We start from the raw sequence: 115,343 nt of genomic DNA, 5'->3' as shown, positions 1-115,343 counted from the left end.
GCCGTGCGGTACGTCCTGATCGCGCAACAGGCACGGCAGCGCTTGCGCCGAAATGTCGGCAGACTTCGCCGTCTGTTCCACGGCGCGGGTCAACAAGGGGTGCGGCGAGAGCTCCGCGAACACGCGGTGGCCGTCCTCGAGCGCCGCCTGCACCGCGTCGGCGAACCGCACCGGGCGGCGTAGGTTGTCCACCCAATACCGGGCGTCCACGACCGCCTCGCTGCGGGGATCGTCCAACGTCGCCGAGTAGAACGGAACCGAAGGAGTCGACGGGTTGAGCTCCGCCAACGCGTCGGCGAGTTCGGTGAGGATGGGGTCGACCTGCGGCGAGTGCGATGCGACGTCCACGGCCACCTCGCGCGCGGTGATGTCGCGGCGCTCCCACATCGCCACCAGATCCCGCACCGCCTCGGGCGATCCGCCGATCACAGTGGATTCCGGCGAGGTGATCACCGACACGACCACGTCTGACAGGTTGCGCGCGGCCAGTTCCTCGCGCACTTGTCGCGCGGGCAGCTCCACCGAGGCCATCGCTCCGGCACCGGCGATGGTGGCCAGGAGCCGTGAGCGGCGGCAGATGACGCGTACCCCGTCGGCGAGCGAGAGCGCCCCTGCGACGACGGCGGCGGCGGCCTCACCCATCGAATGCCCGACAACGGCGCCCGGGTGGACGCCGTGGGAGCGCATCGCGGCGGCGAGCGCGACCTGCATCGTGAACAGGGTGGGTTGGACGCGGCCGATGCCGGTGACCGTCTCGGGGGCCGACATGGCCTCGGTGACGGAAAAACCCGCTTCTGCGGCGATCAACGGTTCCGCCTCGGCGACCGTCGCGGCGAACACCGGCTCGGTCTTCAGCAGCGCCGCGCCCATCGCCGCCCACTGCGACCCCTGCCCGGAGAACACCCACACCGGTCCGCGGTCGTCCTGGCCGACCGCGGCCGGATACTCGATGCCGCTGTCGGCGACTTCCCGCAGACGCTCGGTCAGCTCCGCGAGGTCCGCGGCGACCGCCGCGGCGCGCACCGGCCGGTGCCCACGTCGACGCGCCAGGGTGTAGGCCAGGTCGGAGGCGACCAGCTGATCGGCGCGGGCGGTCACCCAGTCGGCCAGCCGCGCCGAGGTCCGACGCAACGCCTCGCTCGAGGTGGCGGACAGCACGTATACCAGCGAGCCGGCCGGGGCGGCGGCCGCCTCCTGGCGCGCGGGAGCAGGGGCCTCCTCCAGCACGGCGTGCACGTTCGTCCCGCTCAGCCCGTACGACGACACGGCCGCTCGCCGCGGCTGTTGCTGTTGACGCGACGGCCAGGGCGTGACGGCCGTTGGCACGAACAGCCCGGTTTCGATCTTGGCGAGATCGTCGGGCAGGCGGGTGAAGTGCAGAGACGGCGGGACCACCCCGTGTTGCAGGGCGAGTGCGGCCTTCATCAGCCCCAATGTGCCTGCGGCGCCCTCGGTGTGGCCGAAGTTGCTCTTGGCGGATCCGAGCGCGCACTTGTGGCCGTCGGTGCCGTATACCCGGGCGAGGCTGCCGAATTCGATCGGATCGCCCACCCGGGTGCCGGTTCCGTGGGCCTCGACCATGCCGACCGTGGTGGCGTCGACGCCTGCGGCCGCCAGCGCCGCGCGGTAGGCATCGGCCTGCGCCTCCAGCGACGGTCTGGAGATGGTCTTGGTGCGGCCGTCGTGATTGGCCGCGGTGCCGCGGATCACCGCGAGGATCCGGTCACCGTCGCGCACCGCGTCCGGCAGACGCTTGAGCAGGACAACGGCGCATCCCTCGGACCGCACGAACCCGTCCGCCGCGGCGTCGAAGGAATGGCAGCAGCCGGTCGGGGAGTACATGCCCAGCGCCGACCCGCACGAGTTCATGAGCGCGGAGATCATCGTGTTGACCCCGCCGGCCAGGGCCAGGTCGCTCTCGCCGTCGTTCAGGCTGCGGCAGGCCAGATGCAAGGTCAACATCCCGGTCGAACACGCGGAGTCCACCGTCAGCGCTGGACCGTGCGCGCCCAGCCAGAACGCGATGCGGCCCGACGCCATGCTGGGCGTGTTGCCGGGGTACGTGTACGGGTCGTGTACCAGGCCCGCTTCATAGGTCATCACGAGGTGGTCGTCATGGACCACTCCCATGAAAACGCCTGTCTTGGACCCGAACAGCGAGCGTGGATCCACGCCGGCGTGCTCGATGGCCTCCCAGGAGACCTCCATCAACAACCGGTGGTTCGGGTCCATGTGCGTCGCCTCATGCGTGCGCAGACCGAAGAACGACGCGTCGAAACCCCATATGTCGTCCAGGAAACCGCCGTATCGCGTCACCGACTTGCCGGGTACACCGGGCTCGGGGTCATAGAACTCGTCGATGTCCCAGTGATCGGCGGGGACCTCGGTGACCAGGTCGTCGCCGCGCACCAGCGCCTCCCAGAGTTTCTCCGGCGACTCGATGCCGCCGGGAAGTCGGCAGGCCATTCCGATCAGCGCGATCGGCGTGACGAGCGGGTCCCCCATATCCCTTCACCTTCTTTCGAGGAGCTTTTTTCACAGGCGCGGCCCGAGTCCGATGCGCGGGCGGTAGTTCGCGGAGCTGTTCGGACGGCCTTTCGCCCAAGGTCAAACTAGCCGAGTTGGAGAGAAGGCCTGACCGCTTTGCGCCGAGTTGTGGCGAAAGCTACGTCGTTTGCCGCCGGCTACCGAACCTGTGCGATCAGGGCTGATGAGTGCGATCGACGGAATCGGTGGTGGGGCAACGGTGTCCACGACACTCACGCTTTTTCGGACCTGGTCGACGGACGGGTGGGCGTGGTTTTCCTGCGTTCACTCTTCAGTACGTTCATCGTGTCGGTGAACCAGCCGCGCAGCACGCGCTTGAGCTTGAACTGCCCTTGCAAAGTGGTGTCCGGATAGCTATCGGTGAGGTCGACGAACTCGAAGCCCTGGCCTTTACAGATGAGGAACTGCTGGTACGGCAGGGCGAAGATCCGCGCGCCCACCGCCTCGGCGAAGTACACCGCGAAGGGGAACACCAAGGTGGGTTCGAAGCGGTCCCCGTGCTGCCACACCGTGCGCGCGAAGTCGTCTCCGCCGATCCATCCGCCGTCACGGATCTTGGGCCATACGTTGATGAGGTCGATCGAAATACCACGCAGCGTGTGGTCACCGTCGACATAGGCGAAATCGAGGCCGGCGTCGGGAATCTGGTCGATGACCTCCAGCGTCGTGCCACGCAGTATGACGCGCTTGTCCGCCGCGAATTCAGTGTTCGCTTCGGTCTCGGCCAGGTAAGCGGCGAACCGGGCGTCGTCGGTGTTGCTGGGCTTGTTCCAGTCGTCGAGGTGGCGCCAGGGATCGACCATGTAGTAGGTGCGGATCGAGTCGCATGCGGCCAGCACCTCCGCGGCGAAGCGGCCCCGGTACACGCCGATCTCGGCCATCGACTCGACCCGGTTGGCCTGCAGGAAGTCGGTCCACAGCTGAAACCGCGTGGCGCTGGCACACAGGCCCCGAATCACTTCGTCCACAGTTCCCCTCTTCCCGATGCGGTGTGCCGTCTAGCAACCTACGGCCTCGGCTGTCGCCGGAGGCGCGAATTGCATTCATTGCCGCTGATCGACCTGGGTGCAGGCCCCGCTCGCGGAAACCCCCGAGAGGTGGGCGGCGTCGCGCGGGACGATGGCGATTTGCTGCGGTCATCGAACGCGCCTCGCGGCCCAGACCGCCATCCGGGGTCAGGCCGTGGGCCGGAAGCTACTATTCGTCCATGTCTAGTCGGATTTGGTCACCGATGGCCCGGTCGATTGCCCATGATCCGTAGATACTGCGTTAGTCATGCGACGCCCCTGATACCCGATAGTTGGTATGACGAATGCATCGCCATGGGGGACTTCCAGACCGACTCTCCGCTGCACGTGAAAAACCTCGATCAGTTTTGGCATGAGGCCAGGCCGATCGCATTGGGCGCCGCGGGAACGCACGTGTTACCCATCGCATTGGAGAAAGCCTCCGACGACACCAGGCTCGTCGAAATCTCGTCCTATCGCAAGAGAATTCTTCCTTACCCCGAAGGGGTGGAATCGGTTCGTTACCCGACCCTGCGGGAATTGAGCTGTGAAAAAGAGGTCGACGCGGCTGGGCCTGCGACGTTCACCCCCAGAGCCGGCCACGATTTCCTTGTCGCGCAACCGCTGTACTTCAAGAATTCGGTGAGTAGGCACTACGCCACGATTCATCACCGCAGAGATATTCTCGACTACACGTCGATAGCGGTGGAGATGGGTGTACTGGACTCCGACTCCGCGTCGGAATTCCTGGCGGCAAAGCACTTCATCCCCGGCGGAGTCGAGCTGGGAATCTTTCCCAAGCCGTGGCTGGTGCAGACGTTGTCGGCGATCGAGCGGGTGAGCAGACCGTTCGTGCAACGCCATGCCGATCGGTTGAGGCGCTACAACACGTACCAGATAAGGGCGGTCGGATTTCTCTCAGAGAGGTTGGGTTCCTTCTTTCTCATCCGCCACCTCATGGAACTGTACTCGAACAATATTCCCGCTGAAATATTCGGACACATGATTGTCATGGTGGAAGGCCGGTCGAGTTACTCCGCCGGTCTTGCAGAGCACGGACGCTCGAGAAGATATCAACTGACAAGCCGGCGAACACCATGAAAGCCGTATTGCTGGCCGGCGGACGGGGAACCCGCCTCACCGAAGAAACCGTTGCCCGACCCAAGCCGATGGTGGAGATCGGCGGACGGCCGATCCTGTGGCACATCATGAAGCTTTACTCCAGCCACGGCATCGACGATTTTGTCGTTTGCTGCGGCTATAAGGGCTACATGATAAAGGAGTATTTCGCCAATTACTTCCTGCACATGTCGGACGTCACCTTCGATATGTCGGCCAACAAAATGGAAGTGCATGAACGTCACGCAGAACCGTGGCGGGTGACGCTCGTCGACACGGGTGACGAAACCATGACGGGCGGTCGGTTGAAGCGCGTGGCGTCCTACATTCAGGACGAAGAGTCGTTCTGCTTCACCTATGGCGACGGGCTCAGCGACGTCAACATCGCCAAGAGCATCGAGTTTCATCGCCAGCACGGGCGCCACGCCACGGTCACCGCGGTGCTTCCGCCGGGTCGTTACGGGGCACTCGAGCGTGACGGTGACCGGATAGCCCGCTTCGTCGAGAAGCCACGGGGCGACGGGGGGTTCATCAACGGAGGGTTCTTCGTCTTGTCGCCCGCCGTACTCGACTACATCGAAGGAGACCAAATCGCCTGGGAGGGCCAGCCTTTGGGGCGATTGGCTGCCGACGGCCAATTGATGGCCTTCGAGCATTCCGGCTTCTGGCAGCCCATGGACACCCTTCGCGACAAGAACGTGCTCGAAGATCTGTGGGACAGCGGCGAAGCGCCGTGGAAATGCTGGCGTTGAAAGCCTTCGGGGGTGCTTATCGAGGGCGCCGGGTGTTGGTCACGGGCCATACGGGGTTCAAAGGCAGCTGGTTGTGTCTGTGGCTGCAGGCGTTGGGAGCCCAGGTCAGCGGTGTCGCGCTGGACCCGCCTTCGGCACCCAGTCACTGGGACCTGTTGAAGCTGTCGCTCGACGATGACCGCGTCGACATTCGCGACGAGGCGGCTCTTCGACGGGTCTTCGCCGCACGGCGACCGGAGATGGTCTTTCATCTGGCGGCCCAACCGCTGGTCCGCCGGTCTTACCACGAACCGGCGGCCACATGGGCCACCAACGTGATGGGCACGGTGAACGTGCTCGAGGCCGTGCGTCACACCCCGGATGTGCGCGCCGTCGTCGTGGTCACGACCGACAAGTGCTACGAGAATCGCGAATGGCCATGGGCATACCGAGAACACGACCGGCTCGGAGGTCACGACCCCTATAGCGCGTCCAAGGCCGGTGTCGAGTTGGCGGCCGCGAGCTATCGGCGCGCGCTGCTGCAACATCCGTCGGCCCCTTTGCTCGCAACGGCCAGGGGCGGCAACGTGATCGGCGGCGGCGACTGGTCGGAGGACCGGCTGATTCCTGATCTGGTGCGTGCGGTCAGCGCCGGCCGGCCCTTGGCGATCCGCGCGCCGCACAGTACGCGCCCCTGGCAGCATGTGCTCGATTGCCTCAGCGGGTATCTGCTGCTGGGCCAGCGGCTTCTGGCCGGCGACACCCACTGCGCCGAGGCGTGGAACTTCGGCCCCGACGGGGACGGGAACCGCCGCGTCGAGCAGGTGGTCGAAGAACTTGCCCGCGCGTGGCCCCAGCTCGAGTGGCACGTGGCGACCGGTCCGGCGCTCCACGAGGCGGGGCTACTGCAACTCGACAGCACCAAGGCGAAGGCGCAGCTCGGCTGGCGGCCCGTCTGGACCGTCGAGACGGCGATCCGCCACACGGCCGACTGGTATCGCCGGCTGCTGGAACACGGTGAAGTGTCGAGCGCCGCCGACCTCTCCGCGTTCGTCGCCGACGCAGCCGACTCGCACCTGGAATGGGCGACCGCATGAGCCTTCAGTCTTCGGCCTGAACCAGGGGGACGCGTCGGGATTTCGTCTCGACCAGTTTCCAGAGCGCGACGATGGCCCGCTGACGTTCGGCATGGCCGTCGTCCCCGGCGGATAACGAGTCGCACAACTGCCGGAGGACGCCCACCCGCGCGTCCTGTCCTTCGACCGTGCCCGAGTCGCTGGAGGAAAACGGGTCAGGTTGCCTGGCGAGGGGCGCCGCCACCCGGCCGGTGTATGCGGTGATCGAGAAAGACGCGTTAGCTTCTCGACTGTCGATCGACAGCGTGAACGGGCACAGGTCGGGCCCCGTGAAAGTCGCCTGCCAGCGTTGGATCTCGTCAGCTGTGGCCCCCGCGACCGTCGACGCCGAGACGTCGTCATAGCCCAGCTCGGCAAGCAGGGCGATTACGTGAATGCCATAAAATCGAACAGCGCCGCCGCCGGTCGAGGTCAGCCTTTTCCAGTTGACGACGTCGGTGCGGTAGTGGTGCGCCATGAAATTCCAGACGAAGGAAATTCTTTCCGTCTTTTCGGCAAGTGCCGATGTCAACCTGGCTGCCCACGGGGTGAAGCGGAACGTATATCCCACCCGGTAGCGCTTCGCTGCATTCTCGACTTGCGCCAGTAGTGACGCCGCTGATTCGGGCGTCGGCGCAATCGGCTTCTCGAGAATCAGCTGACCGATGCCGCGAATCTGGATGAGGCGTGGCACCCACAGCGCCTGGTCCTGTGGGCGAAGGGCGACGGCCACTCCGCTCGATGCGCCGAGGGCTTCGTCGACATCGCTGCACCAGACCACCTCGCGCACATACCGGGCAAGTTCTGGGCGACCGCTGACCGCCGACCGATAACGGACCGGCAGCGCGACGTCATGACCGGACTCGAGCAGAGCCGGCAGATAGCCGTAGAGGCCGAACCCCGAACCCAGGACCGTGAACACCGCTCACTCAGGTCTCGAAGTCGTCGGCCGAGAGAATGTCGAAAACCGGCCCGTGGTAACCGTTGTCGGAGAGGTAACGGCGGATCTCTGTGGAGATGTGCCAGGCCAGGTTCAGCAGAGGTTTGTCCTGGGGGCCCAGCGCGAACAGCTCATCGTCGGACACGATCGGAATTCGCGTGCCGGGCACGTAATGCCCGATCTTGATGGAACCTGGTTTCTCGTGGACCGCGACGATCTCGTTCGTGGTCAACCCGAGGAGTTTCGTCAAGATGGCGGCCCGGCCGGGGAAGGCCTTGGCCCGGATCGGGCCGTGCTCTGCGACGAGCCGCCTGATCTGGTGTCCCTTGCGGTCGCGCCACAGCTCGACCTCACGGGCCAGGCGGCCGAAATCCCGCAGGAAGTTCTGCTCGCGCGCGACAACCTCGGCGGCCGTCGCCGTCCCGCTCTGAGAGCCGTGGCCGAGGATGACCCTGATGTTTCCGCCGTAGCGCGCGGGAAACTCGACGTGGACGATATCGAGCCCGAGTGACTTGGCGATGAAATTGAACGAATTGAACGAGTATGTCCTCGGGTGTTCATGATAAAAGGTGTCGAACTGATGCCGATCGAGGACGGCGCCCAAATAGTGGTTCTCGATGACGATCGACGTTTGTGGTCCCAGCAGGACCTCGAGCGCCGAGAGGACGCCGGACAGATCCTCGATGTGGGCGAACACGTTGGTGAACGTGATCAGGTCCGGTCGGCCGAAACTCTCGCGGATCGCGGTCGCCGTCGCCGTGCTGAGGTAGTCCTGGACCACGAAATGGCCCTTCGCGGCCGCGTCAGCACCGGCGCCGGTCGGTTCAATGCCGGCGGTCTCGGCACCGGCTTCCCGGAAGAAATCGAGCAGGCTGCCGTCGTTGCAACCGATATCGAGCACGAGCTTGTCGGCCACCGGTCCGAGGCGTTCCGCGCACGACTTCACCAGGCTGCGCATTCCGTTCAGCACGTCCGCGGTGAAGCGCGACCGATAGTGGTAGTCGGCGGGAAACAGTTCTTCCTTGGGCACCTGATAACGCTGATGCGCGGTGGTGCACGTCGAGCAGAAGCCGATCTGGATCGGGTACTCGCGGCATCGGCGCGGATCACCGATCTCGACGAGGTCATCGCAAAGCGGATGCCGGCCCAGATCGAGCACCGGCACCAACTGATCGCCACCGCAGACTTCGCAGCGGTTGATCTCCGTGAGAGGTGCGTCGGTGTTCGTCGCAGCGGTTGTCATGGTCAGTGATCCATCGCGGGCTTCGTGGGTGGGTTGTGGGACGTGTCCAACTTATGGCCTGCACCATCTTCGTCGTCCACGGACCTCGCGATCGTGCCGAATTGTGACGCGACTCTGTTAAGTTCTCGTCGGTGTCTGCCCATACTTCCGACAGTCGCGCGTCCGCCGACCACTGTGACCGTGCGGCGGCAGACTGGTCCGCCGAGCAGACGGCGCGGGTCGGTGACGAAATCAGGCGCCTACGGGGCTCTCGCTCGCAGCAATGGTTGTCGGATCGAACGGATGCGCTCGGATACCGCATCCCGCACCCGACGATCGCGGAGTTGGAGAACCACCAACGCGCTCACGTGAGTACGGCAGAGTTGGCCGTCCTGGCGAAGGCGTTGGACGTCGCGCCGGTCAGGCTGCTTTACCCCTCGGCGTATCCCACCGAGTTGGACGTGCTGCCCGGAGTGCCGGCGACCAGCTGGAGCGCAGCCGAATGGTTCTCAGGGCTGACCGACCATCGGCAGAGAGTGGCCGAGAACGTGAAAGCGCTCGCCAACGATTCCGAACTCGCTGATCTGACGTCACAATGGCTCGCGCGAAGCCTCACCAACCGGTACTCGTACAACTTCGAGTGGCTCGGGCGACCCATCATCCAATATCCGCAGGACATCGTGTGCTTGCAGGAGTTGATTTGGAAAGTCAAGCCCGATGTGATCGTCGAGACGGGAATCGCACACGGGGGCTCGCTGATTCTGAGCGCGTCGATGCTGGCGCTGCTCGACCTGTGTGAGGCGATCAGCGGCGACACGGCCCTCGATGCTCGCGCTCCGCGTCGCAAGGTCATCGGCGTGGATATCGAGATTCGGTCCCACAACCGCGCGGCGATAGAGAACCATCCGCTGTCGCGTTACATCACGATGGTCGAAGGGTCGAGCATCGAGCCGGAAACCGTTCAACGCGTTCATGATTTGGCGCGCGGGCACGGCGCCACGCTCGTCTGCCTCGACAGCAATCACACGCACGATCACGTGATGGCGGAACTGTCGGCATACGCCCCGCTGGTGACACCGGACAGCTATTGCGTGGTATTCGACACCCTGGTCGAGGACATGCCCGCCGACATGTTCCCCGACCGGCCATGGGGCCCGGGCGACAACCCGAAGACCGCGGTTTGGGAATTCCTGAAATCGCATCCCGAGTTCGAGATCGAGCGCGAGATTCCGCAGAAGCTGCAGATCACGGTGGCGCCCGACGGATTTCTGCGCCGCGTGCGTTGAACAGTGAGTCGGCTTGGTCAGCCGAACGGCCGACCGGTTGCGGCATACATCGACGGTAGTTGCGTCGATGTGCGAACATCGTCTTCGCCGACTCCACGTCGCCCGGAACCGTCGCCGCACTCGTCCGAAAAGGTGTTGCCAGCTTGCCATCCAATGCAGTGACGCTGACTCGTAAGCCCGTAACGCAACCCGCCATACGGAGTCGATCGATCCGGTGACCGGGCCGCCCTTCCTCAACGTCGTGGTGAAGTTCTCCCCGATCGCTCGGCGCAGCCGCTATCGGGGCCGAACCCAGATGCTGCGGAACCTGGGCGCCGACCTCGCGTCAACGACCACATGGTCGGCGGTGGACACCGAACTACACACCGAGATCACCGAGGTGGTCGACCGCACCCCCCGCGTCCACCAGCTGCCGGACCACTGGAGAATCTACGAATCTGTCGTCGATCGAACGCGGCCGGTCCGGCTGTTGGAGATCGGTGGCTTCTACGGAGACTCACTGGAGAAGTGGCGGGAATTTCTTCACCCCGACTCCCTCGTCGTCGGCGTCGACGTCGACTCGAAGTTCGTGAAGATCGCGAATCCAGACGGCGTTCGGGTCCGGCTCGCTGATGGTCAGGCCCGCGCGTTGTTGAGCGACGTGGCGTACGAATTCGGGCCCTTCGACGTCATCGTCGATGTGGGAAGTCAAGCGTGCCACCACATGACGGAATCGTTCCGGTGCCTGTTCGACACTGCGTTGACGGCCGACGGCGCATACGTCGTCGAAGACGTCTACTGCGACTTCTGGACTCTCTACAACGGCTTCACGTTCGTCGGTCTGGTCAGGGCGGTCGCCGATGTCCTGTACGGCCACTACGAGTTCGCCACCAGCCCGGCACATTTCAAGGACGGCCACGTCGTCGTGATCCGGCGTACCCGAGCGTTCGCACGCGATGCTTCTGCGGGGCGCGTCACGGTCAGGAACAACTCGCGACGACGCGACCTCCCTCGATGAAGTCCACAGGGGGCCTGACTGAGTCGGCGTCCCCACGGTGGCACTCCCGCACCGGTACGTGGGCGTTCGCCGCCGTGATCCATGATGGTCGACATGGATAGCGGCACCCGCGACATTGCGAGCATGCCCCGGGGTGGGCCGGATGCCTCCTGGCTGGATCGGCGTCTGCAGACCGACCGGCTGGAGTACCTGGACCGTGACGACGTCGACCACCTCAAGCGCAAGGTCATGGCCGCACTCGACCGGGCCGGCAGGCGACGCTGGATCGGTATTCACCACAAGTGCGCCCGGATGGTGCTCGATGAGGTGGCCGACGTGCCTTGCCCGAAGATCCTCGAGCTCGGAGCGGGGCTCGGCGGGTTGTCGAGCACGCTGCTGGACAAGCACCCCACTGCTGAGGTCACGGTCACCGACATCGACCCGACGTTCGTGGCCGGTGCCGCCGCCAGTGAGCTCGGCAGCCACCCCCGCGCCACGGTGCGCGAGATGGACGCCACCGCGATCGACGCCCCGGAGGGCCACTACGACCTCGCGGTGTTCGCCCTGTCGCTACACCACCTGCCGCCCGAAGCCGCTGCCCGAGTCTTCGCGTCAGGGACCCGGGCGGCCAAGAAGCTGTTGATCGTCGACCTGCCGAGGCCCCCGGCGCCTCTGCACCTGATGCTGTTGGCGGTGGTGCTGCCGCTCACCAAGCTGTCGCCGCTGCAGCACGACGGCTTCATCAGCTCGCTACGTGCCTACAGTCCGTCGGCCCTGCGCGCGCTCGCCCAGCACGCCGACCCGGCGATCACCGTCGAGTTCCGGTCTCGGCGAGGCTTCGGCCCGACGGTGGCCGTCGCGAGCCGCGCACGGTGACCCCACCCGCAGGCCGCGGTGTCACCCCAGGATGCCGTTGACCACCGAGATCAACCCGACCACGGCGAAGATCGTGATCAGCACCTGCCGCCGGTGCGCCAGCGCCCAGTCGTGCAGCGGGCGCAGCACCGCAAGGGTTCTCGCCGGTGCGACCAGGTAACTGACGAGGGTCAATTCGACGACCGCGAACATTGCGATCACGAAGACGACGACCGCGATGAACTGCGTGGCGACCGCGGCTCCCGAGGACACGATCGAGGTGACCACGATGAAGACCAGCATGGGCGGCGGGAGGCCGCCGAGGCCGAACACGAACGCGACCCACAACGCGCCGCTTTCCCACGCGTTCTGGAGGCGGCGTTGCAGCCGCCGGAATATCGAGCCACCCTCAGCCGCCCCGTGGTCCGGATTGCCGAACGGCGACGCGGCGGAGATCGGCTCCTCGGTCGCCCGGTCCGGCACCAGCACCGGAACGTCACCGGCCGGCGCCGGTACGCGTGCGCGCTCACGCACCGAGCGCACCACCAGAAAACCGGCGAACGCGAGCATGAGCACACCCATGCCGAGTTGAATGAACCGCCCGGCAGAGCTTTGACCCGGGGCCGCCATGTCCTCGGAGAACGTCGACAACGTGGGGGTCAGGTGCAGCACCAGCAGCGGGACCAGCAGGCCGAGAAAGTTCACGATCAGGCTGCCCAGCCAGTAGGCCAGCAGGTTCTGCACCGGGCGCGGCCGCGAGATCATCAGCACGATCACGGCAAGAAGCACCGGGTTGACGGCGAACATGAAGGCCAGTGCCAACAGGGGACTCCACACGGCCCGGAACACTACCGACCGATCAAGGACTCGAAGTCGCATACGCCAAGAACTTCATGGTTCAATGTCGCGGCAGCAACCGACAACCTGGAGACGGTCGCTTCTGATGCCTCGTCTGTACCAGGCCGGCCTGATCCCTGATCGTGGAGGACTCGTGAAAGAGCACGACGCTCGCGTGCTGCTCGCCGTATTCGGGGCGGGGAGGCGCGCGTGACTTTTGGCGCGCAAGGCGGCGACGCGCGCCCGACGATCGTGTTCGTGCTGGGTGTGGCCCGATCTGGAACCTCGGCACTCGCGCGGGTGCTCTCCCTGTGTGGCGGTGCCCTGCCGACGGCACTCGTCGGTGCCATGCCCGACAATCCGCTCGGTCATTGGGAGCCGCGAGCAGCCAACGTCCTCAACGAGAAAATCCTGCGCCGCTTCGGCAGCAGCGGGTTCGATCCGACGCTGCGGTTGCAGGAAGCAGGTGCGCTGGACGCCGCCGAGCAGGCCGCCTGCGTCGAGGAGATCCGGGAGTTCATCGCGACGCTGCCGAACGCGCCGTTCGTCATCATCAAGGACCCGCGGATCTCGCTGATGACCGGCATGTGGTTCGAGGCGGCGCGGCTTGCCGGTTTCGATGTGGCGGCCGTGAATGCGCTCCGTCACCCTCAGGAGGTCGCCGCCTCGGTTGCGCAGCGCAGTGTGGTCCCGCCGGAGCTCTCGAGCGCGTTGTGGCTGAAGGTCAATTTGCTGACCGAAGCGGGGACCCGCGGCGTGCCGCGCGTGTTCGTCGAGTACGTCAACCTTCTCGAGGACTGGCGGCGGGAGATGAAGCGGGTTTCGTCGGCGCTCGGGATCGACCTGGGTACCCGTGATGAAAGCGCCATCGAGGAGTTCCTCAGACCCGGCCTGCGTCACGAGCGCCACAACAACCAGGTGACCGACCTGTTCGGCGCGGACTGGATTTCGACAACCTACGAAACGCTGCAGCGCGCCGCGCGTGACGAATCCTGGGACGAGGCCGTGCTCGATCGCGTCTTCGACGAGTACCGGGTCAACGAACGCGACTTCAGAGCGGTGTTCGATGGATACCAACGCATCGAAAAGGCCAACCGTTACTTCCGGCCGTCCGTCATGAAGATGATCTACGAGGTCCGCGCGCTCGCCAACCGCCGCCGCGGCACATGGGCATAAGGCGGAATCACCTGTCGGTCAACACCACTCGGGAAAGACGAGCATTCGGTGGGTCGAGCGGCGTCAGCGGTCCTGACGGCGCCGACCATGCCAGCCGAATCGAAACGCGTTGTCCGAAACCAACTTTGAATAGCTGAACTCGGCTGGATGGACAGCCGGGCGGCGCGGGGAGGGTAATGCCGACGAGCAGCCGCGCTGGTGGGCGACGGTCGTGTCCCGTCGAGTGCAACCGGCCACTTGCCCGGCGATTCACGACAATTTCGCGGGCCTGCGTCTATTCTGCCGCTATGAGTCAGAGCCGAAAGACGTTGGAGGCCCATATGGTGGGGCGCCGCGCTCCTGCGCTGCCGTCGACGGCATCGAACTCGGGGTCGTCTTCGTGACCGGCGTGGAGAAGAGCGGCCGCCCGGTCCTGCTGTTCGTGATGGGGGCGCCCCGGTCTGGAACCTCTGCGCTGACCCGGGTGCTCTCGCTGTGCGGCGCCGCGCTTCCGGCCAAGATGGCCGGCGCCGATCGGAACAATCAGCGCGGCTATTGGGAGCCGCGCGAGTCCATTCACCTCAACAACAAGATCGTGCGCCGCCACAACAGCACTGCGTTCGACCCGTCCCTGCGCCTGCAGCAGGACGGGGCGTTCGACGCTGCGGAGCGGGCTGCCTGCATCGCCGAGATCCGGGAGTTTCTCTCGACGTTGCCCGCCGCGCCGGCGGTGGTGGTCAAGGACGGGCATGTGACGCTGCTGTCCGACTTGTGGTTCGAGGCGGCGCGCCTGTCCGGGTTCGACATCGCGGTCGTGATCGCCGTGCGGCCTCCGCAGGAGTCCATCCCGTCGGCCGCGGCGGCCTTTCACATCCCGCCGGAACTCGGTAGCCCGGTGTGGCTGAAGTACTCGTTGTTGTCCGAGCGAGTCACCCGGGACTTGCCGCGCGTGTTCGTCGACTACGCCAAACTCCTCGAGGACTGGCGCCGAGAGGTGAAGCGGATCTCGGTGACGCTCGGGATCGATCTCAACACCCGCGACGAGGGCGCGGTCGACGACTTCCTCACCCCGGACCTGCACCGTCAGTCCCGCACCGGGCCGGTACCCGAGCCCTTCGGCACGGACTGGTTTTCCGTCACGCACGGATCGATGCAGGCGGCCACGCGCGACGAGCCCGTCGACCAGGCCGCACTGGATCGCGTTTTCGACGCGTACCGGACCAGCGAACAGGGTTTTCGGGCGGCGTTCGAGACTTACCAGCGCCTGTACAAGATCAACAGGGTCATCCGCCCGTCCCTGTTGAAACTGCGCCACGAAATCGTTGCGCTGGCGCACCGTCGCCGCGGCACGTGGGCGTAGCAACCCCCCCACGGCATCAGCAAAGCCGCAGCACCCGGTACGCCCGGGTGATGGCCGCCGACCGGCCCTCATACCCGATCGCGGCACCCGCCGCTGGTTCGCGTGAAACGGCCCCGCCCCGCCGTGTCCGGGTGTTCGCGCCTCCCGGCCGCCGGCGACGAACGGCGCGAAGTGTGCTGGGGGAGTCGACCTTCGACGCCGTACGGTCACAGCCGACGTGCCACGGCCTCGTATCGCGCCTGCGGTGGCCGGCGCATGCGCAATGGCAGACTTCGACTGTGGCCCGGACAACGAACCGGAATGGGAAGTTCTCAATTTGTGCTCGTGCCCGGACTGATACGGTCAGCCGGTGACTGACAGCGCCGAGCGCGCGACTGCGGCGCCGCTCGAACGGACCCCGGTGCAGCCATCGACCATGGACCCGTCGACCTCGCTGCTGTCTCGACAGTTCGTCGGCGTGGTCATCGCGATCGGCGGCGTGTTGCTGATGGCGTTCATGGACGGCCCCGTGGCGGTATACGCGCTGCCACAGATCCAGGACGAACTGGGCTTGTCGAACGCCGGACGCAGCTGGGTGATCACCGGCTACGTGGTGGCATTCGCAGGCCTGATGCTGTTGGGCGGCCGCCTGGGTGACACCTTCGGCCGCAAACGCGTCTTCATCTTCGGGATCGCGATGTTCACCCTCGCGTCGGCGTTGTGCGGCTTGGCGTGGCAGGGACCCGTGCTCGTCGGCGCCCGGTTGTTGCACGGCGCGGCGGCGGCCATCGTGGCGCCGACGGCGATGGCGCTGATCGTCACCACGTTCCCGAAGGGCCCCGTCCGCAATGCGGCGGCGGGCGTGTTCGGCGCGATGAGCGGCGTCGGCGCGGTGGTCGGACTGGTGGTCGGTCCCGCGCTCACCGAGGTGTCGTGGCGCCTGGCGTTCCTGGTGAACGTGCCGATCGGGCTGTTGGTGATCTACCTGGCCGTCACCACGCTGCGGGAAACCCAGACGGAGCTGATGAAGCTCGACGCGAAGGGCGCCGTGCTGGCCACGGTGGCGAGCACCGCCGCGGTCTTCGCGGTGTCCATCGGCCCCGAGCAGGGTTGGGATTCGGCCATCACGATCGGATCGGGTGTGGTGGCACTGATTTCCTTCGTTGCCTTCCTGTGGGTGGAGCGCACCGCCGAGAACCCGATCCTGCCGTTCAGCCTGTTCTCGGAGCGCAACCGGTTGGCGGTCTACGCTGCCATGTTCCTGGTCGGTGGGGTGAGTTTGACACTGGCCGTGCTGGTCTCGCTGTATGTGCAGACCATCATGGGCTACAGCCCGCTGCGGGCCGGCATCGCATTCATTCCGTTCGCGGCTGCGACGACCGTCGGCGTGGTGACGTCCTCACGGCTGGTGGCATGGCTCCCCCCGCGCGCGGTCGTTATCACCGGCGGCACTCTGGTGGTGAGTGCGCTGCTGTACGGGTCGACGCTCAACGGCGATGCGCCGTACTTCCCGAACCTGTTGGTGCCGATCGTCCTCGGTGGTCTCGGCCTCGGCATGGTCAACGTCCCGCTCACGCTCTCGCTGGTGGCCAGCGTCGGGTTCGACCGCATCGGGCCCGCGTCCGCGGTGGCGCTGATGCTGCAGACCCTCGGCGGACCGTTGGTGCTGGTCGTCGTCCAGGCTGCCGTCACGGTGCGCACGCTGCATCTGGGCGGAACCAGCGGACCGCCCGAGTTCATGAACGACGCGCAATTGCGCGCGTTGGACGCGGGTTTGACCTACGGCCTGCTGTGGCTGGTCGGGGTGGTCGTCCTCATCGGGGTGGTGGCGATGCTCATCGGCTACACCGCGCAGGACGTGGCGCGAGTGCAGGAAGCCAGGAAGCAGGCCACCGAGACCGAGACGGTGTAGCAAGCGTCGCGCTGCGGGGGCCGCGCCCGTCCTCGAACGCGTGGCTCTGCTCGTGCCCCCGATCCGGGCAGACCCAGGGCGGGCCGGCCCGCAGGACGAATCCGGTAGGATCCGACAGGCCGAGACACGATTCGGCGACGCGTCCGAAGCGCAACTCGCACACCGGAGTTCAGATCGGCGACGGCGGCTCTCTCGGCACATTCGAGCGATTGCCAATACGCGCGATTCCAAGTCAGTACTGCGGGTGTCGGGTTATGCTGCCGGGCGGCTGAGCTGGGAGCGCGGGCTCCGGGCTCGTCGGAGCAGACCGCACGGGAAGCAAAGGTGCAAACTCGGCGATGAAGTTTGTGTTGGCGTTCTACGGAACTCGTGGTGATGTCGAACCGGGTGTCGCCGTGGGCCGCGAGCTGGTGCGCCGCGGACACGACGTGTGTATGGCGGTCTCGCCCGACCTGGTCGGCTTCACCGAGGCGGCCGGCCCGGCGGCCGTTGCCTGCGGGCCCGATGTGCGGGTTTGGCAGGACGTGAACCGCGACTTCTGGGCGCGCTTCCTTCGGAAGTTCTGGAGGAACTTCTGGCGCATCGGTGACCTGAAAGACCTGCTGCGTGAGGACTGGCGGTTGTTGGCCCAGTGCTGGGACGACGTCAACACGACGCTGACGTCGCTGGCCAAGGACGCCGATCTGCTGTTCACCGGCGTGCTGGGTGAGGAGGCCGCCGGCAACGTCGCAGAGCGGTACGGCGTTCCGTTCGCCACCTTGCACGTCTTCCCGATACGGGCCAACGGCCAGCTCGTTCCGGGCCTGCCGGCCCGGGTGGGCCGGTCGATAATGAAGACGTCGGAATGGCTGGGCTGGCCCTTGATGAAGCGGCTCGAAGACCCGCAGCGCCGTGAATTGGGTCTGCCGAAGGCCACCGGCCCGTCGCCGTGGCGGCTCGCCGAACGAGGCGTGTTGGAGATCCAGGCTTACGACTCGGTGTGCTTTCCGGGGCTGGCAGACGAGTGGGCGCAGTTCGACGGCCGACGGCCCTTCGTCGGCGCGCTGACGATGGAGCTGCCGGGGGAGGCCGACGACGAGGTCGCCTCGTGGATCGCGGCGGGAACGCCGCCGATCTGCTTCGGCTTCGGGAGCATGCCCGTGGAGTCCGCCGCCGACACGCTCGCCATGATCAGCGGTGCTTGTGCGCAGCTGGGGGAGCGGGCGCTGGTGTGCGCCGGTTCGAGCGACTTCAGCCACGTCCCCCACTTCGACAACGTGAAGGTGGTGGGCACGATGAACTACTCGGCGGCGTTTCCCGCCTGCCGCGCGGTCGTCCACCACGGTGGCGCGGGCACCACGGCAGCGAGCCTGCGCGCCGGTGTACCCACGTTGGTGCTGTCCACCGACCTCGATCAGACACTGTGGGGAGCTCGAGTCAAGAAGCTGGGCGTGGGCACCACCCGCCGACTTTCGGCCACGACCGAAAAGTCGTTGGTGGCAGACCTGCGCAAGATCCTCGAGCCGCAATACCGGGCCAGGGCACGCGAGGTCCGCGCGGAGATGACCCAACCCGCCGAGAGCGTCGCGGCCGCGGCCGACCTGCTCGAAGCGTTCGCTCGCGTCAAGGATGCGGCCTGAGTACGACGACGAGCCGGTGAAGGTCGGCTGCCAGGTGAGCGGTCAGGTGCTGCGATGAGATTCGCGTTGGCGAGCTACGGAAGCCGCGGTGACATCGAACCGCTGGTGGCCGTCGGCCGCGAGCTGCTACGCCGCGGGCATGAAGTACACATGGCCGTCCCGCCGGACCTGATCGCCTTCGCCGAGGCGTCCGGTCCGACCGCGGTCGCATACGGCCCCGACCTGCAAGCCGTGCTGGATGCCCACCGCACCTTCTGGACACACTTCTTCCGCAACTTGTGGAAGGTGCAGGACCTGGTCAGGTACCGGCGCGAAGTGGTGAAACCCTTCCTCGAGTGCTGGAAGGACATCATCGCGACGCTGACGTCGCTCTCCGACGGGGCGGACCTGCTGTTCACCGGGGTGAACTTCGAGGATGCCGCCGGAAACGTCGCCGAGTACTACGACATCCCGTTGGCCACCATGCACATGTTCCCACTGCGCGCCAACGGCCAGTTCGTGCCGTTCCTGCCTGCGCCAGTGGGTCGTTCAGCGATGAAGGTGTCCGAGTGGTTGGCGTGGCGCAACGCCAGAAAGGTCGAAGGCGTCCAGCGCAGTGAACTCGACCTTCCGAAGGCCAAAGCCCCTTCGCCGTGGCGGCTCACCGCACGCGGTTGCCTGGAGATCCAGGCCTACGACGAGGTGTGCTTTCCGGGGCTGGCCGACGAATGGGCGAAATGGGCTGACCAGCGGCCCTTCGTCGGCGCCTTGACCCTGGATCTGCCCACCGACGCCGACGACGAGGTCGCCTCCTGGATCGCCGCGGGCACACCGCCGATCTTCTTCGGCTTCGGCAGCCTGCCGGTCGAATCAGGCACCGGAACGCTCGCCATGATCAGCGCGGCCTGCGCCCAGTTGGGTGAGCGGGCACTGGTGTGTTCGGCCGGAACCGAGTTCGGCGCGGTGCCTCGCTCCGAACACGTCAAGGTGGTCACCGCGATGAACTACTCGGCCGCGTTTCCGGCTTGCCGCGCGGTCGTACATCACGGCGGCACGGGCACCACCGCCGCGGGCCTGCGCGCCGGGGTGCCGACGTTGATCCTTTCCACGGACCTGGATCAAACGCTCTGGGGCCGGCGGATCAAGCAATTGAAAGTCGGCACCGCTCGCCGCCTATCGGCCACGACCGAGAAATCGTTGATCGCCGATCTGCGTACCATCCTCGACCCGCAGTACGCCGCCCGGGCGCGTGAGGTCGCCGCCCGGATGACCACGCCCGCGGAAAGTGTCGCCGCCACTGCCGATTTGGTGGAGAAGCTCGCCCAAGGCCGGCGGCGATCCGATTCGTAGCGGACCCGGTGGCGGACTAGCTCGTTCGCAAGTCCCGTGACTGGGTGGCGTTCTGGGGCTCGACGGGGCACCGCGGCGCCGCGGATGTCGTCGTGGGCGGCGCGACGTTTCTGAACGCGCGGACCTTGATGCGCGCGCCGCGGTGCGGGACGAACGTGACGTGCTTGAGCTTCTGCTTCTCGTCGGGCTCCGTGGTGGTGCTCAACTCGACCCGGCGCAGAATCTCACGGAGCACCACTTGCGTCTCGACCAAGGCGAAGGTGGCACCGAGGCAGCGACGGTTGCCGCCGCCGAACGGCAGGTAGGTGGTCGGGCTCAGCGCGGCACCGAGCATCCGCTCCGGGTCGAACCGGTCCGGATCCGGGTACACGGCGGCGCTGGCGTGCACCAGCCCGATCGACACGTCCACCGTGGTGCCTGCCGGCAGCAGGTAGCCGCCCACCTCGGCCGGTTCGGTCAGCACTCGGCCCGAGCTGAATATCACGGGCCGGATCCGCAGTGTCTCCTTCACCACCGCGTCGAGGTACTCGTCGCCGGCGGGATCGCCCGCCGCGCTGGCGTCTGCGGCCTCGACCGCCTTGGCCAGGACGGCCGGGTGGCGGGTCAGTCGCTCCAGCGCCCAGGCCAGCGACGTCGCGGTGGTCTCGTGACCGGCGAGGATCAGGGTCAGAAGCTGGTCGCGCAGTTCGCGGTCGTCCATCGTGCGTCCGTCGTCGTCGGCGGCGCGGACCAGCATGGCGAGCGCATCGGTGCGTTCGGCCAGGTCCGGATCGGCGCGGCGGTCGGCGATCTCGGCGTACAGCAGGGCGTCGACCTCTTCGAATCGCCGGCGCAGCGCCCGCCACGGCCGACGGTTCCGCAGGCTGGGCTTCGCGATCGCCAGGGTCTCCCACGGGGTCAGATAGAGCAGCCGCGGCACGGTCTCGCGCAGCGCAGCCAGTCGCGCCGGCTCTGTGGCGCCGACAACCGTGCGAAGGATCACCTCCAGCGCGATCTCGGCGGTCTTGGTCGCCACCGGAAACGTCTTGCCGACCGGCCATCCGCTGATGTTCGCGGCAGCGATCTCGGCCATCGCATCGGTCTGGCGCGCCACCGCGTCACGGAGAAACGCGGGCATCATCAGGCGACGGCGGTCGCGGTGTTCGTCTTCGTCGATGACGAACAACGAACTGTCGCCGAGCACGCCGCGAAGGATCTCGTGTCCCTCGCCGCCGTGGAAGACACGCGGGTCGCCGACGTACACCGTTTTGATGACAGCAGGATCCGCGACGTAGACGACCGTGCCCACCATGGGTTGGCGCAGCGTGAACACGTCGCCGTAGCGGCGCTGACAGGCAGTCAGATAGTCCAACCCGTGACGCAACATCAACGCGGACTGCGCCAACATGGGAAGCCGAGGGCCCGGCGGTAGGACGGTTTGCGCGGTTTCGCTCATCTGCGGTCCCTAGCTACTAGACGGTGAAAAGCCCAGCCCACCGGCGGCTCCTGACCGCAACTGGCGCGGATTTGCCGTTTCGCGGCGCTGCCTGCGAGCGGATCCGCTGGTGCAGATCAGGAGGTCACGGTGGAATCCAACATAACGAGTGCGGGGCTGAACGTACACGACCCGGTGATCAAACACGCGGTCGACGACGACAACAGCATTCCGATCTCGGCGATATCCATAAGTACCGCAACGGTATTGGCAGATTCGGCGGAGCGCTGAGCGCCCGCACGGCACGAGATCGGTCACATCCGTCTGCCGCGGTCGTCGATCGAGGCTCCTTGCTATCACTGGCCGTCCCATGCTAGTCCAGGCACGCCGACGCGGCGCCGTTGGGGTAAAGCGAGCCGTGGTGATTGACGATGGCGTAAGGTGCCGGGAGTGCTAGGGATATACACCGCTGAGGCCGCCGAAGGGGCGGGTTGATGCGGCTTCCCGAGCGACCGCCACGTCGGAGGTCCAGCCAATCTTGAAGGGTCCATACCGTTTTGACGACGGCTCGGACCCGCTGGAGGCTGAGCTCGGACCGTCCGAACCACGGAACATCATTTGAGGACGTCGCAGTGACCGGATACCGCCGTCAGCCAAGTGTCGGGCCGAGCAGAAAACTCGGGATGTCACCGACATCGCGGGGTGATGCCCGCCTGCAACGCGGCAGTCGAGCGCTTCGAACAGCGAGTGTTATGGCCTTCACGGCCGCTTGCCGATTTCGTATAAACGCCAGTGAACCGCCATCATCATGCTCGGCGCGCCGTAGCTGGAATGCGATCTAGTTAACACTTAGGATTCTGCGAAAACCACGAACCGAGGCCGTTCCCCTCCGATAGATTCATAACCTGTTCCACTTACGTCGACTAGCTGGTTTGGAGAACTGTTGAGCATCAATCCTTTCGACGACGACAAGGGCAGCTTTTTTGTGCTGGTCAACGATGAGGAGCAACATAGCCTGTGGCCGACGTTCGCCGATGTTCCAGCCGGCTGGCGGGTGGTATACGGCGAAGCGGATCGGGCTTCATGCTTGGAGTACATCGAACAAAACTGGCCCGATATACGGCCGAAAAGTCTGCGTGAAAGGTTGGCACAGGGCAAGACCGTTGATAACTAAACGGCGGAGGCAGTCCGATGGAGCGGGATAACAGGACACTTCCGCTCACGCGAGGCCAGCTGGACATTTGGCTTGCCCAGGAAACCGGACAGGCTGGCGCCAAGTGGCAGCTGGGGATGCTCGGGCTAATCGAAGGCCCGATCAGACACGATTTGCTGGAGCGGGCAGTTCGTCATGTGGTAGGCGAGGCTGAGCCGCTGCGTGCTGCGTTTTTCGAGGCGGACGGCCAGGTTTTCCAGACGGTCCGGGATTACCCGGACACCGAGCTGGCCTATTACGACCTGACGTCGTCAGCGGATCCGGTTCGCGACGCCTACCGGACGGCCTCATCCATCCAACGCGCGGTGATGCCGCTGAGCGGGCCGCTGTTCAAATTCGCGTTGATTCAGACGCGGGCTGAACAATTTTATTTCTTCGTGTGTTGCCATCACATCGTTATCGATGGAATTGGCATGGGAATTGTCTGCCACCGAATTGCTGCGGTTTATTCGGCAATGGCTACCGGCGCACAGATTCCGCCTCCTGTTTTCGGATCCCTGCGCAGCCTCATCGACACTGAAATCGAATACGAAGCGTCCGAGGACTACGCCGCCGACGAAACCTATTGGGCAAACAACATTCCGTTGGAATCGGAAGCGCCGTACGGCCCCGTGCCCGGCGTCGCGCGCGAAGTCGACGGGTATGAGCCGTCGGCGCCCATCCAGTTGGATCCCGCCGTCGTCGCCAGGACCCGCGAGCTGTCGCACGCCTTGGGAGTGCGCCGGGCGTCGGTGATCACCGCCGCGTGTGCGCTGCTTGTGCATGGCGAAACCGGTGGTCCCGAGGTTGTTCTCGATTTCCCGGTGAGCAGACGCGTTCGCCCGGAGACGCTGTTGGTGCCCGGAATGATTTCCGGAGTCGTGCCGCTGGCGTTGAAGGTTTCGCCGGACACGACGGTCGCCGGCTTCTGCGAACACGTCGACAACCGGGTCCAAGAGGCGCTGCGGCATCAGCGGTTCCCGGTCCGCGCCATTGAGAACAAGGCGCGTTTCCAAGGTATTGGCCGGTCCTCGACCCGAGCGGTAATCAATTTCATTCCGACCACCCGGTTGGCCGATTTCGCGGGGGCCGCCGGATCGGGAACCGTGACCCACACCGGCATGGTGGATCAGTTCGGGCTGGTCATTATCAGAAACGACGAAGAGCTCTTTCTCAGCACGTCGGGTGTCGGCGAATTGTTCGCCGGATGTGATGCCCGCGAGCTGGCGGACCGATTCGAACGTGTGTTGACGGCGATGACCGCCGACCCGGCGCGGCCCCTTTCGACGATGGACGTCCGCGACCAGGAGGAGCGCCACCTTCTGGACGGGTGGGGGAACCGGGCGGCGCTGGATCCGGTGCCCGGCGGGGCCTCGATCCCGGAGTTGTTCCAGGCGCAGGTGGCTCGTGCCCCCGACGCACCTGCGGTCAGCGGCGACGGCAAGACCTTGACCTACGGCGAGCTGGACGAGGTGTCGAACCGGTTGGCGCACCTGCTGGTCGAACGCGGCGTGACTTCGGGTCAACGGGTCGGGCTGCTGTTTTCCCGGTCGGTCGAGGCGATCGTGGCGATCCTCGGCGTGCTCAAGACCGGTGCGGCGTACGTGCCGATCGACCCGTCGGTGCCCGACGCGCGGTTGGAGTTCGTGCTCGGCGATGCCGAACCACCGGTCGTGGTTACCACCGGGGACCTGGCGGGCCGGCTGGCCGGACGCGGGGTGACGGTCGTCGACATCGCCGACCCCGCGGTGGCGGCGCAGCCCGGTGACGGTTTGCCGTTGCCCGACGCTGACGACGTGGCATACCTGATCTACACGTCGGGCACCACGGGGGTGCCCAAGGGGGTGGCGATCCCGCATCGCAACGTGACCCGGCTGTTGGAGGCGATCGACACCCGTTTGGAGCTGTCGCCGAAACAGGTGTGGACCCAAAGCCATTCGTTGGCGTTCGACTTCTCCGTCTGGGAAGTTTTCGGTGCGCTGCTGCACGGCGGCCGTCTGGTGGTGGTGCCCGAGGCGGTGACCCGTTCGCCCGAGGAGTTCCACGCCTTGTTGGTCGATGAACAGGTCAGCGTGTTGAGCCAGACGCCGTCGGCGTTTTATGCGCTGCAGTCCGTCGACGAGCTGACCCCCGAGGCGGCGGACGGGCTCGCGCTTGACGTGGTGGTGTTCGGCGGTGAGGCGCTGGAGCCGGCCCGGTTGCAGGGCTGGCTGGCCAAGCATCGGGATGCGCCGCGGCTGATCAACATGTACGGCATCACCGAGACCACGGTGCACGCGTCGTTCCGCGAGATCACGGCGGCCGACGTCGACAGCACGGTCAGCCCGATCGGGATACCGCTTGCCGATCTGGCGTTCTTCGTGCTCGACGGGTGGCTGCGGCCGGTGTCGCCCGGAGTGGTCGGTGAGCTGTATGTGGCGGGCGCCGGGTTGAGCTACGGCTATGTGGGCCGGTCGGGTCTGACCGCGTCGCGGTTCGTGGCGTGTCCGTTCGGGGCCGCAGAAGCACCGGGGCGGTTGATGTATCGCACCGGGGATTTGGTGTGTTGGGGCGCCGACGGCGAGCTGAGGTATCTGGGGCGCGCCGACGAGCAGGTCAAGATCCGCGGCTATCGCATCGAGCTCGGCGAGATCCAGGCCGCGCTGGCCCAGTTGGACGGCGTCGAGCAGGCGGCGGTGATCGCCCGCGAGGACCGGCCGGGTGACAAGCGGCTGGTCGGCTACATCACCGGCAGCGCCGACTCGGCCGAACTGCGGGCCCAACTCGGTGAGCGGCTGCCCGCCTACATGGTGCCGGTCGCGGTGGTGGTGCTGGACGCGCTGCCGCTGACGGTCAACGGCAAGCTCGACAAGCGTGCCCTGCCGGCGCCGGAGTTCTCCGATGCCGGCCGGTACCGCGCCCCTGCCAACGCCACCGAAGAGGTCCTCGCGGGCATTTTCGCCGAGGTGCTCGGGCTGGAGCGGGTCGGTGTCGACGACTCGTTCTTCGACCTCGGCGGCGACAGCATCCTGTCGATGCAGGTGGCCTCGCGGGCGCGGGCCGCCGGCCTGGTGTGCCGCCCCCGCGATGTGTTCGTCGAACAGACCGTGGCCCGGCTGGCCCGCGCGGTCGAGGTCGCAGGCAGCGTCGCCGATGTGATCGACGAGGGCGTCGGGCCGGTGGTGGCCACCCCGATCATGCAATGGCTGCAGAGCGCCGAGGGTCCGGTTGACGAGTTCAACCAGACGGTGCTGCTGAAGGCCCCAGCCGGGGTGACCGAAGCCGACGTGGTGGCCGTGCTGCAGGCGCTGCTGGATCGGCACGCGATGCTGCGGCTGCGCGCCGAGGACGACGGTGCGGGCGGCTGGTCGTTGACTGTGCCAGAACCGGATTCGGTGCAGGCCCGGGATTGCGTGCAATCGGTTGAGGTGTTGAGCGACGAGGCGCTGGTGACCGCGCGGTCGCGGTTGAACCCCTCCGAAGGCAGGATGCTCAGCGCACTGTGGGTGGCGTCCACCCGACAGTTGGCGTTGATCATCCACCACCTGGCCGTTGACGGCGTGTCCTGGCGAATCCTGTTGGAGGACTTCAACCTCGCGTGGGCTCAACTCCGCAACCAGGAACCCATCGCGTTACCGCCGGCCGGGACGTCGTTTGCGCGGTGGGCGCAGTTGCTTTCCGAGTACGCCGAGCGTTCGGGCGTGGTGGAACTGGCCGGGCATTGGAAGCAGGTGGCTTCGGCGCCGGCGGTGCTGCCCGCGCCGCAGCCCGAACTCGACACGTATGTGAACGCCGGGCGCTATTCGGCGGAGTTGGACGCCGAGACCACCGCGATGCTGCTCGGCGAGGTTCCCGCGGCGTTTCACGCTGGGACACAGGACATCCTGCTGATCGCGTTCGGGTTGGCGGTTGCCGAGCTGCTGGGCGCCGGTGGTTCGCGGATCGCCATCGACGTCGAGGGTCACGGCCGCCAGGAGGAGTTGGCAGGTCTGGGCGCCGACGTGGACCTGTCGCGCACCGTGGGTTGGTTCACCACCAAGTACCCGGTGTCCTTCGACCTCGGCGGCCCGTCCGGCGGGTTGCGATGGGCCCAGGTGGTGGCCGGTGATGCGGCGTTGGGTGCGGTGCTCAAGCACGCCAAGGAGCAGCTTCGGGCGCTGCCGGACGGGCTGACCTACGGCCTGCTGCGCTACCTGAACTCACACGCGGACCTCGACGGCGACGACCCGGCAATCGGGTTCAACTACCTTGGCCGCCTTGGCGGCTCGAGTGGCGGCTCCGGTGATGCGTGGCGCATCACCCCCGAGGGACTGTCGCTCACGGGTGTCGCCGGAGCGCTTCCTCTTGCGCTGATGCACACCGTTGAGCTCAACGCGGCGACCGTCGACACCGAGGTCGGGCCGCGGCTGCGCGCGGACTGGACGTGGGCGCCGTCGGCGCTCGATCACGACGAGGTCTCCCGGTTGAGCCGGCTGTGGTTCGAGGCGCTTTCGGGCATCTGCGCGCACGTGCGAAACGGTGGCGGTGGTCTGACGCCGTCGGATGTCGCGCCCGCGCGGTTGACCCAGCAGCAGCTCGACGAGCTGGCCGAGCACGGCCCGATCGCCGACGTGTTGTCGCTGACCCCGTTGCAGCAGGGGTTGCTCTTCCACGCCAACACCGCACAGGCCAGCGACCTGTACGCGATGCAGCTCGACATCGAGCTGAGCGGCCCGCTCGACGTGCAACGGCTGCGCGATGCCGTGCACTCGGTGGCCGAGCGGCATCCGCACCTGGCGGCGCAATTCATCGAACAGTTCGACGAGCCCGTGCAGATCCTTCCGGCCGAACCCGAAGTGCCTTGGCGCTACGTCGAATTGAGCTCTGACAGCGACGTCGACGAACAGGTTCAGCGAGTCTGCGCCGACGAACGCGCCGCCGTCTGCCGCCTCGCCGACGAGCCGGTCTTCCGTGCCGCGCTCATCCGCGTCGCGCCGGAGCGGCACCGGTTCCTGCTCACGACGCACCACATCGTGCTCGACGGCTGGTCGATGCCGATCCTGCTGCAGGAGATCTTCGCCGGCTTCGGCGGCCAACGCCTGCCCGCCGCCGCGCCCTATCGCAGCTTCATCACCTGGTTGGCCGGACGGGACGTCGATACCGCCCGGGCGGCGTGGCGTGAGGTACTGGCCGGCTTCGATGCCCCGACCCTGGTCGGGCCGCCGGGCAAGGCGGCGCCCGGGCCGCGTGGCATCGAATCGTTCCAGATCTCCGAGGACATCACGCGGGCCGTCAGCGAACTGGCGCGGTCACATCAGACGACGGTCAACATCGTGCTGCAGACCGCGTTCGCGCGGCTGTTGTGCTCGCTGACCGGTCAGCACGACGTCGCCTTCGGCACCACGGTTTCGGGCCGGCCGACCGATGTGCCAGGCGCGGAATCGATGGTTGGCCTGCTGATCAACACGGTGCCCGTACGCGCGACGTTCACCCCGGAGGCCACCACCGAAGACCTGCTGGGCCGGCTGCAGAGCGCCCACAACGACACCCTTGAGCATCAGCACTTGGCGCTCAACGAGATTCACCATCTCAGCGGGCACGATCAACTCTTCGACACGCTGTTCGTGTTCGAGAACTACCCGATCGACACGGCGGTGTCGTTGGGCGCCGACGGATTGCGCGCCGCCGAGTTCAACTTCCGCGAAACCAACCACTATCCGCTTGCCGTGCAGGCGATGCCGGGGCCTCGACTGGGCCTTCGCGTCGAATACGACACCGATGTGTTCGACGGCGAACGCGTCGCAGCGCTGATCGAGCGGTTCGAACGGGTGTTGGCCGCCATGGCCGCCGAGCCGAAACGGCGGCTGTCGTCGGTGGACCTGCTCGATCCGACCGAACAGGCTCGCATCGACGAATGGGGCAGGCGGGCGGCGTTGACCGGGCCGTCGACCGCGGTCGAGCCGGTCCCCGCGCTGTTCGCCGCGCAGGTGGCACGCACACCCGACGTGCCGGCGCTGACCTTCGACGGACAGTCGATGACGTACGCCGAACTCGACGAGGCCGCGAACCGGCTGGCGCTTGTGCTCGCCGGACAGGGTGCGGCGCCCGGCGAGGTTGTGGCGCTGATGCTTCCCCGGTCGGCCGATGCGATCGTGGCGATTCTGGCCGTGCTGAAAACCGGGGCGGCCTACCTGCCGATCGACCCCGCGCTGCCGCTGGCGCGCGTCGGGTTCATGCTCGCCGACGCCACACCGGTCGTCGCGGTCACCAAGGCCGAGCTGGCCGAGCGGTTCGAGGGCTTCGAGGTGCCGGTCATCGATGTCGGCGATCTCGACTCCCATGAGGTCGACCCCGCTGCGACCCTTTCCGGGCCGACGGCCGATGACATCGCCTACATCATCTACACCTCGGGCACCACAGGTGTGCCCAAAGGCGTTGCCATACCTCACCGCAACGTGCCGGGGCTGTTCGGCGTGCTCGGCGGTGAGCTGTCGTCGGGGCCGGGCCGGGTGTGGACACAGTGGCACTCCTACAGCTTCGACGTCTCGGTCTGGGAGATCTTCGGTGCGCTGCTGCACGGTGCCCGGCTGCTGGTGGTGTCCGAACAGGTCGCCGCGTCGCCGGAGGACTTCCACGCGTTGTTGGTCTCTGAGCGCGTCGACGTGCTGAGCCAGACCCCGTCGGCGGCCGGAATGCTTTCGCCGCAGGACCTGGAGTCCGCCGCGCTGGTGGTGGCGGGGGAGGCCTGTTCGACGGAACTCGTCGACCGGTGGGCGGCACCTGGCCGGGTGATGATCAACGCGTACGGCCCGACCGAGGCCACCGTATATGCGTCGATCAGCGCGCCGTTGACCGCGCAAGCACCGGACTCGGTGGTGCCGATCGGTGCGCCGGTCACCGGTGCGGCGTTGTTCGTGCTGGACGCGTGGCTGCGCCCGGTGCCGCCCGGTGCGGTCGGCGAGTTGTACGTGGCCGGCCGCGGGGTGGCTGTCGGCTATGTCGGCCGCGCGGGGTTGACGTCGTCGCGATTCGTGGCGTGTCCGTTCGGAGAGCCCGGCATGCGCATGTACCGCACCGGCGATTTGGTGCGGTGGGGCGCCGACGGACAGGTCGAATACCTGGGCCGCGCCGATGAACAGGTCAAGATCCGCGGCTACCGCATCGAGCTCGGCGAGATCCAGGCAGCACTGGCCGGACTCGACGGCGTCGAGCAGGCGGTGGTGATCGCCCGCGAGGACCGCCCCGGCGACAAGCAGCTGGTGGGTTACATCACCGGCGCCGCCGACCCGGCGAAAACCCGTGCCGCACTTGCCGAACGCCTGCCCGCCTACATGGTCCCGGCTGCGGTGGTGGCGATCGACGCGGTGCCGCTGACGGTCAACGGCAAGCTCGACACCCGTGCCCTGCCGGCGCCCGATTACGACAGCGACCACTACCGCGCCCCGGCCACCCCGGTCGAGGAGATTCTGGCCGGCATCTACGCCCAGGTCCTCGGGCTCGAGCGCGTCGGGGTCGAGGACTCGTTCTTCGACCTCGGCGGGGACTCGTTGTCGGCGATGCGGTTGGTCGCCGCGATCAACAAGACGCTGAACGCCGGCATCGCGGTGCGCGCGTTGTTCGACGCGCCGACGGTGGCCGCGCTGGCGCCCCGGATCGGTGGGGAAGAGGCCACGCTGGAGCCGTTGGTCGCCGCCGAACGGCCCACCGACGTCCCGCTGTCGTTCGCCCAGGCCCGGTTGTGGTTCCTCGATCAACTGCAGGGGCCGTCGCCGGTGTACAACATGACGGCCGCGTTCCGGATCAGCGGCGCATTGGACGTCGACGCGCTGGGTGCGGCGCTCGCCGATGTGGTGGCCCGTCACGAGACCCTGCGCACCCTGATCACCGCGCCCGGCGGCGTTCCGCATCAGGTCGTGATCGAGGCCGAGCGCGCCGACTTCGGTTGGGAGGTCGTCGACGCCAGCGGGTGGACGCCGAGCCGGCTGCGTGAGGCCATCGACGCCACGTCACGCCACACATTCGACCTGGCTGTTGAAATCCCCCTGCGGGCACGGCTGTTCCGGATCTCCGACGAGGAACACGTGTTGGCGGCGGTGGTGCACCACATCGCTGCCGACGGCTGGTCGCTGACCCCGCTGGTGGCCGATCTTTCCGTGGCCTACGCCGACCGGTGCGCGGAAAGGTCTCCGGGATGGGCGCCTCTGGCGGTGCAGTACGTCGACTACACGCTGTGGCAGCGCGCGCAGTTCGGTGAGCTCGACGACACCAGCAGCCGCATCGCCACACAGCTCGCCTATTGGGAAGATGCGCTGTCCGGGATGCCCGAACGCATCGCGCTGCCCACCGACCGGCCCTATCCGCTGGTCGCCGATCAACGCGGCGCCAAGGTGGTCGTGGACTGGCCCGCCGAACTTCAGCGGCAAGTCGCCCGACTCGCCCGGGAGCACAACGCGACCAGCTTCATGGTGCTGCAGGCGGCGCTGCTCACCGTGCTGTCGAAGTTGAGTGGAACCTCCGACGTGGCAGTGGGTTTCCCGATCGCCGGGCGCCGCGACCCCGCGCTCGACGAGCTGATCGGGTTCTTCGTCAACACCCTGGTGCTGCGGGCGGATCTGGCAGGCGATCCGACCGTGGCCGACGTGCTGGCTCAGGTGCGGGCACGCAGCCTGGCCGCCTACGAGCACCAGGACGTGCCGTTCGAGGTGCTCGTCGAACGGCTCAACCCGACCCGGTCCCTGACCCACCACCCGTTGGTTCAGGTGGCCCTGGCGTGGCAGAACGGCGTCGGCAACGACATCAACGATCCCGCCGCCGAATTCGCACTGGGCGATCTGCAGGTCCGCCCGATGCCGGTGGACACCCACACCGCGCGAATGGATTTGAACTTCTCGCTGGCCGAACGTCACGGTGAGGACGGTGAGCCGGCCGGAATCAGCGGCACGGTGGAGTTCCGCACCGACGTGTTCGACGCGGGCACCGTCGAGACGCTCATCGCGCGGCTGCGGCGGGTCCTGGCGACGATGACCGCCGACCCGACGGCACGCCTGTCGTCGATCGATCTGCTCGACGACGAGGAACACGAACACCTCGACCGCCTCGGCAACCTCGCGACGTTGACCGCCCCGGCGCCGGCCCCGTCCGCTTTGACGATGACCGAGTTGTTCGCCGAGCATGTGGCGCGTATCCCGGACGCGGTCGCGGTCACCTGCGGCGAGCGTTCGTGGACCTACCGCGAACTCGACGAGGCCTCGAACCGGCTGGCGCACAGGCTGACCGGACACGGTGCCGGTCCCGGGCAATGCGTCGCGCTGCTGTTCAACCGGTCCGGCGAGGCGATCGTGTCGATGCTGGCCGCGCTCAAGACCGGAGCTGCCTATCTGCCGATCGACGCGGCGGTGCCCGCCGGGCGCATGGAGTTCATGATCTCCGACGCCGCGCCGATCGCTGCGGTCACCACCGCAGAACTCGCCGACCGACTGGCCGGTACCGACGTGACGGTCATCGACGTCGGCGATGTCGGTCCCGCTGCGGCCGACGGCCTTTCGGGTGAGGTCGGCACCGGACCGCGCCCGAACGACATCGCCTACCTCATCTACACGTCGGGCACCACCGGCGTACCCAAAGGTGTGGCGATCACCCACCACAACGTGATCCAACTGCTTGGGTCCCTCGACGCCGGAATTCCGCCGGCGGGCGTGTGGCCGCAATGTCATTCGTTGGCTTTCGACGTATCGGTCTGGGAGGTCTTCGGCCCCCTGCTCCGTGGTGGGCGAGTGGTCGTGGTTCCCGAGGACATCGCGGGGTCACCGGAAGACTTCCACGCGCTGCTGGTCCGCGAACAGGTCACCGTGCTGACCCAAACACCTTCTGCGGTCAGGGTTTTGCCGCGTGAAGGCTTGGAAACGGCGGTGCTGGTCGTGGTCGGGGAGGCCTGTCCGCCCGAGGTGGTCGAGCAGTGGGCGCCCGGCCGCGTGATGATCAACGCCTACGGTCCGACCGAGACCACGATGTGTGTGGCGATCAGCGCGCCGCTGACACCCGGGCTGGGTGTGCCGATCGGCTCGCCGGTGCCGGGCGCGGCGTTGTTCGTCCTCGACGAGTGGTTGCGCCCGGTGCCCGAGGGCGTGATCGGCGAACTGTATGTCGCCGGGGAAGGTGTCGGCACCGGATACCTCGGCCGGTCCGGTTTGACCGCGTCGCGATTCGTGGCGTGCCCGTTCGGCGGGCCGGAGGCCGCTGGAAGGCGGATGTATCGCACCGGGGACCTGGTGTACTGGCGTCCCGACGGGCAGCTGCAATACCTGGGCCGCGCCGACGAGCAGGTCAAGATCCGCGGCTACCGCATCGAGCTCGGCGAGATCCAGGCCGCGCTGGCCGCGCTCGACGGGGTGCAGCAGGCGGCGGTGATCGCCCGTGAGGACCGGCCGGGTGACAAGCGGCTGGTCGGCTACATCACCGGCAGCGCCGACCCGGCCGAACTGCGGGCCCGACTCGGCGAGCGGCTGCCCGCCTACATGGTGCCGGTCGCGATCGTCGTGCTGGACGCGCTGCCGCTGACGGTCAACGGCAAGCTCGACACCCGCGCACTGCCCGCGCCCGACTACGGCGACGGCGATCGGTACCGCGCGCCCGGCGACGCCGTGGAAGAAGTCCTCGCAGACATTTTCGCCGAGGTGCTCGGGCTGGAGCGGATCGGGGTCGACGACTCGTTCTTCGACCTCGGCGGCGACAGCATCCTGTCGATGCAGGTGGTGGCCCGCGCTCGTGCCGCCGGCCTGGTGTGCCGTCCCCGCGACGTGTTCGTCGAACAGACCGTGGCCCGGCTGGCCCGGACCGTCGGGGTGTCCGGCCGCGCCGGCGGCCCCATCGACAGCGGCATCGGGCCGGTGGCGGCCACCCCGATCATTCGGTGGCTGCAGACGGTGGACGGGCCGGTTGACGAGTTCAACCAGACGGTGCTGCTGCAAGCTCCCGGCGGGGTGACCGAGGCCGACGTGGTCGCGCTGCTGCAGGCGCTGTTGGATCGGCACGCGATGCTGCGGCTGCGCGTGGAGGACGACGGCGCGGGCGGCTGGTCGTTGACTGCGCCGGAACCGGATTCGGTGCAGGCCCGGGATTGCGTGCAGTCGGTGGACGCGTTGAGCGACGAGGCGCTGGTGACCGCGCGGTCGCGGTTGAACCCCTCCGAAGGCAGGATGCTCAGCGCACTGTGGGCGCCGTCGACCGGGCATCTGGCGTTGATCATCCACCACCTGGCCGTCGACGGAGTGTCCTGGCGAATCCTGCTCGACGATCTCAACACCGTCTGGGCCCAGCAGCGGGGGCGCAAACCGGCGGCGACGCCTCCCGCGGGCACATCGTTCGCGCGGTGGGCCCAGTTGCTGGCCGAGCACGCCGACGACCCCGATGTGCTTCAGCTCGCCGACTCCTGGAAGCAGGTCGCCTCGGCGCCGACGGTGCTGCCCCCACCACGGCCCGAGCGCGACACCTATGTCAACGCGGGTTGGTATTCGGCGGAGCTGGACGCCGAGACCACCGCGATGCTGCTCGACGAGGTGCCTGCCGCGTTTCGCGCTGGGACACAAGACATCCTGCTGATCGCGTTCGGGTTGGCGGTGGCCGAGCTGCTGGGCACCGGCAACTCGCGGATCGGCATCGACGTCGAGGGCCACGGCCGCAACGAGGATCTGGCGGGCCTGGGCGCCGACGTGGACCTGTCGCACACCGTGGGCTGGTTCACCGCCAAGTATCCGGTCGCGCTCGCCGTGGATCGGCTGCCCTGGGCCCAGGTGGTGGCCGGTGACGCGGCGTTGGGTGCGGTGCTCAAGGACGCCAAGGAGCAGCTTCGGGCGCTGCCCGACGGCCTGACCTACGGTCTGCTTCGTTACCTGAGCTCACACACGGAACTCGACGGTGACGATCCGGCGATCGGCTTCAATTACCTTGGCCGCCTTGGTGGGCCGGCCGGCGACCGGTCCGGCGAGGGGTGGCGGATCTCCGCGGACGGAGTGTCGTTGACCAGCGTCAGCGCGGCCGTGCCCATGCCGCTGGTCCATTCGCTCGAGCTCAACTCCGCCACCGTCGACACCGACGCCGGGCCGCGGCTGCGCGCGGACTGGACGTGGGCGCCGTCGGTACTCGATCACGACGAGGTCTCCCGGTTGAGCCGGCTGTGGTTCGAGGCGCTTTCGGGCATCTGCGCGCACGTGCGAAACGGTGGCGGCGGGCTGACGCCGTCGGATATCGCGCCCGCGCGGCTGACCCAGCAGCAGCTCGACGAGCTGGCCGAGCACGGCCCGATCGCCGACGTGCTGCCCCTGACCCCCGTGCAGCAGGGGTTGCTCTTCCACGCCAACACCGCCCAGTCCAGTGAGGATCTCTATGCGGCACAGCTGCACATCTCGCTGAACGGTCCGCTGGACGCCGAGCGCCTCCGCGATGCCGTGCGCACCGTGCTCACGCGGCATCCGAATCTGGTGGCACGCTTCTGCCAACGGTTCGACGAGCCGGTGCAGGTCATCCCGGCCGCCCCGACGGTGCAGTGGCGCTTTGTCGAACTGGACGCGGACAACACCGAGGAAATCGAACGCCTCTGCACCGCCGAGCGTGTCGCGGTCGGCGACCCCGCTGACGCGCCGGCGTTCCGGGTGGCGTTGATCCGGACCGGGACAGACCGGCACCGGTTCGTGCTGACCAATCACCACATCGTGCTCGACGGCTGGTCACTGCCGATCCTGATGCAGGAGATCTTCGCCGGCTATCACGGTCAGCGGCTCCCGACGGCTCCACCGTATCGCAACTTCATCAGCTGGTTGACCGAACGAGATCTCGGTGCCGCACATGAGGCATGGCGAAATGCATTGGCAGGGTTCGAGACTCCCACCCTGCTGGGCCCGCCGGACCGGAAGGGCCTTGGACCCCGGGCCGCCGAAACGTTCTCGGTGTCAGAGGAGACCACCCGAGCGCTCGGCGAGTTGGCACGCTCGCAGCACACCACCATGAACATCGTGCTGCAGGCCGCCTACGCGCGGCTGCTGTGCTGGCTGACCGGTCAGCCGGACGTCGCCTTCGGCACCGTGGACTCCGGTCGGCCGCCCGAAGTGCTCGGCTCGGAATCCATGGTGGGCCTGCTGATCAACACCGTGCCGGTGCGGGCCACCTTCACACCGACCACCACCACGGCCGAACTGCTCGGGCAGATGCAGCGCGCGCACACCGACACGCTCGAACACCAGCATCTGGCGCTCAGCGAGGTTCACCGCCTGACGGGTCAGGATCAACTCTTCGACACGTTGTTCGTGTACGAGAACTACCCGATCGACACCGTCGCGCCGTTGGGCGCCGACGGGTTGACCATCGACGAGTACGAGTTCCGCGAATCCACCCACTACCCGTTGACCGTGCAAGCCGAGCCGGGCGACGCGCTGGGTTTCCGAATCGAGTACGACACCGACGTTTTCGACGCCACCGACGTCAAGGCACTCGCCAAGCGGCTGGAAACCGTGTTGGCGGCGATGGTCGCCGACCCGCAGGGTTCGCTGTCGGCGGTCGACCTGCTCGATGACGCCGAACATGCCCGCTTGGACGCGTGGGGCAACCGGTCGGTGCTGACCCAGCTGCCCGAGCCGACATCGGTGCCGCAGGTGTTCGCCGCGCAGGTGGCTCGCACCCCGGACGCAGTGGCGATCCGCTTTGACGGCCGGTCGACCACCTACCGCGAGCTCGACGAGGCCTCAAACCGGCTGGCGCGGCTGCTCGCCGACCGTGGGGCCGGCCCGGGTGAGCGGGTGGCGCTGCTGTTCCCGCGTTCGGCCGACGCGATCGTGGTGATCCTGGCGGTGCTCAAGACCGGGGCGGCCTACCTGCCGCTCGACCCGGCGCTGCCTGACGCGCGGATCGAGTTCATGCTCACCGATGCCGCGCCGATCGCCGCGGTCACGACGGCCGAGCTGGCGCCGCGGTTCGACGGCTACGGGCTGCTCGTGGTCGATGTCGCCGATCCCGAGGTGGCCGCTCAACCCGGCACGCCGTTGCCGCTGCCGTCGCCGCACGACGTCGCCCACATCATCTACACCTCGGGCACCACCGGCGTTCCGAAAGGCGTTGCGGTCAAGCAGTGCAACGTCACCCAACTGTTCCACGAGCTGCAGATCGGCGTGCCGCTGGAGCCCGGCCAGGTGTGGACGCAGTTCCACTCGTATGCGTTCGACTTCTCGGTATGGGAGATCTGGGCTGCGCTGCTGTACGGCGGGCGCCTGGTGATCGTGCCCGAGCTGGTGGCGCGGTCCCCGGAGGAGTTCCACCGGCTGCTGGTGCGCGAACAGGTCACGGTGCTGACGCAGACGCCGTCGGCGGCGGGCGTGCTGTCCGAAGAGGGGGTCGATGCGGCGTTGGTCATCGGCGCCGAACCCTGCCCACCGGAATTGGTCGATCGGTGGTCGGCCGATCGGGTGATGGTCAACGTCTACGGTCCGACCGAGACCACGATGTGGTTGTGCGCCAGTGCCCCACTGCAACCGGGGTCGGGATCCCCGCCGATCGGTTCGCCGACGGCATGGGCGGCGTTCTTCGTCTTGGACCCCTGGCTTCGCCCCGTGCCCGCCGGTGTGGTCGGCGAGCTCTATCTGTCCGGTGCGGGCGTCGGCGTCGGGTATTGGCGCCGGCCGGGACTGACCGCGTCGCGCTTCATGGCCTGCCCGTTCGGCGAGCCCGGCACGCGCATGTACCGCACCGGAGACCTGGTGCGCTGGCGCCCCGATGGCCAGCTGGACTACCTGGGCCGCGCCGACGAACAGGTCAAGATCCGCGGCTACCGCATCGAGCTCGGCGAGATCCAGTCGGCGCTCACCGCGATCGACGGTGTGGAGCACGCGGCCGTGATCGCCCGCGAGGACAAGCCGGGCGAGAAGCGGCTGGTCGGCTACATCACCGGCACCGCGGACCCGGCGAAAGCCCGTGCCGCGCTTGCCCAACGGCTGCCCGGCTACATGGTTCCCGCAGCGGTCATGGTGATCGACGCGCTGCCGGTGACCGTCAACGGCAAGCTCGACACCCGTGCCCTGCCTGCACCGGACTACTCCGACGTCGGCCACTACCGCGCGCCGGCCAACCCGACCGAAGAGATCCTGGCCGGCATCTTCGCGCGGGTGTTGGGCGTGGACCGCGTCGGCGTGGACGATTCGTTCTTCGATCTCGGTGGGGATTCGCTGTCGACCATGCGTCTGATCGCGGCGATCAACGCCAGCCTGGATGTCGACCTTCCGGTGCGCACGGTGTTCGAGGCGCCCACCGTCGCCCAGTTGGCCCCGCGGGTGGGGGAGGGCGCCGGTCGGCTGGCGCCGTTGACGCCCGTCGAGCGGCCGGAGATCATTCCGCTGTCGTTCGCCCAGAACCGGTTGTGGTTCGTCGACCAATTGCAGGGTCCGTCACCGGTTTACAACATGCCGGTCGGGTTGCGGTTGCGGGGCCCACTCGACGCCGACGCGCTCGGCGCGGCGTTGTCCGACGTGGTCGAGCGCCACGAGAGCCTGCGCACCCTGTTCGACGCGCCCGACGGCACACCTCGACAGGTGGTGGCGCCCGCCGACCGCGCGCAATTCGGCTGGAACGTCGTCGACGCCACCGGGTGGTCGGAGAGCCGGCTCAATGCCGCCGTCGACGGCGACGTGCGGTACGCGTTCGATCTGAGATCTGAGATCCCGATCCGCGCAACGCTTTACCGTCTGTCTGCCGATGAGCACGTGTTGGTGGCCGTGGTGCACCACATCGCGGCCGACGGCTGGTCGCTGACCCCGCTGATCCGTGACCTGGGCGCGGCGTACGCCTGCCGGTGCGAGGGGCGGGCGCCGGACTGGGCGCCGTTGCCCGCGCAGTACGTCGATTACACACTGTGGCAGCGTGCGCAACTCGGCGACCTCGAAGACGGCGACAGCCCCATCGCCGCGCAGCTGACCTACTGGGAAGAGGCCCTCGCCGGCATGCCCGAGCGGCTGGCGCTGCCCACCGACCGGCCCTATCCGCCGGTCGCCGACCTGCGCGGCGCGAGCGTCGCGGTGGACTGGCCCGCCGAGGTGCAGCAGCGGGTGCGCGCGCTGGCCGGCGAGCACAGCTCGACCAGCTTCATGGTGATGCAGGCCGCGCTGGCGGTGCTGCTCTCCAAGCTCAGCGCGAGTTCCGATGTGGCCATTGGCTTCCCGATTGCGGGGCGGCGCGACCCGGCGCTCGACGAGCTGGTGGGCTTCTTCGTCAACAACCTGGTGCTGCGCGTCGATCTCGCCGGCGACCCGACCGTGGCGGAGTTGTTGGAACAGGTGCGGGCGCGCAGCCTGGCCGCCTATCAGCATCAGGACGTGCCGTTCGAGGTCCTGGTCGAGCGGCTCAACCCGACGCGGTCCCTGACCCATCACCCCTTGGTTCAGGTGGCGTTGGCGTGGCAGAACCTCCCCGGCAAGGACGACGATCTCACCGACGGGCTGAACCTGGGCGATCTACAGGTCAGCCCGCTGTCGGTGGACACCCAGACCGCCCGCATGGATCTGACCTTCTCCCTCGGAGAACGCTGGACGCGGACGGGCGAGCCCGCAGGCATCGGCGGGGCGGTGGAGTTCCGGGCCGACGTGTACGACGCCGGCACCGTCGAAACGCTGATCCAGCGATGGCAGCGGGTGCTGGCCGCGATGGCCGCAGATCCCGGACGCCGGGTCTCGTCCATCGATCTGCTCGACGAGGCCGAGCGTGCGCGGCTCGACGAGTGGGGCAACCGGGCGGTGCTGGCGGCACCGGCCAAACGCTCGGCGTCCGACTCGATTCCGGCGTTGTTCGACGAACAGGTGGCCCGCACGCCCGATGCTGTGGCGGTCACCTTCGCAGGCCGCGGAATGACGTATCGCGAACTTGACGAGGCCGCGAACCGGTTGGCGCACCTGTTGACCACTTCCGGTGTGGGCCAGGGGCAGTGCGTTGCGCTGCTGTTGGAACGCTCCGCGGACGCGGTCGTGGCGATGCTGGCCGTGCTCAAGACCGGGGCGGCCTACCTGCCGATCGACCCCGCACTGCCCGACGCGCGGATCGAGTTCATGCTCAACGACGCCGCCCCGGCGGCGGCGATCACGTCCAGCGGTCTGGCCGATCGGTCGCACGACTGGCCGCTGCCCGTCGTCGACGTCAACGACCCGGCCCTGAACGACCAGCGGAGCACGCCGCTCGCGCTACCGGAGCCCGACGACGTCGCCTACGTCATCTACACCTCCGGCACCACCGGTGTGCCCAAAGGCGTGGCGATCACCCACTTCAACGTCACGCAGCTGTTGCGGTCGCTGTACGCCGACATGCCGGAACAGGTATGGGCACAATGGCATTCGTATACGTTCGATGCCTCGGTCGAAGAGATCTGGTCCCCGCTGCTGCACGGCGGACGGCTGGTGGTGATGCCCGAGTCGGTGGCCCGCTCGCCAGAGGACGGCCACGCCCTGCTGGTCTCCGAACAGGTCAGCATGCTGAGCCAGACCCCGTCGGCGGTGGCGATGCTCTCATCCGAGGGGTTGGGTGGTTCCACCGCGTTGCTCGTCGCCGGTGAGCCGTGTCCGCCCGAGGTGGTGGACCGTTGGGCGCCCGGGCGAGTGATGGTCAACGGCTACGGCCCGACCGAGACCACGATCTGCGCGTCACGAAGCGCCCCGTTGACCGCGGGGGCCGACGTGGTGCCGATCGGCTCGCCGACGCCGGGCACCGCGTTGTTCGTGCTCGACGAATGGCTGCGTCCGGTCCCTCCGGGCGTGGTCGGCGAGTTGTACGTCGCCGGCCGCGGCGTCGGCGTCGGATACGTCGACCGTTCGGGCTTGACCGCGTCGCGCTTCGTGGCCTGCCCGTTCGCCGCGAGTGAGGCCCCCGGGACGCGGATGTACCGCACCGGCGATCTGGTGTGTTGGGGCCCCGACGGGCAGCTGCGCTATGTGGGTCGGGCCGACGAGCAGGTCAAGTTGCGCGGCTACCGCATCGAACTCGGCGAGATCCAGGCCGCACTGGCCGGGCTCGACGGCGTCGACCAGGCGGCGGTGATCGCGCGCGAGGACCGGCCGGGCGATGTGCGCCTGGTCGGGTATGTGACCGGCACGGCGGAGCCCGCCAAGTTGCGCACACAACTGGCCGAGCGGCTCCCGGCGTACATGGTGCCCGCCGCGGTCGTGCCGTTGTCGGCGCTTCCGTTGACGCCCAACGGAAAACTGGACACCCGTGCGCTGCCGGCACCGGAGTACTCCGACGCCGACCGCTACCGCGCGCCGGCCAACCTGACCGAGGAGATCCTGACCGGCGTCTACTCCCAGGTGCTGGGCGTCGAACGGGTCGGGGTCGACGACTCGTTCTTCGACCTCGGCGGCGACTCGCTGTCGGCGATGCGCTTGGTCGCCGCGATCAACAAGACGCTGGACGCCAATCTGCCGGTGCGTGCCCTGTTCGAGGCGCCGACGGTAGCCCAGCTGGCCCCGCGGATCGGCGGGGAGGAGGCCGCGCTGGAGCCGCTGGTCGCGGGCGAGCGACCGGCCGTCGTTCCGCTGTCGTTCGCCCAGACCCGGTTGTGGTTCCTGGATCAACTGCAGGGACCGTCGCCGGTGTACAACATGCCGACAGCGTTGCGGCTCAGCGGCGCGTTGGACGTCGACGCGTTGGGCGCGGCACTTGCCGACGTGGTGGCCCGCCACGAGACGTTGCGCACCATGTTCCCGGCCGTGGAGGGCATCCCGCGCCAGCTCGTCGTGCCCGCCGAACGCGCCGACTTCGGCTGGGAGGTCGTCGACGCCACCGGATGGACGGCCGACCGGCTGGAGCAGGCCATCGGCGAAGCGGCCCGCTACACGTTCGATCTGGCAACCGAGATCCCGTTGCGGGCGAAGCTTTTCCGGCTCGCCGACGACGAGCACGTGTTGGCGGCGGTGGTGCACCACATCGCTGCCGACGGCTTGTCGATGACCCCGCTGGTGGCCGACCTCGGAGCGGCCTACGCCAACCGGTGCGCGGGGCGCGCCCCGGGCTGGGCGCCGCTGGAAGTGCAGTACGTCGACTACACGCTGTGGCAGCGCGCGCAGTTCGGCGATCTCGACGACAGCGCCAGCCGTATCGCCTCGCAGCTGGCCTACTGGCAGGACGAGTTGGCCGGAATGCCCGAACGCATCGCGCTGCCCACCGACCGGCCCTACCCGCCGGTGGCCGACCAGCACGGCGCCACGGTGACCCTCGAGTGGCCCGCCGAGCTGCACCGGCAGATCGCCCGGGTCGCTCGGGAGCACAACGCGACCAGCTTCATGGTGCTGCAGGCCGCGCTCGGCGCGCTGCTGTCCAAACTCAGCGGAACCTCCGATGTGGCAGTGGGTTTCCCGATCGCCGGGCGCCGCGACCCCGCGCTCGACGAGCTGATCGGGTTCTTCGTCAACACCTTGGTGCTGCGCATGGACCTGGCAGGCGATCCCACGGTGGCGGAGCTGCTGGCGCAGGTGCGGGCACGCAGCCTGGCGGCCTACGAGCACCAGGACGTGCCGTTCGAGGCGCTTGTCGAACGGCTCAACCCGACCCGGTCCCTGACCCACCACCCGTTGGTTCAGGTGGCGTTGGGGTGGCAGAACCTGCCCGCCGACTCGGGCCTGACGCTCGGCGATCTCGCGGTCACCCAGCTGCCGGCCGACACCCAGGCCGCCCGAATGGATCTGAGCTTCTCGATGGCCGAACGTCGCAGCGAGACCGGCGAGCCGGCCGGGATCACCGGGACGGTGGAGTTCCGCACCGACGTGTTCGACGCCGCCACCGTCGAAACGCTGATCCAGCGATGGCAGCGGGTGCTGGCCGCGATGACCGCCGATTCCGATCAGCGGCTGTCGTCGATCGACCTGCTCGACGACGAGGAACACGCCCACCTCGACCGCCTCGGCAACCTCTCCGCGCTGACCGCCCCCCGCCCAGACCCGTCCGCCTCGACGGTGCCCGCGCTGTTCGCCGAGCATGTGGCGCGTATCCCGGACGCGATCGCGGTCACATGCGGTGAGCGTTCGTGGACCTACAGCGAGCTCGACGACGCGGCGAACCGGTTGGCGCACAGGCTGATCGAACACGGCGCAGGCCCGGGTCAGTGCGTGGCGCTGTTGTTCAACCGGTCCGGCGAGGCGATCGTGGCGATGCTGGCCGCGCTCAAGGCGGGCGCCGCCTATCTGGCGATCGACCCTGCGGTGCCCGCGGCCCGTATCGAGTTCATGCTGGCCGACGCGGCGCCGATCGTCGCGGTCACCACCGCCGAACTCGCCGACCGACTCGCCGGACGAGCCATGCCGGTCGTGCAGGTCGGCGACCCGGAGGCAGAGGCGGGCCACCGGCCCGCCCCCGCGCTGCCGGGTCCGGCCCCCGAGGACATCGCCTACCTGATCTACACCTCCGGCACCACCGGTGTGCCCAAAGGTGTTGCCGTCACCCACGACAACCTGACCCACCTGGCGCGGTCAACGCCTGAGCACCTGCCGCGCGAGCAGGTGTGGACGCAGTGTCACTCCTACGCCTTCGACTTCTCGGTGTGGGAGATCTGGGCCGCGCTGCTGGGCGGTTCGCGGCTGGTCGTGGTTCCCGAATCGGTAACAAGCTCACCCGATGACTTCCATGCCCTGCTGATACGCGAGCGGGTCAACGTGCTCACCCAGACCCCGTCCGCGGTCTCGGCGCTGTCTCCGCAAGGGCTGGAATCGGTTTCGTTGCTGCTCGGCGGCGAGGCCTGCCCGGGCGAGGTGGTGGACCGTTGGGCACCTGGCCGGGTGATGATCAACGCCTACGGCCCCACCGAGATCACGGTGTACGCGTCGATGAGCACACCGCTGACGCCGGGTTCGGGGGCGGCGCCGATCGGCGCGCCGGTGGCGACCGCGGCGCTGTTCGTGCTCGACGAGTCCCTGCGGCCCGTTCCGCCCGGCGTGGTGGGCGAGCTGTATGTGGCCGGTGACGGAGTCGCGTGCGGCTATCTCGGCCGGTCGAGCCTGACCGCGTCGCGGTTCGTGGCGTGTCCGTTCGGCGGGCCGGTCGCGGCCGGAAAGCGGATGTATCGCACCGGTGATCTGGTGAGCTGGCGACCCGACGGGCAGCTGCAGTATCTGGGGCGCTCCGACGACCAGGTCAAGATCCGCGGCCACCGCATCGAGCTCGGCGAGGTCCAGGCCGCGCTGGCGGGGTTGAACGGTGTGGCGCAGGCGGTGGTGATCACCCGCGAAGACCAACCAGGAACGAATCGCCTGGTCGGTTACGTCACGGAGTCGGCGCCCGAAGCGGTGGATCCGGGGGCGGCGCGAAACGCGTTGGCCGACAAGCTGCCCCCGTACATGGTCCCGGCCGCCGTGGTGGTGCTGGACGCGTTGCCGCTGACGGTCAACGGCAAGCTCGACGTTCGCGCACTGCCGGCGCCGGACTACTCCGACGCGGGACGGTATCGCGCCCCGACCAACGCGATCGAGGAGATCCTTGCCGGGATCTATGCCCAGGTGCTTGGCCTGGAGCGGGTCGGCGTCGACGAGTCGTTCTTCGACCTGGGCGGTGACAGCATCCTGTCGATGCAGGTGGTCGCCCGCGCCCGGGCTTCGGGCGTGATGTGCCGTCCGCGTGACATTTTCGTCGAGCAGACCGTGGCCCGGCTGGCCCAGGTCGTCGGGGTCCATGGCGGTGCCGACGGTCCGGTCGACGAGGGGGTCGGGTCGGTGCCGGCCACCCCGATCATGCGGTGGCTGCATGAGGTGCAGAGCAGCGGCGGCCCGATCGAGGAGTTCAACCAGACCGTGGTGGTTCAGGCTCCCGAGGGTGTCACCGAAGAAGAGGTGCGCGTGGTCCTTCAGGCGCTGATGGATCGGCATGCCATGCTGCGCCTGCGGGTCGAGACCGCCGCGGACGCGGGGGAGTGGTCGCTGCAGATACCCGAGAAGGGTTCGGTGCCACCGGTTCTGCATTCGGTGGACGCGCTGACCGACGAGGCCCTGGTGGCGGCGCGGTCGCGGTTGAGCCTCTCCGACGGCGTGATGCTCAGCGTGCTGTGGGCGCGCGCCACCGGCCAGCTGGCGTTGATCGTCCATCACCTGGCCGTCGACGCGGTGTCATGGCGAATTCTGTTGGAAGACCTCAACATCGCCTGGGCCCAGCACCACCACGGTCAAGACGTGACGCTGCCTGCGGCCGGGACCTCGTTCGCGCGGTGGGCGAGCTTGCTCGAGGACCACGCCCACGACCCGACGGTGGTGGATCAAGCCGATGGCTGGCGAGACGTGTTGGCCACGCCCTCACCGCTGCCCGCCGCGCAACCCGAACTGGACACCTACGCCACCGCGGGGCACCTCACGGACTCACTGGACGCCGAGACGACACGCGCCTTGCTCGGTGAGATTCCGGCGGCGTTCCGCGCCGGCGTGCAGGACATCCTGCTGATCGCCTACGCGCTGGCGTTGACGCAGATGCTCGACACCGACGCGTCCGTCGCGATCGACGTCGAAGGCCACGGCCGAAACGAAGACATCGCCCCCGACGTCGACCTGTCCCGCACGGTGGGCTGGTTCACCACCAAGTACCCGGTCGCCCTGAACGTGGGGGGACTGTCCTGGGCGCAGGTGGTGTCCGGCGACCCGGCGCTGGGCGGCTTGATCAAGAACGCCAAGGAACAGCTTCGGGCCCTGCCGGACGGTCTGACCTACGGACTGCTGCGCTACCTGAACCCCGACGTCGGCCTGACCGGACCCGAACCGGCCGTCGGGTTCAACTACCTCGGCCGGATGGGTGCGACCGGAGCGGATGCCGGCGGTCAACTGTGGCAGGTCAGCCAGGAGGGTGCCGCGCTCAGCGCCGCCGCCGCGGCGATACCGATGCCGTTGGGGCACACCGTGGAACTCAACGCCAGCACGGTCGACACCGACGACGGCCCGCAGCTGTATGCCACCTGGACCTGGGCGCCCTCCGCGATGGACGAGACACAGGTCGGCCGACTGTCCCAGCTCTGGTTCGACGCCCTGCGGGGTATCTGTGCCCACGTCCGCGGCGGCGGCGGTGGCCTGACACCCTCCGACATCGCTCCTGCCCGGCTCACCCAGGAGGAGATCGACGAACTCAGCGGGCAACACCGCATCGCCGACGTGCTGCCGTTGACGCCTCTGCAGCAGGGCCTGCTGTTCCACGTCAACGCGACAAGCGGCCAGGACGTCGACGACGTCTACGCCATGCAACTCGAGATCACGGTCACCGGCCCGCTGGACTCCGAGCGGCTGCGCCAGGCCGTGCACACCGTGGTCAACCGCCATCCCAACCTGGCGGCCCGGTTCGTCCAGCAGTTCGACGAACCGGTGCAGATCATCCCGGCCGATCCGACTGTCCCATGGCAGTACCTCGAGATCGCCAGAAGCAACGTAGATTTCGACGAGCAGATCCAACGGGCATGCGCTGCCGAACGTGCCGCGGTGTGTGACCTTCTCCGGCAGCCGGCGTTCCGCGCCGCGCTGATCCGCACCGCCGACAACGAGCACCGGTTCGTGATGACCTATCACCACATCGTGCTCGACGGGTGGTCGCTGCCGATCCTGCTGCAGGAGATCTTCGCCAGCTACTACGGGCAGCATCTTCCGGCCGCCGGGTCGTTCCGCAGGTTCGTCACCTGGCTGGCCGAGCGCGACGTCGACGCCGCCCACGCGGCCTGGCGGGACGTTCTCGCCGGGTTCGAGACGCCCACGTTGGTCGCGCCGAAGGGCCGCACGACACCGGGACGGCGCGCCACCGAGTCGTTCCAGGTGCCCGCCGAGACCACCGAGGCGATCAACGAGTTGGCCCGCAGCTGCCACACGACCGTGAACACCGTGCTGCAGGCCGCCTGGGCGCAGCTGCTGACGTGGTTGACCGGCCACCACGACGTCGCGTTCGGCGTCGCGGTGTCGGGACGGTCGGCCGACGTGGCTGGCGCGGAATCGATGGTCGGCCTGCTGATCAACACGGTGCCGGTACGGGCCACCATCACCCCGGACACCACGATCGCCGACCTGCTCGGCGACCTGCAGCGCTGCCACATGGACACGCTGGACCATCAGCATCTCGCGCTGAGCGAGATCCACCGCGCGGCAGGCCATGACCAACTCTTCGACACGCTTTTCGTGTTCCAGAACTATCCCGTCGACACCGCAGCCATGCACACCACCAACGGGTTGGCCATCACCGAGGTCAACGGCCGCGAATACAACCACTACCCGCTGACCTTGCAAGCGATGCCCGGGAAGGAACTGGTGCTGCGCGTGGAGTTCGACACCGACGTGTTCGACACGAACCGCATCCACAAGATCATGCGCCGGTTCCAGCGGGTGCTGGCGGCCATGTCCGGCGATTCGGTGCAGAAGTCATGACCGCCGATGCCTCCCGCCGCCTGTTGTCGATGGATCTCGACGACGAGGACGAACTCGAAGAGCTCGACGCATGGGGCAACCGCGCGGCGCTGACCGCTCCCGCCCCGGCCGCGGCGCCGATCCCGGAGTTGTTCGCCCAGCAGGTGACTCGTGCGCCCGACGCGGCCGCGGTCAGCTGCGACGGCAACGTGCTGACCTACCGCGAGCTGGATGAGGCCTCGAACCGGTTGGCGCGGCTGCTGATTGCGCACGGCGTGGTGCCCGGCCAGCGGGTCGCGCTGCTGTTTCCCCGGTCGGCCGAGGCGATCGTCGCGATCCTCGGCGTGCTCAAGACCGGTGCGGCGTACGTGCCGATCGATCCGGCCGTGCCCGACGCGCGGTTGGATTTCGTGCTCACCGACGCCGAACCGGTCGCCGCGGTCACGACCGCCGACCTGGCCGGCCGGCTGCACGGACGCGACCTGTTGATCGTCGATGTCGGACAGGTCGACTCGGCTCCGAACGGCGACCCCGGCCAAGACATGCCACCGGTCAGCCCCGACGACGTGGCCTATCTGATCTACACCTCGGGCACCACCGGTGTGCCCAAAGGCGTGGCCATTCCGCACCGCAATGTCACGCGGCTGCTGGACGCGATCGATCCGCACCTGCCCCTTTCGGCGAACCAGACATGGACGCAATGCCATTCGCTGGCCTTCGACTTCTCGGTGTGGGAGATCTGGGGTGCGCTGCTGCGCGGTGGACGGGTCGTCGTGGTGCCCGAGTCGGTGGCGCGTTCGCCCCAGGAGTTCCACGCGCTGTTGGTCTCCGAACAGATCACCGTGCTGAGCCAGACACCGTCGGCCTTCTACGCGCTCTCCCCTGAACTGGGATCCGAGATCGCGCTCGAGGCAGTCGTGTTCGGCGGGGAGGCGCTGGAGCCGGCCCGGCTGAAGGCGTGGATAGACACCCACGGCGATGCGCCGCGGTTGATCAACATGTACGGCATCACCGAGACCACGGTGCACGCGTCGTTCCGCGAGATCGTGGCGGCCGACGTCGACAGCACGGTCAGCCCGATCGGGATACCGCTTGCCGATCTGGCGTTCTTCGTGCTCGACGGGTGGCTGCGGCCGGTGTCGCCCGGGGTGGTCGGTGAGCTGTATGTGGCAGGCGCGGGCCTGGGGTACGGCTATGTGGGCCGGTCGGGTCTGACCGCGTCGCGGTTCGTGGCGTGTCCGTTCGGGGGCGCAGAAGCGCCGGGGCGGTTGATGTATCGCACCGGGGACCTGGTGGCCTGGGGGCCCGACGGGCAACTCCAATACCAGGGCCGCGCCGACGAGCAGGTCAAGATCCGCGGCTACCGCATCGAGCTCGGTGAAATCCAGGCCGCGCTGGCCCAATCGGACGGCGTGCAGCAGGCGGCGGTGATCGCCCGCGAGGACCAGCCCGGTGACAAGCGGCTGGTCGGCTACATCACCGGCAGCGCCGACCCGGCCGAACTGCGGGCCCGACTTTCCGAGCGGCTACCGGCCTACATGGTCCCCACCGCGGTGGTGGTGCTGGACACGCTGCCGCTGACGGTCAACGGCAAGCTCGACAAGCGTGCCCTGCCCGCGCCGGAGTTCGCCGACGCCGGTCAGTACCGCGCCCCGAGCGACCCCACCGAAGAGATCCTCGCTGGCATCTACGCCGAGGTGCTCGGGCTGGAGCGGGTCGGTGTCGACGACTCCTTCTTCGACCTCGGCGGGGATTCCCTGATGGCGATGCGCCTGGTGGCCGCGATCAACAAGACGATGAATACCGGCCTCGTGGTCCGCGCGGTGTTCGAGGCGCCGACGGTCGCCCAGTTGGCGCAGCGACTGGGTGGTGACGACGACCAGCTGGAACCGCTGGTCGCCGGCGAGCGCCCGGCGGCGATACCGCTGTCGTTCGCCCAAAGCCGGCTGTGGTTCATCGACCAATTACACGGGCCCTCACCGGTTTACAACCTCGCGGTGGGGCTGCGCCTGGAGGGCCGGCTCGACGTGGAGGCGCTCGGCGCGGCCTTCGCCGACGTGGTCGGCCGCCACGAAACTCTGCGCACGGTGTTCCCGGCCGTCGACGGGATACCGCAGCAGCGGATTGTTCCCGCCGACCAGGCCGAGTTCGGCTGGGACGTCGTCGACGCCGGGGGATGGCCGGCAAGCCGGGTGGACGAGGCGGTCGAGGAGACGGCACGGCACAGCTTCGACCTCGCCGAAGAGATCCCCCTGCGGGCCAGGCTCTTCCGCCTCGCCGACGACGAGCACGTGCTGGTGGCGGTGGTGCACCACATTGCCGCCGACGGCTGGTCGATCACGCCGCTGGTCGCGGATCTGGGTATGGCCTATGCCAGCAGGTGCGCCGGACAGGCACCGGATTGGGAACCGCTTGCCGTCCAATACGTCGACTACACGCTGTGGCAGCGTGCGCAGCTGGGCGAGCTCGAGGACAGCGACAGCCGCATCGCCCAGCAGCTCAGGTACTGGGAAGACGCGTTGGCGGGGATGCCCGAACGCATTGCGCTGCCGACCGATCGACCGTACCCCCTGGTCGCCGATCAGCGCGGGGCCAGGGTCGAGGTGGACTGGCCCGCCGATCTGCAGCAGCAGATCGCCCGGGTGGCTCGGGAGCACAACGCCACCGGCTTCATGGTGATGCAGGCCGCGTTGTCCGTGCTACTGGCCAAACTCAGCGCGAGTTCCGATGTGGCGGTGGGTTTCCCGATCGCCGGCCGCCGCGACGCCGCCCTCGACGAGCTGGTCGGCTTCTTCGTCAACACCTTGGTGTTGCGGGTCGATCTGGACGGCGATCCCAGCGTCACCGATGTGCTCGCACAGGTGCGCACCCGCAGCCTGGCCGCGTACGAACACCAGGACGTGCCGTTCGAACTGCTCGTGGAGCGGCTCAACCCGAGCCGGTCTCTGACCCATCACCCGCTGGTGCAGGTGATGCTGGCCTGGCAGAACGTTCCCGGAAAGGGCGACGATGCGGCAGGCGCGATGGCACTGGGCGATCTGGCCGTCTCCCAGCTACCGCTGGACACCCACACCGCCCGCATGGACCTGTCCTTCTCGCTGGCCGAGCGTTGGACCGAAACCGGTGAGGCCGCAGGCATTTCGGGCACTGTGGAGTTCCGCACCGACGTGTTCGACGCTGCCAGCATCGAAACCCTCGTCGAACGGTTACGGCGGGTCCTCGAGGCGATGACCGCCGACCCGGCCCGGTCACTGTCCGCGATCGATGTCCTCGACGCCGACGAACACGCCCACGTCGACACGATCGGCAACCGGGCGGCGTTGACCGAACCGGTCGCTACCACCTCGATTCCGGCCCTGTTCGAGGCGCAGGCCGCCCGCGATCCCGACGCGGCCGCCGTCAGTCTGGACGACCACACCGTCACCTATCGCGAACTCGACGAGGCCGCAAACCGGTTGGCGCACCTGCTCATCGACCGCGGTGTGGGACCCGGTCAGCGGGTCGCGCTGTTGTTCCCCCGCTCGGTCGAGGCGGTCGTCGCGATCTTCGCCGTGCTCAAGACCGGAGCGGCGTACGTGCCGATCGACCCGTCGGTGCCCGACGCGCGGTTGGATTTCGTCCTCGGCGATGCCGCACCGGTCGCCGCGGTCACCACAACGGCCCTCGCCGATCGGCTCTCCGGGCGCGGGCTCACGGTCATCGACGTGGCGGATCCCGCCGTCGACAGCCTGCCCGTCAGCCCCCTGCCGGGGCCGAGTCCCGACGACATCGCGTATCTCATCTACACCTCGGGCACCACGGGGGTGCCCAAGGGGGTGGCCATCCCGCATCGCAACGTGACCCGGCTGTTGGACGCGATCGACACCCGCTTGGAGCTGCCGCCGAAACAGGTGTGGACCCAAAGCCATTCGTTGGCGTTCGACTTCTCGGTGTGGGAGATCTTCGGTGCGTTGCTGCACGGCGGCCGGTTGGTGATCGTCTCGGACGAGGTGGCCCGTTCACCCGAGGAGTTCCACGACCTGCTGATCGTCGAGCAGGTCAACGTGTTGAGCCAGACGCCGTCGGCGTTTTACGCGCTGCAGTCCGTCGACGAGCTGACCCCCGAGTCGGCGGCCGAGCTCGCCCTCGACGTGGTGGTGTTCGGCGGTGAGGCGCTGGAGCCGGCGCGGTTGCAGGGCTGGCTGGCCAAGCATCGGGATGCGCCGCGGCTGATCAACATGTACGGCATCACCGAGACCACGGTGCACGCGTCGTTCCGCGAGATCCTCAGTGACGACACCGACAGCGCCGTCAGCCCGATCGGCGTCCCGCTGGCACACCTGGGCTTCTTCGTGCTCGACGCCTGGTTGCGGCCGGTGCCGGTCGGTGTCGTCGGTGAACTGTATGTGGCGGGCGCGGGCGTCGGCGGCGGTTATGTGGGCCGCTCCGGCTTGACCGCGTCGCGGTTCGTGGCGTGCCCGTTCGGGGCCGCAGAGGCGCCGGGGCAACGGATGTATCGCACCGGGGATTTGGTGTGTTGGGGCGCCGACGGCGAGCTGAGATATCTGGGGCGCGCCGACGAGCAGGTCAAGATCCGCGGCTACCGCATCGAGCTCGGCGAGATCCAGGCCGCGCTGGCGCAACTGGACGGCGTGCAGCAGGCGGTGGTGATCGCCCGCGAGGACCGGCCCGGCGACAAGCGACTGGTGGGATATGTCACCGGGATCGACGACCCGGCGGGGCTGCGGGCCCAACTTGCCGAGCGGCTGCCGGCCTACATGGTGCCCGCCGCGGTGGTGTCGCTGGATGCGCTGCCGCTGACGGTCAACGGCAAGCTGGACGTCCGCGCCCTGCCGGCGCCGGAATACGCCGACGTCGACCATTACCGCGCCCCGGCCAATCCCGTCGAGGAAACCCTGGCCCGCATCTACGCCGAGGTGCTCGGCCTGGAGCGGGTCGGCGTCGACGACTCGTTCTTCGACCTGGGCGGCGACAGCATCTCAGCCATCCAGGTGATCATGCGCGGGCATGCGGCCGGCCTGGTCGGTCGCCCACGGGACATCTTCGTCCAGCAGACCGTGGCCAGGCTGGCCCGGGTGGTCAGGTTCGCCGACGACTCCGACAGCGAAAGCGACGACGGCGTCGGCCCCGTGATCGCCACCCCGATCATGCAGTGGCTCAAGGGCGCTGAGGGTTCGATCGACGAGTTCAACCAGACAGTGTTGTTGCAGGCCCCCAGCGGGGTGACCGATGACGACGTGGTGGTGCTGCTGCAGGCGCTGCTGGATCGGCACGCGATGCTGCGGCTGCGTGCCGAGGGCGACGGCGCGGGCGGCTGGAAGTTGACCGTGCCGGAACCGGATTCGGTCGACGCGCGCAGCCGGCTGCAGTCGGTGGGCGTGTTGACCGACGAGGCGCTGGTGGCCGCGCGGTCGCGGTTGAACCCCGCCGAGGGCGTGATGGTCAGCGCGCTGTGGGTGACGTCCACCGGGCAACTGGCGCTGATCATCCACCACCTGGCCGTCGACGGTGTCTCGTGGCGAATCGTGTTGGAAGACCTCAACATCGCGTTGACACAGCATCGCGGCGGACAGCCCGTGCTGTTGCCGCCGGCCGGGACGTCGTTCGCCCGGTGGGCAGAGATCCTGGCCGACCATGCCCGTGATCCGCAGGTCGTCGCCCATGCGGACACCTGGCGGCGGGTGGCCGCGATTCCCGCCGCGCTGCCCGCACCGCAACCCGCGGTCGACACGTTCGCCACGGCCGGATACCTGACCGAGCTGCTGGATGCCGAGACCACCCACATGCTGCTCGGCGAGGTGCCCGCGGCATTCCACGCCGCGGTGCATGAAATCCTGCTAATCGCTTTCGCGTTGGCGTGGGCGCAATACCTGGGGACCGACGGTGCGCCGATCGCGATCGACGTCGAGGGGCACGGCCGGGACGAGGAGTTGGCCGAGACCGCCGCAGCGGCGGGTCGACATATCGACCTGTCACGCACGGTGGGTTGGTTCACGGCCAAGTACCCGGTGGGCTTGACCCTGGGCGGGTTGCGCTGGACGCAGGTGGTGGCCGGCGACGCGGCGCTGGGCGCGGTGATCAAGGACGCCAAGGAACAGCTGCGCGCCTTGCCCGACGGGCTGACCTACGGTCTGCTGCGCTACCTGAACCCCGATGCGGATCTGGCCGGGACCGACCCGGTGATCGGCTTCAACTACCTTGGGCGCCTTGGCGCCCCGGCGGCCTACGCATCCGGTGATGTGTGGCGGTTCAGCCAAGAGGGACTGTCGTTGACGGCCGGGGCGGCGGCGATGCCGATCTCGCTGATGCACACCGTCGAACTCAACGCGGCCACCGTCGACACCGACACCGGCCCTCATCTGAACGCCACCTGGACGTGGGCGCAGTCGGCGCTGGACCGTACCGCGGTCACGCGGATCAGCCGGTTGTGGTTCGACGCTCTGGCCGGGATCTGCGCGCATGTCCGGCGCGGGGGAGGCGGGTTGACGCCGTCGGACATCGCGCCGCTGCGGATGAGCCAGCAGCAGCTCGACGAACTGCACCGGCAGTCCCCGATCGCCGATGTGCTGCCGTTGACGCCCTTACAGCAGGGATTGCTCTACCACGCCAGCGTCGCGAAGTCCTCCGGCGACGACGTGTATGCGGTGCAACTGGACATCGCGTTGAGCGGTCCGCTCGACGCGCACCGTCTGCGCGACGCCGTGCAGACCGTGGTCACCCGCCACCCGCACCTGGCCGCCCGGTTCTGCCCGCAGTTCGAGGAACCGGTGCAGCTGATTCCCGCCGACCCCGTCGCGCCGTGGCGATATGTCGAATTGGACGGCGGCGACGCCGATTTCGGGATCGACGAGCAGATCGAGCGGATCTGCGCCGACGAACGCGCCGCGGTGTGCGACCTCGTCGAGCAGCCACCCTTCCGGGTGGCGCTCATCCGCATCGCACCGGACCGGCACCGGTTCGTGCTGACCAACCACCACATCGTGCTCGACGGCTGGTCGATGCCGATCCTGATGCAGGAGATCTTCGCCGGCTACCACGGCCACCGGCTCCCCGCGGCCTCGCCCTACCGCAGCTTCATGACCTGGCTCGCCGAGCGGGATCACGCTGCGGCACAGGCCGCCTGGCGTGAGCTGTTCGCCGACTTCCAAACACCGATCCTCGTCGGCCCGCCGCAGAAGCTCGGGTTCGCGCGGCGAAGCGTCGAGGTGTTCCGGGTGCCCGCGAAGACCACGCGCGCGATCAGCAAGCTGGCGCGTTCCCACCGCACCACCGTCAACATCGTGTTGCAGGCCGCATGGGCGGTTCTGCTCGCCTCGCTGACCGACCAGCATGATGTCGCGTTCGGCACCGTCGTGTCGGGCCGCCCACCAGAGGTGCTCGGCGCGGAATCGATGGTGGGCCTGCTGATCAACACGGTGCCGGTGCGCGCGACCATCACGCCGCACACCACCGCGTCCGACTTGTTGGATCAGCTGCAGAACGCCCACAACAACACGCTCGACCATCAGCACCTGGCGCTCAGCGACATCCACCGCATCACCGGCCAGGAAAGGCTTTTCGACACCGTCTTCGTGTACGAGAACTATCCGACCGACACGGGCACCCCGCCCGCCGTCGACGGGTTGGCCATCACCGGATTCACCAGCCGGGACTTCTACCACTACCCGCTCTCGGTGCAGGCCGGACCGGGCCGCGAACTCGAGCTACGCGTGCAATTCGACACCGACGTGTTCGACGCGGCGGGCATCGAAGCGCTGATGGAGCGGTTCACGCAGGTGCTGGTCGCGATGTCCGGTCACCCGAACCGCCGGCTCCTGTCGATGGATGTGCTCAACGCCGGCAAGCGGTCCTGGCTCGAAAGGTGGAGCAAGCGGACACTGTTGGCCCAGCCGCCCGCCCCGGCGCCCCCAACCGGTCACGACAACGGCGGCGCCTACAGCGCCCCGTCCACACTGGTCGAGCAGATCCTGGCCGGCATCTACGCCCAGGTGCTCGGCGTTGACCGCGTCGGGGTCGATGAGTCGTTCTTCGAGCTGGGCGGGGACTCGCTTGCGGCCATGCGGGCGGTCGCCGCGATCAACACGGCCCTCGGCACCCATCTCACCGTGCCGACGCTGTTGGAGGCGCCGACCGTACGGCGCTTGAGCCGGCTGTTGGATGCCGACAGCTCGGTCAGCGAAGGCTCCGCGGCCGGCCCCGGCGGCGAACCGGCGTAACCGCCGGCGCGCCACCGTATCCGCGATCACCACAAGAGCGGCACCAGGCGATAGCGCGCCTTCTGCGCGTATTCGCGGTAGCCGTCCAGCTCCTCGCGGAGCAGCTTCTCCTCGTCCTGGATCCGCAGGACGAGCGCTGTCACGCCGGGGATGACGGCGAGCAGCCCCCAGTAGGAGCCGAGCGCGAGCGGGAAGCCGAGGATCGTGATCACGTTGCCGGTGTACATCGGGTGGCGCACCAGCCCGTACAGACCGGTCTCGACGAGCTTCTGATCCGACTCCACCTGAACCGTGGACGCCGCGAAACTGTTCTGAATCACCACCAGGCTGGTCACCCCCAGCCCGATCGCCACCAGGACGTCACCGGCCACGCTGACCGCCGCCGGGACCGAGGACCAACCGAACCGATGGTCGAGGGTGCTCACGAGGACCATCGCCGCCAGCGACGCGTACCAGCCGGCGATGAGCAGCTTCTGCACGGTGCGGGTCTCGGCCACCGGCCCGGCACGTTTGCGCCGTTGCAGCGCTTGCGGATTCGTCCGCAGCAGGTACATGCTGGGCAGCCACGTCGAGAGGGCGAACACCGCCAGGAAAGCCCACGCCTGCCAGTAGTCGAACGTTCCTGCGAGGCCGAACAGCACCAGGCCGAACACCACGATCTCGACAACGCCGAATACCAGCATCCTCAGAACGGCTTTCACACAACCTCCATACCGCTCGCCCACACGTCCGCCGTCGCGGCGCACGGCTAAAACTACCGTCGGTCGCCGAGGACTCGTGCGCGAATGATCGCGCACCGGTCCCGACCAGCCGGCACACCGACGTAGCCGTCCACAGCGAACCCCGATCGATTAACTTGGCGGAAGCGAACCGCGTCGAGGTTGCCGGTTCCTGGATCAGACGTACGAGGGTGCGATGAAATCGTTGGCAGCGGCGCTTGCCGAGCGACTGTCGAGCAGCGACAACTTTCTGGCCGTGCTGGACGACGGGCAGTGGGCTCGCCACCCGTGGCCGGAAGTGCATGCGCGCGCGGAGAACATCGCCGAGTGGCTGCGCAACGACGACATCAGCGCGCTGGGGCTGACCGGGGAACCCACCGTCGAGCTGGTCGCGGCGATCCTGGGCGCGTTTCAGGCCGGCGCCGCGGTCTCGATCGGCCCCGGTCCGGTACGTGGGGCCGACGCGGACCAGTGGGCGCAGCGGACCCTGACCCGGTTTGCCGGCATGGGCATCAGCCACGTCCTCAGCCACGGCGCCCACCTCGAACGGTTGTCCGCCGCCGACGGGCCGCTGGTCATCAAGGACCTCGGCTCCGTTGCACCCGTGCAGCGTTCGACGACGTTCGTCCCACCGGATGATCCGGCGCCGGTGGCCGTCCTGCAGGGCACCGCCGGGTCGACGGGCACCCCGCGGACAGTGCAGCTGTCGCCGGAGGCGGTGCTGGCCAACCTCAGCGGTCTGAATGCCCGCATCGGTGTGACGCCGGCCGACGTCGGCTGTTCCTGGTTGCCGCTGTACCACGACATGGGATTGAGCTTCCTGCTCGCCGGCGCGCTCGCCGGCACCGACGTGTGGCAGGCGCCGACCGCGGCGTTCCAGGCTTCGCCGTTTCGGTGGTTGAGCTGGCTCACCGAAAGCCGGGCCACCATCACCGCGGCCCCGAACATGGCCTACGGGCTGATCGGGAAATATTCGCGGCGCGTCACCGACGTGGACCTGAGCAGCGTGCGTTTCGCGCTGAACGGCGGCGAACCCGTCGACTGCGGTCTCACCGCGCGGTTCGCCGACGAGATGGCCGGTTTCGGATTCGACGCCGGCGCGCTGGCCCCGTCGTACGGGCTGGCCGAAGCCACCTGTGCGGTAACGGTTCCCGAACCCGGCCGGGGCCTGATCGTCGACGACGCCGGTCACGCGGTGCTCGGCGAGCCGATCGGAGGCATGTCGGTGCGCATCGAGCCGGCCGAAGACGGGTCCGACGCCGGCGAGGTCATGATTCGCGGCACGTCGATGATGACGGGCTATCGCGGCGGGGAACCGCTGGGCGCCGACGAATGGTTCGCCACAGGCGATCTGGGCTACCTGGTCGACGGCGGCCTGGTGGTGTGCGGGCGCGCCAAGGAACTGATCACCGTCGCAGGCCGGAACGTCTTTCCCGCCGAAGTCGAGCAGGTGGCCGCGACAGTGCCCGGGGTGCGTGAGGGCGCCGTCGTCGCCGTCGGTGTCGGCGAACGCTCCGTGCGTCCCGGGGTGGTGATCGTCGCGGAGTTCCGGGGCCCCGATGAGGCCCACGCCCGCACCGAGGTCGTCAAACGCGTCGCGTCCGACTGCGGCATCGTCCCGTCCGACGTGACCTTCGTCCGACCCGGCACGCTGCCGAGGACGACGTCGGGCAAGCTGCGCCGCCTGGAGGTCAAACGCGAGGTCGCGGCCAAGCGCGGCGACTGAGCCTGCGCTGGGTTCGCCGAGCCTGCGCACAGATCGCGTTTTCGGCGAATCCGGCGATCTGTGCGCAGTTTCGGCGGAAGTGTCGCGCGAAGGACCGCGGGTCAGCGCACCTTCACGACGACCTTGCCCTTGGCTGATCGGTCCTCCAGCGCCGCGATCGCCTCCGCGGCGCGCTCAAACGGATACACCACCGGTTCGGGGGCAGGCACCCGGCCGGACGCCAGCAACGGTTCGAGCTCGGCCCACTGTTCGACGAGGTAGTTGGGGTGGGTGAAAGTCCATGCGCCCCAACCGACTCCGACCACATCGAGGTTGTTGAGCAGCAGCCGGTTCACCTTCACGGTCGGAATCTCCCCGCCGGTGAACCCGATGACCAGTAGCCGCCCGCCGGGAGCCAGCGAGCGCAGCGAGTCGGTGAACCGGTCACCGCCGACCGGGTCGACGACGATGTCCACACCGCGTCCGCCCGTCAGCTCCTTGGCCGCGTCCTTGAACCCCTCGGCGAGCACCACATCGGTCGCCCCGGCCGCCCTGGCCACCTCGATCTTGTCCTCGGTGCTGACCACCGCGATCACCCGCGAGGCGCCCCACGCCGGTGCCAGCCGCAGCGTCGAGGTGCCGATGCCGCCGGCCGCCCCGTGCACCAGCACCGTCTCGCCCTCGGCGAGCCGGCCCCGCGTCCGAAGGCCGTGGTGCATGGTCAGGTCGTTGAACAGCAGGCCGGCGCCGGCCTCGAACGACACATTGTCGGGCAGCTTGAAAACCCGCTCGGCCGGCAGGGCGACGACTTCGGCCATCGCGCCGCAGACCATGGTCAGCCCGGCGACCCGGTCACCGGCCGCCACGTGGGCGTCGGCGGGGGCGCTGCGCACGACGCCCGCGACCTCACCGCCCGGGGTGTAGGGCAGGTCCGGCTTGTACTGATAGAGCCCGCGGGACTGCAGCACGTCGGGAAACGCGACGCCGGCCGCGTACACGTCGATGACGACGGCGTCCTTGCCGTCCGGCTCGTCGACCTCGACGAGCTTGGCGGCCTGCGGCCCGTCCAGGCTGGCTATCTGTATCGCGCGCATGGCGCCCATTTAACCTCGTCGTCCACCTCGCCAGCCGCGGCGCCGTCCGTCGGGCGTGCCGGTGGCCCCGGCGGGCGGGACGGGAAGATAAGCTAACTTATGCGGCAACGTTGCCCAGTCCGATCGGAGAGCTGATGAGACGTGGTCAAACCGCCGGCAGGCGGGTTCCGGCCTTCGCCCCCGTCCAGGAACTGCCGTCGGGTCGGCCCGTGGACGTGCGATCGGCGGACGGCACCCGACTGCACGCCGAGGTCTTCGGTCCCGACGACGGACACCCGATCGTGCTCGCGCACGGCATCACCTGCGCCATCCGCGTATGGGCACACCAGATCACCGACCTGTCCCGCGACTACCGGGTGATCGCCTACGACCACCGCGGCCACGGCCGCAGCGGAGTTCCGCCGCGCCGCGACGGCTACAGCCTCGACCACTTGGCGGCCGACCTCGACGCGGTGCTCGAGGCCACGGTGTCTGACGGCGAACGTGCGGTCGTCGCGGGCCACTCGATGGGTGGCATCGCGATCACCTCGTGGGCCGAGCGCCACCCCGACCGGGTACCCGACCGCGCCGCCGCCGTCGCGCTCATCAACACCACCACCGGTGACCTGCTGCGTGACGTGCAGCTCCTTCCGGTGCCCCCGCCGTTGGCGGGTGCGCGGGTGCGCGCGGCGGGAACGCTGCTCAAGACGTTCGGCGCGACGCCGGTGCCGCGCGCCATCTACGGCGCGAACCAGCGTTTCCTGTCGATGCTGGCGGTCGGCCGCGATGCCGACCCCGCGATTGCGGCGTTCGTGCACGAGCTGTTCGCCTCCACGCCTCCCGCCGGACGCGGCGGCTGGGCGCGCACGCTCGTCGACCACCTGGGACCGCAGCACATCGGGCTCAACAACCTCGTCGTGCCGACGCTGGTGATCGGCAGCGAGAAGGATCGGCTGCTGCCGGTCACGTCGGCTCGTCGCATCGCCAACGAGGTGCCCAACCTCGCCGACTACGTCGAGCTGGCCGGCGGGCACTGCGCGATCCTCGAACGCCCCGACGAGGTCAACAAACACCTGCGCCTGCTGGCTGAGTCGGTCCGCCCGGCCCGCCGGGCTGAGTCGGTCCGCCCGGCCCGCCGGGCCACCTCCTAGGCCGCCGTCAGCGTGCGGTGCACCTCCTCTGCGGCGCGCTGACCCGATCGCACCGCCCCGTCCAGGAACCCGGTCCACTCGTCGGCCGTCTCGGTGCCCGCCCAGAAGATGTTGTCGACCGGCTTGCGCAGCCACGGGCCGTACGTCGTCCATGACCCGGTCGGCACCGCCGCCGTTGGCCCGCCGGGAGCGAATTCCTCTGCGCTCCAACGGTGATCGAGGTAATCGATCGGGTTGGCCGCCGCGTCGCCGAACAACCTCGTGAATCCGGCCACCGCGCGCTCTCGGCGTTGCGCGGCCGGCAGCGCGTCAAACGATCGGGCATCGGTGAACCCCAACAGGATTCCCGGGCCGTCGTCGCTCGGGCTCACGTCGAACGTGATGAAGACCGGGCCTTCGTCGGACAGCGCCTCACCCGAGCAACCGTCGGCCCGCCAGAACGGCGTTTCGTAGGCCACATAGGCCTTGCTGAGATTGCCTTGGGGCCAATGGTTCACCAGCTTCTCCTGCTCGGGCGGGAGCTCGGGGAGGAACTCGATGCCGGCTCGGTGCGCGGGCGGGACCGCCACCACGACCGCTTTCGCCGTGACGTCACTGCGGTCGGAGCCCACGGTCAGCGTGCCGTCGCGGTGACGCTCGACGCGCCGCACCACGGCGTTCAGCACCACCCGCGAACCCAGTTCGTCGGCCATCCGCAGCGCGATCTGCTGGGTGCCGCCCGGGAAGCGGTCCTGCTGGGCGCCGCCCTCGACGTCGAGCATGCGACCGATGCCGCCGGCGGCCTTGACGTAGCGCACGGCGTGCAACATCGAGACCTCGTCGGGTTCGGCGCCCCACGTCACCCGCGACATGATCGCCATCAGATCCCGGGTGGACGCGCTCGCATGGACGTAGCGCAGCCACTCGTCGAGGGTCTTGGAGTCCAGGATGTCGGCGATGGGCGAGGCCCACGGTTCCTCGACCGGCACCCGGCGGCAGACGCGGTCGAACCGCCAGTGGATGCGGGACACGTCGAGCAGCTCGATGATCGACAGCCGCGGGATCGTGCTGCGGTACGACCGCACCCGGCCGCGCCAGTGGATCAGGTTCTTGCCGCGCACGTACGTCGGCTCGGTCGGGCAGCCGAGTTCTCTGGCGAGTGCGACGACGGCGTCCTGGGTCGGGCCGACGAACGTCGCACCGAGATCCACGGGGACACCGGCGATCGTCGCGGTCATCGACCGCCCCCCGACGCGGTCGCGGCCCTCCAGAACCAGCACGTCGTGACCGAGTCGCGTGAGCTCGCGGGCCGCGGTCAGGCCCGCGAACCCGGCGCCGACGACCACCACATCGGCCGCGGCGGGCAGGGCAGGCATAGTCACCCGATTAGGCTCTCACGCCGTGAAGGTCATGACAGCGCTGTTCGGCCCAACAGATGCAATCGAGCGGGCCACGGCCCTGCGGGAGGCCGGAGCCAGCGGTGTCTTCACGTTCGAGGGGCCACACGACGTGTTCGCGCCGTTGACGCTGGCGTCCACGGTGCCCGGTCTGGACCTGATGACCAACGTGGCGATCGCGTTCCCGCGCAACCCCATTCAGCTCGCCCACCAGGCCAACGACATGCAGCTGCTGGCACAGGGCCGCTTCATCCTCGGCCTGGGCACCCAGGTGCGGGCCCAGGTCGAGAAACGCTACGGCGCCGCCTTCGACCGGCCGGTGGCGCGGATGAAGGAGATGGTCGGGGCGCTGCGGGCGGTGTTCGCCGCCTGGAGCACCGGCGGCCGACTGGACTTTCGCGGGGAGTTCTACCGGCACACCCTGATGACGCCGACCTTCGACCCGGGTCCCAACCCGTACGGCCCGCCGCCGATCTATCTGGGCGCGCTGGGCCCGCGGTTGACCCGGGCCACCGCCGAGGTCGCCGACGGCCTGCTGGTGATGCCGTTCGGCTCGAAGCGCTTCCTGCACGAGGTGACCATGCCTGCGGTGCGTGACGGGCTGGCGGCGGCCGGGCGCCGCGCAGAGGACTTCGCCGTCGTCCCGGAGATCATCGTGTCGGTGGGCGGCGACGACCACGCGGCGGCGCGTCGGCTGCTGGCGTTCTACGGATCCACCCCGGCGTACCGCCCGGTACTGGAGACGCACGGCTGGGGCGAGTTGCAGCCGGAGCTCAACGCGCTGTCCAAGCAGGGCCGGTGGCAGGAGATGGGGGCGCTGATCGACGACGAGATGCTGCACACCATCGTCGCCTGTGGCAGCCCGGCGCAGATCGCCGCGCACATCCGCGACCGCGTGGACGGCGCATCGGATCGCGTCTGCCTCTACCAGCCGGGACCCATCGCGACCTCGGCGTTGGCCGAGATCGTCGACGCGCTGGGGTGCTGACACATATCGTGGTACTCAGCAGGACCAAGGGAGGTTGCGATGAGTGGTAATGGGCGCTCGAGCGATGGGCAGGCCGCCGGCGAACCGACTGATTACTCCGACGTGCTGATCATCGGCGCGGGTATCTCGGGGATCGGCGCGGCGTACCGCGTGCAGGAGAAGAACCCCAACACCTCCTACACCGTGCTGGAACGGCGGGCCCGGATCGGCGGGACCTGGGACCTGCACCGGTATCCGGGGATCCGCTCCGACAGCGACATCTTCACGCTGAGCTACCCCTTCGAGCCGTGGACCCGCCCGGAGAACGTCGCCGACGGCCCCGACATCCGCGAATACCTGGTCCAGACCGCCCGAAAGCACGGCATCGACAAGCACATCCAGTTCAACACCCACGTCCTGTCGGCGGATTGGGACTCCACCACCGACACGTGGACGGTGCAGGCCGAGCAGGACGGCAAGCCGAAGACCTTTCGGACGCGGTTCCTGTTCTTCGGCACCGGCTATTACGACTACGACGAGCCGTACCGGCCGGACTTCCCCGGTCTCGAGGAGTTCTCCGGAGAGGTGGTGCATCCGCAGCACTGGCCGGAGTCGCTGGACTACGAGGGTAAGCGGGTCGTCGTCATCGGCAGCGGCGCAACGGCGGTCAGCATGATCCCGTCGCTGACCGAGAAGGCCGGCCACGTCACCATGCTGCAGCGCTCACCGACCTACATGTTGTCGACCCAGCGCATCAACCCCATCGTGCAGGCGATCCGCAAGGTGCTGCCAGGCCGGCTCGGGTACCACGTCGCCCGGTTCTACAACACGTTGTTCACGGTCTTCATCTACGGCTTCGCCCGGGTGGCGCCGAAGCTCAGCAGGCGTTTCATCCGGACCAAGGCCATCCAGAACCTGCCCAAGGGCTATCCGGTCGACGTGCACTTCAACCCCCGCTACGACCCGTGGGACCAACGGTTGTGCGCCATGCTGGACAACGACTTCTACCAGGCGATCGGTGACGGGCGCCTGGACGTGGTGACCGATCACATCGACCACATCGACGCCAAGGGCATCGTGCTGCGGTCGGGGGAGCGCATCGACGCCGACGTGATCATCACCGCGACGGGCATCCAGCTGCAGGCGCTCGGCGGGGTCGCGTTGAGCATCGACGGCGAGGAGTTCAAGCCGCAGGACCGGTTCGTCTACAAGGAACACATGCTCGAGGACGTGCCGAACCTGGCCTGGTGCGTGGGCTACATCAACGCCTCGTGGACGCTGCGCGCGGACCTGACCGCCCGTGCGTTCGCCAAGCTGATCTCCTACATGGACACGCATGGCTACACCCACGCCTATCCGCACCTGGGTGAGCGCCCGATGGGTGAGAAGCCGGCGTGGAACATCAACGCCGGCTATGTGCAGCGCGCGGCCCACGTGTTACCGAAGTCCGGCACCGAACGGCCCTGGAACGTACGGCACAACTACGTGCTGGACGCTATCGATCACCGCTTCGACCGCATCGAGGAGTCGATGGTGTTCGGCCGGGTCAGCGTCCCACAGGCGACGGCGAGCTGAGCAGGCGTCATCGCCTGGGCGCCGAAATAGCATTCCAGGCTGCTCAGGCGCCGGTTTTACGACCCGGAATGCTATTTCGCGAGGTGTTTACGGGGCGACGGTGAACCAGTCGGCGAAGCCCGACGGGTCGTGGCGGCCCAGCGCGCCGTGCTCGAACAGCCCCCATCCCTCCGCCGACTTGCCGCCTTCGGTGCACACCGCGCGGCCGACATGGTCGATGACGCCGAACATGCTGCGGCCGTTGACCGACGGGTCGGCCATGTCGTAGGTGAGCCGCTCGGTGAACTTCTCGCCCTTCCACATGCCGTGCAGCCAGTCCGAATCGCCGCCGTACCCGCCGCCGATGTGGATGGGCACGGCCAGCTTCGACTCGACCTCGAACACGACCGGATCTCCCTGCGGCGTGGTGGCTTCGATGGTGGCGCCGTGGGGAATTCGCGTTCCAGACGTGTAGTGGATCTTCACCCGCGGCCAGCCGAGCTGTTCGACCCGGCCGTCACGCCACACCCGTGTGCAGTCGTTGAGGCTGCGGAAGCCGGACGGCTCCTCCTGAATGATCAGCACGATGCCGAAGTCGTCGAACGCCATCGGCACATAGAGCCACCACATGCCCTCGAACGGGGGGTCTGCCGGGCGCCCGGGGGGCTCGGGTTCGCCGATCGGGCGGATGCCCCACGAGCGGTCGCGGGTGCCGATCCACGTCGAGGGGTCGACGGTGATCTCCTCGCCGTCGATCGCGATGACCCCGCTCCACCGGCCGACCTGGGCGAACCGCTGTGCATCCAGCGTGATCCTGGTGCCGGTGCGCAGCACGTGCCGCTGTTCCTGCACGACGGGGAACAGACCCTCCCACGTCAGGTCGACGGCGATGCCCTCGGTCTCCTCGAGTACCACCCGCAGCTTGTTGAGTGGCTCGGCGACCTCGACGCGGTAGCCCATCACGTGCTGGTTGAGCCGGTCGGAGTCGATGCCGTCGGACAGGTGCACCGCGGTCTGGGTGTCGGCGCGCCGCACCAGAACGAAGGCGTCCTTCACCCCGAGGTTGGGGTAGTAGCCGATACCGGTGATCAGGAAGATGTCGCCGGTGCGGTCGTGGGCGTTGAGGTAGGAGCGGTCGTAGAAGTTGCGGTCCGAGGACCCCGGCCAGGCGATCGGCTGCGGGATCTGGTGGACGGGAAACTCGTCGATGGGTCCGAGCATCAGGCCTCTTTCTCTATGAGCCGCTTGAGCAACGACCCGTGATAGAACAGCGATTCGACGTCCTCGGGTTGTTCGATCTCGCCGAAGCGCACACGCCGGGCGCTGGTCCGCATGAACACACACGCCCAGATGACCCCGGAGTACACGTAAAACCAGTGCAGGTCACCGAGTTCGACGCCGGTGCGCGCCGTGTAGGTCGCCTTGACGTCCTCCTCCCGCATGAAGTCGGGCATGCCGGGCAATCCACCCAGGCCCGCCAGCTCTTGAAAAACCATGTGCGCGAAGATCATCCAGGCGGCATCCATCTCGCGCGGCCCCAGCGTGGCCATCTCCCAGTCCAGCACGGCGACGGGCTGGAAGCCGGAGTACAGCACGTTGCCGACGCGGGAGTCACCCCACACCAGCACCGGGTCCTGCGCCGCGGTGTCGGCCGGCCAGTTGGCCTCCAGCCACTCGAGGGCTTGTTCGACGAGGGCCGAGCGCCCGATGTCGGGGACGGCGAACTCATACCAGGACTTCAGCCAGTTCAGGTTCTGCCGCAACGCGTTGTCGTCGGAACCGTCGGCGAGAAAGCCGAAGGTGTTGTGCGGCTCGGGGATCGAATGCAGTTTGGCCAACACGTCGACGGTGGCGTCCTGTAGTTCCCGTTGCTGTTCGGCGGGGGAGTCGAAGAGCCAGTTGCCGCCGAACGTGTACGGCATGACGTCGGGCGGCACCCGGCCGTCGACGTAGTCCATCAGGAAGAACGGTGTGCCGAGCACGGATCCGGTGTTCTCCAGCCAGCGCACCCGCGGCACCGGCACCTCGGTCTTCTCGGCGACCAACCGGATGACGTCGAACTGGTGATCCATCCGGTAGGACGAGAACACCGGAACGTCCTGGGCGGCCGGCGCGATGCGGGCCACCCACTTCTGCTCCCGGCCATGCCCGCCCTCGTCCCAACGGCCGGTCAGGATGATGGTCTCCGAAGACATGCCGTTGGCGTCGATGCCGCTCTCCACGGTGGTCTGCGGTGTGGCGCCGCCCGGCAGCACGGTCGACAGCCACCGCGACATCACGTCGGGCAAGGTGCTGACGTCTCGGCTGGAATGCTCGAGGCGGCTGACATCTTCGACAGCCGGTTCGGTAGCCATCTGAACCCTTCCTTCGTCGGCCCAAAATACGATACGGTCGGTAGCGTTATGAAAGCAGACCCGTCATCGGTTGACAAGCCCTCTGGCGCGGGCAGGCCCAGGGACCCGCGTATCGACGCTGCCATCTTGCGCGCCACCGCGGATCTACTTGTGGAAATCGGCTATTCGAACCTCACGATGGCCGCCGTCGCCGAGCGTGCGGGCACCACGAAGACCGCGTTGTACCGGCGGTGGTCGAGCAAGGCCGAGCTCGTTCACGAGGCCGCTTTTCCCGCCGCTCCCACGGCGATCGAGACGCCGCCCGGCGACATCACCGCCGACATCCACGCGATGATCGCCGCCGCGCGCGACGTCTTCACCAGCCGCCTGGTGCGCGCTGCCCTACCGGGGCTGATCGCCGACATGGCCGCCGATGCGGAGCTGAACGCCAGGGTGATGGACCGGTTCAGCGAACTGTTCGCCGCGGTTCGGATGCGGTTGTCCGACGCCGTCAAGCGAGGTGAGGTGCGTCCCGACGTCGATCCGGACCGGCTGGTCGAGGTGATCGGCGGCGCCGCGCTGCTTCGTGTGCTGCTGCAACCCGATGAGGCCCTCGGCGACGACTGGGTGGCGCAGACCACGGCCATCCTGGTCCACGGTGTGGTGGCATAGGGCGGTGTCCGCGGTCGAGCCTTTCCCCTCCGATTGGCATACCTGCCTGGTTCTGGTGCCCCACCCCGACGATCCCGAGTACGGCATCGGCGCGGCGGTCGCCAAGTGGACATCGCAGGGCAAGAAAGTCCACTATGCGCTGGCCTGCCGCGGCGAGCGAGGCATCGCGGGGATGGCACCCGAACGGGCCGGGCCGTTGCGCGAGGACGAGCAGCGGCGCTCCGCGGCCATCGTCGGGGTCGAGGACGTGCAGTTCTGGGACTTCCCGGACAGCGATATCCACAACACCCCGGAACTGCGCGCAAAGATCGTCGACACGATCACCGCGGTCAATCCCGACGTTGTGGTCACCATCTACAGCGGGCCGGAGTGGGGGCCTGGTGCGCCGAACCAGCGCGATCACATCGAGTTCGCGAAAGCTGTTGCACAGTCCTACGATTCGCTTTCCAACCCGCCGCGCTGGCTGTTCGAGAACGGGCCGGGCATGACCCACGGCGAAGCCGTCGACGGCTTTCTGGACCACGCCGTCGCCTCGCTGGCCGCCCACGAGAACTACCTGCGCGTGCTCGACCCCGACACACCCGTGGTCGAGCAGGCGCGCAGGCAGGTGGAGATGGCGACCCCGCCGCACTCTGATTTCGGTGGCGCGCCCACGGTCGGCTTCATCCTCAAGCGCCCCACGGCTTGACCGTGAGCGTGCGAGTCTGAGGGCGACACGCCGGCATTTACCCGAAGTTTGCGCACGCTCGCCGGCTTCGCGTGGGCCCACGCCGGCGAACTCAGCGCTCGATCTGCCGCTTGTTGCGCTCGCTCACCGCGCGGAACTGATCGCCCAGCCCCTCGAAGTCGCGATGCTGGGCGAACGCGATCCGCTCCTCGGCGCCCAATGCGGGGTCGATGACGGCCGCCGCCCCGGTCGTGTAGATCTCCTTGAGCCCGCGCATGATCGGGCCCGGCACCTCGGCGATCTGGACCGCCAGTTCGACGGCGCGATCCAGCAGGCGGCCGTGTTCGACGACCTCGGTCACCAACCCGATGCGCTCGGCGCGCGCCGCATCGACCACCTCGCCGGTCATCGACAACCGCCGCGCCATCGCCGAGCCGACCACCTGGGGTAGCCGCGCCGTCATCCCGCCGCCGGGCAGGATGCCGACCCGGGCGTGGGTGTCGGCGAACACCGCGTGCTCCGAGGCGACGAGGAAGTCGCAGCCGAGTGCCATCTCCAGACCGCCGGTGAACGTCGCGCCGTTGATCGCGGCGATGATCGGGGTGCGCATGTTGCCGGTCGCGGCGATACAACTCTGCGACCGGAACTCCTCGAAGTAAGCCAACCCGTCGCGTTGGGCCTCCTTGAGATCCACGCCGGCACAGAACGCCGGGTCGGCGCCGGTCAGGACCACGACGCGGACGTCGTCGTCGGCATCTGCCCGCGTAAAGGCCTCGTAGAGGGCGCGGACCAGGTCGCGGCTCAGCGCATTGCGGGCAGCGGGCCGGTTCATGGTCAGCACGCGCACCGGGCCGTGGTCGGTGACGAGGACGAGCTCTTCGGCGGTCATTCCATGAACGTAGCGGGCTGGACCTCGACCGCCACCACCCCTTAAACTTCCGTTACGGACCCGTTTCGTAATAGAGGAGGTGGGATGACACGCGCGGACGTCATCGTGGTGGGCGCGGGACCCGCCGGGGTGGCGCTGGCCTGTGGGCTGCTGTCGCAGGGAGTCGCCGTGCGCGTCGTCGACAAGGCGGCCGGCCCGGCGACGACCTCACGGGCCAACTTCCTTCACGCCCGTGGCTCTGAGGTTCTCGACCGGCTCGGCGCGCTCGCCGACCTGCCCCAGCGCTCGGTTCGCGCCATGCGAATCACCGCCTACCTCGCGGGTAAGCCGGTGATGCGGCTACGCTTCGGCGACCCCGGAATGGACACGGCCGCACCGCCGATGGTGATCTCGCAGGCCAAAGTCGAAGCCGCGCTGCGGGACCGGCTGGCCGGAGTCGGCGGAAATATCGAGTGGAACACCCCGCTGGTGAAGCTGCGCCAGCACGACGGCGGCGTGGTTGCCACGCTGGGCACCGGTGAGGAGGTGCGCGCCCCGTGGCTGGTCGGATGCGACGGCGCGAACAGTGCGACGCGGCGTCTCGCCGACATCGGGTTTCCCGGAGTCAAACTCTCCGAACGATTCCTGCTCGCCGACGTCGGGCTGGACTGGAACCTCGATCGCTCGGGTACCTCCGGCTGGATCCATCCCGACGGGATGATCGGCGCGATGCCGATGCCCGATGACATGTGGCGCGTCATCGCCTACGACCCCGGACTATCGGCCGAAAAGCCGACCGATGCCGAGATTCTCGCCCGGCTGGAACGCATGCTGCCCGAGCGCACCGGCCACGACGTGCGGGTCACCGACACCGAGTGGCTGTCGATGTTCCGGGTACACCGAAGGCTCGCCGACACCTATCGGCGCGATCGGGTGCTGATCGCCGGCGACGCCGCCCACACCCACGCACCGTTCGGCGGCCAGGGCATGTTGACCGGACTCGGCGACGTCGAAAACCTCGCCTGGAAGCTGGCTCTCGTGGTCGCCGGGCGCGCCGACACCGCGCTCCTGGACACCTACCAGGCCGAGCGACGCCCGTTGGCCACCGAGGTGCTGCGCGACACCAGCACCGTCACCAAGGTCAACATCGCCCAGGGACCGGTCGGCAGATTCCTGCGCGATCGGCTGATCGTGCCGTTGGTCAACCTGCCGTGGGTGCAGCGCTCCGTCACGTACCGAACCTCACAGCTGTGGGTGAGTTACCGGCGCGGGCCCCTCGCCGAAAAGCGTTTGTGCGCAAGGAAACCACGACCCGGTGACCGGGTCGCCGACATGGCCTGCCGGCGCGCCGCCGACGGCGCACCGACCCGGTTGTACGCCGAACTCGGCGGTCGATGGGCGCTGTTGACGTCCGTTGGCGACGACGCGCTGACCGCGACGGCACACGCCCATCTCGGCGAGCACGTCGTCGAACTGCGCCACGACGACGCGGGCCACGCCGAGGCGATGCTGATCCGGCCCGACGGGCACCTGGCCTGGCGCGGCAGTGCCGGGGAAAAAATGGCCGACTGGCTGCACCGGGCGCTGGGCAGGGGAGACGTGCGGTGACGACGGCGACTCCGGCCCGGGGTCGTCCGCGCGATCCGGCGCTGGACACCGCAATCCTGACCGCGGCACTGGAACTCTTCATCGCACAGGGCATTTCGGCGATGAGCATCGAGCAGGTCGCCAAACGCGCCGGGGTGGGCAAGCCGACCATCTACCGCAGGTGGTCGACGAAGGAGCGGTTGGTCGCCGATGCGATCGAGAACCTAATCGGCGCGGACATCCGCTGGCCGGACGCCGAGGAGATCGCCGCGACGCCGCCGCACCAGCTGGTGAGGCGCAACATCGACGCGGCGGCCCGCACCGCGGCCGACCCGACGTTCCGGGCGCTGGTCGCCCAGATCTACGGTTCGGCCGTCACCCATCCCGTGCTGATGCAGACCTATTGGACCCACTTCATCGTGCCGCGCCGCGAGCTCACGATCGCCATGCTGCGGCGCGCTCAGGCCGACGGCGCCGTGTCACCCGACGCCGACCTCGAGGTCGGCGTCGACATGCTCGCCGGCGCGGTGACATACCGGGTGCTGCAACCGGATCCGCCCGACTTCCGGCAGATGAAGCGCTACCTGACGGCCGCCTACCGCCAGGTCGGGTTGTTGCCCTGATCTGCCGTGGTTGTGCGGTTTCATCCGCGACATGCCGGACACTGCGGATGAGAACGCACAGTGGCGCAGCGGTGCGCTACCTCAGGAATTGGTCGGCGTTGTTGGCGAGGTCCAGCAGCGGCTGTGGCAGGGCGCCGAGCGCGAACGTGACGGCCGCGGTGACCGTGACGACGGCGGTGCTCAGCACGCTGGGAACCACCACCGTCGGCGGGTCCTGGGGCGGCTCGGTGAAGAACATCAACACGATCACCCGCACGTAGAAGTAGGCGGCCACGGCACTGGCGACGACGCCGACGACGACCAGCGGCATCGCTCCGCCCTCGGCGGCCGCCTTGAACACCGCGAACTTGCTGACGAAGCCGCTGGTCAGCGGAATACCGGCGAACGCGAGCAGAAACAGCGAAAAGACCACCGCCACAGCGGGATGACGCCGTCCCAAACCGGCCCACCGCTCCATCGCGGTGTCCTCTTCATCGGCGGAGTCGCGGACCAGCCCCGCCACGGCGAACGCCCCGACCGTGTTGAAACCGTAGGCGAACAAGTAGAACAACGTCGACGACACCCCGGCCTCGTTACCGGCGATCACGCCGGTGAGGATGAAACCGGTATGGGACACCGCCGAATACGCCAGCATGCGTTTGACGTCGGCCTGGGTGATCGCGGCCACCGTGGCCACCACCATGGTGAGGATCGCCACCGCCCACAGCGCCGGTCGCCAGTACTCGTGCAGCTGCGGGAACGCGACGTAGAAGATCCGCAGCATCACGCCGAACGCGGCGATCTTGGTGGCCGCGGCCATGAACGCGGTGACCGGAGTGGGTGCGCCCTGGTAGACGTCGGGAACCCAGGAGTGGAACGGCACCGCCCCGATCTTGAACAGCACGCCGACCAGCAGCAGGGCGATGCCGATCAGCGCCAGCGAGGTCTTGCCCGACCCGGCCTCGGCCACCGCGGCGATGCCGCGCAGGTCCAGCGTGCCCGCGTAGCCGTACAGCATCGCGACGCCGTAGATGAAGAACGCCGACGAAAACGCGCCCAGCAGGAAGTATTTCAGTGCCGCTTCCTGCGACAGCAGGCGACGACGCCGCGCCAGCCCGCACAACAGGTACAGCGGCAGAGACAGCACTTCCAGCGCGACGAACAGGCTCAGCAGATCGTCGGCCGCCGGGAACAGCAGCATGCCGCCGATGGCGAACATCGTCAGCGGGAACACCTCGGTCTGGATGACACCGGCCTTCGTGGCCAGCTGCTCGGCGACGCTGCCCGGCACCGCGGATGCCTGCGGTGTGAAGCCGTCCAGGCCGCGGCCTTCGCCCTCGGCGTTGGCCAGCGCGGGGATGCGGCGTTCGGCGATCACCAGGATGCCCAGCACGCCGACGAGCAGAATGGTGCCTTGCAGGAACAACGCCGGCGCGTCGATGACGACGGCGCCCATCACCGCGGATCTTCCGGCGGTGCCGGCGATGTCGCGCGCCACCAGCACCACCGCCACCAGCGCGGCGATCAGACCGACGAGGCTCAGGGCGAGTTGCAAGGCGTACCGACGTTGCCGCGGCAGCAACGCCTCGACGAGGACACCGGCGATAGCCACCCCGAACACGATGAGCATCGGGGAGACGAGGTCGTATTCGACGACCGGCGGGGAGAGGGTCATGGCGTCGGCCCTTCCGCGATCTGGGGTACCGGATCATGCTGATCGATGGTGGTCAGGGTGTGGGTGACGGCTGGGTTGATCACGTCCAGCGCGGGTTTCGGATAGACGCCCAACACCAGCAGCAGCGCGATGAGCGGTGTGACGACGAGAATTTCGCGTGGCACCAGGTCGCGCAGCCGGTCCTTGCCGGTGACCAACTCGTCAGGCACGGGGCCGGTCATCATCCGCTGGTAGGTCCACAGGATGTAGACGGCGGACAGCACCAGCGCCGACGACGCGAACACCGCCAGCGCGGGGTAGCGGGCGAACGTGCCGATGAGCACCAGGAACTCGCTGATGAACGGAGCCAGCCCGGGCAGCGACAGGGTGGCCAGCCCGGCGACCAGGAAGGTGCCCGCCAGCACCGGCGCCACCTTCTGCACCCCGCCGTAGGCGTTGATCAAGCGAGTGCCCCTGCGCGACACCAGGAATCCGGCGATCAAGAACAGTGCGGCGGTCGAAAGGCCGTGGTTGATCATGTACAGCGTGGAGCCCGACTGGCCCTGGCTGGTCATCACGAAGATGCCGAGGATGATGAACCCGAAGTGGGATATCGACGTGTAGGCGATCAACCGCATCACGTCGGTCTGGCCGATCGCCACGATCGCGCCGTACACGACGCCGATCGCCGCGAGCGTGATGATCAGCGGCCGGAAAACCGTTGAGGAGTCCGGGAACAACTGCAGGCAGTACCTCAGCATGCCGAACGTACCGACCTTGTCCATGACGGCCATCATCAGCACCGCGCTGGCGGGCGTGGCCTGGACGGCGGCGTCGGGCAGCCAGCGGTGGAACGGCCACAGCGGCGCCTTGATCGCGAACGCGAACATGAAGCCGAGGAACAGCAGGTTCATCACCGCCGGGTCGACGACGAATTCGCCGCTCGACACCGCGGCCACGATTTCGCGGAAGTCGAACGTGCCGCCGGCGAACGCGTCGCTCTGTGCGGTGACCACGTACAACCCGATCACCGCGGCGAGCATGATCAGCCCGCCGAACAGGTTGTACAGCAGGAACTTCACGGCTGCGCTGGATCGGTTCTCGCCGCCGAAGCCACCGATGAGGAAGTACATCGGGATCAGCATCGCCTCGAAGAACACGTAGAACAGCAGCACGTCCAGCGAGACGAGCGACATGATCACCATGCCCTCGACCGCCAGCGTCAACGCGAAGTAGGCGTGCGTGGAGCGGCCACCCCATGCGGCGTGGTCGCTGACATCGTTCCAGCCCGCGATCAGCAGCAGCGGCACCAGTACCGCGGCCAACGCGACGATCGCCAACGCGATGCCGTCCAGGCCCAGGATGTAGCCGGTACCGAACGACGGTATCCAGCGGTGGGATTCGACGAACTGGTACTGCTCGCCGCCGGGGTCGAAGCGCACCGCGAGGAAAGCCGTGATGACCAGCACCACGAGCGAGACGGTGAGTGCCAGCCACTTGGCCAGCGCCCGCTGTGCGCTCGGTAGCAGGATCACCACGGCGGCGCCGACGATCGGCACGGCCCACAGCACCGTCAACCAGGGAAACGAGGTCACCATAGCTGCACCGCCAGGATCGCGCCGGCCAGCAGTGCGGCGCCGGCCAGCATTGCCAACGCATAGGAGCGGGCGAACCCGGTCTGCAGCCGCCGCAGGCCCCTCGATGTTCGAGACACCAAGGAGGCGAGCCCTCCTGCCACGCCTTCGATTGCCCCCTCGTCCAGCTTGACCAGCCCCCTGGTGAGCGCCTGCCCCGGCACCATGAAGACCTCTTCGTTGAATGCGTCGCCGCCCAGATCGCTCCGTGCCGCCACGGTCAGCAGCGACCCTGCGGGCGCCTCTTCGGGCACCGGCCGGACGCCGTACATCCGGTAGGCGATCACGATGCCGACCGCCACCACAGCGAGGATGACGGTGGTGACGACCCAGACCGGCGCGATGTGGTGTACTTCGTGTGCTCCGACAACGGGTTCCAGCCAGCGCTCGAGCGTGCCGCCGATCGCGAACGCCGCACCGGATCCGACCGAGCCGATGGCCAGCAGGATCATCGGCCAGGTCATCACCTTCGGCGATTCGTGCGGATGCGCCTCGGGGGCCCAACGTTTCTCACCGAAGAATGTCATCAACATCACCCGTGTCATGTAGAACGCGGTGATGCCCGCACCGAGGATCGCGGCGCCGCCGAGGATCGGACCCTTGACACCGCCGGCGCCGAGCGCCGCCTCGATGATCCCGTCTTTGGAGAAGAACCCGGCCAGCGGCGGCACGCCGATGATCGCGAGGTAGCCCAGCCCGAACGTCGCGAAGGTGATCGGCAGGGCCTTGCGCAGGCCGCCGTAGCGGCGCATGTCGACCTCGTCGTCCATCGCGTGCATCACCGATCCGGCGCCGAGGAACAGCCCGGCCTTGAAGAAGCCGTGGGTCAGCAGGTGCATGATCGCGAACGCGTATCCGACCGGGCCCAGGCCTGCGGCCAGCACCATGTAGCCGATCTGCGACATCGTCGACGCCGCAAGGGCTTTCTTGATGTCGTCCTTCGCGCAACCGATGATCGCGCCGAACAGCAGGGTGACCGCACCGACGATGACGACGGCCAACTGCGCGGTGGGTGACAGCTCGAACACCGGCCCGGAGCGCACGATCAGGTAGACGCCCGCGGTCACCATCGTGGCGGCGTGGATGAGTGCCGACACCGGTGTCGGGCCCTCCATCGCGTCACCGAGCCAGGACTGCAGCGGCACTTGCGCGGACTTCGCGCACGCTCCCAGTAGGAGCAGCAGCCCGATGAACGTCAGGGCGCCGTCGCTCACCTGGGGTGCGGCGGCGAAGACGGCTTCATAAGAGATCGAGCCGATGTGGGCGAACATCGCGAAAATCGCGATGGCCAGGCCCATGTCGCCCACGCGGTTGACCACGAACGCCTTCTTGGCCGCGGTGGCGGCCGAGGGTTTGTGCGCCCAGAAGCCGATCAGCAGGTACGACGCCAGACCGACGCCTTCCCATCCGACGTAGAGCCCGAGATAGTTGTCGGCGAGGACGAGTAACAGCATCGCCGCGAGGAACAGGTTCAGGTAGGCGAAAAACCGTCGGCGGTCGGGATCCTCGGCCATGTAACCGATCGAGTAGACGTGGATCAACGAGCCGACACCGGTGATCAGCAGCACGAAGCACATCGACAGCTGGTCGAGCTGCAGCCCGAAATCGACCTGCAGTTCGGCCACCGGAACCCAGGAGAACAGATGCTCGTGGATCGTGCGGTGTTCGGCGTCGCGGCCGAGCATGTCGGCGAACAACACCGCACCGACCACGAACGACGTGATCGAAGCCGCACAACCCAACAGATGGCCCCAGCTGTTGGTGCGTCGGCCGCCGATCAGGAGGATCGCGGCGCCGACCAACGGGAGGGCGATCGTAAGCCACACCGGAGTTGTCATCGTGCCCTTAGTGTTTCAGCAGATTGGCGTCGTCGACGGAAGCCGAGCGGCGCGTGCGGAAGATGGTCATGATGATCGCGAGGCCAACCACCACTTCGCATGCGGCGACGACCATGGTGAAGAACGCCACCACCTGGCCGTCCAGTTGGCCGTGCATACGCGAGAACGCGACCAGAGCCAGGTTCGCGGCGTTGAGCATCAACTCGACGGACATGAACATGACGATGGCGTTGCGGCGCAGCAGCACTCCGCTGGCGCCGATCGTGAACAACAGCGCCGACAGGTACAGGTAGTTGTCTGGGTTCATGGGTTGCTGTTCCCGCCGTTGACCGAGGTGACGGACCGCTTCTTCAGGATCGGGCTGACCGACAGTTCGGAATCGGACCCGTCGGGCAGGCGTGCGGCGACGTCGACGGCGTTATAGCGCGCGTAGACACCGGGATTGGGCAGCGTGGTCGGGTAACGGCCCGGCTTGAACCGCTCTTCGGCGAGTTCGCGCTGAGTCTTGCGGCGCGCGAACCGTTCCCGGTGCGCCAGCACCATGGCGCCCAGGGCGGCGGTGATGAGCAGCGCGCTGGTCAGTTCGAACGCCCACAGGTAGCGGATGAAGATCAACGCCGCCAGCCCCTCGACGTTGCCGCCGGCATTGGCCTGCCCCAACCCGACGAACCCGCCGGCCGAGACGTTTCCGATTCCGGCGATCATCAGGATGCCGAAGCCGACGCCGAACACGATCGCGGCGACGCGTTGTCCGCGAATGGTTTCCACCAGGGACTCCGAGGAGTCGACACCGATCAGCATCATCACGAACAGGAACAGCATCATCACCGCGCCGGTGTAGACCACCACTTGAACGACGCCGAGGAACAGTGCCCCCTGGGCGATGTAGAACACCGCCAGCACGATCATCGTCATGGCCAGAAACATCGCGGAGTACACCGCTTTGGGCGCGATCACCACGCCAAGGGCGCCGATCAACGCCACAGCGCCGAGCACCCAGAACAGCACCGCCTCCGGGGTGGTCGTGTGGCCGGCGGTCTCGGCGGCCATCGCGGCCACCCACTCGAGCGTCATCGGATGTCCTCGGTGACGGGCTTGATGTTTCCGAGGTAGTAGTCCTCATCGGTGCTGCCCTCGGCCATCGGGTGAGGCGGGGGCAGCATGCCGGGCTCGAGCGGAGCCAGCAGCTTGTCCTTGCCGTAGATCAGGTCGGTGCGGTTGTCGTCGGCCATCTCGTAGTGGTTGGTCATGGTCAGCGCGCGGGTGGGGCAGGCCTCGACGCACAACCCGCAGCCGATGCAGCGCAGGTAGTTGATCTGATAGACGCGGCCGTACCGTTCGCCCGGCGAGTACCGTTCCTCCTCGGTGTTGTCGGCGCCCTCGACGTAGATGGCGTCGGCCGGGCAGGCCCATGCGCACAGTTCGCAGCCGATGCACTTCTCCAGCCCGTCGGGGTAGCGGTTGAGTTGATGTCTGCCGTGATAGCGGGGAGCGACCGGGCCCGGCTTCTCCGGGTACTCCTCGGTGACGGGCTTCTTGAACATCGTCCCGAACGTGACCGCGAAACCCGCTATCGCGTCGAAGAACTTACGCATCGGCTCGCTCCTTGGTCGTTGCGGTCGGTAGCGGCGGGACGGGGAAGACTTCCGGATCCCGCTTCTGTCTGGGCGGTTTGCGAGTTTCCTTGCCGCGCGCGGACCTCCACAGCACGACGAGGATCAGCAGCGCGATGATCGCGCCTGCGGAGAACAGCACCGTCGCCATCTCGTCGACGCCCTGGTTGCGCAGTCCGCGGGCGACGGCGACGATCATGATCCATGCCAGCGAGATGGGGATGAGCACCTTCCAGCCCATCGCCATGAACTGGTCGTAGCGCATCCGCGGCAGGGTGGCGCGCAACCAGAAGTACAGGAACAAGAAACCCCACACCTTGAGGGTGAACCACAGCAGCGGCCACCAGCCGGTGTTGGCGCCGTCCCACATGTTGATCGGCCAGGGTGCGTGCCAGCCGCCGAGGAACAGGGTGGTGGCCAACGCCGACACGGTCGTCATGTTGACGTACTCGGCGAGCATGAACATCGCGAACTTGATCGACGAGTACTCGGTGTGGAATCCGCCGACCAACTCACCCTCGGCCTCGGGCAGGTCGAAGGGCGCTCGGTTGGTCTCACCGACCATCGACGTCACATAGATGACGAACGACGGCAGCAGCAGGAAGATGAACCAGGTCCCGTCCTGGGCGGCGATGATGCCCGAGGTCGACATCGTGCCCGCGTAGATGAACACCGCGACGAAGGACAGCCCCATCGCGATCTCGTACGAGATCACCTGCGCGGTGGAACGCAGGCCGCCCAGCAACGGGTAGGTGGAACCGGACGCCCACCCGGCCAACACGATCCCGTACACACCGATCGAGGTGGCGGCGAGGATGTAGAGCACCGCAACGGGCATGTCCGTGAGCTGAAGCGCTGTGCGGTGCCCGAAGATCGACACTTCGCCGCCCATCGGGATCACCGCGAACGCGATGAACGCCGGGACCGCTGCGATCACCGGTGCCGCCAAGTAGATGAACTTGTCTGCGCCGGCGGGGATCAGGCCTTCTTTGAGCGCCAACTTGACGCCGTCGACCAGCGACTGCAGCAGTCCGCGTGGCCCCACGCGATTCGGGCCGAACCGCATCTGCATGCGGCCCAACAGCTTCCGTTCGATGAGGATCGCCGCGAGGACGGTCAACATCAGGAATGCGAAGATCGCGACCGCCTTGACGACGATCAGCCACCACGGGTCGTTTCCGAACAGTGCCGGATCCGGATGGTTCATTGCAGGCGTCATGATGCAGCCCGTTCTATCGAGACGACGGTTCCCGCCGTCACCCCCAGGCTCTGGTGCACCGCGGAGCCCGCCGAGTTCAACGGCAGCCAGACCACGCGGTCGTCCATGTCGGTGATCGCCAGCGGCAGCGTGATGGCCCCGCGTTCGGTGCGAACCGTCACCAAATCGCCTTCACCGACCCCGATCTCGGCGGCCGTCGCCGCCGACAGCCGCGCGACCGGCTTTCGGGCGGTGCCGGCCAGGTGTGGTTCGCCGTCCTGCAGTCGTCCGGCGTCGAGCAGCATGCGCCAGCTCGCCAACACGGCCTGACCGGTGCCGGGCACGGTCGGCGCCGCGGCAGCCACCTGCGGCGCGGCAGGGCGCGGTCCCGCCCAGATCCCCAGCCGCACCATCTCGTCGCGGCCGTCCGACGGGTTCGACATGTTCAACGCGACCCCGAGTTCGTCGGCCAGGTAGTTCAGCACCCGGGAGTCGGGGATCGCGTTGGTTTCCAACGACGGCTCGAACGGGCGCAGCCGTCCCTCCCAGTTCATGTACGAGCCGGCCTTTTCCACCACGGGTGCGACGGGGAAGACCACGTCGGCGACCGCGGTGACCGCGCTTTCCCGAAGCTCGAGGCTCACCACGAACGGGGCGGCTTCGAGAGCGGCCAGCGCGGCATCGGGGTCCGGGAGGTCGGCGAGTTCCACGCCGCCGATCAGCAGGGCGTCCAAGTCTCCGCTGCGGGCCGCGTCGAGTATCGCCGAGGTGTCACGCCCCGGTGCGCTCGGTAACTCGTCGACATGCCAGACCTCCGCGGTCTCCGCACGCGCGGTCGCATCGTCGACCGGTCGTCCACCGGGCAACAGGTTCGGCAGCGCACCGGCCTCGGCGGCGCCCCGCTCGCCGGCACGCCGTGGTACCCACGCCAGGCGGGCACCGGTCTGCGCCGCCAGTCTGCTTACGGCCGAAAGGGCGCCGGGCGAGGTGGCCAGCCGCTCGCCGGCGAGGATGATCGCCCCCGGCAGCGTCAGCTGTTCGTCGCCCGCCAGGCCGTCGAGTGCGACCGCCTCGCCGCCCGGCGCCGCTCTGACGAGACGTCCGCGCAGCTTGGTCAGGGCGCGGGTGGCGAACGGGGCGACGGAGATCACCCGCAGCCCCTTCTTACGGACGGCCTTTCGCAGCCGCAGGAAGACGATCGGCGATTCCTCTTCGGGTTCGAAGCCGGCCAGCAGCACCGCGGGCGCGTTCTCCAGGTCGGTGTAGGTGACCGTCATCGGATGCCCTGCGACGTGGCTGGCGATGAACTCGGTTTCCTCGGTGCTGTGTGGGCGGGCGCGGAAGTCGATGTCGTTGGTGTCCAGCGCGATCCGGGCGAATTTGGCGTAGGCGTAGGCATCCTCCACCGACACCCTGCCGCCTACGAGCAGGCCCGTGCGGCCGTTGGCCTTCGCCAGGCGGGCACCGGCCACCGCGAGCGACTCCGCCCAGGAGGCCGGCCGCAGCTCGCCGTCCTCGCCGCGGATCAGCGGGCTGGTGATGCGGTCGCCCTGGGTGGCGTAGGTGAAGGCCCAGCGCCCCTTGTCGCAGTTCCATTCCTCGTTGACCTGAGGATCGTCACCGGCCAAGCGGCGCATCACTTTTCCACGCCGGTGATCGGTGCGCTGGGCACATCCGGACGCGCAGTGCTCGCACACGCTGGGACTGGACACCAGGTCGAACGGCCGGGCCCGGAACCGGTACGCCGCGCCGGTGAGCGCGCCGACGGGGCAGATCTGGACGGTGTTGCCGGAGAAATACGATTCGAACGGCTCGCCCGGTGCGATGCCCACCTGTTGCAGCGCACCACGTTCCAGCAGATCGATGAACGGGTCGCCGGCGATCTGATCGGAGAACCGGGTGCAGCGCGCACACATCACGCAACGCTCGCGGTCCAACAGCACCTGCGAGGAGACGTTGATCGGCTTGGGGAAGGTCCGCTTGACATCCTCGAACCGGGTTTCGGGGCGGCCGGCCGACATGGCCTGGTTCTGCAGTGGGCATTCGCCGCCCTTGTCGCACACCGGACAGTCCAGGGGATGGTTGATCAGCAGGAACTCCATGATTCCCTCCTGCGCCTTGTCGGCGATCTCGGAGGTGAACTGGGTGCGGACCACCATGTCGGGTGTGCAGGTGATCGTGCACGACGCCATCGGCTTGCGCTGCCCCTCGACCTCGACCAGGCACTGCCTGCACGCACCGACCGGGTCGAGAAGCGGGTGATCGCAGAACCGCGGAATCTCCACGCCGATCAACTCGGCGGCCCGAATCACCAAGGTGCCCTTCGGAACGCTGACCTCGACGTCGTCGATGGTGAGAGTCACCATTTCGACCGGTGGCTCGGCGTCGGCCGGCCTGTTCTGGGGATCCTCGCGCCTGCTCGCCGGAATGGTCATGCTCCCACCCCCTCGGTGGCCATCAACGTCGAGGCGTGCGGATCGAACGGGCAGCCACCGTCGAGATGAGCGATGTACTCGTCGCGGAAGTACTGAATCGAGGACATGACGGGGGCCGTCGCACCGTCGCCCAACGCGCAGAACGCCCGCCCGAGGATGTTGTCGGAGATATCGAGAAGCTTGTCGAGGTCAGCCGCCGTGCCGGCACCTGTCTCGAGGCGCTCGAAGATCTGGATGTACCAATACGTGCCCTCCCGGCACGGGGTGCACTTACCGCACGATTCATGCGCGTAGAAGTCGCTCCAACGACGAACCGCCCGTACCACGCACGTGGTCTCGTCGAAGATCTGCAGCGCCTTGGTGCCGAGCATGGTGCCGACGCCGGCCATGCCCTCGTAATCCAGTGGCACGTCGAGGTGTTCGTCGGTCAGCAGCGGCGTCGACGAACCGCCCGGCGTCCAGAACTTCAGCTTGTGGCCCCCGCGGATGCCGCCGGCGTAGTCCAGAAGTTCACGCAGCGTGATGCCGAGCGGCGCTTCGTACTGTCCGGGCCTGGCGACGTGCCCGGACAGCGAATACAGCGTGAAGCCAGGAGATTTCTCCGTGCCCATCGACCGGAACCAGTCCACCCCGTTGAGCACGATCGGCGGCACGCTGGCGATCGACTCGACATTGTTGACCACCGTCGGACAGGAGTACAGCCCGGCGACGGCGGGAAACGGCGGACGCAGCCGGGGCTGGCCGCGTCGGCCTTCCAACGAGTCCAACAGCGCGGTCTCCTCACCGCAGATGTAGGCGCCTGCGCCCGCGTGCACGATCAGGTCCAAGTCGAACCCGGAGCCCGCGATGTTCTCGCCGAGGAAGCCCGCCTCATACGCCTCGGCCACCGCGGCGTTGAGCCGCCGCAGCACGGGGGCCACCTCGCCGCGCAGATAGATGAACGCATGACGTGCCCGAATGGCGTACGCGGCGATGATCGCGCCTTCGATCAGGAAGTGCGGCGTCGTCAGCATCAGTGGAATGTCTTTGCAGGTACCGGGTTCCGACTCGTCGGCGTTGACGACGAGGTAGTGGGGCTTTGCGCCGGCGCCGGTGTCGTCCTGCGGAATGAACGACCATTTGGTGCCGGTCGGGAACCCCGCACCGCCGCGGCCCCGCAGACCGGAATCCTTCACGAGCGCGATGACGTCGTCGGGAGACATGGCCAATGCCTTCTCGAGCGCACGGTACCCACCGTGCCGCCGATAGGTGTCCATGGACCACGGCTCCGGTTCGTCCCAGAACCTGCTGAGTACGGGTGTCAGTGCGGTCATGTATGCGAATCCGTTGCGTCTGGGTTGGTTTCAGCGGTGTTCGGCTCGGGTGGCACCGTGGCCGACGGCGCAGGCGCCGGGGCGTCCTGCGTCGCTTCCGCCGCGGCCTTCTGGTCGTCGGGCGCGCCGCCGTCGGATCCCACCGCGGCATCGGGGTCCGGAGCCGTCATGCCGCGCTCGCGCGCCACCCGCAGACCCGCGAGGGTGGCGTCACCGATCCGGTCGCCGCCGGAGCGTGGATCGGGAAGGCCCGCCAGCGTGCGCGCGGTCTCGCGGAACGTGCACAGCGGTGCGCCGCGGGTGGGCTGCGGCGGATTGCCCGCACGCAACCCGTCCACCAGTTCGCGCGCCGAAGCCGGTGTCTGGTTGTCGAAGAACTCCCAATTGACCATCACGACCGGCGCGTAATCGCATGCGGCGTTGCACTCGATGTGCTCCAGCGTGACGCGGCCGTCTTCGGTCGTCCCGCCCGCGTGGACGCCCAGATGGTCCTGCAGCGAGTCCAGAATCGCGTCGCCGCCCATGATCGCGCACAACGTGTTGGTGCATACCCCGACCAGATAGTCGCCGGTCGGGGTGCGCCGATACATCGTGTAAAACGTGGCCACCGCGGTGACTTCGGCGTTGGTCAGCCCTAACTGCTTGGCGCAGAACGCGATACCCGCGTTGGTCAGGCAGCCGTCCTCGGACTGCACCAGGTGCAGCAGCGGCAGCAGGGCCGAGCGCGGGTGCGGATAACGCGCGATGATCTTCTCGGCATCGGTGGAAAGCCGGGCGGTGACGTCTTCCGGATATGACGCGGGGCCGCTTATCGGTGGGCCGGGTTCGTCGGGGCGCTGACCCAGCTCGAAGAAGATGCTCATCGGTCCACCCCGCCCATCACCGGGTCGATCGATGCCACCGCGGTGATCAAGTCGGCGACCATGCCGCCCTCGCACATCGCGGCGACGGCCTGCAGGTTGTTGAACGACGGGTCGCGGTAGTGCACCCGGTAGGGGCGGGTGCCGCCGTCGGACACCATGTGAACTCCGAGCTCGCCGCGGGGCGACTCGATGGCCGAGTACACCTGGCCCGGCGGGACGCGGATCCCTTCGGTGACGAGCTTGAAGTGGTGGATCAGCCCCTCCATCGAATGCCCCATGATTCTTCCGATGTGCTCGGGCGAGTTGCCGAGCCCGTCGGGACCGACCTTCAGGTCGGCCGGCCATGCCAGCTTCTTGTCCTGCAACATCACCGGGCCCGGCTCGAGCTTGTCCAGGCACTGTTCGACGATCTTCAGCGACTCGTGCATCTCGTTGACCCTGATCAGATAGCGACCGTAGGAGTCGCAACCCTCGTCGGTGATGACGTCGAACTCGTAATTCTCATAACCGCAATAGGGTTGGGCCTTTCGCAGATCGTGGGGCAGACCGGTGGACCGCAGGCAGGGTCCGGTGATGCCGAGCGCCATGCACCCGGTCAGATCCAGGTAGCCGATGCCCTGCGTGCGGGCCTTCCAGATGTAGTTCTCGTTGAGCAGGTCTTCGAGGTCCTTCAGCCGTTTCGGCATCAGCTTGAGCAGATCGCGGATCTGGGGGATGGCGTCGTCCGGAAGGTCCATGGCGACCCCTCCGGGACGGATGTAGGCGTGGTTCATCCGCAACCCGCTGACGGCCTCGAAAACGTTCAGCACCAACTCGCGTTCGCGGAAGCCGTAGAACATCGCGCTCATCGCGCCGAGTTCCATACCGCCGGTCGCCAACGCGACCAGATGCGAGGAGATCCGGTTGAGCTCCATCATCATCACCCGGATGACGCTGGCCCGCTCCGGGATCTCATCGGTGACACCGAGCAGCTTCTCGACGGCGAGGCAGTATGCGGTCTCGTTGAAAAACGGTGAGAGATAATCCATCCGGGTCACGAAAGTGACCCCCTGCGTCCAGTTGCGGAACTCCAGGTTCTTCTCGATCCCGGTGTGCAGATAGCCGATTCCGCAGCGGGCCTGAACGATCGTCTCACCCTCGATCTCGAGGATGAGCCGCAGCACGCCGTGCGTGGAGGGGTGCTGCGGCCCCATGTTGACGACGATCCGCTCGTCGGCGTGGGTCGCCGCCTCTCGGGCGGCCTGCACGACCTGGTCCCAATCCTGGCCGCCGACAACGACAACCGGTCCGTCCTCGGATGCGCCCGAGGAGTTAGCACCGCCCTGCTCGGGCGGGGTGGGGGCTGCGCTCATCAGTTGTAGGCCCTCCGCTGATCGGGCGGCGGGATCTCGGCGCCGTGGAACTCCACCGGAATGCCGCCCAACGGGTAGTCCTTGCGTTGCGGGTGCCCGACCCAGTCGTCGGGCATCTCGATGCGGGTCAACGACGGATGGCCATCGAAGATGATCCCGAAGAAGTCGTAGGTCTCGCGTTCGTGCCAGTCCACGGTCGGGTACACGCCGAAGAGCGACGGGATGTGCGGATCGGCGTCCGGTGCGGCGACCTCCAGGTGAATCCGCCGGTTGTGTCTGATCGACATCAGCGGATAGAAGGCGTGCAGTTCGCGGCCGGCGTCGTCGGGGTAGTGCACCCCGCTGACGCCGAGGCACAGCTCGAAGCGCAGTCCGGGGTCGTCGCGCAACGTCTGCGCCACCACGGGTAGCTGGCCGCGGAACACCTCCAGCGTCAGTTGCTCGCGGTACACCACCACCCGCTCGATCGACTCCGCGTAGGTGTCCTCGCCCAGCGCGGCGTGCAGCTTGTCGACGACGTCGTCGAAATACCCGCCGTACGGGCGAGGCGAGCTGCCCGGCAGGGCGACCGGCCGGATCAGGCGCCCGTAGCCCGACGTGTCGCCGGTGTCCCGCACGCCGAACATGCCGCGGCGCACAGCGATGACCTCGGGCTCGTCTGCCGGGGTGCCGTTATTGTTCTCGCTCACCGCAGCAAACCTTTGAGCTCGATGGTCGGGGGGACTGCCAGCGCCGCCCGCTCGGCTTCGCGAATCGCTTCCTCGCGGTTCACGCCGAGCGGCATCTCCTGAATCTTGTCGTGCAGCTTGAGGATCGCGTGCAGCAACATCTCGGGCCGCGGCGGGCAACCGGGAAGGTAGATGTCGACCGGGACGACGTGGTCGACGCCCTGCACGATCGCGTAGTTATTGAACATCCCGCCCGACGACGCACACACCCCCATCGCCAGCACCCACTTCGGCTCGACCATCTGGTCGTAGATCTGGCGCAGCACCGGAGCCATCTTCTGGCTGACCCGACCTGCGACGATCATCAGATCGGCCTGGCGCGGTGTCGCGGAGAACCGCTCCATGCCGAACCTCGAGATGTCGAACCGCGGGCCCGCCGTGGCCATCATCTCGATGGCGCAGCAGGCCAGGCCGAAGGTCGCGGGCCACAACGAGCCCTTGCGGATGTAGCCGGCCACCGTCTCAACGGTGGACAGCAGGATCCCGGAGGGCAGCTTTTCCTCTAGTCCCATGTCAGGCCTCCTCGCCGCCACACGTAGGCGTAGGCCACGAACACCGTCGCCATGAACAGAAGCATCTCCACCAGTGCAAACAGCCCCAGGCTGTCGAACGCCACCGCCCACGGGTACAGGAACACGATCTCGATGTCGAAGATGATGAACAGCATCGCGGTCAGGTAGTACTTGATCGGAAACCGCTGACCGATGCCGTGACGTGACAGGTCCTCCGGCGGCAGCGGCTCGATGCCGCACTCGTAGGCCTCGAGTTTCGACCGGTTGTAGCGCCGGGGGCCGACCGCCAAAGCGATGCCTACCGAGCCGACCGCGAACGCAGCCGCTATGGCGCCAAGCACCAGGATCGGCGTGTACAAATCCATACCGCGAATTCGCTCCCTCGTGGGCTGTCGATGTGAGCTTACCCACACCCTAGCGGGCTTTGCGATCGGTGCCACGCGTTTTGGTTAGTATCGCTATTGGCCGTGTCTGGCTATGCCGTCGTGCCCTGAATCGGCAAGCGAGACAGGATATTTCGGCATTTCGAGCTACGGCACCGGGGTGCGCAGCAGCGACACCACGGCGTCGCCCAAGCGGATCGGATCGATCGGGTGGGGAACCGCGGCCTCCGCGCGCGACCACCGGGCCAGCCAGGCGTCGTCGGCGCGCCCAGTCAGCACCAGGATCGGTGGGCAGTCGTCGATCTCGTCCTTGAGCTGCTTGGCGATTCCCATGCCGCCGACCGGGGCGGCCTCCCCGTCCAGGATCACGAGGTCGAACCCACCCTGGTCCATGTGCCGGATCACCATCGGGCCGGTGGCCACCTCGACGTAGGTCAACTCGGGCAGGTCGGGGTGTACCCGCTTGCCGAGTGCCAGCTTGACCTGCTCCCTGACCCGAGGATTGTCGCTGTAAACCAGGATCCGCAACGGACGCGATGACTCGACCATGCGCCGATGGTACGGCTAGCGCACGCGCCGGAACACGATGTCGCCCGAGATCGTCGCCATGTCAACGATCATGCCCAGCAGATTGCCGTCGACGCCGAACTCCTGGCGATCGACGCGGGACTCGGTGACCAGCCGCGCCGTCCCGTCGTCGAACACCGCGACCTGTGCGGTCAGCGGCAGCGGCTTGGAGGTGCCTTTGATCGTCAGCTGGCCCGCCAGCTCGACGGTGTCGGCCCTGGTCGCGGTCAGCCCGTTGACCTCCACGGTGATGTCGGGGAACTTCTCCGCGTCGAAGAAGTCGGCCGAGTGCAGATGCCTGTCCCGCCTGCCGATCCCGGTGCGCAGCGACGCGGCCTTGATGACGACGCGACCGAAAACCGTTGGCCCGCCGGTGAGTTGCGCTTCACCGCTCAGCTCGGTGAACCGGCCCTTGACGGGCACCAGTCCCCACATCGACTTGACGTTGACCGCGACGGTGGACTTGTCGGGCACCAGGCGCCATTCGCCGAGCGACGCCGGGTCGTTGAGAAACTCCGAAACGTCTGTCATGTCACCTTCTCCGAGGTTTGCGAGGGGTTCAGCAGCGGGGTGATCTCCGCCGGGTCGAAGTACTCGTCGATCCGGTCGATCAGCCCGTCGGCGTTCACCTTGACCACGATGCAGACGCGCATGGCGATCGACTTCCCGTTGCGGCCGTCGGCGTGCAGGACGTGCTGCTGCACGAACCCACCGTCGAACAGCGTGCGCTCGAGGATCTCGTAGCGACGGTCCGTCGTGGTGTCCATGAACCAGGTGATGACCCGCAGCGCCCGGTCTTTGTCCCGGTCGCGGTCGGCAACCTTCCAGACCACCACGTCATCGCTCCACAGCCGCTCCACAGTGGCGATGTCGCCCTTCTCGATGGCGGCGAACAGGCGATCAGCGACGGCGGAGATCACGCCGGAGGCGACGGTCATACCCGGTCCTCTCTTGACCTCAAGTTCCGTTGAGGTAGAACACTCGGCTGCATGGATACGACACCAACCTTGTCCCTATTCGAAGACATCTACAAGTCCCGGACCGCGCCGTGGGTGATCGGCGAGCCCCAGCCGGCGGTCGTCGAGCTGGAGCGGGCCGGCCTGATCCGCGGCAAGGTGCTCGACGTCGGCTGCGGCACCGGCGAGCACACGATCTTGCTGTCGCGCCTGGGCTATGACGTGGTGGGCGTGGACTACTCGCCGCACGCGATCGCACAGGCCCGCGAGAACGCGTCGGCGCGCGGGGTCGAGGCCCGGTTCGAGGTCGCCGACGCGATGGCGCTGGGCACCGAACCGGTCTACGACACCGTCCTCGACAGCGCGCTGTTCCACATCTTCGACGACACCGACCGCCCGCGGTATGTGCGCAGCGTGTATTCGGTGTGTCTGCCGGGCGGGCTGGTCCATGTGCTGGCGTTGTCCGACAAGGGCCGCGGGTTCGGCCCGCAGGTCAGCGAGCGCGAGATCCGGGAGTCGTTCGGTGCCGGATGGACGCTCGAAGCGCTGGAGGAGACGACGTATCGCGGCGTCGTGCAGGAGGCGCACGCCGAGGCGATCGGCCTGCCGGTCGGCACCCGGGTCGACGAGCCGGCCTGGCTGGTTCGGGCGCGTCGGCTCTGAGCGATTTGTGTGCGTTTACGCGCGCTCACCGCGCCTGAACGCACACAAATCACCCGTCGGCGTAGCCGGGGTGGTCGATCGCCAGCCGATGACGCACCACGGTGCGCAGCGCCGACAGCACCTCGTCGGGCCGGTCGTCGAGCTCGCCGGCGCGGATCGCGGCCGCCAGCTCGCGCTCGTCGCGATACCCCAGCCTCGTGAGCGCCTCGCCGACTTCGGTGGCCGTCTCGTCGAGCAGTTCGCGTTCGACGATGCGCAGCACGTTGGCGGCGACGCGGGCGTGGAAGTTGACCTGCGCGGCGTCGGCGGTGTGCTCGGTCGGCGCCGTCGCGGCCCGCACGTCGTTCTCGAGGAACTCGGCCACCGCCGCGACGAGTTCGGCTGCGGTGGGCCGCCCGTGGTAGCCGGTCATCTGGGACCACCTCCGGCCAGCAGATCCAGTACATCCCATTCGGTTTCGCTGACCCGGCGACCGATCGCGGCCAGCTCCACCGACCTGGTCTGGCCGGACAGGTGCCGCTCGGCCTGGTACCGGCAGATCACCCCCCAGCGCAACGTCGCGACGGTCAGCCACCACCGGAACACGTCGCGGTCCAGCGTGATGTCGGCCGCGGCCTCGTATGCGGCCAGGAACGTCTCCACGCTGCCGAGCCCACCCGCGCCACGCTCTTCAGGGGCGCCGAAACGCCACGCCCGGATGCAGAACCACGCGAGGTCCTCGTACACCTCGCCGAGGTGCACCAGCTCCCAGTCCAGCACCGCCGCCAGACCGTCGTCGTCGACGATGAGATTGCCCATCCGGAAGTCGCCGTGCACCAGGACCTGGGGCGACGGCGGCGGACGGTGCGCCTGCAGCCGGCGAAACGCCCACTCGAACGGGGCGGTGGTGTCGCCCATCTCGTCGAGCCGGTCGCGCCACTCGGCGAGTTGGTCGGCGGCGGTCAGGCCGACGCCTTCGTGGTCGGCGCGGTGGATCGCGGCCAACGCCCGCGCACACTGCTGTAACAACCGGCTGCGGCCGGCGTCGTCGAGCGCGCGGTGAATCCTGCGCACCAGCGTCTCACCGGCGATCGCGTCGCAGATCAGATACGGATTTCCCAGCGCCGCAGGTGAACTGTCGGCGGCAAGGATGCGGGGGACAGGTGCGCCTGCGGCCGCCGCGCGCTGTTGCACGGTGGCCTCCAGCTCCATGCTGGCGTGCACGTCGTCGGGTGGGCCGGTGCGCAGGATGAGCGCCGACCGGGCGTCGGTGACCGCGTCGAACGCCCACGTGGTGCGGCTGGCACCGCCGGTGAGCCTGCGCAGGTTCTCCACGACGACGCCCGCGCCGAGCACCGGCTCGAGCACCTCGGCCAGCGCGGCGGTCAGCTTCTCGCTCAACGCTTACCGAATCCGAACATCCGCTGCGCCACCCGCCTGATCTGAATCTCCTCGGCGCCCTCGGTGATGCGGTAGCGGCGATGATGGCGGTAGATGTGCTCGAACGGCTCGTGCCGGCTGTAACCGACTCCGCCGAACACCTGCATCGCGCGGTCGGCGGCCTCGCACACCAGCCGGTTGGCGCGGTAGTTGGCCATCGACACCTTGTCGGACACCTCCATGTGATGGTTGCGGTCCAACTCCGTGGCGGCGTAGCGGACCAGCAGCCGCACCATCTGCGCCTCGGTCTGCAGTTCGACCAGTGGCCATTGCACCGCCTGATTCACCGAGAGCGGCTTGCCGAACACCGAGCGCTCGTTCGCGTAGGCCACCGCGCGGTCGATGCAGTACTGCGCGGCGCCCAGGCTGCTGGCGGCTTGGCGAATCCTGTTCTCGTGCAAAAAGGTCTGGCCGACCTCGAGTCCCCGGTCGACTTCGCCGAGGATGGCGTCGGCAGGCACGCGTACGTCCTTGAGCTCGACCTCGCCGTGGTCGGTCGGCATGTTGAACGTCCACCAGTAGTACGGCACGGTGAATCCCGGCGTGTCCGTCGATACGAGAAACGCCGTGATACCGCGCGCCTGACCGTCTTCCCCCGACGTGCGCGCGAAGACCAGATCGTGGGTGGCACGGTGCACGCCGGTGTTGAACCGCTTGGCGCCGTTGATGACCCAGCTGTCGCCGTCGCGGACCGCGCGGGTCTCCAGCCAGGTGGCGTCGGAGCCGTGGTTCGGCTCGGTGAGGCCGAACGCCATCGACCGCTCACCGGTGATCAGCGCCTCGGTCCACTCCTTCTTCTGGTCCTCGGTGCCGAACCGGTCCATCATGATGACCTGCGGGAAGTTCCCGACAATCGACGACTCGTCCTGCAGATCGTTGTGCAGCCCAAGCCCCTTGTGCGCCAGGTGTTCCCGGATGACCGCCATGTCGAGGTTGGAGCCGTCGCGCCCACCGAACCGCGACGGCAGGCCGTAACGCAGCCAGCCCGCCTTGTCGGCGCGGCGACGCATCTCGGAGAGCAGGTCCTCCCACTCACGCCTGGGGATGCCGCCGTTGTCCCAGTCGGTGCGCGCATGCTCGCGGCGATGGTCGAAATACTGGATGTGCTCGCGTTCCAGCGGCTTGATCTCGGCCTCGATGAATGCGTCCATCTCGGCGAGCAGCGTCTGCAAGTGGTCGGGGAGGGCGAAATCCACACTGATTCCTTTCAACTAGGTCGCCGAGCGCGGTTGTCCACCCGGGCGCGGCTAGGAGCCATACAACGTCTTCTTCCAGATCTTGGACAGGGTCGCGATGGCATCCTCGTCACCGATCTCGAGGTCCAGGCCGGACGTGCCGACGAAGACCGTGGTGAAGTTCTCGAACAGCAGCGCGATCGCCGCCGCGGTGTGTTCGGGGTTGAGGTCGGTGCCGTAACCCTGCTCTTGGGCGCGGCGCACGGAGGCGGCGACGACGTCCATGCCGAGGCGGCGAAACTCGTTCTGCACGTGGGCGAACCGCGGCTGGGTGGCGGCGAGTTGGGCGACCGCGATCATGATGCCGATGTTCTGCTTGAACATGTTCCAGTAGCCCGTGACCACCGAGCGGAAGAACGCGTCGTCGTCCGGCGACTCGGGCAGCGCCAGAGTGGAACCCGAAGGGGCGACCACATCGTGGAGGAAGGACTCAGCCAACGTGGCCAACAGGTCTTCCTTGTCGGCGAAGTACCGGTAGAACGCCGCGGGTGACTTGCCTGCCGCCGACGTGATATCGCTCAGCGTGGTGCCGTGAAAGCCGCGTTCGGCGAACAACTTTCGGGCCGCCAGCTCGATGGCCTCACGGGTCTGGCGGCCCTTGGGGCTGAGCGTCGCCGACGGTTCCCTGGGCACGGTCGCCTCAGCTCAGTTTCCGGTCGCCGGCGCGCAGCAGGGAGCTGGGCAGCTCATGGCCGACAACGCGTTGCGCCACCCCGGCGGCGGTGATCGCGGCCGGCAGGTCGACGTCGACGGAAATACCGCTGTCCCGCAACAGATACACGAGATCTTCGGTGGCGATGTTGCCGCTCGCACCGGGCGCGAAGGGGCAGCCGCCGAGCCCGCCGGAGGACGCGTCGAGCCGGGTGACACCGGCGCAGACCGCGGCATAGGCGCTGGCGAGCCCGGCGCCGCGGGTGTTGTGAAAGTGTGCCCCCAGGGGGCGGTCACCGACGGACGGACGAATGCGGTCGATGAGCTCGCTGACGCGCCGCGGCGTGGTGGTGCCGATGGTGTCGGCGATCGCGAGCCGATCGACCCCGGCGTCGGTCGCCGCGGTCACGATGTCGACCACGCGCTGCGGCGGCGTCGGTCCGTCGAACGGACAGTCCCACGCCGTGGCGATGATGACCTCCACCGAGGCCCCGCTGTCGTGGGCGATCGCGACGATCTCGGGGATCAGCGCGGTCGCCTCCGCGGTGCTGCGCCCGACGTTGGCGTGGCTGTGCCCGTCGGCGGCCGACACCACGTACTCGATCGACGACAGGCCCGCGGCGATCGCGCGTTTGGCGCCGTTGGGGCTGGCCACCAGCGCGGAGAACTCGATGCCGGGAAAGTTGTGCAGTTGGCCGGCCAGCTCGGCCGCGTCGGCCAGCGCGGGCACTTTGGTCGGCGACACGAACGCCGTCGCCTCCATCTCGCGCACCCCGGTCGCCGCGACCGCGGCCAGCAGTTCCAGCTTGGCCTCCAACGGGATCGGCGCTTCGATCTGCAGTCCGTCACGCAGGGAGACGTCGCGGATGTCGACGTGTGCAGGTAGCTCGCTCACAGCACTCCTTCCGCCCGCAGCGCGTCGAGTTCGTCGGCCGACTTGCCCAGCAGACCGCGGTAGATCTCGTCGTTGTGCCGGCCGGGGACGGCCGGGCCGGCGCTGCGCACGGTGCCCGGGGTGTCCGAGAGCACCGGCACCACACCGGGCCCCAGCACGGACCGCTCGACCCGCTCGTCCCAGTGCTCGACCAGCATGCCGCGCGCCCGCAGCTGCGGGTCTGAGACCACCTCGGCGACGGTGTTGATGGGGCCGGCGATCACGCCTGCCGCGCTGAGGGTTTCGATGATGTCGTGCGGCTGGCGGTCGGCCGCCCAGTCGCCGATGATCTTGTCCAGCTCGTCCTGGTTGCGGCCGCGGGCCCCGTGGTCGGCGAACCGTTCGTCGGTGGCGAGCTCGGGACGGCCCATGGCCTCGCACAGCCTGCGGAACACGGTGTCCTGGTTGGCGGCGATCACCACCCAGCTGCCGTCGGCGCTGCGGTAGATGTTCGACGGCGCGATGCCCTCCAGCCGGGTTCCCGACGGGCCGCGCACCACGCCGCCGACGTCGTAGTCGGGGATGGTGGATTCCTGCACCGCCAGGCACGCCTCGGTCAGCGCGGCGTCCACGACCTGTCCCTCGCCGGTGACCGTACGGCGGTACAGCGCGGCCAGCGCGCCCTGCGCGGCGAACATGCCCGCCAGGCTGTCACCCAGCGACAGCGCCAGCCGCGGGGGCGGACCGCCCGGGAAACCGTTCATGTGCCGCAGGCCGCTGGCCGCCTCGGCGACCGAGGCGTAGCCGGCCTTGTGCGCCTCGGGTCCGGTCTGCCCGTAGCCGGAGACGCGGACCAGGATGACGCCGCGGTTGCGTTCGCGCAGCACGTCGTAGCCGAGGTTCCATTTCTCCAGCGTGCCGGGCCGGAAGTTCTCCACGACGATGTCGGAGCGCTCCACCAGCTCGAGGAACAGCTCGCGGCCCGCCGCCTTGCGCAGGTCCAGCGTCACCGCCTTCTTGTTGCGGGCGTGCACGGTCCAGAAGAAGCGGTGTCCGTCGAGCTCGGCCTGTCCCCAGGTGCGCAACGGGTCCGGCGCCCCCGGCGGCTCGATCTTGACCACCTCGGCGCCCATGTCGCCGAGCAGGCGCCCGGCGAACGGCCCGGAGATCAGCGTGCCGACCTCGATGACACGGATGCCGTCCAGCGGGCCCGTCACGCTCACTGTGCTGAACCCCGAGTCGCTTCGCTCTTGCCCGCCGATGAGAACCCGTGCCGGTGCAGCCAGTCGGTGACCACGCCGACCGCCTCGCGCAGCTTGTCGCGCTGGTCGGCGCCCGCGTAGTAGTGGTTGGCGCCTGGGATTTCGTGCATCTCCTTGTCATGATGCCCGATCGCCTCGAACAGCCTGCGGGTGTGGCTCGGTGTGCACGCGTCGTCGGCGAGGTTGCCGATCACCAGCGTCGGCACCGCGATGTCGGGTCCGCACTTGACCGCGTCGCCGTTGGCGTCGTCGTAGCTCCACTGCGACAACCAGCTGCGCAGCGTGCAGAACCGGGCCAGGCCGACGGGGGAGTTGTTGACCACCTGCGGGTCGCCCAGGTAGCAGGTGCCGGGCTCGCGTTCGTTGGGGTCGACGGCGGGGTCCAGCCAGCGCGGGTCGGCCATGGTGCCGTGCACGACGAACGCGAACTCGTCGTCGGGCCGCCCAGCCGCCTTGAGCTCGGCCAGTTTCTGCTTGACCCACTTGGTGATTCGGCGGTTGCGCTCGATCTGCGCCTTGCGGTACCGCTCGAGGAACTCCGGCGGGTAGGGCGGTTGGTTGGGGTTGTCCGGGTTGTAGAGGTCCAGCTCGGGATCGCGCTTGGTCGGATCGGACTCGTCGAGGATCGACGCGTCCAGCCACTCGGTCAGGGTGCCGTGGCGGCTGATGTGGGCGGCCAGCAGCATCAGTCCGTCGGCGGGGATCAGCCCCAGCTTGGTCAGGTCCGGGCCGTCGCCGGACGGGCTCGCGGTCACGGTCGGGTTCTGCGCCTGCTGCTGATAGAACACCGACAGCGACCCGCCGCCGCTCCAGCCGGCCAGCACCACCTTGGCGTATCCCAACCGGTTCTTGGCGTCCTTGATGCATTCGCCGAGGTCCTCGACGACCTTCTCCATCAACAATGCCGAGTCGGTGCCGCGGAACCGGCTGTTGCAGTAGATGACGTGATGGCCCGCGCGCGCCAGCCCGTTGATCATCGGCAGGTAGGCCCCGCCGCCGATCGGGTGCATGAACACCAGCACGGTATCTGAGGGCTTGTCCTTCGGCTTGAGCAGATAGCTCTCCAGCACCACTAGCTCGGCCACCCCGCCGTACACATCGCGCACACCCGAAGTGTTCTGGTAGGCAACGAGATACGGGATGCGGTCGTAGTCATACTTGACCGCTTCCCCTGTGGTGGCCGTCATGCGTGCTGCCCCAGGTCGTGGGCGAGCACCTCGGCCGACGGGGTGAGCCGCCGCGTCGTGTCGATCGAGATCACCTTCCAGCCGACGCGGTCCTGTTCGTCGAACTTGCGCCGCGCCCGTTCACGGGCCTTCTCCGGCGCGCCGTGGTGCACGCCCTGCGGCGCGTGGCTGATCAGGCCCGGCGGCATCGGGATGCCGAACAGGTCGCCGCCGTGGAAGAACGAGACCTCGTCGTAGTCGACGTTGCGGTGGTACCACGGCGGCCGCTCGGTGCCGGGCACGGTCTCGGCCGGCCGGGGCAGAAAGTTCATCACCGCAACACCGGTCGCCTGCATGAACAGGTGCACGGTCGGCGGCAGGTGCACGCTCTCGCTGGCGATGACGTTGTAGTCCTCGATGTTGAACGTGAACGGGAAGTTGTCCCCGCGCCAGCCCTCCACGTCGAGCGGATTGTGTTGGTAGAACAGCGAAGTCGGGCCACCCTCGTCGATGAGCCGGACCTCGTACTCGTCCCGCCCGTCATCGTCGATCGCCTGCGGCTCCGGGATCGTCACCTGCGACGGGTCGAACGGGAAGTGCCGACCCAGTGGCCCGGCCGGCGGCACACGGAACTCGTCGGTGGCCTCGATCATGAGCAGGGTGGTCTCCTCGTCGGGCACCTGCCGCCAGGTGGTGGCCTTCGGGATGTAGACCCAGTCGCCGACGCGGTAGCGCAGCGGCCCGAACTCCGTCTCCAGCAGCCCCGCGCCGGCATGCACGAAGGACAACAGGTCACCGTCGACGTGGCGGACGAAGAACGGCATCGGCTCGGTGCGCCTGCTCAGCGATATCCGGCAGTCGGGATTGGAGAACAGCAGCAGCGGCGTGCCCGCGGCGTCGGTGGCGTCGCTGGGCTTGAGTTCGGAGGTCATCACGTCGAGGGGCCGTAGCGGACCGACGGCGCGGTAGGCGGTGGGATCGTGGCGGCGATAGATGTTCGCGGTGCGTCCGACGAATCCGCCGCGACCCAGTTCGTCGTCCTTGAGCCCGTCGAGATCGGCGTGTAACCGCTTGGGGGTGCGGCCTTTTCGGAGGTGAACGAACGACTCCACGGTGAACTCCATCGACGACGGCGGGCGAGAAACTAAAACTGACTTTAGTTTTACTTTCGCTGCCGAGTCAACAGTGCTCAGTCGGTGAGGTCGACCCGCACCGTCAACAGGTTGGTGCCGAACGTGCGCACGCCCATGCTGTTGAACTGCGGCAGCGACCTGAGCCGTTCGTGCGGGTCGTCGTCGGGCATCAGATGCGCAATGCCGTTGTGCCAGCGCCCGTTCAGCCGCACCCGCACGTGGGGGTCGGCCTTGATGTTCTTGATGTACTGCGAGTTCTCGCCGAACTCCGAGACGAACCAGAACTCGTTGCCCACCCGACTGCCGCCCAGCGGGGTGCGGCGCGGCTGGCCCGACTTGCGTCCCTTCGTCTCCAACAGCGTCTGGAACGGCAGCAGCCGCGTCACCCGGTTGGCGACGTTCTTCTGGAAGAGCTTGGTAATGCGGTCGCGCACGTCGTCGGCCATCTGGGTTTCTCCTCACACCATCGCGGTTCTGGGAATCTTCATACCCAGTCTGAGGGCTCCGGCCAGTTCTCGGCTGGTGTCGTAGTCAAACACCACATGCCCGGAGATCACGTCGACGTCGCGCCGAATCCGCTGCAGCGGGTTGTCGACGAAGTGGGCGCTGGCGCCCGACGCCTCCAGCAGCAGCCCGATCACCGCCCGCGATTCGTGCACGATGTGGGCGGCGGCCAGTCGTGCCGCCCCGCGCACCGGTCGGGGCACCTCGTCTCCGGCAGCGACGGCGGCTTCGATCTCGCCGACGGTGTCGGACAGCAGGGCCCGCACCGCGCGCAACCGGACCTCGGCCTCGGCGAGGCGGGCCTGGGCGATCGGCTTGTCCTTCTGCATCACACCCTCGTAGGCCAGCACGCGCTCCGAAAGACGGTCGGCGTAGATCTCCGCGGCGCGCTCGGCGCTGCCGAACGCGGGCATCGCCGCCAGCAGGGCCAGCGCGGGCACCATCGGCCACCGGTAGGTGCCCGCGTCGTGCAGGCCCGCCCCGGGGGCGGTGCCGGTGTAGATGTCGGCCACCCGCACCAGGCGGTGGTCGGGCACGAACGCATCAGAGATCACCACGTCGTTGGAGCCGGTGGCGCGCATGCCGTCGGTGTGCCAGACGTCCTCGATCGTCACCGCGTCGATCGGCAGCAGCGCCAGCGCGGGATAGATGGCGTCGTCCGGTCCGCACAACGCGCCGACGATGACCCAGTTGCCGTCCATCACGCCCGTGGCCCACGACCAGCGGCCGGTCAGCCGCACACCACCGGGCGCGGGCACGCCGCGTCCGGTGGGGGCCAGGGGGGCCGGCGCCAGGAAGGGCCGCGTCGCGAACGCCTCCTCCTGGGCGCGCTCGTCGAACAGCGCCAGCATCCAGTTGTGCAGGGCGTAGAAACCGATCGTCCACGCGCTCGACGCGCACCCGTGGGCCATCCGCCGCACCGGGTCCAGGATCGACGGAAATGCGGCCTGTTCGCCGCCGTAGCGCGCAGGCACGAGAAGTTCGGTGAACCCGGAGGCGGTGAACTCGCGGACGGTCTCGGCGGGCAGCCGCCGCAGCCGCTCGGCCTCGGCGGCTCGATCGGCGAGGTTGGTGACGAACTCGCTGGTGATGGCGTCGGCCGCCGAAGTCAGAGGCATGTCACCGGACGCTACCATACTTTTTTGTATGGAAAGCGCGGCCCGCTACCGGCCCAGCATGATGTCGAGAAAGCGTTCCCGCTGGTCAGCCGCGCGAGGACTGGGCTGACGCCCCGACAGGTGCAGAAACCCGATACCGGCGGCGAAGGTGGCGTTGGCGCGCAGGTCGGCTTCTTCGGCGTCGAATCCGTAGTCGAGGAACGCCTGGCGCACCGCGTCCACCACGCGCTGATCGGATGAGCGCACGCTGGCGGCCACCGCGGTATCGGTGCGGGCCCACTCCCGCATGGCCCGTTCCAGGGTCCAGTGCCGCGCCGTGACCAGCGACGTCATCATTTGCGAGAGCCGGTCGCGCGGCGGCATGTCGCTCGCCTCGGCAAAGAACCGCCGATCCTCGTCGCGCAGGTCGCCCCACGCCTCTATGAGCGCGGAGCGGTAGCCGGCCATGTCGGCGAAATGCCAGTAGAAGCTGCCTTTGGTGGCGCCGACGCGCTCGCACAATCGGTCGAGCTTGAGCGCCTTGATGCCCTCTTCGGCCAGGATCGCGTAGCCGGCCTCGATCCAGTTCTCCACCGAGAGTCGCGGCGTGCGCTCCGTTGCCATGAACCGCAGCCTACGGTCCGATACTCGGCGCCGCCGACGCCTCGTCCGCCTCTTCGCCCACACCTTGTCGGCGGGGCCGGCGGGTGCACGAAATCGGGCGTCGCGGCCGGTCGGGCTTTATCACATGCTGGTCACATGTTTTACTGCACACGCGACAACTGAAGTTTCTCGGTCCGTTCGACGGCCGCGGGGCGGTCGAACGGGCACGACGACGCGGTGAAGACATCGCTGCGCCGTCGGTGGCGATCGCTTCGATCGCGGGGGAATGGCTGTGTGTACGGCAAAACCGGAAATGGATGGAATTGCAGTATGAGCTTCATTGACAAGATCCGTGGCCCGTGGGCCCGTCGGTTCGCGGTGGCCGCGGTGGCGGCGGCCGTGCTGCCCGGCGTGGTGGGTCTCACCGGAAACTCCGCCACCGCCGAGGCGTTTTCCCGGCCTGGCCTGCCGGTCGAGTACCTGATGGTGCCGTCACCATCGATGGGCCGCGACATCAAGGTCCAATTCCAGCCAGGCGGGCCGCACGCGGTGTACATGCTCGATGGTCTGCGGGCCCGCGACGACTACAACGGCTGGGATATGGAGACCCAGGCGTTCGAGTGGTACCTCGACTCGGGCCTCGCCGTCGTCATGCCGGTCGGCGGTCAGTCCAGCTTCTACAGCGACTGGTATCGGCCGGCCTGCGGCAACAACGGCTGCCAGACCTACAAGTGGGAGACGTTCCTGACCAGCGAGCTGCCGCAGTGGCTGTCGGCCAACCGGGGCATCTCGACGACCGGCAACGCCGCGGTGGGCCTGTCGATGTCGGGCAACTCGGCGATCATCCTCTCGGTCTACCACCCCGACCAGTTCATCTACGCCGGGGCGCTGTCGGCGTTCCTGAACCCGTCGGAGGGCAGCTGGCCGTTCCTGATCAACATGGCGATGGGTGACGCGGGTGGCTTCGAGGCCAACGACATGTGGGGCCCGACCGAAGACCCCAACAGCGCCTGGAAGCGCAACGACCCGATGTTGCAGATCCCGAAGATCGTCGCCAACGGCACCCGGCTCTGGGTGTACTGCGGTAACGGCACGCCCAACGAGCTGGGCGGCGCCAACCTGCCCGCCGAGTTCCTCGAGGGCTTGACGATCCGCACCAACATCACGTTCCGCGACAACTACATCGCCGCGGGCGGCAACAACGGCGTCTTCAACTTCCCGCCGTACGGCACCCACAGCTGGGAGTACTGGAGCCAGCAGCTGCAGGAGATGAAGCCCGACCTGCAGCAGCACCTGGGCGCCGCCTGACAGTTCGACAAGACGCGAAGGTCCCCGGCTCGCTCGGTCTGAACCGAGCCCCGGGGACCTTTGCGCTGACGGTCAGAAGCCGTCGGGGCGCTGGTCCGGCCCTCCCGCGAGCAGACGCGTACACTCCCTAAAACGCGCTGTTTCGGGGGTGTACGCGTCTGCTCGCCGGGAGCTGGAAGGTGTTACTTCAGTTCGGCCGACGACAGGCCCAGCAGGCGGCGCGCCACCACCAGAAGCTGGATCTGCTGGGTGCCCTCGAAGATGTCGAGGATCTTGCTGTCGCGGGCCCACTTCTCCAGCAGGGTCTGTTCCGAATAGCCCACGGTGCCTGCCAATTCGACGGCCTTCAGCGTGATGTCGCTGGCGACCCGGCCGGCCTTGGCCTTGCCCATCGACGCTTCCTTGGAGTTGGGTATGTCGTTGTCGGCCTGCCACGCCGAGCGCACCATCAACAGATAGGCGGCCTCCCAGTCGGATTCCATCCGAAGAAACTCCGCGGCCGGTGCGCTCTGCGCGTGCGCGGGCTTGTCGTAGGAGATCTCGATGCCCGCCTCGGTGAGGATCTTGCGCAGCTCCTCCAGCGCCGCGCGGGCGATGCCAACGGCCATCGCGGCGACGACAGGACGGGTGTTGTCGAAGGTCTCCATCACCCCGGCAAAACCCTTGTCCACGTTGATCTCCGGGCTACCGAGCAGGTTCTTCTTCGGGATCCGGACGTTGTCGAACCGGATCACCGCGGTGTCGGACGCCTTGATGCCCAGCTTGTCCTCGAGACGCTCGACGGTGACACCGGGATGCTCGCGCGGCACGATGAACGACTTGATCGCCGCGCGGCCCTTCGACTTGTCCAGCGTCGCCCACACCACGATGTGTGTGGCGCGGGAGCCGGCGGTGACGAAGATCTTCTCGCCGTTGATCACGTACTCGTCACCGTCGAGCGTCGCGGTCGTCGATACCGCGGCCGAGTCGGATCCGAAGCCCGGCTCGGTGATGGCCATCGCCGCCCAGACGTCCTTACCGAGCCGCTCGAGCTGCTCGGGCGTGGCCACGCTGTTGATCGCGGCGTTGCCGAGGCCCTGGCGAGGCACCGACAGCATCAATGCCACGTCGCCCCAACTGATCTCCATCACGTTGAGCACCGCGGACATGTTGGCGCCGTTGTGGTTGGCGCCCTTGGGCTCGTCGCCCTCGCGGAAGGCCTCGGCGCCGGCGAACGCGATGGTCTTGGCCTCCGAGATGCCCTCGAAGAGGGTGGCCAGGGTGTCGAGCTCGACGGGGTACTCGTGCTCGCGCAGATCCCATTTGCGCGAGATCGGCCGCAGCATCTCGGCGGCGCCCTGGTGCGCCTTCTCGATGACCGCCTCGAGCTTCTTCGGCAGTTCCAGATTGATTGCCATGATCAGACTTTCGTGATGAGGAATGACGGCTCAGATGACTACTCAGATGACTACGACGCCCTCGGCGACGCCGATCGCGCGCAGATCGCGGTACCAGCGTTCGACGGGGTGTTCCTTGGTGTAGCCGTGGCCACCGAGAAGCTGCACACCGTCGAGTCCGATCTGCATGCCCTTGTCGGTGCCGAGGCGCTTGGCCAGCGCGGCTTCCCGGGCGAAGGGCAGCCCCTGATCGGCGCGGGAGGCCCCGCGCCAGGTGATCAACCGCAGCCCGTCGAACTCGATCGCCATGTTGGCGCACATGAACGCCACCGCCTGCCGGTGGGCGATCGGCTCACCGAATGCGTGCCGCTCCTTGACATATGGCACCACGTAGTCGAGCACCGCATGGGCGGTCCCGACCGCCAGTGCCGCCCAGCCCAGCCGCGACAGCGCGATCGCCTCCGAGTAGTCCTCGTCAGTGGCACCGTCCTCGCCGAGGCGCGCCGACAGCGGCACGGTCACCTTGTCGAGGGTGACCTGGCCGAGCGCCGCGGCGCGGATCCCCATGCTGGGATCGGCCGTGACGCTGAGGCCCTGAGACGACGACTCGACGATGAACAACGCCGGCTTGCCGTTCAGTTGTGCTGCCACGATGAAGATCTCGGCGTTCGCGGCGGCGGGCACCAGCGACTTGACGCCGTCGAGGCGGTAGCCGCTCGGGGTGCGCACGGCCGTCGTCTTCAGCGCTGTCGGGTCGAAAAGCGGATGAGGTTCGGCGATCGCCACACAGGCTTGGGGCACGTTCTCGCCGGCGAACTCCTTGAGGTAGGTCGCCTGTTGATCGGCGCTGCCCCAATGGGTGAGCGCCGAGGCGACCCCGGCGGGGGCCAGGATCGGCAGCGCCAGCCCCATGTCGCCGTAGGACAGCGCCTCGGCGACCAGCACGTTGGTGACCGCCGCCCGGTGCGCGGCGATGCCCTCGAAGTTCTCGGGCACGTTGATCGCGGTGATCCCGAGTTCGTTGGCCTTGTCGACGAGGTCTTCGGGATATGACGCGGCGTCGTCGGCCTCGCGGGCGACCGGGCGCATCACCTCGGTGGCGAACTCGTTCACGGTCTCGACGATCATCTTCTGCTCGTCGTCGGGGGTGAGGTCGAAGTAGTCCGAGCCGCTCTTCTTCAGCCGGGTCGGCGCGTTGCCGCTGCCGGTGACCCGCTTGAACTGCCTGCTGGCCGCGCCGGCCGCCGAGAACGCGTGCTTGACGCCGTACTTCAGGCCGCGGTTGAGGGGGTCACGCAGGTGGTAGCGGTCGAGAAACTCCTGCCCGACCAGCGGCGTCACCAGGGCCAGGCCCAGATCGGTCGCCGTGCGCTTGTGCTTTCTGAGGCCGACGGCGCTTTCCTTGCCGGTGCGCTTCGGCCGTGCTCCGTTTTTCGACGGCAGGGTGTTGGTCATTTTCAGCTGCCTCGCTATGGGGATTGTCGTTCGCGCTTGCCGAACTGACTCCAGAGTAAGGTATCCGAACTGACTCTTGAGTAAGATCGGTCCGCTTTGTAGCGCAATTCACACGCGGGATGCGGTGTGCACACGTCAGGAGGGCTGAGAAAGCCTGGCCAACACCGCGTCATGCAGCCGGCCGTTGGTGGCGACCGCGCTGCCGCCGTGCGGACCCGGCTGCCCGGCCAGGTTCGTGAACGTGCCGCCTGCCTCGCGAACCAAGATGTCCAGCGCGGCCAGGTCCCACAGCGACACCTCGGGTTCGGCGGCGATGTCCACGGCCCCTTCGGCCAGCAGGCAGTAGGACAGGAAATCACCGAAGCCACGGACCCGCCACACGTCGTCGGTCAGCTCGATGAAGCGCTCACGCAGCCCGAGCGCCGCCCAGCCCGACAGGCTCGAGAACGACAGGCTCGCCGCGTCCAGGTCGTCGACCTTCGACACGGACAGTCGCCGCTCCGGCTGCGCGCCCACCCGGCCGTAGGCGCCGTGCCCGGCGAGCGCCCACCAACGTCGTTGCAGCGCAGGCGCGCTCACCACACCGAGCACCGGGACACCGTCCTCCAGAAGGGCGATCAGCGTCGCCCACACCGGCACGCCGCGCACGAAGTTCTTCGTGCCGTCGATCGGGTCGACCACCCACTGGCGCCCGCTGAACTCCGTCGTCCCGCCGAACTCTTCGCCGAGCACCGCGTCGTTGGGGCGGTGCTCCTCCAGGCGGCGACGGATCCGCGCCTCGACGTCGAGGTCGGCGTCGGTGGCCGGGGTGAGGTCCGGTTTGGTTTCGACGACGAGGTCCACCGCACCGAAGCGCTCAGTCGTCAACACATCGGCCTCGTCGGTCAACGTCATCGCCAGCGTCAGGTCATCGGCCTCAGAACACATGCCTGTCGTCCTACCATGTCGGTGTGTGGGAATTCCTGGCGATGCTGCTCATCATCGGCGCCATCGTCGTCATCGCCGGGCCGATGATCATGCGTCGCCGCGGCGCCGGCGCCGACTGGCCGTCGGGCACGCTGCTGGTGACCGGGGTCAGCCCGCGTCCGACCGACGTCTCCGGGCAGCAGTACGCGACGATCACCGGTGTGATCAACGGGCCCACGGTCAACGAACACGTGGTGTATCAGCGCCTCGAGGTCGACGTCGACAACTGGCCGACCATGGGCGCGCTGTTTCCCGTCGTCTACTCGCCAAAGAACCCCGACAACTGGCGGTTCGCCCCGCAGGAGATCCCGCCCGCGCAGGGCGGGCCGCCGCCGTACGCCTGAGGATCGCGCTCAGGCGCCGCGACCGTTGTCAGCCGTGCCCGATGCGCAGCAGGTCCGCGACGCTGGAAAGCTTCACCCGGGGCCGGCCGTGCGGTTCACCCGCGGAGCGTTCGTGCTCGTCGATCAGCTTCCAGTGGTCGCCGGTGACCACCTTGGGCTGGCGCTCCACCAGCCACCGCGCCAGCTGTTCGGCGTGATCGGGGTCGCGCTCGGCCAACTCGGCCTCGCGCAGGTCGGCGATCAGCGTGTCGACGGTCTCCTGTGAGTCGCTCTTGTTGCTGCCGATGACGCCGGTGGGCCCGCGCTTGATCCAGCCGACGACGTACTCGTTGCGGCTGCCCTCGACGCGTCCCTTCGTGTGCGGAATGGTGCAGGTGCGATCGTCGAACGGCAGCCCCGGGGTGGGCACCCCGCGGTAGCCGACGGCCCGCACCACCAGCTGGGCCGGCACCTCCTCGCGTTCGCCGGTGTCCTTGGCGACGACGCGGCCGTTGTCGGTGACCAACTCGTTGCGGCCCAGCACGATCGACTCCACCTTGCCGTCGCCCTTGATCTCGATCGGGGAGGTGCGGAACCGGAACACGATGCGCCGTTTGGCGCCGCGCGGTGGCCGCTCGGCATACGCACGCATCACTTTGATGTTGTTGCGTACGGTCTTGCTCGCCGCTTCCAGGTCCTCGTCGGTGATGTCGGCGAAATCCGCGGGATCCAGGATCACGTCGACGTCGGCCAGGCCCTTCAGATCGCCGAGCTCACGCAGCTCGAGCGTGGTGAACGGGGCCTGCAGCGGGCCGCGCCTTCCGATGATGAGGACCTCCTCCACGCCGCGCTCGCCCAGCGCCTCCAACGCGTGGTCGGCGATGTCGGTCCTGGCGAGCGTGTCGGGGTCGGTGACCAGGATGCGGGCCACATCCAGCGCGACGTTGCCGTTGCCGACGACCACGGCACGCCCGGTTGACACGTTCGGCGCCATCTCGCCGAAGTGCGGGTGCGCGTTGTACCAACCGACGAGGTCCACGGCGGCGACGCTGCCGGGCAGGTCTTCGCCGGGGATCCCGAGCGGCCGGTCGGACTGGGCGCCGACGGCGTAGATGACGGCGTCATAGCGTTCGGCCAGCTCGGCGGCCTGCACGTGCTCGCCGACGGTTATGTTGCCGAAGAAGCGGAACCGCGGGTCGGACGAAATCTTCTCGAACTGGGCGCTGATCGACTTGATTTTGGGGTGGTCGGGAGCCACACCGGAGCGCACCAACCCCCAGGGCGTCGGCAGCATCTCGAGCATGTCGATGCGCACGTCTGGGACCTGGTCGGCGTCGTCTCTGGCATCGGCGTACTTCAGCAGCGATGCCGCGGCAAAGTAACCCGAGGGGCCCGAGCCGACGATCGCCACATGATATGGACGCATACTCAACCTTCTGTAGGCCGTGTCGCTGCCCTGGCGACGTGCAAAGGGCTGTCGCGTCATCGCCGGGCTGGTTTCCCACCCGATGCTAAACGCGGAGGCGGTCCATTGCCGCCAGTGAGGTGGAACCGACACGCCGGTACGCTGATTTCCTGTGGATACCGACCGTCAAGCCGATATCGCAGCCCTGGACTCCACCCTCACCACGGTGGAGCGGGTGCTCGACGTGGAAGGGCTCCGCGGTCGCATCGAGAAGCTCGAACACGAAGCCTCCGACCCCAACCTGTGGGATGACCAGGCGCGCGCACAGCAGGTCACCAGCGAGCTGTCGCACGCCCAGGGGGAGTTGCGTCGGGTCGAGGAGCTGCGCCGCCGCCTCGACGACTTGCCGGTGCTCTACGAGCTGGCCGAGGAAGAGGGCGGCGCCGACGAACTCGCGGAGGCCGACGAGGAGCTGAAGTCGCTGCGCGCTGACATCGAGGCGATGGAAGTGCGCACCCTGCTGTCGGGTGAGTACGACGAGCGCGAGGCCGTCGTCACGATCCGCTCCGGCGCCGGCGGGGTGGACGCCGCGGACTGGGCCGAGATGCTGATGCGGATGTACATCCGCTGGGCGGAGAAGCACGGCTACCCGGTCGAGGTGCTCGACACCTCCTACGCCGAAGAGGCGGGAATCAAGAGTGCGACGTTCGTGGTGCACGCACCGTTCGCCTACGGCACGTTGTCGGTCGAGCAGGGCACCCACCGGCTGGTGCGGATCAGTCCCTTCGACAACCAGAGCCGCCGCCAGACGTCGTTCGCCGACGTCGAGGTGCTGCCGGTGGTGGACACCACCGACCACATCGACATTCCGGAAAGCGATGTGCGCGTCGACGTGTACCGCTCCAGCGGCCCGGGCGGCCAGTCGGTCAACACCACGGACTCCGCGGTTCGCCTCACCCACATCCCGACCGGAATCGTGGTGACGTGCCAGAACGAGAAATCGCAGCTGCAGAACAAGCTGTCCGCCATGCGGGTGCTGCAGGCAAAGTTGTTGGAACGCAAGCGGTTGGAAGAACGTGCGGAGCTCGATGCGCTGAAGGGCGACGGCGGCAGTTCGTGGGGCAACCAGATGCGCTCCTATGTGCTGCACCCCTACCAGATGGTGAAGGACCTGCGCACCGAGCACGAGGTCGGCAACCCCGCTGCCGTCCTGGACGGCGACATCGACGGATTCCTCGAAGCGGGAATCCGCTGGCGTAACCGACGTGATGACGAGTAGCCGCCATCTCGCGTTCTCGCCGGCCCAGGGGTGGCATGACTTCTGGCACGGCACCCTCGGCGACTGGATCCTGACCAAAGGGCTGCGGATCACCCTGCTTCTGATCGGCGCGGTGCTGGCGGCCCGCTTCATCAGCTGGGCGGCGATGCGGGTCACCCGCCGGCTCGAGGAGGACTTCCAGACCGGCGAGAACCTGGTGCGGACGGAGGCCTCCAAGCACCGCCAGGCGGTCGCGTCGGTGATCTCCTGGGTGTCGATCGTGCTGCTGTTCGTGGTGGTCGCCATGCAGATCACCAACATCCTCGACGTGCCGGTCGGCTCGCTGGTGGCCCCGGCGGCGGTGTTGGGCGCCGCGCTCGGCTTCGGCGCCCAGAAGCTGGTGCAGGACCTGCTGGCCGGGTTCTTCATCATCACCGAAAAGCAGTACGGCTTCGGCGATCTGGTTCAGGTGAACATGGTGGGCGCCCCCGATGCCGCAGAGGGCACCGTCGAAGAGGTCACGCTGCGGGTGACCAAGCTGCGCACCAGCGACGGCGAGGTGTTCACCGTTCCCAACGGCAACATCGTGCGCTCGTTGAACATGTCCAAGGACTGGGCGCGCGCGGTGGTCGACATCCCGGTCCCGGTGACCGCGGACCTCAACCGGGTCAACGAGGTGCTACAGGAGGTCGGCGGCGCGGCGACCGAGGACCGCATGCTCAAGGATCTCCTGCTCGACCAACCATCGCTGATGGGGGTGGAGAGCATCGGGCTGGACAACGTGAACCTGCGCATGGTCGCGCGTACCTTGCCCGGCAAGCAGTTCGAGGCCGGCCGGCGTCTCCGGGTGCTGGTGGTGCGGGCATTGGGCAAAGCCGGGGTGGTCACCCCCACCGAAGCGACGCCGGTGGTGGAGGGCTTGCCTCACACCGCGCGCTCGTCGGAGCGATCCGATGGCTGACCGCAAGTCGCGCCTTCCGAGCCATTTGTTCGGCGGCCGCATCCGCACGTCGACGCTCGTGCTGATCGTGGCGTTCGTCGCCGTGTTGTGGCTGCAGCAGACCTACGAGCCGGAGCCGGAGCCGGCCCCACCGGCGACGCAGTTCGTGCCGCCGGGATTTGTGCCCGACCCCGACTACACCTGGGTGCCGCGCACCAGGGTGCGTCAGCCGACCACGACGCCGCCGACCACGACCACCACAACCACGCCGACGACCACGCCACCGACGACGACCACCACCACGCCCACGACGCCGACGACGACACCGACCACCGAAGAGGCGCCGACGACGACGGTGGTGGACCCGGACGGTCCCGGCCCGCTGGCACCGCAGACCCTGACCGTGGAGCCACCACCGGCCGGTCCGCAGAACCCGGAGCCGTTCGCGCCCGGCTGGGGTCCGGTGACGACGACGGCTCCGCCTGGCTAGCACCGCTACACTGGCGTGCCGTGATCACCCTCGATCGTGTTTCCAAGCAGTACAAGTCGTCGGCACGGCCGGCGCTCGACAACATCTCGGTCAAGATCGACAAAGGCGAGTTCGTCTTCTTGATCGGTCCGTCGGGATCCGGAAAGTCGACGTTCATGCGGCTGTTGCTGGCCGAGGACACGCCGACGAGCGGTGACATCCGCGTCTCGAAGTTCCACGTCAACAAGTTGCCCGGTCGGCACATCCCCGGCCTGCGCCAGGTGATCGGCTGCGTGTTCCAGGACTTCCGGCTGCTGCAGCAGAAGACCGTTTTCGAAAACGTCGCCTTCGCCCTCGAGGTGATCGGCAAACGCGCCGAGGTGATCAACCGGGTGGTGCCCGACGTGCTGGAGATGGTCGGGCTTTCCGGCAAGGCCAACCGGCTGCCGGCCGAACTGTCCGGCGGCGAGCAGCAACGCGTGGCCATCGCCAGGGCGTTCGTCAACCGGCCGCTGGTCCTGCTGGCCGACGAGCCCACCGGCAACCTCGATCCTGAGACCAGTAAGGACATCATGGATCTGCTTGAGCGCATCAACCGCACGGGCACGACCGTGCTGATGGCCACCCACGACCATCACATCGTCGACTCGATGCGGCAGCGCGTCGTCGAGCTCGAACTGGGCAGGCTGGTTCGTGACGAGCAGCGCGGCGTGTACGGAATGGACCGCTAGTGCGCTTCGGCTTCCTGATCAACGAGGTCCTCACCGGATTTCGTCGCAACGTCACCATGACGGTGGCCATGATCCTGACCACCGCGATCTCGATCGGCCTGTTCGGTGGCGGCCTGTTGGTGCTGCGGCTGGCTGACCAGTCGCGCGCCATCTATCTCGACCGGGTGGAGAGCCAGGTCTTCTTGACCGACGACGTCTCGGCCAACGACCCGACCTGCGACGCCGACCCGTGCCAGGCGTTGCGTGAGCAGATCGAGAACCGTGACGACGTGCGGTCGGTGCGGTTTCTCAACCGCGACCAGGCCTACGACGACGCCATCGCGAAGTTTCCGCAGTACAAGGACGTCGCCGGCCGTGACGCGTTTCCCGCGTCGTTCATCGTCAAGCTGGACAACCCCGAGGAGCACCGGGAGTTCGACGAGGCCATGGTCGGCCAACCCGGCGTGCTGAACGTGCTCAACCAGAAGGAGCTGATCGACCGGCTCTTCGCCGTGCTCGACGGGCTGTCCAACGCGGCGTTCGCGATCGCGTTGGTGCAGGCGGTCGGCGCGGTGCTGTTGATCGCCAACATGGTGCAGGTCGCGGCCTACACCCGTCGCACCGAGATCGGCATCATGCGCCTGGTCGGCGCCAGCCGGTGGTACACCCAGCTGCCGTTCCTGGTGGAGGCGATGCTCGCGGCGTTCATCGGCGTGATCATCGCGATCATCGGGCTGATTCTGGTGCGGGCGCTGTTCCTGGAGAACGCGCTCAACCAGTTCTACCAAGCCAACCTGATCGCGAAGGTCGACTACGCCGACGTGCTGTACTTCAGCGCGCCGTTCATGATGTTCCTGGGCCTGGCGATGTCGGGCATCACCGCCTACATCACGCTGCGGCTCTACATTCGACGCTGAGATGGCCAAGAAAGCCGACCCGTCGAGGTCCAGTAACAACAAGGTTGTCGCGACGAACCGCAAAGCGCGACACAACTATTCGATACTGGAAACCTTCGAGGCCGGGATCCAGCTGGTCGGCACCGAGGTCAAGAGCCTGCGCGAGGGGCAGGCGTCGCTCGCCGACGCGTTCGCCACCGTCGACGACGGCGAAGTGTGGTTGCGTAACTTACACATCCCCGAGTATCACCACGGCAGCTGGACCAACCACTCGCCGCGGCGCAACCGCAAACTGTTGTTGCACCGCAAAGAGATTGATCGGCTGATTGGCCGGATCCGGGACGGCAACCTGACATTGGTGCCGCTGTCGCTGTACTTCTCCGACGGCAAGGTCAAGGTCGAGATGGCGTTGGCGCGCGGCAAGGAAGCCCGCGACAAGCGCCAGGACCTGGCCCGCCGCGACGCCCAGCGCGAGATCACCCGCGAGCTGGGCCGCCGCGCCAAAGGCATGACCTAGCTGGCTCTCCTTCCCGGCGAGAGTGCGTGTCCCCGAGCGACACGCCGGTCTGCGACCCGATTTTGCGCACGCTCGCCGGTGCGCAGCGATACGTTCGGCGGCGTGAGTACTCCTCGGCAACCAACCATCCTCGACAAATCCGCGGTGCTGACCGGGCTGTTCGCGGTCTGGGACGACATCGCCGCGCTCGCGGCCGGCCTGGACGACGCGCAGTGGGAGGCGCCGACGCCGCTGCCCGGATGGAGCGTGCGCGACGTCGTCGCCCACCTCATCGGGGTGGAGTCCATGCTGCAGGGCGTGGAGACCCCCGACGCCGACGTCGACGTGTCCACGCTCGAGCACGTGCGCAACGACATCGGCGCGATGAACGAACGATGGGTGCGTGGGCTGCGGCAGATCAGCCCGGCCGAGCTGCTCGAGCGGTTCCGCGCGGTCACGGCCGACCGACGCGAGGCGCTGACGGCGCTCTCCGAAGACGACTGGAACGCCGTCACCATGACACCGGCCGGTCCGGACAGCTACGGGCGGTTCATGCGGGTGCGGGTGTTCGACTGCTGGATGCACGAGCACGATATCCGCGACGCGATCGGCCAACCGGTCGCCGACGCCGAGCTGGCGCGACCCGCAGCCGAGCTCTCGCTGGACGAGATGGCCGCCAGCATGGGCTTCGTGGTCGGCAAGCTCGGCGGGGCGCCCGACGGCGCGCGGGTGTCGATCGAGCTGACCGGACCGCTGGGCCGCACGATCAACGTCGCGGTCGCGGGCAGGGCACAGGTGGTCGACGACTTCGGCGGCGAACCGCCCACGTCGACGATCCGGCTCGACGGGCTGCTGTTCACCCGGCTCGCCGGTGGACGCACCCCGCTGGATCACGACGCCATCGCCTACGGCGGCGACGAGGCCGTCGGCCGTCGGATCGTCGAGCACCTCAACTATGTGATCTGACGCCGTCGCCGCGCAAGAACCGGATAAATTTGGCGAAACACAAACCGCGACAGGGAGGTTGACTACGTGAGCCGCGCCCGCGACCACGGCATCGTCATCGGAGATCTGCCCACCGGACCGCTGAACGCCATCACCGACGTCGCCGGAGTGCGCGTCGGGCACACCACGTTGGTGTCGGGTTCGGGTCCCCGCGACCCCGGTAACGGGCCGGTGCGCACGGGCGTCACCGTCGTCATCCCGCGCGACGAGCCCTGGAACCGGCCGCTTTTCGCCGCGCCGCACCGACTCAACGGCAACGGCGAGCTGACCGGCCAGCACTGGGTCGCCGAGTCCGGTCAGCTCACCAGCTACATCGGCCTGACGAACACGCACAGCGTCGGGGTGGTCCGAGACGCGCTGATCGCCCACGAGAAAAGCGTCCGCGGCGACGAGTTCTTCTTCTCGCTGCCGGTGGTCGGGGAGACCTGCGACGGAATTCTCAACGACCTGAACGGGTTCCATGTACGCCCGCAGCATGTCGAGGCGGCGATCGCCGACGCGTCCGGCGGCCCGGTGCAGGAAGGGGCCGTCGGCGGCGGCACCGGGATGATCGCCCACGGATACAAGGGCGGCATAGGGACGTCGTCGCGGGTCGCCGGCGACCACACCGTCGGCGTGCTGGTGCAGGCCAACCACGGCGCCCGGGAGCGGCTGATGATCGACGGGGTGCCGGTGGGCCGGCTGCTGCCCCCGCCGCCGACGCCGACGCTCATGCCCGGGCAGCCGCCGGAGGGCACCGGGTCGATCATCGTGCTGGTGGCCACCGACGCGCCGCTGATCCCGACGCAGTGCGCGCGCCTGGCGCAGCGGGCGGCGCTCGGCATCGCGCGTACCGGCGGCGCCGGCGAGAACGGCAGCGGCGACATCGCGTTCTGCTTCGCGACCGGCAACGACGTCGTCGGTGATTTCGCCGCCGCACCCGGACCCGATGTGGCGGAGATTAAGATGCTGGCGAACCGCCTGATCGACGGGTTGTTCTACGCCACGGTCGAGGCCACCGAGGAAGCGATCATCAACGCGATGTTCGCCGGCGAGACGATGGAGGGCCCCGACGGCCTTGTGGTGACCGCGCTGCCGCGCGAGCAGGCCGCCGACCTGGTCAAACGCCACCGCGACCTGGCGGCCGGATAACACGCGCTACGCCCCCGGGCGGGAAGAAATCGGTGTGGCGCGGCGTTGAGGAAGACGTATCATGGATAGTCCTGCCAGGACGGCAGGGTGTTGTTCGACAACTAGACATGGGGCTGAACGGTTTCGACTTCGAGTGTCGAATCAAGGGAAGCGTGCCGGTGCAGGCAAGAGACCACCGTAAGCGTCGTTGCAACCAAATAAGCGCCGATTCTCATCAGCGCGACTACGCCCTCGCTGCCTAAGCGACGGCTAGTCTGTCAGCCCGGGAGCGCCCTCGACCCGGTGTCTGGCATCAGCTAGAGGGATCCACCGGTGAGTCCGGTCGCGGGACTCATCGGGACACCAACAGCGACTGGGATCGTCATCCTGACTTGTCCGCGTGATCAGGAGATCCGAGCAGAGGCATAGCGGACTGCGCACGGAGAAGCCTTGAGGGAACACCGTAGGACCCGGGTTCGATTCCCGGCAGCTCCACAGGGGAAAGCAGGCCAGAGTGTATTTTCGCTCTGGCCTGCTTCTCGTTTGGGCACATTCTGGACACAGGTCGTCGGGAACAGGTGCCCGTACGGATCGCGCGTCACCGGCGTCGGTGATGCCGTCCCTCCCAGACGTGGGCGACTGCGGCACAGCCGTGAGGTAGTAGGCACCCGGCCAATGGCTGCCGGCCAGCAGCGGGTGAGCGAGGTCACGCCAGATGACGCGATATCACCCAGCGCGCGACCAGGAAACCGAGCAGCCCGCAGTACACCGCCTTGACCGCCATCAGAGCGGCCAGTGACCATTTCGTCATCCCGAGCCCGTGCAGTGCCCAGAACAGCGCGATCACCACCACCGCGGCGGCGGCACCGAGCACCGGCCCGGCGACCCAGCCGCGCCGGGGCAACCGGTGCAGCCAGCGCGACGACGACGCGTTCCGCGAGTGCACGCGACCAGCCTTCTTCTCCCGCCGTACGCCCCACTGGGCGAATATCCCCACCAGCGTCGACAAGATCAGCGAGGTGATGACGAAGTTGACCACCAGACCGTCGGCGCCCCAGATCGGCTGAGCTCCCTTGTGTCGCAACGAGAGCCAGTCGATGGCCGGGTTGACCACGAAATTGATCAGCCCGGCCACCGCAGCCTGGGTCCGGATATACGCGGCGGTCGTCGCCACCCTCACTCCCGGGGAGCGGTGGCACGCAACGCAGCTTCGACATCGCCAGCGGCGAAGGCCTTGCGTCGTTGTGCGGCAAGGTCTTTCAGATATCCCTTTACCCTCTCCGGTGCCGCTGAATATGTCCGCCACAGCTCGCGGGGTTTGTCCGGGAAGGCGATGATGCCCTCACCGGCGGCGACTCCGGCCAGGATGATCGCCGCCGCATATTTCACTCTGCCCTGTTTCTGTTGCGACATATCGAGGGCGATGCTACGGGTGTGCGGCGAGGAACGTTCTGTGCGGCAGGCCGGCCGAAAGCGCCTCGACGTCGAACGGCCGGTCCAGCAGCGCGTGCAGTTGCTCGCGATCGACGAGCTGACTGATCTCTGGGGTCTGTCGGGCGAAGAGCCGCCCCAGATACGGATAGAGCCGACGCATTATTGCGCGTTCGGCCGACGTGCAGGTCGCCGCGCAGTAGCCGACATGCCCGATCTCGTCGGTCAAAATCTCGCGGTACAGAGAATCAATCCGCGCCGCTACGGCGGGCTCGTCGGCGAACAGCTGGATTCCGACCCGCCGCAACTGATCGAACATCACGCATCCAGCCATCTCGCCGGCACCGACGGCCGCTACACCGAGGCGTTCGGGTGTGAACACGCTGAGCTTGACGAACTGTCGCATCACAAACGGAGGCGGCGAGACCTGAAATTGCAATCCGAAGATGTCGAGCACGTAGGCGAGCAGCTTGGTGTGGTAGTGCTCCTCGAGTTCGATGTAGACCCGCTCGCGCGGCCGGTCTTTCCCGCTGTTGATTCCATAGGCCTCTCCGAGGTTGACCCCGAAACGTTCGGCCTGATTGAGCTTCGCGGTGGCCAGCAGGAAGAGCATCTCGGGGCTCAGGCCCGGTTCGGGCCGACGCCGTTTGAGGTTGGCGTTGAACACATCCTGATCGATTCGACGGGTCGATCGAACCGGATTGCTTTCGATGTCGGCAAAGTACTCCTCACGATTGGAGAGGCGCCGGTTGAGCGCGTCCGCTTCGCCGTCTCGCTCGACGAGAAACTCCATATAGCCGTCGATCCCAGTACTCACAACGCCTCCATTCCGGTCACCATCGTCTTCACGTATCGGTCCAGCAGCCTTCTCCGTGCGCCCCCCGTTGTCGCGAGTGTCGTCAACAGGGCAAACATTCCGTTGAGGAAGATGATCGTCAGCTCGTGTGGTTGCACGGAAGCCGACAGCACGCCCTCGTGTTGCGCGCGAGTCATTACCCCGAGTACGTACTCGGCGAGTGGATGCTCACCGAGCTGTGCTTCCGCGGGTCGTGAAGTCGAGAACACGAGCCCCAGCATCTCGCGGAAGATGTTTTCGCCGAGCCGCCGCTCGGCGGCCAGCACTTCGGTGATGACCTCGGAAAGGGCTGATTCTAAATCAGATGGGGACGAACGCTTTTCGAGTTTGGCAACGATTCGGGCTTCTTCGTCATGCTGCAGTTCGGCGAGGACGTGCTCCTTCGTCGGGAAGTGGAAGTAGAACGTTCCCCGAGCAACGCCAACTGCGCGCGCGATCGCGCTGACATCGGCGTTGCCTAGGCCCACCCGGCCGATCTCGGCGACCGCGGCGTCGAACAACCGCGCTCGTGTCTCGAGTCGTTGCGCTTCACGCGTGCTGACTGCGGTGGACACCGTGGGTGCCATGGCGTCACTGTAATCCTGTCACTGACGGTCGTCAATGACGAGTGTCAGCGAGGACGACACGGTGTTGTTGGACAACTGGACGTGGAGCTGGACGGTTTCGACTTCGAGTGTCGATGGACCGGGCGCGGTGCGCCGACCGGCGAGGTATCCCCTTCCCTCGGCAGCACCCCAACGCTCACCGCGACCTTTGAACCCGTCTCACACCCGCGCCGAACGAACCGTGTTATGACGTGACGATAGCCGCGACCAGTACGGCGAGAATCCCTTCAGAGGATGAAAACGCCGAGTCCACCTATCCTCTGTTAGCTCGCTGTTCGGCCTCGGCGCCGGTCGTCTGACCGGCCAAGACCGCCGGCACCAGCCGCGTCTTCTCCTCGGCAGGAATCTCCGTTCGTCGCGATCGGACCATGCCTCACTCAACGTCCTCAACATCGGCCAGACTGGGGATAACGCGACCCTGTCGGAAGTTTGAGTCAGTGGATATGTCGGTTCTCGAATGTATGTTCGAGGTATGTCGGGGAGCGGGTTGCAGGCGGCGATCGCCGAACTGCGTGCGGCCTATGAACAGGTGGCCGCCTGCGATCTGAGCTTGTTGACCCGCCCCGATCTGCTGGCCGCCCTCGATGAGCTCGAAACGCTGTCGTGTCGGCTGCCCACGATGAGTCAGCGCGTGCTGGCGCGGCTGCAGACCGAGACCACACCGCAGGAAATGGGC

Annotated in this window: 81 protein-coding genes, 1 other RNA gene and 1 pseudogene (1 of these 83 running past the window's edge); 35 read left to right on the top strand and 48 right to left on the bottom strand. The window is 67.8% G+C overall.

Annotated elements, in window-relative coordinates; genetic code table 11:
• Nucleotides 1–2,505: the 5' portion of a sulfolipid-1 biosynthesis phthioceranic/hydroxyphthioceranic acid synthase gene (gene pks2, locus MELE44368_RS07525; protein WP_128107930.1), read on the bottom strand. The gene continues 3,786 nt to the left of window position 1, outside the view; 2,505 of the gene's 6,291 nt are visible here — the first part of the coding sequence; the start codon lies at nt 2,503–2,505; its stop codon lies off the left edge, out of view.
• A gap of 254 nt (nt 2,506–2,759) precedes the next feature.
• Complete coding sequence (locus tag MELE44368_RS07520) at nt 2,760–3,515, bottom strand: class I SAM-dependent methyltransferase (RefSeq protein ID WP_128107929.1); 756 nt, start codon at nt 3,513–3,515, stop codon at nt 2,760–2,762.
• A 354-nt stretch (nt 3,516–3,869) separates the two neighbouring features.
• On the opposite strand from MELE44368_RS07520, the gene MELE44368_RS07515 reads away from it, so the two are divergent.
• The 3 genes from MELE44368_RS07515 to rfbG are packed head-to-tail and all read left to right on the top strand — an operon-like array spanning nt 3,870 to nt 6,501.
• On the top strand, nt 3,870–4,655 hold the full coding sequence (locus tag MELE44368_RS07515) for a hypothetical protein (RefSeq protein ID WP_128107928.1): 786 nt from the start codon (nt 3,870–3,872) through the stop codon (nt 4,653–4,655).
• On the top strand, nt 4,652–5,425 hold the full coding sequence (gene rfbF, locus MELE44368_RS07510) for a glucose-1-phosphate cytidylyltransferase (protein ID WP_128107927.1): 774 nt from the start codon (nt 4,652–4,654) through the stop codon (nt 5,423–5,425). The genes MELE44368_RS07515 and rfbF overlap by 4 nt, the downstream gene beginning before the upstream one ends.
• Nucleotides 5,413–6,501, top strand: a complete 1,089-nt coding sequence (gene rfbG, locus MELE44368_RS07505; RefSeq protein ID WP_264032529.1) for a CDP-glucose 4,6-dehydratase — start codon at nt 5,413–5,415, stop codon at nt 6,499–6,501. Before rfbF ends, rfbG begins: the two co-directional genes overlap by 13 nt.
• 4 nt (nt 6,502–6,505) lie before the next feature.
• Here the strand turns inward: rfbG and MELE44368_RS07500 are convergent, their stop codons facing one another.
• Entirely contained in the window at nt 6,506–7,441 is a 936-nt protein-coding gene (locus MELE44368_RS07500; RefSeq protein ID WP_128107926.1) for a Gfo/Idh/MocA family oxidoreductase, read from the bottom strand.
• Nucleotides 7,442–7,448: 7 nt separating this feature from the next.
• Entirely contained in the window at nt 7,449–8,702 is a 1,254-nt protein-coding gene (locus MELE44368_RS07495; protein ID WP_128107925.1) for a class I SAM-dependent methyltransferase, read from the bottom strand.
• 440 nt (nt 8,703–9,142) lie between these two features.
• On the opposite strand from MELE44368_RS07495, the gene MELE44368_RS07490 reads away from it, so the two are divergent.
• The 3 genes from MELE44368_RS07490 to MELE44368_RS07480 all read left to right on the top strand — a co-directional run bounded on the left by MELE44368_RS07490 (nt 9,143) and on the right by MELE44368_RS07480 (nt 11,819).
• Entirely contained in the window at nt 9,143–9,967 is an 825-nt protein-coding gene (locus tag MELE44368_RS07490; protein WP_241566514.1) for a cephalosporin hydroxylase family protein, read from the top strand.
• A gap of 214 nt (nt 9,968–10,181) precedes the next feature.
• Nucleotides 10,182–10,964: a class I SAM-dependent methyltransferase gene (locus tag MELE44368_RS07485; protein ID WP_128107924.1), complete on the top strand. Its 783-nt coding sequence runs from the start codon at nt 10,182–10,184 to the stop codon at nt 10,962–10,964.
• A gap of 93 nt (nt 10,965–11,057) precedes the next feature.
• Nucleotides 11,058–11,819 (top strand): class I SAM-dependent methyltransferase, encoded by a 762-nt coding sequence (locus MELE44368_RS07480; protein WP_409366107.1) that lies wholly within the window; start codon nt 11,058–11,060, stop codon nt 11,817–11,819.
• Between the two features lie 21 nt (nt 11,820–11,840).
• Here MELE44368_RS07480 and MELE44368_RS07475 read toward each other — a convergent pair whose 3' ends face one another.
• The gene (locus MELE44368_RS07475) at nt 11,841–12,635 is read right to left on the bottom strand and encodes a GAP family protein (RefSeq protein WP_206613709.1); all 795 of its coding nucleotides are present in this window, start codon (nt 12,633–12,635) and stop codon (nt 11,841–11,843) included.
• 210 nt (nt 12,636–12,845) lie between these two features.
• Between MELE44368_RS07475 and MELE44368_RS07470 the strand changes: the two genes are divergently transcribed.
• From MELE44368_RS07470 to MELE44368_RS07450, 5 genes are all read left to right on the top strand, one after another.
• Complete coding sequence (locus MELE44368_RS07470; protein WP_241566512.1) at nt 12,846–13,811, top strand: sulfotransferase family protein; 966 nt, start codon at nt 12,846–12,848, stop codon at nt 13,809–13,811.
• A gap of 424 nt (nt 13,812–14,235) precedes the next feature.
• Nucleotides 14,236–15,150, top strand: a complete 915-nt coding sequence (locus MELE44368_RS07465) for a sulfotransferase family protein (RefSeq protein ID WP_128107951.1) — start codon at nt 14,236–14,238, stop codon at nt 15,148–15,150.
• Between the two features lie 415 nt (nt 15,151–15,565).
• Nucleotides 15,566–17,041 (top strand): MFS transporter, encoded by a 1,476-nt coding sequence (locus MELE44368_RS07460; RefSeq protein ID WP_128107950.1) that lies wholly within the window; start codon nt 15,566–15,568, stop codon nt 17,039–17,041.
• Nucleotides 17,042–17,379: 338 nt separating this feature from the next.
• Nucleotides 17,380–18,660, top strand: a complete 1,281-nt coding sequence (locus tag MELE44368_RS07455) for a glycosyltransferase (protein ID WP_128107921.1) — start codon at nt 17,380–17,382, stop codon at nt 18,658–18,660.
• A gap of 54 nt (nt 18,661–18,714) precedes the next feature.
• Nucleotides 18,715–19,989: a glycosyltransferase gene (locus MELE44368_RS07450; protein ID WP_128107920.1), complete on the top strand. Its 1,275-nt coding sequence runs from the start codon at nt 18,715–18,717 to the stop codon at nt 19,987–19,989.
• Nucleotides 19,990–20,005: 16 nt separating this feature from the next.
• Here the strand turns inward: MELE44368_RS07450 and MELE44368_RS07445 are convergent, their stop codons facing one another.
• Nucleotides 20,006–21,424 (bottom strand): cytochrome P450, encoded by a 1,419-nt coding sequence (locus MELE44368_RS07445; protein ID WP_128107919.1) that lies wholly within the window; start codon nt 21,422–21,424, stop codon nt 20,006–20,008.
• A gap of 922 nt (nt 21,425–22,346) precedes the next feature.
• On the opposite strand from MELE44368_RS07445, the gene MELE44368_RS07440 reads away from it, so the two are divergent.
• From MELE44368_RS07440 to MELE44368_RS07430, 3 genes are all read left to right on the top strand, one after another.
• The gene (locus MELE44368_RS07440) at nt 22,347–22,577 is read left to right on the top strand and encodes an MbtH family protein (protein WP_046750891.1); all 231 of its coding nucleotides are present in this window, start codon (nt 22,347–22,349) and stop codon (nt 22,575–22,577) included.
• Nucleotides 22,578–22,594: 17 nt separating this feature from the next.
• On the top strand, nt 22,595–46,936 hold the full coding sequence (locus MELE44368_RS07435) for a non-ribosomal peptide synthase/polyketide synthase (protein ID WP_128107918.1): 24,342 nt from the start codon (nt 22,595–22,597) through the stop codon (nt 46,934–46,936).
• A 143-nt stretch (nt 46,937–47,079) separates the two neighbouring features.
• Nucleotides 47,080–55,131, top strand: a complete 8,052-nt coding sequence (locus MELE44368_RS07430) for a non-ribosomal peptide synthetase (RefSeq protein ID WP_409366108.1) — start codon at nt 47,080–47,082, stop codon at nt 55,129–55,131.
• Nucleotides 55,132–55,157: 26 nt separating this feature from the next.
• Here the strand turns inward: MELE44368_RS07430 and MELE44368_RS07425 are convergent, their stop codons facing one another.
• Nucleotides 55,158–55,832, bottom strand: coding sequence for a methyltransferase family protein (locus MELE44368_RS07425; protein ID WP_164890053.1), 675 nt, complete (start codon nt 55,830–55,832; stop codon nt 55,158–55,160).
• Nucleotides 55,833–56,046: 214 nt separating this feature from the next.
• Here MELE44368_RS07425 and mbtM point away from each other — a divergent pair, with 214 nt between their 5' ends.
• Entirely contained in the window at nt 56,047–57,576 is a 1,530-nt protein-coding gene (mbtM, locus tag MELE44368_RS07420) for a long-chain-fatty acid--ACP ligase MbtM (RefSeq protein WP_128107916.1), read from the top strand.
• A 101-nt stretch (nt 57,577–57,677) separates the two neighbouring features.
• Here the strand turns inward: mbtM and MELE44368_RS07415 are convergent, their stop codons facing one another.
• Nucleotides 57,678–58,649: an NADPH:quinone oxidoreductase family protein gene (locus tag MELE44368_RS07415; RefSeq protein ID WP_128107948.1), complete on the bottom strand. Its 972-nt coding sequence runs from the start codon at nt 58,647–58,649 to the stop codon at nt 57,678–57,680.
• Nucleotides 58,650–58,783: 134 nt separating this feature from the next.
• On the opposite strand from MELE44368_RS07415, the gene MELE44368_RS07410 reads away from it, so the two are divergent.
• The gene (locus tag MELE44368_RS07410) at nt 58,784–59,779 is read left to right on the top strand and encodes an alpha/beta fold hydrolase (RefSeq protein WP_128107915.1); all 996 of its coding nucleotides are present in this window, start codon (nt 58,784–58,786) and stop codon (nt 59,777–59,779) included.
• On the opposite strand, the gene MELE44368_RS07405 is transcribed toward MELE44368_RS07410, so the two are convergent.
• Nucleotides 59,776–61,134 carry a flavin monoamine oxidase family protein gene (locus MELE44368_RS07405; RefSeq protein ID WP_128107947.1) on the bottom strand — a complete coding sequence of 453 codons (1,359 nt, stop codon included), beginning with the start codon at nt 61,132–61,134 and terminating at the stop codon, nt 59,776–59,778. The genes MELE44368_RS07410 and MELE44368_RS07405 overlap by 4 nt on opposite strands.
• A gap of 25 nt (nt 61,135–61,159) precedes the next feature.
• Between MELE44368_RS07405 and MELE44368_RS07400 the strand changes: the two genes are divergently transcribed.
• Both MELE44368_RS07400 and MELE44368_RS07395 read left to right on the top strand, forming a co-directional pair.
• A complete protein-coding gene (locus MELE44368_RS07400) occupies nt 61,160–62,143 on the top strand; it encodes a TIGR03617 family F420-dependent LLM class oxidoreductase (protein ID WP_128107914.1) in 984 nt (327 codons plus the stop codon).
• A gap of 39 nt (nt 62,144–62,182) precedes the next feature.
• Nucleotides 62,183–63,697 carry a flavin-containing monooxygenase gene (locus tag MELE44368_RS07395; protein WP_128107913.1) on the top strand — a complete coding sequence of 505 codons (1,515 nt, stop codon included), beginning with the start codon at nt 62,183–62,185 and terminating at the stop codon, nt 63,695–63,697.
• 87 nt (nt 63,698–63,784) lie between these two features.
• Here the strand turns inward: MELE44368_RS07395 and MELE44368_RS07390 are convergent, their stop codons facing one another.
• Together MELE44368_RS07390 and MELE44368_RS07385 are read right to left on the bottom strand one after the other, a co-directional pair.
• Complete coding sequence (locus MELE44368_RS07390; RefSeq protein WP_128107912.1) at nt 63,785–64,897, bottom strand: Rv3169 family protein; 1,113 nt, start codon at nt 64,895–64,897, stop codon at nt 63,785–63,787.
• Nucleotides 64,897–66,030 carry a phosphotransferase family protein gene (locus MELE44368_RS07385; protein ID WP_128107911.1) on the bottom strand — a complete coding sequence of 378 codons (1,134 nt, stop codon included), beginning with the start codon at nt 66,028–66,030 and terminating at the stop codon, nt 64,897–64,899. Before MELE44368_RS07385 ends, MELE44368_RS07390 begins: the two co-directional genes overlap by 1 nt.
• Before the next feature lie 48 nt (nt 66,031–66,078).
• Between MELE44368_RS07385 and MELE44368_RS07380 the strand changes: the two genes are divergently transcribed.
• Together MELE44368_RS07380 and MELE44368_RS07375 are read left to right on the top strand one after the other, a co-directional pair.
• Nucleotides 66,079–66,681, top strand: coding sequence for a TetR/AcrR family transcriptional regulator (locus MELE44368_RS07380; RefSeq protein ID WP_128107910.1), 603 nt, complete (start codon nt 66,079–66,081; stop codon nt 66,679–66,681).
• 4 nt (nt 66,682–66,685) lie between these two features.
• On the top strand, nt 66,686–67,369 hold the full coding sequence (locus MELE44368_RS07375) for a PIG-L deacetylase family protein (RefSeq protein ID WP_241566511.1): 684 nt from the start codon (nt 66,686–66,688) through the stop codon (nt 67,367–67,369).
• Between the two features lie 91 nt (nt 67,370–67,460).
• Here MELE44368_RS07375 and MELE44368_RS07370 read toward each other — a convergent pair whose 3' ends face one another.
• Nucleotides 67,461–68,237 carry an enoyl-CoA hydratase gene (locus MELE44368_RS07370; RefSeq protein ID WP_128107908.1) on the bottom strand — a complete coding sequence of 259 codons (777 nt, stop codon included), beginning with the start codon at nt 68,235–68,237 and terminating at the stop codon, nt 67,461–67,463.
• A gap of 84 nt (nt 68,238–68,321) precedes the next feature.
• Here MELE44368_RS07370 and MELE44368_RS07365 point away from each other — a divergent pair, with 84 nt between their 5' ends.
• Together MELE44368_RS07365 and MELE44368_RS07360 are read left to right on the top strand one after the other, a co-directional pair.
• Complete coding sequence (locus MELE44368_RS07365) at nt 68,322–69,824, top strand: FAD-dependent monooxygenase (RefSeq protein ID WP_128107907.1); 1,503 nt, start codon at nt 68,322–68,324, stop codon at nt 69,822–69,824.
• Nucleotides 69,821–70,426: a TetR/AcrR family transcriptional regulator gene (locus MELE44368_RS07360; RefSeq protein WP_128107906.1), complete on the top strand. Its 606-nt coding sequence runs from the start codon at nt 69,821–69,823 to the stop codon at nt 70,424–70,426. Before MELE44368_RS07365 ends, MELE44368_RS07360 begins: the two co-directional genes overlap by 4 nt.
• Before the next feature lie 76 nt (nt 70,427–70,502).
• On the opposite strand, the gene nuoN is transcribed toward MELE44368_RS07360, so the two are convergent.
• From nuoN to MELE44368_RS07275, 17 genes are all read right to left on the bottom strand, one after another.
• On the bottom strand, nt 70,503–72,080 hold the full coding sequence (gene nuoN, locus MELE44368_RS07355) for an NADH-quinone oxidoreductase subunit NuoN (RefSeq protein ID WP_128107905.1): 1,578 nt from the start codon (nt 72,078–72,080) through the stop codon (nt 70,503–70,505).
• Nucleotides 72,077–73,657 (bottom strand): NADH-quinone oxidoreductase subunit M, encoded by a 1,581-nt coding sequence (locus tag MELE44368_RS07350; protein WP_128107904.1) that lies wholly within the window; start codon nt 73,655–73,657, stop codon nt 72,077–72,079. Before MELE44368_RS07350 ends, nuoN begins: the two co-directional genes overlap by 4 nt.
• Nucleotides 73,651–75,531 carry an NADH-quinone oxidoreductase subunit L gene (gene nuoL, locus MELE44368_RS07345; protein WP_128107903.1) on the bottom strand — a complete coding sequence of 627 codons (1,881 nt, stop codon included), beginning with the start codon at nt 75,529–75,531 and terminating at the stop codon, nt 73,651–73,653. Before nuoL ends, MELE44368_RS07350 begins: the two co-directional genes overlap by 7 nt.
• A gap of 7 nt (nt 75,532–75,538) precedes the next feature.
• Nucleotides 75,539–75,838: an NADH-quinone oxidoreductase subunit NuoK gene (nuoK, locus tag MELE44368_RS07340; protein WP_128107902.1), complete on the bottom strand. Its 300-nt coding sequence runs from the start codon at nt 75,836–75,838 to the stop codon at nt 75,539–75,541.
• Nucleotides 75,835–76,605: an NADH-quinone oxidoreductase subunit J gene (locus tag MELE44368_RS07335; RefSeq protein WP_128107901.1), complete on the bottom strand. Its 771-nt coding sequence runs from the start codon at nt 76,603–76,605 to the stop codon at nt 75,835–75,837. The genes nuoK and MELE44368_RS07335 overlap by 4 nt, the downstream gene beginning before the upstream one ends.
• Entirely contained in the window at nt 76,602–77,126 is a 525-nt protein-coding gene (gene nuoI, locus MELE44368_RS07330) for an NADH-quinone oxidoreductase subunit NuoI (RefSeq protein ID WP_046750873.1), read from the bottom strand. Before nuoI ends, MELE44368_RS07335 begins: the two co-directional genes overlap by 4 nt.
• On the bottom strand, nt 77,119–78,351 hold the full coding sequence (gene nuoH, locus MELE44368_RS07325) for an NADH-quinone oxidoreductase subunit NuoH (RefSeq protein ID WP_128107946.1): 1,233 nt from the start codon (nt 78,349–78,351) through the stop codon (nt 77,119–77,121). Before nuoH ends, nuoI begins: the two co-directional genes overlap by 8 nt.
• An 8-nt stretch (nt 78,352–78,359) precedes the next feature.
• Nucleotides 78,360–80,777, bottom strand: a complete 2,418-nt coding sequence (locus MELE44368_RS07320; protein WP_128107900.1) for an NADH-quinone oxidoreductase subunit G — start codon at nt 80,775–80,777, stop codon at nt 78,360–78,362.
• On the bottom strand, nt 80,774–82,090 hold the full coding sequence (gene nuoF / locus MELE44368_RS07315) for an NADH-quinone oxidoreductase subunit NuoF (RefSeq protein ID WP_128107899.1): 1,317 nt from the start codon (nt 82,088–82,090) through the stop codon (nt 80,774–80,776). Before nuoF ends, MELE44368_RS07320 begins: the two co-directional genes overlap by 4 nt.
• Complete coding sequence (gene nuoE / locus MELE44368_RS07310) at nt 82,087–82,953, bottom strand: NADH-quinone oxidoreductase subunit NuoE (protein WP_128107898.1); 867 nt, start codon at nt 82,951–82,953, stop codon at nt 82,087–82,089. The genes nuoF and nuoE overlap by 4 nt, the downstream gene beginning before the upstream one ends.
• A complete protein-coding gene (gene nuoD / locus MELE44368_RS07305; RefSeq protein ID WP_128107897.1) occupies nt 82,950–84,305 on the bottom strand; it encodes an NADH dehydrogenase (quinone) subunit D in 1,356 nt (451 codons plus the stop codon). Before nuoD ends, nuoE begins: the two co-directional genes overlap by 4 nt.
• The gene (locus MELE44368_RS07300; RefSeq protein ID WP_128107896.1) at nt 84,305–84,994 is read right to left on the bottom strand and encodes an NADH-quinone oxidoreductase subunit C; all 690 of its coding nucleotides are present in this window, start codon (nt 84,992–84,994) and stop codon (nt 84,305–84,307) included. Before MELE44368_RS07300 ends, nuoD begins: the two co-directional genes overlap by 1 nt.
• A complete protein-coding gene (locus tag MELE44368_RS07295) occupies nt 84,991–85,545 on the bottom strand; it encodes a NuoB/complex I 20 kDa subunit family protein (RefSeq protein ID WP_128107895.1) in 555 nt (184 codons plus the stop codon). The genes MELE44368_RS07300 and MELE44368_RS07295 overlap by 4 nt, the downstream gene beginning before the upstream one ends.
• Nucleotides 85,536–85,910, bottom strand: coding sequence for an NADH-quinone oxidoreductase subunit A (locus MELE44368_RS07290; protein WP_046752993.1), 375 nt, complete (start codon nt 85,908–85,910; stop codon nt 85,536–85,538). Before MELE44368_RS07290 ends, MELE44368_RS07295 begins: the two co-directional genes overlap by 10 nt.
• A 165-nt stretch (nt 85,911–86,075) precedes the next feature.
• The gene (locus MELE44368_RS07285) at nt 86,076–86,477 is read right to left on the bottom strand and encodes an Rv3143 family two-component system response regulator (protein WP_046752994.1); all 402 of its coding nucleotides are present in this window, start codon (nt 86,475–86,477) and stop codon (nt 86,076–86,078) included.
• A 15-nt stretch (nt 86,478–86,492) separates the two neighbouring features.
• Nucleotides 86,493–87,026 carry a YceI family protein gene (locus tag MELE44368_RS07280; RefSeq protein WP_046752995.1) on the bottom strand — a complete coding sequence of 178 codons (534 nt, stop codon included), beginning with the start codon at nt 87,024–87,026 and terminating at the stop codon, nt 86,493–86,495.
• Nucleotides 87,023–87,433 carry a nuclear transport factor 2 family protein gene (locus tag MELE44368_RS07275; RefSeq protein ID WP_128107894.1) on the bottom strand — a complete coding sequence of 137 codons (411 nt, stop codon included), beginning with the start codon at nt 87,431–87,433 and terminating at the stop codon, nt 87,023–87,025. The genes MELE44368_RS07280 and MELE44368_RS07275 overlap by 4 nt, the downstream gene beginning before the upstream one ends.
• Before the next feature lie 51 nt (nt 87,434–87,484).
• On the opposite strand from MELE44368_RS07275, the gene MELE44368_RS07270 reads away from it, so the two are divergent.
• Nucleotides 87,485–88,114: a class I SAM-dependent methyltransferase gene (locus MELE44368_RS07270; RefSeq protein ID WP_128107893.1), complete on the top strand. Its 630-nt coding sequence runs from the start codon at nt 87,485–87,487 to the stop codon at nt 88,112–88,114.
• 49 nt (nt 88,115–88,163) lie between these two features.
• Here MELE44368_RS07270 and MELE44368_RS27005 read toward each other — a convergent pair whose 3' ends face one another.
• From MELE44368_RS27005 to MELE44368_RS07215, 11 genes are all read right to left on the bottom strand, one after another.
• Entirely contained in the window at nt 88,164–88,526 is a 363-nt protein-coding gene (locus MELE44368_RS27005; RefSeq protein WP_128107892.1) for a DUF6285 domain-containing protein, read from the bottom strand.
• Nucleotides 88,523–89,494, bottom strand: a complete 972-nt coding sequence (locus tag MELE44368_RS07260) for a phosphotransferase family protein (RefSeq protein ID WP_128107891.1) — start codon at nt 89,492–89,494, stop codon at nt 88,523–88,525. Before MELE44368_RS07260 ends, MELE44368_RS27005 begins: the two co-directional genes overlap by 4 nt.
• On the bottom strand, nt 89,491–90,729 hold the full coding sequence (locus tag MELE44368_RS07255) for an acyl-CoA dehydrogenase family protein (protein ID WP_128107890.1): 1,239 nt from the start codon (nt 90,727–90,729) through the stop codon (nt 89,491–89,493). The genes MELE44368_RS07260 and MELE44368_RS07255 overlap by 4 nt, the downstream gene beginning before the upstream one ends.
• Nucleotides 90,730–90,780: 51 nt before the next feature.
• Entirely contained in the window at nt 90,781–91,401 is a 621-nt protein-coding gene (locus tag MELE44368_RS07250) for a TetR/AcrR family transcriptional regulator (protein WP_128107889.1), read from the bottom strand.
• A 7-nt stretch (nt 91,402–91,408) separates the two neighbouring features.
• Nucleotides 91,409–92,314 carry a hydroxymethylglutaryl-CoA lyase gene (locus MELE44368_RS07245; protein WP_128107888.1) on the bottom strand — a complete coding sequence of 302 codons (906 nt, stop codon included), beginning with the start codon at nt 92,312–92,314 and terminating at the stop codon, nt 91,409–91,411.
• Nucleotides 92,311–93,516, bottom strand: a complete 1,206-nt coding sequence (locus MELE44368_RS07240) for a CaiB/BaiF CoA transferase family protein (RefSeq protein WP_128107887.1) — start codon at nt 93,514–93,516, stop codon at nt 92,311–92,313. The genes MELE44368_RS07245 and MELE44368_RS07240 overlap by 4 nt, the downstream gene beginning before the upstream one ends.
• The gene (locus MELE44368_RS07235) at nt 93,513–94,742 is read right to left on the bottom strand and encodes an alpha/beta hydrolase family protein (protein ID WP_128107886.1); all 1,230 of its coding nucleotides are present in this window, start codon (nt 94,740–94,742) and stop codon (nt 93,513–93,515) included. The genes MELE44368_RS07240 and MELE44368_RS07235 overlap by 4 nt, the downstream gene beginning before the upstream one ends.
• The gene (locus MELE44368_RS07230) at nt 94,739–95,833 is read right to left on the bottom strand and encodes a homogentisate 1,2-dioxygenase (protein WP_128107885.1); all 1,095 of its coding nucleotides are present in this window, start codon (nt 95,831–95,833) and stop codon (nt 94,739–94,741) included. Before MELE44368_RS07230 ends, MELE44368_RS07235 begins: the two co-directional genes overlap by 4 nt.
• Nucleotides 95,834–95,910: 77 nt before the next feature.
• Entirely contained in the window at nt 95,911–96,300 is a 390-nt protein-coding gene (locus tag MELE44368_RS07225; protein WP_128107884.1) for a nitroreductase/quinone reductase family protein, read from the bottom strand.
• A 12-nt stretch (nt 96,301–96,312) separates the two neighbouring features.
• Entirely contained in the window at nt 96,313–97,476 is a 1,164-nt protein-coding gene (locus MELE44368_RS07220; RefSeq protein ID WP_128107883.1) for an acyl-CoA dehydrogenase family protein, read from the bottom strand.
• Between the two features lie 45 nt (nt 97,477–97,521).
• Nucleotides 97,522–98,079, bottom strand: a complete 558-nt coding sequence (locus tag MELE44368_RS07215) for a TetR/AcrR family transcriptional regulator (RefSeq protein ID WP_128107882.1) — start codon at nt 98,077–98,079, stop codon at nt 97,522–97,524.
• 309 nt (nt 98,080–98,388) lie between these two features.
• On the opposite strand from MELE44368_RS07215, the gene MELE44368_RS07210 reads away from it, so the two are divergent.
• Nucleotides 98,389–99,366: an esterase family protein gene (locus MELE44368_RS07210; protein WP_128107881.1), complete on the top strand. Its 978-nt coding sequence runs from the start codon at nt 98,389–98,391 to the stop codon at nt 99,364–99,366.
• A gap of 182 nt (nt 99,367–99,548) precedes the next feature.
• Here the strand turns inward: MELE44368_RS07210 and MELE44368_RS07205 are convergent, their stop codons facing one another.
• The 3 genes from MELE44368_RS07205 to hisN form a co-directional block, all read right to left on the bottom strand.
• The gene (locus MELE44368_RS07205; RefSeq protein ID WP_128107880.1) at nt 99,549–100,763 is read right to left on the bottom strand and encodes an acyl-CoA dehydrogenase family protein; all 1,215 of its coding nucleotides are present in this window, start codon (nt 100,761–100,763) and stop codon (nt 99,549–99,551) included.
• 42 nt (nt 100,764–100,805) lie between these two features.
• A complete protein-coding gene (locus tag MELE44368_RS07200; protein ID WP_128107879.1) occupies nt 100,806–102,197 on the bottom strand; it encodes an acyl-CoA dehydrogenase family protein in 1,392 nt (463 codons plus the stop codon).
• A gap of 135 nt (nt 102,198–102,332) precedes the next feature.
• Complete coding sequence (gene hisN, locus MELE44368_RS07195; RefSeq protein WP_128107878.1) at nt 102,333–103,124, bottom strand: histidinol-phosphatase; 792 nt, start codon at nt 103,122–103,124, stop codon at nt 102,333–102,335.
• Nucleotides 103,125–103,147: 23 nt separating this feature from the next.
• Between hisN and MELE44368_RS07190 the strand changes: the two genes are divergently transcribed.
• Entirely contained in the window at nt 103,148–103,507 is a 360-nt protein-coding gene (locus MELE44368_RS07190) for a hypothetical protein (RefSeq protein WP_128107877.1), read from the top strand.
• A gap of 28 nt (nt 103,508–103,535) precedes the next feature.
• Here MELE44368_RS07190 and MELE44368_RS07185 read toward each other — a convergent pair whose 3' ends face one another.
• A complete protein-coding gene (locus MELE44368_RS07185; protein ID WP_128107876.1) occupies nt 103,536–104,912 on the bottom strand; it encodes an FAD-dependent oxidoreductase in 1,377 nt (458 codons plus the stop codon).
• Between the two features lie 151 nt (nt 104,913–105,063).
• Between MELE44368_RS07185 and prfB the strand changes: the two genes are divergently transcribed.
• From prfB to ssrA, 9 genes are all read left to right on the top strand, one after another.
• Nucleotides 105,064–106,170, top strand: a complete 1,107-nt coding sequence (gene prfB, locus MELE44368_RS07180) for a peptide chain release factor 2 (protein ID WP_128107875.1) — start codon at nt 105,064–105,066, stop codon at nt 106,168–106,170.
• The gene (locus MELE44368_RS07175; RefSeq protein ID WP_128107874.1) at nt 106,160–107,110 is read left to right on the top strand and encodes a mechanosensitive ion channel family protein; all 951 of its coding nucleotides are present in this window, start codon (nt 106,160–106,162) and stop codon (nt 107,108–107,110) included. Before prfB ends, MELE44368_RS07175 begins: the two co-directional genes overlap by 11 nt.
• On the top strand, nt 107,103–107,579 hold the full coding sequence (locus tag MELE44368_RS07170) for an Rv3103c family proline-rich protein (RefSeq protein WP_128107873.1): 477 nt from the start codon (nt 107,103–107,105) through the stop codon (nt 107,577–107,579). Before MELE44368_RS07175 ends, MELE44368_RS07170 begins: the two co-directional genes overlap by 8 nt.
• A 20-nt stretch (nt 107,580–107,599) precedes the next feature.
• On the top strand, nt 107,600–108,289 hold the full coding sequence (gene ftsE, locus MELE44368_RS07165; protein WP_128107872.1) for a cell division ATP-binding protein FtsE: 690 nt from the start codon (nt 107,600–107,602) through the stop codon (nt 108,287–108,289).
• Nucleotides 108,289–109,185 (top strand): permease-like cell division protein FtsX, encoded by an 897-nt coding sequence (ftsX, locus tag MELE44368_RS07160; RefSeq protein ID WP_128107871.1) that lies wholly within the window; start codon nt 108,289–108,291, stop codon nt 109,183–109,185. The genes ftsE and ftsX overlap by 1 nt, the downstream gene beginning before the upstream one ends.
• Before the next feature lies 1 nt (nt 109,186).
• A complete protein-coding gene (smpB, locus tag MELE44368_RS07155; RefSeq protein WP_128107870.1) occupies nt 109,187–109,681 on the top strand; it encodes an SsrA-binding protein SmpB in 495 nt (164 codons plus the stop codon).
• 102 nt (nt 109,682–109,783) lie between these two features.
• A complete protein-coding gene (locus MELE44368_RS07150; protein WP_128107869.1) occupies nt 109,784–110,626 on the top strand; it encodes a maleylpyruvate isomerase family mycothiol-dependent enzyme in 843 nt (280 codons plus the stop codon).
• A gap of 66 nt (nt 110,627–110,692) precedes the next feature.
• Nucleotides 110,693–111,796, top strand: a complete 1,104-nt coding sequence (locus tag MELE44368_RS07145) for a DmpA family aminopeptidase (protein WP_128107868.1) — start codon at nt 110,693–110,695, stop codon at nt 111,794–111,796.
• A gap of 109 nt (nt 111,797–111,905) precedes the next feature.
• Nucleotides 111,906–112,273: a transfer-messenger RNA gene (gene ssrA / locus MELE44368_RS07140) on the top strand.
• A gap of 208 nt (nt 112,274–112,481) precedes the next feature.
• On the opposite strand, the gene MELE44368_RS07135 is transcribed toward ssrA, so the two are convergent.
• From MELE44368_RS07135 to MELE44368_RS07120, 4 genes are read right to left on the bottom strand one after another with little or no spacing between them, the layout of a single operon-like run.
• Entirely contained in the window at nt 112,482–112,949 is a 468-nt protein-coding gene (locus MELE44368_RS07135; protein WP_241566510.1) for a hypothetical protein, read from the bottom strand.
• 2 nt (nt 112,950–112,951) lie between these two features.
• Entirely contained in the window at nt 112,952–113,188 is a 237-nt protein-coding gene (locus tag MELE44368_RS07130; RefSeq protein ID WP_128107866.1) for a hypothetical protein, read from the bottom strand.
• A 13-nt stretch (nt 113,189–113,201) separates the two neighbouring features.
• Nucleotides 113,202–113,999, bottom strand: a complete 798-nt coding sequence (locus MELE44368_RS07125) for a hypothetical protein (protein WP_128107945.1) — start codon at nt 113,997–113,999, stop codon at nt 113,202–113,204.
• 20 nt (nt 114,000–114,019) lie between these two features.
• Nucleotides 114,020–114,628 (bottom strand): TetR/AcrR family transcriptional regulator, encoded by a 609-nt coding sequence (locus MELE44368_RS07120; RefSeq protein ID WP_128107865.1) that lies wholly within the window; start codon nt 114,626–114,628, stop codon nt 114,020–114,022.
• A gap of 496 nt (nt 114,629–115,124) precedes the next feature.
• Between MELE44368_RS07120 and MELE44368_RS07115 the strand changes: the two are divergent.
• Nucleotides 115,125–115,343, top strand: a pseudogene (locus tag MELE44368_RS07115) (HNH endonuclease signature motif containing protein); the annotation flags it as partial.

It is taken from the genome of Mycolicibacterium elephantis DSM 44368 (assembly GCF_004014805.1).
GTDB classification, from domain to species: domain Bacteria; phylum Actinomycetota; class Actinomycetes; order Mycobacteriales; family Mycobacteriaceae; genus Mycobacterium; species Mycobacterium elephantis.
The sequence above is the reverse complement of the archived record's forward strand: the minus strand, read 5'-3'. Positions and strand labels throughout refer to the sequence as shown.

Bases quoted from the DNA above. Each gene is read 5' to 3' on its own strand.
- MELE44368_RS07515 (WP_128107928.1), top strand. From the start codon at position 3,870: ATGGGGGACTTCCAGACCGACTCTCCGCTGCACGTGAAAAACCTCGAT.
- rfbF (WP_128107927.1), top strand. From the start codon at position 4,652: ATGAAAGCCGTATTGCTGGCCGGCGGACGGGGAACCCGCCTCACCGAA.
- rfbG (WP_264032529.1), top strand. From the start codon at position 5,413: ATGCTGGCGTTGAAAGCCTTCGGGGGTGCTTATCGAGGGCGCCGGGTG.
- MELE44368_RS07495 (WP_128107925.1), bottom strand. From the start codon at position 8,702: ATGACAACCGCTGCGACGAACACCGACGCACCTCTCACGGAGATCAAC.
- MELE44368_RS07480 (WP_409366107.1), top strand. From the start codon at position 11,058: ATGGATAGCGGCACCCGCGACATTGCGAGCATGCCCCGGGGTGGGCCG.
- MELE44368_RS07465 (WP_128107951.1), top strand. From the start codon at position 14,236: ATGGGGGCGCCCCGGTCTGGAACCTCTGCGCTGACCCGGGTGCTCTCG.
- MELE44368_RS07460 (WP_128107950.1), top strand. From the start codon at position 15,566: ATGGACCCGTCGACCTCGCTGCTGTCTCGACAGTTCGTCGGCGTGGTC.
- MELE44368_RS07455 (WP_128107921.1), top strand. From the start codon at position 17,380: ATGAAGTTTGTGTTGGCGTTCTACGGAACTCGTGGTGATGTCGAACCG.
- MELE44368_RS07450 (WP_128107920.1), top strand. From the start codon at position 18,715: ATGAGATTCGCGTTGGCGAGCTACGGAAGCCGCGGTGACATCGAACCG.
- MELE44368_RS07445 (WP_128107919.1), bottom strand. From the start codon at position 21,424: ATGAGCGAAACCGCGCAAACCGTCCTACCGCCGGGCCCTCGGCTTCCC.
- MELE44368_RS07435 (WP_128107918.1), top strand. From the start codon at position 22,595: ATGGAGCGGGATAACAGGACACTTCCGCTCACGCGAGGCCAGCTGGAC.
- mbtM (WP_128107916.1), top strand. From the start codon at position 56,047: ATGAAATCGTTGGCAGCGGCGCTTGCCGAGCGACTGTCGAGCAGCGAC.
- MELE44368_RS07415 (WP_128107948.1), bottom strand. From the start codon at position 58,649: ATGCGCGCGATACAGATAGCCAGCCTGGACGGGCCGCAGGCCGCCAAG.
- MELE44368_RS07410 (WP_128107915.1), top strand. From the start codon at position 58,784: ATGAGACGTGGTCAAACCGCCGGCAGGCGGGTTCCGGCCTTCGCCCCC.
- MELE44368_RS07405 (WP_128107947.1), bottom strand. From the start codon at position 61,134: ATGCCTGCCCTGCCCGCCGCGGCCGATGTGGTGGTCGTCGGCGCCGGG.
- MELE44368_RS07395 (WP_128107913.1), top strand. From the start codon at position 62,183: ATGAGTGGTAATGGGCGCTCGAGCGATGGGCAGGCCGCCGGCGAACCG.
- MELE44368_RS07390 (WP_128107912.1), bottom strand. From the start codon at position 64,897: ATGCTCGGACCCATCGACGAGTTTCCCGTCCACCAGATCCCGCAGCCG.
- MELE44368_RS07385 (WP_128107911.1), bottom strand. From the start codon at position 66,030: ATGGCTACCGAACCGGCTGTCGAAGATGTCAGCCGCCTCGAGCATTCC.
- MELE44368_RS07380 (WP_128107910.1), top strand. From the start codon at position 66,079: ATGAAAGCAGACCCGTCATCGGTTGACAAGCCCTCTGGCGCGGGCAGG.
- MELE44368_RS07370 (WP_128107908.1), bottom strand. From the start codon at position 68,237: ATGACCGCCGAAGAGCTCGTCCTCGTCACCGACCACGGCCCGGTGCGC.
- MELE44368_RS07365 (WP_128107907.1), top strand. From the start codon at position 68,322: ATGACACGCGCGGACGTCATCGTGGTGGGCGCGGGACCCGCCGGGGTG.
- nuoN (WP_128107905.1), bottom strand. From the start codon at position 72,080: ATGACCCTCTCCCCGCCGGTCGTCGAATACGACCTCGTCTCCCCGATG.
- MELE44368_RS07350 (WP_128107904.1), bottom strand. From the start codon at position 73,657: ATGGTGACCTCGTTTCCCTGGTTGACGGTGCTGTGGGCCGTGCCGATC.
- nuoL (WP_128107903.1), bottom strand. From the start codon at position 75,531: ATGACAACTCCGGTGTGGCTTACGATCGCCCTCCCGTTGGTCGGCGCC.
- nuoK (WP_128107902.1), bottom strand. From the start codon at position 75,838: ATGAACCCAGACAACTACCTGTACCTGTCGGCGCTGTTGTTCACGATC.
- MELE44368_RS07335 (WP_128107901.1), bottom strand. From the start codon at position 76,605: ATGACGCTCGAGTGGGTGGCCGCGATGGCCGCCGAGACCGCCGGCCAC.
- nuoI (WP_046750873.1), bottom strand. From the start codon at position 77,126: ATGCGTAAGTTCTTCGACGCGATAGCGGGTTTCGCGGTCACGTTCGGG.
- nuoH (WP_128107946.1), bottom strand. From the start codon at position 78,351: ATGAACCATCCGGATCCGGCACTGTTCGGAAACGACCCGTGGTGGCTG.
- MELE44368_RS07320 (WP_128107900.1), bottom strand. From the start codon at position 80,777: ATGACCATTCCGGCGAGCAGGCGCGAGGATCCCCAGAACAGGCCGGCC.
- nuoF (WP_128107899.1), bottom strand. From the start codon at position 82,090: ATGACCGCACTGACACCCGTACTCAGCAGGTTCTGGGACGAACCGGAG.
- nuoE (WP_128107898.1), bottom strand. From the start codon at position 82,953: ATGAGCATCTTCTTCGAGCTGGGTCAGCGCCCCGACGAACCCGGCCCA.
- nuoD (WP_128107897.1), bottom strand. From the start codon at position 84,305: ATGAGCGCAGCCCCCACCCCGCCCGAGCAGGGCGGTGCTAACTCCTCG.
- MELE44368_RS07295 (WP_128107895.1), bottom strand. From the start codon at position 85,545: ATGGGACTAGAGGAAAAGCTGCCCTCCGGGATCCTGCTGTCCACCGTT.
- MELE44368_RS07290 (WP_046752993.1), bottom strand. From the start codon at position 85,910: ATGGATTTGTACACGCCGATCCTGGTGCTTGGCGCCATAGCGGCTGCG.
- MELE44368_RS07285 (WP_046752994.1), bottom strand. From the start codon at position 86,477: ATGGTCGAGTCATCGCGTCCGTTGCGGATCCTGGTTTACAGCGACAAT.
- MELE44368_RS07280 (WP_046752995.1), bottom strand. From the start codon at position 87,026: ATGACAGACGTTTCGGAGTTTCTCAACGACCCGGCGTCGCTCGGCGAA.
- MELE44368_RS07275 (WP_128107894.1), bottom strand. From the start codon at position 87,433: ATGACCGTCGCCTCCGGCGTGATCTCCGCCGTCGCTGATCGCCTGTTC.
- MELE44368_RS07270 (WP_128107893.1), top strand. From the start codon at position 87,485: ATGGATACGACACCAACCTTGTCCCTATTCGAAGACATCTACAAGTCC.
- MELE44368_RS27005 (WP_128107892.1), bottom strand. From the start codon at position 88,526: ATGACCGGCTACCACGGGCGGCCCACCGCAGCCGAACTCGTCGCGGCG.
- MELE44368_RS07235 (WP_128107886.1), bottom strand. From the start codon at position 94,742: ATGACGGCCACCACAGGGGAAGCGGTCAAGTATGACTACGACCGCATC.
- MELE44368_RS07225 (WP_128107884.1), bottom strand. From the start codon at position 96,300: ATGGCCGACGACGTGCGCGACCGCATTACCAAGCTCTTCCAGAAGAAC.
- MELE44368_RS07220 (WP_128107883.1), bottom strand. From the start codon at position 97,476: ATGCCTCTGACTTCGGCGGCCGACGCCATCACCAGCGAGTTCGTCACC.
- MELE44368_RS07215 (WP_128107882.1), bottom strand. From the start codon at position 98,079: ATGGCAACGGAGCGCACGCCGCGACTCTCGGTGGAGAACTGGATCGAG.
- MELE44368_RS07210 (WP_128107881.1), top strand. From the start codon at position 98,389: ATGAGCTTCATTGACAAGATCCGTGGCCCGTGGGCCCGTCGGTTCGCG.
- MELE44368_RS07205 (WP_128107880.1), bottom strand. From the start codon at position 100,763: ATGGCAATCAATCTGGAACTGCCGAAGAAGCTCGAGGCGGTCATCGAG.
- MELE44368_RS07200 (WP_128107879.1), bottom strand. From the start codon at position 102,197: ATGACCAACACCCTGCCGTCGAAAAACGGAGCACGGCCGAAGCGCACC.
- hisN (WP_128107878.1), bottom strand. From the start codon at position 103,124: ATGTGTTCTGAGGCCGATGACCTGACGCTGGCGATGACGTTGACCGAC.
- MELE44368_RS07185 (WP_128107876.1), bottom strand. From the start codon at position 104,912: ATGCGTCCATATCATGTGGCGATCGTCGGCTCGGGCCCCTCGGGTTAC.
- MELE44368_RS07175 (WP_128107874.1), top strand. From the start codon at position 106,160: ATGACGAGTAGCCGCCATCTCGCGTTCTCGCCGGCCCAGGGGTGGCAT.
- MELE44368_RS07170 (WP_128107873.1), top strand. From the start codon at position 107,103: ATGGCTGACCGCAAGTCGCGCCTTCCGAGCCATTTGTTCGGCGGCCGC.
- smpB (WP_128107870.1), top strand. From the start codon at position 109,187: ATGGCCAAGAAAGCCGACCCGTCGAGGTCCAGTAACAACAAGGTTGTC.
- MELE44368_RS07130 (WP_128107866.1), bottom strand. From the start codon at position 113,188: ATGTCGCAACAGAAACAGGGCAGAGTGAAATATGCGGCGGCGATCATC.
- MELE44368_RS07125 (WP_128107945.1), bottom strand. From the start codon at position 113,999: ATGGAGTTTCTCGTCGAGCGAGACGGCGAAGCGGACGCGCTCAACCGG.
- MELE44368_RS07120 (WP_128107865.1), bottom strand. From the start codon at position 114,628: ATGGCACCCACGGTGTCCACCGCAGTCAGCACGCGTGAAGCGCAACGA.